We start from the raw sequence: 110,031 nt of genomic DNA, 5'->3' as shown, positions 1-110,031 counted from the left end.
TGAGCGCGGCGACGTCCGGGGAGAGCCCGTTGGGCACCTCCATCATGAGCGACTCCTCGACGATGAGCTGCTCGGCGTAGGCGCCGGGCGCGGCCGCGGAGAGCCCCGTCGTCTCGACGCCGAGCGGCGAGCGCAGCAGCGGCAGCGCGACGACCGGCGTCCCCTCCTTCAGCGTCCTGCGGCAGCCCGGGCCGTGCTCGGCGACCGCGCCGGAGAACTCGTGGCCGTAGACGACCTCCTCGCCGGAGCGGGCGAAGCGGTCGTACCCCGCGCGTGCGGTCATCGCCGCCCAGTCGTCGCAGCCGGTGCGGGCGTGCAGGTCCGAGCCGCAGATCCCGCAGCGCAGGACCTCGAGGCGGACTTGGCCCTTGGCGGGGACCGGCTCGGGCCGGTCGCGCACGTCGAGTTCGGCGTTCTGGCAGATGACGGCTCGCATCTGGCGATGCTCTCATAGCCATCACATGCTTCGTGAGAGCGGTTTCAGCGGCCGGGCGAGCGGGGGCGACGACCAGGCGAAGGACGACCGCGGCGTGACGATCCCCACCTGCTGACCCGCGGTCGCGGTGCCTGGGCCATCCGTTCGGGCCGCTCGTCCGAACAAGGGAGGGATGGCCTCGGCGCTCACGTACGACAACCGCAACCACCGCGCTCCGAACCCGCTGACCCGGACGCTGCGCCGGGTGGTGCCCGGCGTCGGGACGGTCGCCGCGCAGACGGCGCCCTACGCGGCGTGGTGGCGTGAGCGCAACCTCGAGGCGCTCGCGTCGGCGGGGCCGCTGTGGGTCGTGCTCGGCGACTCGATGTCGCAGGGCATCGGCGCGACCGCCGTCGACCGGGGCTGGGTGCCGCTGACGCAGGCGGCGCTCCCGCGCCCGGTGCGCGTCGTGAACCTCTCGTTCAGCGGGGCGCGGACGGCGGACGTGCTCGAGCGCCAGCTCCCGGTGCTCGGGGCGCTGGGGGACGAGCCGGCGGTCGTCACGCTCATGGTCGGGAGCAACGACCTGCTGCGCCGGTCCCTCCGCCGCGACCTCGTCGAGCGGTACGACGCGCTGCTGGGCGCGGTCCCGCGCGGGACGCTCGTTGCGACGACGCCGGGCGCCGGCCGGCTCGGGGAGGTCGCGACCCGCGTCGAGACGCATGGGCGTGTCGTCCCCGTGCCGCTGTCGTTCGCCCGCGGCGAGGTCGCGGCCGATCGCTTCCACCCCGACGATGCCGCCTACCTGCGGCTCGCCCGCGCCTTCGCGGGCCCGGTCGCCGCGGCGCTCGCGCGGGCCGCCGGCTGAGCGGGGGCGTCCGCGGCGGGCAGCACGCCCGTCAGTGGGATCCTGCTGCTGTCAGGGAGCACCACGATTCCACTCGTGCCCCCCGTCGGCCATTCGGGTTCCAGGTCCTCCCGGACCCGGCGCGCCGGCGACCTGCGTCGCCGCCGGCCCGGTTCAGCTCGTCGGAAGCTCGAGACGATCGGGGCGGTCGAGCGACGTGTCGTCGGCGTCGACGGTCTCCCAGACCTCGCGGCCCTCGGCGCGGGCTCGGTCGATCTCCTCGCGGCGCTCGCGCTTGCGCATCTCCTTGACCGCCTTGCGCTGCGAGACCTTGGTCTCACGGCTCATCTTCGCGAACGTCGTCTTCTGCCTGCCGGCCATCCGGTGCTCCTCGAGTCGTTGGCCCACCGTCCGGCGTGCCTGTGAAGGAAGAAGCCCTGCTCGTGCACGGGCCTCTCGCGAGCGCGTCCACAGCCGACCGGAGAGGCGGCAGGACGCGCGGCGCTCCCCTTCACCGTAGCGGCTCCGCGGTCCACCTTGCGCTCGCGGTGCCCTCCGAGGCCTCGGGGACCGTCGGTTGCGGCCTTCCGGCAGGCCGAACGGAGAGGGCGGGATTCGAACCCGCGAGACCCTTACAGGCCCTCCGGTTTTCAAGACCGGTGCATTCAACCGCTCTGCCACCTCTCCGGAGCGATGGATACTGACGAATCGCGAGCGGTGGCGGGGCGCGCGGCTCAGCGCCGGCGGCGGGGCCACAGCTCACGGAGGCTGCGGCCGAGAAGCGCGGCGCCGAGCGTCAGCACCGCGGCGCCCGTGACGGGCACGAGGAGGTCGGACCCGAGGGCGTGACCGCCGAGCGCGTCGATGACGAGGATGAACGGCAGCAGGGCGGTGGCCGCCGCGGTGGCGACCCCGCCGGCGACGACGAGGAGCGTCCCGACGATGCTCGCGACGGCGTGCGGGGCGGACCGGGCGACCTCGGCGCCGGTTGCTGCCGGGCCGCCGTCGCGACCGGCGCGCCGGGCGTTCACCGCGACGAGGAGCACGACGAGGACGAGGACCGGGAGGATGAACCAGGTGGCATCGACGGTCTCGGTCGCGGGCACGAGGACGCGGGCCATGGGCGTCAGCGGAGCGTCGTCCAGTCCCGGGCGATCTGGCGCTGCAGCGCGCGCAGCGGCCGGCGGCGGGCGCACGCGGTGTCGTGCGCGGCGTTCTCGACCTGGTCCTTCTCGTGATAGCCGGGCCGCGGGCGAGCGGCCTCGGGGAAGAGGTTCGCGATCGAGTTGGAGCCGCCGAGCTCGAGGGGGACGAGGTGGTCGATCTCGTACTGGCCCTCGAGGTGGCGCCCGATGCCGTACGCGGCGTAGACCTTCTGCTGGGTGGCCGAGGACACGCGGCGCACCCGCGCGGTGTAGCCCGTGACGCAGATCTTCGCGAGCGTCGCCTTCGGGTAGTACGCGCCGGGCGAGCAGTCCGGCTCGGGGAGCGGACCCCGGGCCCGGCAGCCGGTCCGCTTGCGGCGGGGTCCGAGGAGGACCGGCACGCCGAGGCCGAGGACGCGGCGGCGCCCGGACGTCGACGGCCGCGGCGATGCGCTGCCGCCCGCGGTCGCCGTCGAGCACGGGCAGGGCAGGGACTCGCAGTAGATGCCGTCCCCGTCGGCGTCGCGCGTGTCCTTCGCGCGCTGCGCCGCCGCCTGGTTCGGATAGTCCGCGCACGTGGCCGCACGGGCGTCGCCGGCCGAGCCGAGGCCGGCCGCCACGACGATGGAGGTGAGGAGCGGCAGAGCGAGGCGGGGCGACCGGGGCACGTCCCCGACGCTACTACCGGCGGCGCCCACGAGTCGCTAGCCGCGGCAGGTCCGCACCGTCCGCGAGAGGCGCGCGGTCCGTCCGTCCTTCAGCGTCGCCCGCACCCCGATCCGCAGCAGGGCCCCCGCGCGGAGCCGCCTGCGCGGGACCTTCACCCGGAACGGTGCGCGCGTGTCGCCGCCGACCCGCCGGCCGGCGACCGTCACGAGGACCCGCCGGCCGGCGACCGTCACGAGGACCCGCCGGACGCGCGGCCGGTCCGGCCCGGTCACGCGGACGATGATCGCCCCGCGGGCGCACGACCCGCCGGCGGCGCTCCTCCCGCGGAACGCGAGCCCCATCGTCAGGCGCGGCGCCCTGACGTGCTTCGCGGCGGCCGCCGCGAGGAACGCGGACGCCTCCGCGTGCACCGTGGAGACGAGGTTGCCGAGCGCGATGTTCCCGTCGGTGATGTGGACGCCCCAGTCGGGCGTCGGGAACGGGTTCAGGTGCCGCGCCGCCCCGACCGGGGAGAGCAGGAGGACGTGGGCGCCGCCCGAGTCGACGCACCGCGCGGTGTAGTGGTCCTGCGGCTGGACCCACGGCGTGGCGGCCGTCGGCGGCAGTCCGCCGTACGTCAGCGTCAGGCCGCCGCCGATGATCCCGGGGTAGGCGTCGGTGCGCACGAGCGTGCTCAGGGGCGCCTGCGCGTTCGCGGCGAGCGACGCCGGGTTCGTGCAGAGGACCTCGTACTGCGGTCCGGCGGGCAGGCCCGCGCCGGTGATGTCGGTCGCGGGTGCCTTGCCGAAGCGGGTGTTCGACGGCGGCGGGTCTGAGAACGTCGACCACGCGATGACGCAGCCCAGCTGCGCGGGTGCCGTACACGCCGGGACGTGCTCGAAGTCGCCGCCGGAGGTCTGGCCCCGGCGGACGAGGACGTTGCCGCCGAGCAGCACCGCCGAGACGAGCCGCGCGCGGACGGCGGGGTCGCCGTCGACGACGTCCCGGACGAGCTGGCGGAGCATCCCCGCCCCCTGCGAGTGCCCGATGAGGACGAACCCGCGACCGCCGTTGTCGTGGGCGAGGTACGCCGCGAAGGCCTCCTTCACGTCGGCGTACGCGAGCTTGCGCCCCGCCGCGCGCGCCGCCGGCGTCCCGGTGTAGATCGACGCGAGCGTCAGCTGCCGGTACATCGGTGCGTACACGCGGCACTCCTGCGAATAGCGCGACGCCTGGTAGCGCGCGATCGCGATCTCCTCCGGGTCCTTGCGCTTGTCGGCGTTGACGCCGAGCTGCTGGGAGACGGTCGGGTAGACGTAGAAGCAGTCGATCGGCGGATCGGCGGGCAGCGGAGGATGCTCGACGCGCGAGGTCCCGTCCGCGGCGACGTACGTCGTGGCGAGCGACTCGCGACACGGGTCGGGCTGCTCGCCGGGGCGGCAGAGCCAGCTGACGTCGGCGCGGGCGGTGGCGACCCCGCCGACGGCGCCCGCGACGGGTCCGGGGAGGCCGACCGCGGCGACCCCTGCGGTCGCGGCGAAGGCGACGAGCAAGCGCCGGAGGTGCGTCATGCGGCGAGCCTACCGCGGGTCCGGCGCCCGCCGTCCCGCCACCGGCGCCAGGATCGGCCGGACGGCGCGCCGCGGGTCCGGTCAGCTGACGGCGACGAGGTGCGGCGCGCGCTGCTCGTCGTCGAGCACCGCGAGGAACGCCGCGACGACCGCGGGGTCGAACTGCGTGCCGGCGCCGGCGGCGAGCTCGGCGCGCGCGGCGTCCGGCGCCATGGCCTGGCGGTAGGGCCGGTCGCTCGTCATCGCGTGGTAGGCGTCGCAGACGAAGACGACCCGGGCCGAGAGCGGGATCTCGCGGCCGGCGAGTCCGTCCGGGTAGCCGCCGCCGTCCCAGCGCTCGTGCTCGTGGCGGACGATCGGCAGGACGCCGCTGAGGAACTCGACCGGGGCGAGGATCTGCTCGCCGACGATCGTGTGGCGGCGGACGAGCGTCGCCTCGGTCACGTCGAGCGGGCCGCGCTTGTTGAGGATCGCCTCCGGCACCGCGATCTTGCCGATGTCGTGGAAGATCGCGCCGTAGCGCAGGTCACGGCGCTCGTCGGCGCTCATGCCGAGGCGCTCCCCGACCCGGTCGGCCCAGTCGACGATCGAGTGCGCGTGGCTCGCGGTGTAGGCGTCCTTCGCCTCGAGCGCGGCGGCGAGCGCCTCCGCGGTCCCGAGGTAGGCGCGCTCGAGCTGCGCGTAGAGCGTCGCGCTGCGGAGCGCGGCGCCGAGCTGGTCGGCGAGCATCTCGAGCAGCTGCACGTCGTTCTCGTCGAAGGCCCGGGGCCGGAGCTCCTCGACGTTCAGCACGCCCCAGAGCTTGTCGCCCACCCACACCGGGGCGACCATCTCGCTGCGGACCTCGTGCGTCGCGATGGTCGTCGCGTACGTCGAGTCGAGCAGGACGTCGTCGACGACGATCGCGCGACGGGCGCGCAGCGAGCGGCCGATGAGCCCCGCGTCGCGCGGCTGCGTCCACTGGTCGACGAGCAGGCGGACGAAGTTGTCGCCGCGGACGGCGACGGCCTCGACGTAGTCGTCCTCCCGCAGGCGGACTGCCGCGCAGAGGAAGTAGCCGAAGGCGCGGTGCAGCTCGTCGACGACGGCGTCGGGGATCGCGTCCGGGTCGGAGATGCCCGCCAGGCGCGTGCCGAGCGCGCGGGCGATCGAGAGCTGCCGGGTGCGCTTCTCCAGGCGGCTGCGCTCGGCGTCCGACCCCGAGTCGTTCGACGGCCACGGCTGGGCGTCGCCGGCCCCCGTGCCGTGACCCGCGGCACCCGGCTGCGCGCGGGGTTCCTCGGCGGCGCCGATGACGTCGCGGATCGGGGTGTCGCCGAGCCGCGACGCGTGCCGGTCGTCGACGGCGCCCGACCACGACGCGGGCAGGTCGCTGGCGCGGACGGCGACGCCGCGGTCGAGCTCCTGCTTACCGTAGAGGAGCGCGCGGTCGGCGTCGTCGAGGAGCCCGAGGACCGGCTGACCGGGACGGAGCTGGGCGACGCCCGCGGTCGCGGCGGTGCCGCGGGTCCCCGTGAGCGAGCGGACCCCGGCCTCGACGCGGTCGAGCGCCCGGTGGGCGACCTCGAGCGCGGCCGGCTCGTCGGCGCCGGGGCAGATGATCACGAACTCGTCGCCGCCGTACCGGGCGACGGCGTCGTAGGGGCGGACGGAGGCACGGAGCGCGTCGCCGACGCGGCGGAGCACCTCGTCCCCGGTGAGGTGGCCGGCGCGCTCGTTGACCTCTTTGAACTCGTCGAGGTCGAGCAGGATGATGCTGACCGGGACGCCGGTGCGCTCCGACCGGGCGACCTCGTCGCGGAGGAGCTCGCGCAGCGCCGACTGGTTCAGGCAGCCGGTGAGCCCGTCGGTCCGCGCCGCGCGGGCGAGGCCGGCGGCGGTGCTCGCGTTGCGGCACGCGGCGGCGGCGAGCTCGCCGAAGGCCTCGAGCAGGGCGAGGTCGCGGGGGTCGACGAACTGGGTGCGGCGGAAGCCGACGCTGAGGACGCCGCGCAGCTCGCCGTCCCACCGCAGCGGGACCGACAGGCAGCTGCGGATGCCGTCGAACGGCGTGCCCGGGGACGGCTGGGCGAGCTGGTCGTAGTCGTTCGTCAGCAGCGCGCGGTTGGCGCTGACGACGCGGCCGGAGAGCCCGGTGCTGATCGGGAGGCGACGGCCGGCGGTCCCGTCGGGCAGGCCGAGGCACGCCTCGACGGTGAGCGAGTCGTCCGTGTCCTTGCGGTAGACGATCGCGCAGTCGCCGTCGAGGATCGCCTGGGCCTCCGCACAGATGCCGTGCAGGACGGCGGGAAGGTCGAGGCCGCGGTCGTTGAGCTGGCGGCCGGCGCGGGAGAGGGCAGCCTGCTGCGCCATCCGCGTCGCCTGCTCGGCGCCGAGGCGCGCCTGGGCGACCGCCGCGCCTGCGGCGGCGGCGAAGGCTGTCGCCACGCTGACGGTGTCGGGGTCCGTGCCCCAACCGAAGTGCGGGCCGCGGAGGACGAGGGCGTGCTCGAGGCGGTCGCGCGAGCGGAGGGGGAGGACCATCGCCGACGGCGTCGCGCCGCTCCACCCGAGCAGGCGGCCGAGGACCTGCGTCCGCGCCGTCGAGAGGAGGACGTGGGACGAGCGCTGGTCGGTGAGCTCGGCCAGGGCCGGGAGCGCGTCGAGCTGCAGCCGGCGGTTCGGCGTCGGCTGCGAGGGCGCCGAACAGACGACGTGCGCGAGGCGCTCACGCTCCTCGATGCTCAGGAGGACCGCCCCGGTCGCCCCGAACAGGGCCCGCGCCTCGTCGACGAGGAGCTGGTGCAGCGCGGCCGGCCCGGCCGTGTCGAGGGAGGCCGACAGGAGGCGCGTAACGGCGTTCAGCGCTTCGCTTGAGTGGCGGACGGAGACGTTGGGAGGGGGCACAGGGACGCGATCGAGGGTACGAGAGGGTGCATCGGCCCGCAAGGCGGTTTCCTTGACCGTGCTGTCCCGCCCGGTGACCCGTCCTGCTCTACACTTCGGCGCCTACGGAGAGGTGGCCGAGAGGCTGAAGGCGCCCGCCTGCTAAGTGGGTATGGGGTTGAACGCTCCATCGCGGGTTCGAATCCCGCCCTCTCCGCTGACCGGAAGGCCCGCGTCCGCGCGGGCCTTCCGCCGTTCCGGGGCGGTTCGTGTGCGGCCCCCGGGGCCGTCCGCGGGCCACTACGATCGGCGCCGTGACCCGCCTGCTCTTCGTCTGCATGGGCAACATCTGCCGCTCGCCGACCGCGGAGGCCGTCATGCGGCAGCGCCTCGAGGGGGTCGGGCTCGCGGGGGAGGTCGAGGTCGACAGCGCCGGGACCGGCGCGTGGCACGTGGGTCGTCCGCCCGACGAGCGGTCCGCCGCGGCCGCGGCCCGGCGCGGCGTCACCCTGAGCGGCGCCGCCCGGCAGGTCCGCGACGCGGACTTCGCCGACTTCGACCTGCTCCTCTGCGCCGACGGGGCGAACGTCCGCGAGCTGCTCGCCCGCCTGGCCCCGGACGACCCCGCGCGGGCGCGCGTGCGGCGGCTGCGGGAGTTCGACCCGGCCGCGGTCGCGCGCGGCGACCTCGACGTCCCTGATCCGTACTACGGCGGGCCGCGTGGCTTCGACGACGTGCTCGACCTCGTCACGGCCGCGTGCGACGGGCTGCTCGCCGCGGTCCGCGACGGCTCGCTCGAGCCGGCCTGAGTCGCGCGCGGGCGTCGCGCCCGCCCGAGGCGAGGGCTAAGGTCAGGGCAGATGTCCAGCCCCGCTCTGCCCGACGCCCGCCGCGTGCGCATCCTCGCCGCCGGCGGCACCATCGCGATGACGGGCCACGAGGGGGCGACGCCCGCGCTCGACGCCGCCGGCCTCGTCGCGGCGGTGCCGTCGCTCGCCGGCCGCGCCGGGCTGACCGCCGAGACGATCATCAACGTCCCGAGCGCGCACCTGACGCTCGACGACCAGCTCAACATCTGCCGGGCCGCGCGCGACGCCGCCCGCCGCGGCATCGGCGTCGTCGTCACCCACGGCACCGACGTGCTCGAGGAGACCGCGATGCTCTGCGACGTCATCCACGACGCCGAGGCCCCGATCGTCTTCACCGGCGCGATCCGTCCCGCGACCGCCGCCGGCGCCGACGGCCCCGCGAACCTCATGGACGCCGTCTCCGTTGCCGCGAGCGAGAACGCGGCCGGCATGGGCGTCCTCGTCGTCTTCGGCGGCGAGATCCACCACGCCCGCTGCGCCCGCAAGACCGACACGACGTCGCTCGTCGCCTTCAGCTCGCCGCAGACCGGCCCGCTCGGCCGCGTCACCGAGGGCCACGCGACGATCTGGTCGCGCCTGCCGCGCAACCCGCCCCTCGACCCGACCGACCTCAGCAAGCGCGTGCTCATCGTCCCGTCGGTCTCGGGCGACGACGGCTCGCTCGCCCGTGCCGCCCTCGCCGCCGAGCCCGACGGCGTCGTCATCGGGACGCTCGGAGCCGGCCACCTCGCGCCCGAGCTGCTCGCGCTCTGGGCCGACGCCGCCGAGCGCATGCCGATCCTCGCCTACTGCCGCCCCGAGCGCGGCGTCGTCCTGCAGGGCACCTACGGCTACGCCGGCTCCGAGCAGGACCTCCGCGACACCGGGATCATCCCCGTCGGCTTCCTCAGCCCCCAGGCCGCCCGCATGAAGCTCCTCGCCTGCCTGTCCTCCCGGCTCTCCATCGAGGAGACGCGCTGGGCGTTCTCGCAGGACGACGGGTGATCCTCGCCTGGCGGCTCGGATCACCTTGGCGGTTGCTCGGCTGCGCCTCACAACGCGCCGGTGCGCGGACCTGCGGCGCTCCGCTACCAGTTGCGCAGCGACGCGCGGTAGATCGCCGCGAGGTCGTCTGAATCCGGCTCGCGCGGCGCGATGACGAGCAGCCGCTGCTGCTTCAGGGCGCCGTCGACGAGCGCGGGGATGTCGTCCTCGGTGTAGCCGAGCTCCTCGATGCCCCGGGCCGCGGCGATGTCCTTCATCAGCGCGACGATGACGTCGGGCAGGGAGTCCGGCCCCGGATGCTCGATCGGGGCGCCGTTGAGCAGCTCGGCGACGTGGTGGTGGCGCTCGGGCATCGCCTCGTAGGTGAACCGGAAGGCCGCGGGCGCGGTGACGATGACGCTGTGGCCGTGGGGCACGAAGGGGTGGTCGGCGGGGTAGCCCGGCGGCCGGTAGACGTGCTTGAGGCCGGCGATCGGGTAGGCGCACGCGTGCGGAATGTGGACGCCGGCCGAGCCGAAGCCGATGCCCGCGGTGGTCGCCGCGAGCATCATTGCGCCGCGCGCCTCGACGTCGTCCGGACCGGCGACGGCGCGACGGAGGTACGTCCCGCCGGTGCGCAGCGCGTGGGCGGACCAGAGGTCGGCGATCGGGTTGGAGCCCTGGTACGGCGGTCGCGCGTCCGGCGTCTCCGGGTAGGGCCGGGTGTCGAACGGCTTGGAGAGGAAGGACTCCGCCGCGTGGCAGACGACGTCCAGGCCGCAGCTCGCGACGACGTCGGCGCCGAGCGTCCGCGTGAGCTCGGGGTCGACGATCGCCTGCGTCGCGCGCAGGTAGCGGTGCGAGATGCCCGACTTCACCTTGAGGTCCGGGAGGTCGAGGATCGCGACCGTCGTCGCCTCGCTGCCGGTGCCGCTCGTCGTCGGGATCGCGAGGTGGGGGAGGAGCGGCGACGGCGGCTTGCGGCCCTCGCCGATCGGCGGGTTGATGTACGCCATGATGTCGGCCGGGTGGCTGACGATGAGGTCCATGACCTTCGCGGTGTCCATCGCCGAGCCGCCGCCGACGGAGACGAAGCCGTCGGGGCGGGCGTCCTGCGCGAAGGCGACCGCGTGCTCCATCGACCGCAGGTCCGGCTCCACGCGCGACTCGGCGTAGACGACGACGTCGATTCCCTCCGCGCGGATCGCCTCGGCGACCCGGTCCGCGTGCCCGGCCGCCGCGACGCCCGGGTCGGTGACGAGCAGCGCGCGGGTGACGCCGAGGCGCCTGAGCTCCCAGCCCGCGTCCCCGGCGGCCCCCGGCCCGTACTTCACCGGCGTGGCCTCGAGGGTGTAGATCGTCTCGTGGGTGGGCGTCGGGCTCATGCGGGGGTGACCTCCAGGGCGGACAGGGCGGCGCGCAGGCGCGGGGGCAGCTCGGCGACGGGGCGGCGGGTCTCGCGGTCGACGAAGACGTGGACGAACCAGCCGGTCGCGGCGGCGCTCTCGTCGCCGGACCGGAAGAGCGCGAGCTCGTACGTCACCGACGAGCGGCCGAGGCGCCCGACGCGCAGGCAGGCGTCGACGACGTCGGGGAAGGCGAGCGCCGCCTTGTAGGCGCAGTGCGACTCGGCGCAGAGCCCGATGACGTCCCCCGCGTGGATGTCCAGGCCGCCCTCGCGGATGAGGTAGGCGTTGATGACGGTGTCGAAGAACGCGTAGTACTCGACGTTGTTCACATGGCCGTAGACGTCGTTGTCCTTCCACCGGGTGGGGAGGGGGCTGACGTGCGGGTAGTCGGCGCGGGTGACGGGCGGCGTGTCGGTCGGGCTCACTGCGGCGGGACGATACGGCAGTCGCCGCGGGCGGCCGGTCAGCCGGGCGCCGGCGCCTCGGCCATCGCGGCCGCAGCCGCGACGATGGCGTCGCACACGCGGGCGAGGTCCGCGTCACCCGTGACGTACGGCGGCATCGCGTAGACGAGGTCGCGGAACGGGCGCAGCCAGACGCCGCGCTCGACCGCCGCCGCCGTGACGCGGGCCATGTCGACCGGGCCGTCGAGCTGGACGACGCCGACCGCCCCGAGGACGCGGACGTCCGCGACGTTCGGGAGGTCCGCCGCGGGCGCGAGGCCGGCGCGCAGCCCCGCCTCGATGCGCGGGACGTCGGAGCGCCAGCCGCCGTCGAGCAGCAGCTGCGTGGACGCGAGCGCCGCCGCGCAGGCGAGCGGGTTGGCCATGTACGTCGGGCCGTGCATGAGCGCGCCGCCGGCCGCCGGGGTGGCGAGGCGCGCGGCGACCTCCGGCGTGCAGAGCGTCGCCGCGAGCGTCAGCGCCCCGCCGGTGAGCGCCTTGCCGACGCAGAGGATGTCCGGCGTGACGCCCGCGTGGCCGGCGGCGAAGAGCGCGCCGGTGCGGCCGAAGCCCGTCGCGATCTCGTCGAGGACGAGCAGCAGGCCGTGGCGGTCGCAGACGTCGCGCAGGTGGGCGACGCACGCGGGGGAGTGCATCCGCATCCCGCCCGCGCCCTGCACGACCGGCTCGACGATGACGGCGGCGAGCTCGTGGGCGTGCTGCGCGGCGAGGTCATCGACGGCGGCCGCCCAGGCCGGGTTGAGCGGCGCGTCGAAGCCGTCGGGGGGCCGCGGCGCGAAGACGTGCTCGGCGAGGATCCCGGTGAACAGCGAGTGCATCCCGCCGACCGGGTCGCAGACCGCCATCGCCCCGAAGGTGTCGCCGTGGTAGCCGCCGCGGACGGTGAGGAGCTTCGTCCTCGACGTCGACCCGTCGGCGCGCGCCGCCTGCAGCGCCATCTTGATCGCGACCTCGACGGCGATCGACCCGGAGTCCGCGAAGAAGACGTGCTCGAGGCCCTCGGGAGTCATGTTGACGAGCCGCTGCGCGAGAACGATCGCGCCCTCGTGGGTCAGGCCGCCGAACATGACGTGGGCCATCCGGCCGAGCTGGTCGCGGATGGCGGCGTCGATCGCAGGGTGCCGGTAGCCGTGCACCGCGCACCACCAGGAGGACATGCCGTCGATGAGCTCGCGGCCGCCCGCGAGCCGCAGCCGCACGCCCTCCGCGCTCACCACCGGCAGCGCGTCGACCGTTCCCGGCATCGGGCCGTAGGGGTGCCACACGTGGCGGCGGTCGGCGGCGAGGAGGGCGTCCCAGTCCATCCCGGGACACCCTACGCGCCCGCCTTTCCCTTCGCGGCGTGCGGTCTCATGGGGGAATATCCCCCACGTGGCCGCACGCCGCCCCCGACGGCGCCCCGATCAGCTCAGGTCGAGCACCGGGACCGGTGGCGTGATCGTGTGCTCCTCGCCGTACGGGACGATCGCCGTGCCGACCGCGAAGAACTCGATGACGTGCGAGCCCCAGCCGTGGTTGCCCTCCTTCAGGTCGACCCCGACGATGCCCTCGGCCTGGACCGCCTCGGCCTCGGCCTGCATCCGCTCCATCGCGAGCTCGCGCGCGTCGTAGAGCGCCTGGGTGAAGTTCGGCAGCTCGACGTTCTGCCCCGACTGGCGCATCGCCTGGAACATGCCGCGGTGGGCGACGTGGTAGACGCAGGAGCCCATGACCATGCCGACCGGGCGGTGCCCGGAGCGCAGGAGCGTCCAGAAGTCCTGTCCGGACAGGTCGCTCGTGAACGGGCGCCCGTTCGGCGCGCGGTGCAGCTCGCCGTCGCGGTGCTTGATCGCGGTGCCGATCGCGATGAACTCGGCCATGTGCTCGCCCCAGTCGTAGCGGCCGACCTCCAGCCGCACGCCGACGATCCCGTCCGCGCCGAGCTGGTCGGCCTCCTCCTCCATGCGGGTCATCGCGAGCTCGCGCGCGGCGTACATCGCCTCGCTGAGCACGGTCATCTCCTCGCTCTTCTTCCACGAGGACTGCTGGAAGCCGATGTGGAAGATCGACGAGCCGACGACGAGCCCGAGCGGGTCGAAGCCCGCCTCCTTGATGAGGAGGAACTCGCTCACCGACAGGTCGCTCGTGAAGAGGCCGCGCTTGTTCTGCTCCAGGCGGGCGCGGCCGGCGGCGGGGACGCCCTCGAGCGAGGTGGGGTCGTACGGCTGGGTCATCGCGGTCTCCGGGGGTTCTGGCGGACGTAGAGCTCGGGCTGCAGCGGGCGGTGCGCTGCGTGCTGGTAGATGCCGGTCCCGATCACGTGGAAGGTCACGATCAGGTCCTCGTACTTCGTGTCGTTGCGTTCGTACTCGCGGATCTCGACCTTGTCGTCGACCTGCACGCCGACCAGGCCGTGCGCGCCGAGCGCCTGCGCCTGGGCGGTCGCGCGGCCGAGCGCCGTCTCCCGCGCGGTGTACACGCCCTGGGTGAAGTCGGTGATCTCGACGTTCGGCTTCGTCCGCTGCCAGCCGGTCGTGAGGCGGCGCGTCGCGGCGGACGCGGCAACGTAGAAGACCGCGGTCGCGGTGACGACGCCGACGGGCACGTAGCCCGCGCGGCGCAGGAGCGTGAAGTCCGGCATCGACAGGTCGGTGAGGACCGGCGGCCCCTCGCGCCCGCCCTCGGGCAGATGGACCGCCGTCCCGACGACGACGATCTCGATCTCGTCGCTGAGGAAGTCGTGCTGCCGCGAGCTGAACGTCACGTCGACGACGGCGTGGCAGCCGGAGACGCGCGCCTCCTCGGCGAGCCGCCCGAGCGCGAGCCCGCGCGCCTCGTTCCACGCCTGGCTCAGCGTCGTCATCTCCGTGATCGAGCCGCGGCCCCAGCCGGAGTTCCACGGGTAGTTGCGCCAGCCGACCTTGTAGACCGAGCTGCCCATGACCTGCGCGATCGGCCGCACGCCGTCCAGCTGCGTGAGGGCGAAGTCGGCGACGGAGAGGTTGGAGGTGAAGCCCGTCCTCCCGGCGGCGAGCTCGGCTAGGCGTGCCTCGGCCGCGGTCGGGATGCCTCCGGCGGCGAGCCGCTGCAGGTCCTGCTCGCGGCGGGCCTCGGCGGCCGCGGACGCCGCCTCGCGGGCCGCCTCGGCCGCCTCCTCCTCGGGCGAGCCCGAACCGCGGAGCTTGTCGAGGAAGCCCACGCGCTTACCGGAGGAGCCGGTCGAGGGCGTCGCGGGCGGCGGCGCTCGTCTGCGCCTGCTCGGCGAGCTCGCCGGTGAGCGCGTCGCACCAGGCGGAGAGATCGAGCGGCTCGCGCTTGATGACGACGCCGCGGACCTCCTGCTCGCGCGTCGCGTCGACGCGATGCCCGTCGACGGTCAGCGCGTAGCGGGTCGTCGCGACGCGGACCTCGACGGCGGTCACGACCTTGTCCTTCGAGAAGAGCCGCTTGGCGCGGCGGTCGACGGTCGTCAGCGCGGGGAGGGCGTCCTCGAGCTTGCGCGCGAGCACCTCGACGTCGGTCGAGAGCGCCGCGCCGTCGGCCCGGAGCCCAGCGGCGTCGAGGTCGAAGGAGGGCTCGTCGGACATCGCGGTGCACAGTATCTCCCCCGCCGAGCCGCGCGGTGAAGATCTTCTTCACCCGTGGGTAGGGTCCGAACCATGGCCCCGCTGCGCTTCGCCGCCCCGTCCGCCACGACCCGGAGCTGGACCCACCCCTTGCCGCCATGGATGCAGCGCGCGGGCCACGCGGTCCTCGCCGGGGGCGGCGTGTGGCTCATCGACCCGCCGGACGGCGAGGGGCTCGACGCGGCGGTCGCCGAGCTCGGCGAGCCCGTGGCGGGCGTCTTCCAGCTCCTCGACCGCCACCCGCGCGACTGCGAGGCCGTCGCCCGGCGCTTCGGCGTCCCGCTGCTGCGCGCCCCGCTCCCGGGCGCGGTGGCCGGGCCGTTCACCGTCGTCCCGCTCTGGCACCTGCCGGTATGGAAGGAGGACGCGCTGTGGGACGAGGCGACGGCGACACTCGTCGTCCCCGAGGCGCTCGTCGGCGCGCCCGACTTCGCCGCTCCGGGCGAGACGGTCGGGGTGCATCCGGCGCGGCGCCTGCTGCCGCCGACGGTCCTGAAGCCGTACGCCGGCCGCGTCGAGCACCTGCTCCTCGGCCACGGCGACGCGCTCCACGGGGAGGACGCGCGCGCGGCGATGCGCGACGCCTTCGCCGGCTCCCGCACCCGGCTGCCGAAGCTGCTCGTCGCCCAGGTCGGGCGCGCAGTCCGCGGGCGCTTCGCCTGGTGACGCCGACCGCAGCGTGCGGTCTCGTGGGGGGATATCCCCGGCGAGACCGCACGCCGCCGTCAGGTGGGCCGCCCGCCCGCCGTCAGTCCGTCAGCGCCCCCGCGAGCTCGTCGCGGAGGGACGGCGCCGCCGGGCGGCGGCGCTGCTCGTACGTCGTCGTGAGGAACCGCTCGATCGCCTCGATGACGGGGACGGTCCGCCAGCTCGGGATGACGTCGAAGGCGTGCTGGCCGCCGGCCATCTCCCCGAAGAGGACGGGCTGCTTCGACACCCCGCGCAGCGCCTCGACGAAGTGGTGGGCGTCCGCGACCGGGATGAGCGAGTCGCGCGAGCCGTGGAGGACGAGGAACGGCGGCGCGCCCGCGTGCACCCGGTGGCGCGGGGAGGCGGCGCGGTAGCGCTCGGGCGCGTGCTGCCGGCGGACCCGGAAGACGAGCGGCGCGAGCACGATGTCGTGCAGCGCGGGGACGTGGACCCCGGCCTCGTCGAGGAAGTCGTAGACCCCGTAGAACGGGACGGCGGCGGCGACCGACGTGTCCGCCGACTCGAAGCCCGGCTGCAGCGACCGGTCGTCGGACGTCAGCGCGGCGAGGGCGGCGAGGTGGCCCCCGGCCGACCCGCCGGTGATCGCGATGAACTCCGGGTCCACGTCGTACTCGGCGGCGTGGGCGCGCAGGTAGGCGATCGCGCGCTTGACGTCCACGACGTGGTCGGGCCACTGGGCCCACGGGCTGAGGCGGTAGTCGATGTTCATGCCGACGAAGCCGCAGGCGGCAAGATGGTTCAGCAGCGGGATGCCCTGCTCCTGGCGGGAGCCGAGGACCCAGGCGCCGCCGTGCACCTGCACGACCGCGGGGCGGGGGCCCGCCGGCGCGGTGACCGGCAGGTAGAAGTCGGCCTTCAGCGGCCGGCCGTCGACGACCGCGAACTCGACCCCACGCACGACGCGCACGCCCGGGTGGCGGAACATCCGCCACGGGAAGGCGATGTGGCTGCGCGGGTACCGCGGGACGGACGCATCGTCGGTGATCTCGAGGTCGCCGTCCTGGAACCAGGAGCCGGTCGACAGGCGCGTGCGCCGCGCGCTGAGGATGAGCGGGACGGCCGCGAGGTCGGTGAGCACGAGCAGGCCGAGGCCGGTGAGCCCCGCGGCGTGCGTCGTCCCGCCCAGCGCGGCGAGAAGCCCCGCGGCCACCGCGCTGAGCACGACGAGGTGCAGCGCGAGCTCGGTCGTGACGAACGCGGCGCCCCAGCTCGGCGCGATGAGCCACCACGTCGTCCGCGGCCAGAGCGCGTTGACGAGCCCGAGCGCGGCGGTCAGGCCGAGCAGGAGCAACAGGACGGCGGCGGCGACGGACATGGCGGGGAGGGTAGAGCCCCGGCGGGTAGGGTCCCCGTCATGTCAAAGGTCAAGCTCCACCGCTGCTCGTACACGTTCCTCCACACCGATCTCGACGCCTGCTGGAAGGTCGAGCGCGCGCTCAAGGAGCAGGGGATCGAGTACGAGGTCGTCAAGCACGGCTTCGGCAAGGGCAAGCGCCCCGATGTCTTCGCCCTCAGCGGCCAGAAGCTGCTGCCCGTCCTCGAGCTCTCCGACGGCAGCGTCTACCGCGCCGAGTCCGACGAGATGGCCGCGAAGGTCCGGGCCGGCGAGGTGAGCTGACCGCCGCCGGGCGGGAGGCTCACGACACCCGACCGCCCTCGTCCTCTACGCTGCCGGATCCACGCGCCCGTAGCTCAGCTGGATAGAGCGTCGGTCTACGGAACCGAAGGTCAGAGGTTCGAATCCTCTCGGGCGCGCTGGTCGGAAGGTCCGTGTTTGCGGGCCTTTCGTGTTCTACGGGTTCGCTGGGTTTGGCGCGTTGGCGGTGGTGGGGCAACGTAGGGGGCAACACGCGGGAAAACGGCGGTCGCGCGACGGGCGAAAGGTGGGGCAACAGGTTGTTGCCCCACCACCTCAGGACGCGCGTCTGCGGGCGAGCGATAGTCCTGTAATGAACGGGTCAGCGGTTCGAATCCGCTCGTCGGCTCTCAAAGAACCCCGCAAGTCGGGGGGTTGCTGTCCTCGGTCGACGGCGGTCGCGAGCGGTGTGCGTCAACATTCTCGCCAAGGCGACGTTCATGGCTCACGTGCGGCGTACGCGCCGGACACCTCGAAGGCCGATGCCGTGCCCTCGGGCAAGGGACTATCGGGGCGCGTTTCCGTTACGACGGATGTCCATGTGGTTGGACATGCCTCGATGGTCGTTCTAGGGTGCCGGTGGCCTTGCGGGAGGCGGATCGGCCACACGGGTTCGGGTGGCTGTGCCGTGCCAAAAGGTCATGCGGCCCTGCGGTACTCGTTGATCAGGCCGCCGAGGACGCGGCGTTGCTGGATGCGCGCGGTCAGGTCGATGACCTCGCCGCCGTCGTGATCGGGCGGCAGCTGCCCGCGGGCCTGGTGAGCGCGGTGGGCGTTGTAATGCGTTTGGTAGGCGGCGAGAACACCGCGGAGGTGCCGCTCGTCTCGGATCAGCAGGTGGTCGAGGCACTCCCGGCGAAGGGTGCCGACGAATCGCTCGGCGTACGCGTTCGCCATCGGCGCCCGGACCGGCGTCTTGATCACGCGGATCCCGATTGACGCGAACACGGCATCGAATGCTGTGGTGAACTTGCAGTCTCGATCGCGGATCAACACGGTGAGCTGGCCGGCGCGTTCGTCGAGGTCCATGAGCAGGTTCCGGGCTTGCTGCACCACCCACGGTCCCGTCGGATTCGCGGTGACGCCGAGGATGTGGACCCGGCGGGTGCCGACTTCGATCACGAAGAACACGTAGATCCGCCGCAACAGCACCGTGTCGACGTGCAGGAAGTCGCACGCCAGTGAGCCCGGAGCCTGAGCGGCCAAGAACGCACGCCAACTCACGGTCGATCGCCGCGGGGCTGGACCGAGGTCCGCCGCGGCCATGATCCGCCGGACCGTGCCCTCACCGACCCGGTGCCCGAGCCGGCCGAGCTCGCCCTGGATGCGCCGGTATCCCCAGCGCGGGTTCTCGCGTGCGAGCCGGAGCACGAGCTCACGGATCTCGTCCCGAGTCGGTGGCCGCCCGGTGGCGTTCGGGTAGTGCCAATGACGCGCGATGAGCCGTCGGTGCCAGGCGAGCAGGGTCGCCGGTGTCATCAGCCGAGACGTCCGTAGCTCCCGTGGCAGCACCCGGGGCAGGGCCGCGAGCAACGCCCGGTCTGACCACTGAAGCTGCGGGCGGGAGACCTGACGGCGCAGCACCGCGACCTCGTGCCGCAACACCAAGATCTCCGCCTCCTTCGCACCGCCGGACCGGCACCGCAGGGCGAGCCACGCGAACACCCTCGTGATCGCCAGGTAGAGCAAACGGACGGCCACGACGACCATGCTGCCGCAACCACCGCTCATCAGCGTTCGAGGGCCCGAACACGTTTTGGCACGGCACACGGCTTCGTGACGAGGTCGAGGCGATGCTGGGGCTGCGGTGGTCGCCGCAGCAGATCTCCGCGAGACTGAAGGTCGAGTTCCCCGACGATCTGAGCATGCGCGTGTCGCACGAGACGATCTACCAGTCGCTGTTCGTGCAGTCCCGCGGCGCGCTGCGTAAGGAGTTGACGGCCTCGCTGAGGACCGGCCGTACCCGCCGGCGCCCGCATGGCCGCAAGAACATGTCAGGGCAGATCAAGGACATGGTCCCGATCTCCGAACGGCCCGCCGAGGTCGAGGATCGCGCGGTGCCGGGCCACTGGGAGGGAGATCTGATCATCGGCGCGCGCGGCCAGTCGGCGATCGTCACCCTCGTCGAGCGCCAGACCCGCTACGTCCTCTTGGGGCGGGTCGGAACCGACAAGACGACCGCCGCGGTCTGCGCCGCGATCGTCCGCCAGATCCACGCGCTGCCCGAGCACCTGGGGCGCTCGCTGACGTGGGACCGTGGCAAGGAGCTCGCCGCTCACTCGAGCTTCACTGTCGCGACCGGGCTGCCCGTCTACTTCTGCGATCCGCATGCCCCGTGGCAACGCGGGTCCAACGAGAACACCAACGGGCTCTGCGCCAGTACTTCCCGCGCAACAGCGACCTCGCCCTGCACGACCAGGCCGCCCTGCACTGCGTCGCGCACGAACTCAACGATCGACCGCGCCAGACGCTTGAGTGGAGCAAGCCATCTGAGAGTCTCCGTGAACTCGGGATAGCTCATAGCGGCTCGTCGATGAGGACGGTCTCGAAGTCGCGGAGACGACGTTCGTGATGACGTGCGCAAGCGTCGTCGCGCGCTCGGCCAGGCCGGGAGCGATGTGTTCGTGCCGCGGGTTCACGCGCCCGTGGGCCGGCAGCGGCAGGCGTCACCCGCTGATCGGCAGCACCGCGACGACGGGGCACAGCGAGACGAGGCCCGCGGCGTTCAGGCCGACCGACGGGTTGAACGGGCCGGTGGCGAACGGCGGGCTGACAAGCGCCCCGCTCTGCGCCTGCTCGATGATCGACGGGGCGGCCTGCGTGCTCGTGGGCTGGATGCTCGTCAGCCGTGCCCGCTGCCCGGCGTTCAGGGCGGCGGCGGTCCAGGTGCCGGGGGTGACGTCCCAGACGGGGCTGTAGCGCAGGCTGGAAGGGTCGGCCGGGTCGGCCGGCTCCTCCTGGATGACGTTGAGCGGCGCGCCCTCGCCGGCGAGGGCCGAGTTGAGTCCCTGACGTTGCGGGTTCGCGGCTCCGGTCGGCCCATTGACGATCGGGACGATCGCCTCGCGCGAGGATGAGACAGGGTCGTCGGAGGCGAGGCCGGGGGCGGCGTTCAGATTCGGGGTGAAGGTGGTGGACTCGATCGCGGCGAGCAGCGGGTCAGAGCCCGAGAAGCGTGTGTAGAGGACGGGGTGGTCCTCGTAGAACCCCTCGAACAACCCGACGGTGACCCGCCGATGGGCGAAGTCCGCGCTGACCACCGTGTCGTGCAGCCCGGAGGCGTTGGCCACCTGGGGAGCGTCGAGGACGATCCCGTCGCCGGTGGTGATCAGCGGGCTGTAACTCGCGTCGGCGACCGAGCCGGGAGCGAACCGCGACGGCGGGAAGAAGTCCGGCGCCGCCCCGGGCACGACCTGCTGAGCGGGGCTGAAGTCGACGGTGCCCGCGAACTGGATGACCTGTTTGGGCAGCTCGGCCTCGGGGTTGCGCACGCGGACGGTCTGCACCGCGCTGGTCCCCAGCGCACGCGCGAGCTTGGGCGCGTAGTTGACGCCGCGCCGGCGCGCGTCGGCCGCGTCGGAGGACTCGGTGACCACGTACCACGTGACCTTCCCGCTGGGCGTCAGCCCCGGCACCAGTGGTAGCGTCACCGTCTTGGCGGTCGCCGGCGGGAGGCCCGCCTGACCGTCGAACGCGCTGGCGCTGGGAAGGAGATAGGTGGCCGTCGGGGCGATCGCCGGCGCGACGGCGGGTAGGGTCAGCAGGGCGCCGAGAGCGGTGGTGATCAGGGTGAGTGAACGGACGGGCAGCTTCATGGGGACTCCGGGGTCGCGGGGTGAGGGTGTCGTGGTGGGTGCCGCCGGCGGGCGCGCCCGGCCGCTCGGGCCGGGCGCACCGGCCGGACGTCTACAGCGTCGTGACGATCGGGCAGTTGGAGATGAACCCGCCGCTCGGGAACCCGTCGAGGCTCGCGTTCGGGGGCCCGTCGGCACCGTGGATCAGGCCCTTGGCGTAGGCGTTTCGGACCTCGCCGGCGCTCGTCAGCCGCACGCGGAGGCCCGCGTCGATCGCCGACTGGTTCCAGATGACGGGGGTGACGTCCCACACGGGGCTGTAGCGGTTGCTGCTGCCCGGGACCTCCTCGTTGATGTTCAGCGGGTCGCCCTCTCCGAACAGGGCTGAGTTCAGGCCCTGCCGCTGCGGGTTGGTGACCCCGCGCTGACCGTTGACGATCGGGATGATCGCCGAGCGCGCGGAGGTGTTCTCGTCGTTGGAGCCGAGCCCCGGTGCCGCATCGAGGTTCGGCGCGTAGGTCGAGCCCTCGGCCGCCGCGACGACCGTCGAGGATGCGTCCTGATGGAGGTAGACGGTGCGGTGGCCGTTCCAGAACCCGAAGAAGGTCTTCAGCGTGACCGTCCTCGCCTGATAGTCGATGGCGACGACGGAGTCGTGCAGACCCGAGGTGTTGGCGACCTGGGTGGCGTTGAGGACGATGCCGTTGCCGGTCGTCACCAGCGGGCTGTAGTTGGCATCACCGACCGCGCCGGGCACCGCCTGGGCGGGCGGGAAGCCATCCGGTCCCGGCGTGATCACCCGGTCGGGGCTGAAGTCCACCGTGCCCGGGAAGTCGATCTGGCCGCCGACCAGGCGAGCGTTCTGGACCGCCTTGGTACCCAGCGCGTTGCGCAGCTTGGGCGAGACGTCGACGCCGCGTGCCTTGGCGTCGTTGGCGTCTGAGTCGTCGGTGACGACGTACCAGACCGTCTGCCCGTTGGAGGTCCCGCGCTGCAACGGCAGCTTCACCGTCTCGTTGGCGAGGTCCAGCCCCTTGTTCTGGATCGTGACATTGCCCTGCCCGCTGCTGCCTGACCCAGAGTCGGCCAGGGCACCCGCGGCACCGGAACCAGCGAGGGTCAGCGCGGCGATGCCGGCTAGGGCCAGCGGCTTCTTCAAAGACACGTTCATGACGTCCTCCATGCGTTGATGTGGGTTGCACGGAGTTAGACCGCGACACCCCCGCGAGGATTGGTTACGACTTCCTTGCCGAGGCGTTCACGCGCGCCGCCACCCCGGCGTAAGGAGCCGTTCACGCGGAAGGCTCGCCGAAGGCTCAGCATGCGGGACGACATGAAGCGCCCGCGACGCCAAGACGACCACGCCTGGTCCCAGCTGCACCTCTCCCACGCCACCGAGGGCGACCTTTCGCGGCGCCAGCGCCGGCGCTTCGACGGTCACCTCGCGCGCTGCCCGCAGTGCCGGCGCGGCCTGCAGTCCCTCGAGGCCCTGGTCCGCGCCCTGACGAGGCTGCACGACGCGCCGGCACCGGGAGTGCGCGAGGACATCTACATCCATTTGCGAGATCGGATCTTGAACGCGCCGCCGCCCCCGGGCCTGAGCGGATGACCGCAGCCTCGCTCGCGTTGTCCGACGAAGCGCGCGACCGGCTCCTCGCCGGGGCCCAGGCCGGTGATACCGCTGCCTTCGAAGCGCTCGCCCGCGCTCACGGAGACCGACTGTTCGCGATGATCCTCCACCTCGCCGGCGACCGGGCCGATGCGGAGGACATCCTGCAGGAGACGCTGCTGCGCGCGTGGCGCGCGATCGGTCGCTTCGAGCGCCGCGCCGACGTTGCGACCTGGCTGCACCGCATCGCCGTCAACGAGACCAACCGCATGCTCGGGCAGCGAACCCGCCGTGCCGACGACGTCTGCGTCGACGACCGCGCCGATGCGTTCCCCGCCAGCCGCCGTGACGAGCCCGGCCCACGGGCCGAGCACCGCGAGCTTCACGACGCGCTGCAGCACGCGATCCGCGAGTTGCCCTTGGCGTACCGGACCGCCCTCGTGCTGCGTGACGTCGAAGGCCTCTCGACCCGAGAGGCCGCCGCCGCCGCAGGGGTCGGGGAGCGGGCATTCAAGAGCCGGCTGCACGAGGCGAGGCTGCGCGTGCGCGCCGCCCTCGACGCCGGTGCGCCCGCAGAAGCGCGTCGTGTTCCCGAATGCGCGCAGCCGCCCAGGTCATCAGCCTCGGCGGCGTAGCTATTTGCCCCGGAAATAGTCGGGGGTCTGTCCGGGGTGGCGGCCAGAATTTGCCTGCAAGTTGGGCGATTCTGGAGGTGGTCGCGTGTTGCGAAAGCGATTGGCCGGCTACGGCGTCGGTGCCGAAGGCCGCATCAGCCATCTCAAACGCTCCTACGGACTACGCCGATCGCGCCCCAGAGGACACGACGGCGCACGAACCTGGGTTGGCTGGGGGATCCTGGCCTACAACTTGGACACCCTCGCCGCCCGAACCGTCCAGAGCGCCTGAAACACTCCCCGACGGATTGCCACCCGGCAATCCAACTCGCAGAAACGGCCGCGCGATGCGCGGCCGTTTCACTTCCGCAGCACGGACTTTGTCCGGGGCAAATAGCTACGCCGCCGCGGCCGATGACCCGGGCGCACCGCGCTGCATGAGCGCGGCCTCGTGGGTGACGATAACAGCCGGCACGCGGTCGCGAACGCGGAGCCCTTGGAGCACGTGCGTCGCGACGGTCGAGCCGCTGAGGACGAGGTCGGCCGCGATCCCACCGTTGCTCATTCCGCAGGCCATGAGGCGGAGGATCTCGAGCTCACGGGCGGACAGGTCGCGGAGCCCGGGGGCAGTTCGCCACCCGCCGACGGGGCACTGACGAAGCCGTGGATGAGGCGCCGCGTGATTGGCTGGGGCGAGCAGCTCGTCGCCCGCTGCGACGGTCCGGATCGCGTGGATGAGCTGGCTGCGAGGCGCGTCTTGGAGGAAGAAGCCGCTCGCACCGGCACGGAGGGCGTCGTAGACGTGCGGGTCTCGTCGAACGTCGTGAGCATCACGACCCTCGGTCCTCCCCGTTGCCGTCGAGCACTGGCGCGCCGCCTCGAGCCCATCGAGGACGGGGCATCTGGATGAAGGCTCGGAGCCTGCTCGATCATGTGCTGGCGACGACTCCGCTCATTATGAAACCCGTTCTAACTAACTAAGTGACAACGCCGACGGGGTCCACGCCAGGTGGGCGCGCGGGACGTTGGCCAGGTCATGGGCTCAGCCTCGGCGCCATCAGCGGCGCCCGACCCGGCGCCATCGTGCTGATGCACGATGGCGGAGGCGACCGAACCCAGACCATCGCCGCGTTCCCGCGCATCATCCGCCGCCTTCGCGCGCGCCATTACACGCTCGTGACGATCCCGACACTCCTGGCCGACGACGCGCCCGGTCTACAGCCCGCTCCGCGATCCTCGCCGGCACCGGGTAGCGCGGGCACCCTGCTGCGCCTCACCTGGCGAGCGCCCGGTCAAGAAGTAGAACGCGCCGCAGGCCGCCGGGTCGATGCGCGGTGTTTCCACCCTGTTCTCGCCCGCGGTCGTGGCCGCGTTCGGTGGGCCTTCCCGTGGAGGTGGCGCAGATGGGAATAGCTCGTGCTCGTGGTCGGTCGCTGGAGGGCGCGACCCAGTGTCGTTCACGGTGACCCGGTGTCGGTGCCTTCCCAGTGCAGTTCGGTGACCTGGCCTGCGACGATCGTCACGTTTCGGGCTCGGGGCTGGCCGCGGACCCAGAGGGTGTGTGGGCCTTCGTGGATCTGGTCGAAGACGGCGGCGTAGAACGTCTGCCCGTGGAGGGGGCGCTCGAGGACGTGTTGGTGTTGGCGGTCATCGTCGTGGCCGGCGGGGCTGATCTCGATGGGGGTGTCGAGCTGGGTGGCGTCCCAGTAGACGACGAGGGCGCCGAGGTTTCCGCCGATGTTCAGGACGACGGGCTCGGGGTGAGGGCGGGCGACGGGCTCGGTGCTCATGGTGAGACCCCGGGGACCGAGAGTGAGGGGGCGGCGTTGACGGCAACGGGGGCGGGGGTGGTGAAGCCGTCGTAGGGGTCGCCGAGGTAGGGGAAGTGGCTGAGGAACCGCTCGTTCGGCCCGCCAGTGTCCCCGGTCGGCGGGGTCTGCACCCCCTGCGTGACGACGCCCACCGCGAGGTCGGGCTTGTACGTCTTGTCGAAGTAGGGCCGGAACGCACCGGTGAGCGCGCGCACGAAAATGGTGACGATGTCGTCCTGGACGCGTCGGCCGTTGGGGTAGCCGGCCGGGTCGCCGTCCAGGACCCCGAGGACCTTCCGGTTGGCCGTCGGCGGGACCGCGACGTTCAGGCGCAGCATGTCGGCCAGGGTCGGGCCGGTGTAGTTGGCAAGGCCCGGGACGATGCCCGGCTTGACACCGGTGAGGATCAGGGCGACCAGGTCGCTGCGGGTGGTGGCGTTGAGCTTGCGGAGATTTTCGAACTGACGGGGGTACAGGTCCGGGATCCTCCGGGAGAGCTCGGGCTTCTCCACGCCGGAGGCGTACTCGGCGTCACCGCTGGGCGGGCTGCCGTTCCAGCCGTCCTTGTGGGTCATCGTCACGAGCAGCTCGTTGAACAGCGGGTTCCCGAGGCGCGAGACCTGGACCCAGGGCCCGGACTCGGTGTGCTGCCCGGTGGTATCGCCACGTACGCGCATCTTGCGGCGCGACGCCGCGCCCCAGATCCCGATCGCCGCCGCGGGGGCGCCTGGGTCGTTGGGCACCGAGCCGTCGCGGGTGAGGCTGCGGATGGGGATCTGCAAGGCGATCGTGTGGACGTTGATCGCGTTCTTGAACGTGTCCACCCCGATCGACGGGGCCATCGGCGCGACGTGCAGCGTCTGGAAGGGCCGCAGGTCGGCGAGGTCGAACACCGCTCCGAGGTCGACGAAGAACCCGTCGTTGCGCTGGCCGGCGAAGACCTTCACACCATCGGGCAGATCATGGACCGCGGACTTGGCCAGCGCCGTGTAGTTCGGGGTCGAGTGCGGCCCGATGTTGCACGGCGGGCACGCCAGACCGCTGGCCAGGACCTGCGGCCTGCCCTTCGGCCCGACCGTCTTGGTCACCGAGTAGCTCTGGCGGCGGTTGAACTTCGGGTCCGTCAGCGACGTGATCGCGCCCGTGTTGTAGAGGAACGTCGTCTTGTCCAGCACCTCCGTGGAGAACGCGAAGGTGTACGTGATGTCCGCCTGCGCCTTGCCCGCGTTGCTGATGTGCACCTCGTAGCGCACGTCATTGCCGAACTCGTAGAAGTTCGGGCCGCCCGCGGCGGCCTCGACCGGGATGTAGTTGGTCAAGATCGTCACCGTGTCCGGGCGGTCGGGGCTGACGAACGCGTAGGTGTCGGTGTTGTCGGCGACCGGGTCCTGGCTGATCTCAGGCGCTTCGCGATGGGAGGACACTTAGTCAGCCGCCGTTCTTGTTCGTCGTGAGTGCGCGCTTGCGCCTGGGCTTCTTGGGTGCGTGCAGCAGCTTCTGGACCAGCGCGTGGTCCTGCACGGTGCGCTCGCTGGTGCCGGACATGATCACGACGGTCCCCTTCCTCGCGTCATGGACGTACGCCATCACCGGCCCGCTGGGCACCGGCGTGGTCGGGTTCGCCACGCTCTTCGCCGCGGCAGCGGCCTGCGCGTCAGTCTCCAGCAGCACGGCTGCAGGAACCCCGACGATCGCCGCCACACCCGTCGCGTACCCGCCCGTGCTGCGCAGGAACGACCGGCGGCTCGTCCCGGCCTCCGCGCTCACCGGCGGTCGGCGCCAGCGCCCCGCCAGGCGCGCGAGCAGCCCTCGACCCCTGTACGCGGTGACCTGCAGCTCATCCAGCTCGTCCATGACTGCCTCTCGTCCGACGGTGACGTTCTCCCCGAAGCTTCGCGGCCACCAAGAGGACCGGATCACAATGCGCCGATCGCCGACGGTAACCTGGCGCCGCGCCCACGGGCTTTCGCGGAAGGCTTCGCCCGCCGGTCGGCGATCGCCCGGTTGCGGCCGCCCTGCATCGGCGCATGCAGACATCGGCACCCGCCGACCACGCGACGCCCCACAGCCGCGTAAAGGTCCTGGACCTCGATGCGATCCGCGGTCGCGGGCCGCAACACCGATACACACCCAAGGCCAAGGCTGGGTTTCCGAAGCGCGAGCATGGCTGCCGTGTGACGTGGTGAGCCAGGCTGGGTTTGACGGAGGCCTTGAGGGTCGGGATCTGTCCCGGGGCAGCGAGGACTAAGTGGTGCAGCAGGCGAACATGCTGTCACCGTACAGTGTCTACTAGACTGCGTAGTATAGCCGGGCCGGTCGCTGGCCCCTCCTATCCGGACGCTGATGCAACCCACCCTCTCGCACGTTTCCCCGCGTATCGCGCAGTCAGACTGGGCGCTTCGTGGATAGCGCCACCGTAGGTCGTGCCTGCTTGATCCTGGCCTTCGCGGTGGCGGTCTACGGTGTCGGGGCGGCGGTGTACGCGGGGCGTTGCCAGGATCGCAACTGGGCGGCCTCGGCCCGCCGCTCCGTCTATGCGCTGGCCGGTCTGGCGACTTTCGCCTTCTTGGTCCTCGAGCTTGCGTTTCTGCGTTCGGACTTCACGTTCGCCGTCGTCGCCTCGCATTCGTCGACGACGACGCCGACGGGTTACAAGGCCGCCGCGGCGTGGTCCTCGCAGGAGGGGTCGCTGCTGCTGTGGCTGTGGCTGCTGTCGCTGTGGTCCAGCCTCGTGCTCTACCTCACGCGCAACCGCATGCGCGACGTGACGCCATACGCAACTGCGGTGCTTTGCATCTTCGGCGCGTTCTTCGCGGGGCTTCTGGTCTTCGCCGCCTCGCCGTTTCAGACGTTGGCGGTCGCGCCCACCGAGGGCTCGGGGCTGAGCCCGTTGCTGCGACACCCCGTCATGATGATCCATCCCCCGATGCTCTACTCGGGGTACACGCTCTTCACAGTGCCGTTCGCGTTCGCGGTCGCCGCGCTGCTCGTCCGCCGGGTGGACGCCGAGTGGATCACGGCGACCCGCCGCTTCGCCCTCGCCGCGTGGTTCTTCCTCGGCATCGGCATCGTCCTCGGCGCGCGCTGGTCCTACTCCGAGCTCGGCTGGGGCGGTTACTGGGCCTGGGACCCGGTGGAAAACGCCTCCCTGCTGCCGTGGCTGACGGGCACCGCGTTCCTGCACTCCCTGATGATCCAGGAGCGTCGGGGGATGCTGAAGATCTGGAACGCCTCCCTGATCCTCGCGACTGGCACGCTCGCGATCATGGGGACGTTCCTCGTGCGCTCGGGCATCCTGGACTCGATCCACGCGTTCGGCGCGTCAACGCTTGGGACGCCGTTCGTGATCTTCATCGGCGTGCTCATTTGTGGGTCGATCGGCCTCGTCGTGTCCCGGCGGGAGTCGCTGCGTTCGGAGAACCGGCTGGACTCGCTGCTCTCGCGCGAGTCGGTGTTCATCGCCAACAACCTTGTGCTTGTGGGGCTGGCGTTCGTCACCTTCTGGGGGACGTTCTTCCCGCTCATCAGCGAGGCCGTCACCGGGACGAAGTCGGCCGTCGGCCCGCCGTGGTTCGACCGCTACACGGTGCCGCTCGCGCTTGCGCTCGTCCTCCTCAGCGGCATCGGCCCGGTCATCGCCTGGCGCCGCGCGACCGCCGTCAACGCCCGCCGGAACTTCCTCGCGCCCGCGGTCGGGTCGGTCGCCGTCGTCGTGCTGCTCGCGCTCGTCGCCGACGCCGCGTCGCGTCCCAAAGCGCTGGCGATGTTCTTCTGCGCCGCGTTCGTCTTCATCACCGTCGGCCAGGAGTTCGCCCGCGGCGTGCGGGCACGCCGCGCGATGTCCGGCGGCTCGGTCCCCGGCGCGTTCTTCGCGATGATCGGCCGCAACCGGCGGCGCTACGGCGGCTACATCGCGCACGTCGGGTTCGCGACGGTGCTCGTCGGCGTCGCGGCCTCCTCGGCCTTCCAGCACGCCAAAGACGTCCAGCTCGTCCCCGGCCAGACGGCGAGCAACGGCGGCTACGAGATTCACTATCAGCGTGCCACCGGGCGCATTGTCACCTCAGCAGGCCGGCTGGAGCGTTTGGAGTTCGGCGCGGTCATGCGGGTCACGAAGGGCGGCAGGTACGTCGCGACGTTGCGTCCGAACCGCGGCTTCTACCCGGTGAACGCACCGTTCGTTCCGATCTCGAGCGCGTTTGATGGCGAAGCCACCAGCGAGGTGGGACTGAAGGCGGGCCTGCGGCGCGACATCTGGATGGCGATCCAACCCGATCTCACCCCGCTGCGACCGTACATCAAGCAGTCGGACAAGACGCTCAACGCTGCGGTGCAGCGGGCAGTGTCCGTCAATCCCGCCCACTACGGCCAAGTTCGACGCGCGATCTTCGCTGAGATCATTCGGCGCTACGTCACACATCCGCCGGCGGCGACCTTCCGGCTGATCGTCTCGCCGATGGTGATGTGGATCTGGATCGGCACGTTCATCACCTTCGGCGGGGGCCTCGTCGCGATGTGGCCGGCCCCGGACGGTGTCCGCCGCCGCGCCCGCGGCCGCTACGCCGCACGCGTAGTGAGAGACCTTGGCCGGGCGTGAGCGCCGTCGAGTTCCGGTGCGGCGTGAGTACCGCCGCCCGGGCCCATAGCGCCCGCGTCCTGGTCGTTCTGTGTGCGGTCGTTGTGGCGCTCGCGGCGGCGGCTGGTTCGGCGGCTGCTCACGCCGCGTTCCAGGATGCCAGCCCGGAGCCCGGGGCTCGGCTGCCTGTCGCTCCCACTCAAGTTCGCCTCGTCTTCACAGAGTCGTTGAATCGCCAGTTGACGAGCGCGCGGATCATCGACGCTCGCACCAACCGGTCGGTGCCGGTCCATGTACGCGTCCAGGGTGGTAGGCGGCTCATCGTGCTCCCCGTGCAGCGGCTTGCCACTGGCGCCTACCTGGTGAAGTGGCATACCGTCTCGATCCTCGATGGCCATGCGCTGGAAGGCTCGTTCGGGTTCGGCGTCCGTACGCGTGCGGTGCACGGCGCGCAGCGGCTGGAGCAGAGCCCGTTGGCGCGTAGCGGTTGGCTGCGCGTGGCGCTCCGTACCGTCTGGTACGCCGCGCTGTTCTATTTCGGCGCAGGCGTGTTGCTCGGATGTGCGTTCCGCTCGCGGTACGGTCCCGCGCGATGGCTGCTCGGTGAGTCCTCCCCGGCATCCAACGATCCTTCCGGGACGGCGGGAGTCCGCCGAGCATGGGGCCGCACTCGCGTCGTGGGGTGGGTGGCCGTAGCGGCGGGGGCCGGCGTCGCGTTGGCCGAGACCCAGGACGCAGCTGGCTCGCTGACCTGGAGGGGAATCCGTGCGTACCTGTTCTCAACGACCTCCGGTGAGGCTCGGGTGGCCGCAGTTCTCGCCGTGCTGATCGCGGCGCTGCTGGCTGGTCGGGCGCTGCGAGTCGCGGCGGTGGCGTTGTTGGCGGGACTCTACGCCGTTGCTGTGGGCGGTCATGCGAACTCCGCCTCGCCGCACGCGCTCGCGCTCGGCAGTGACTGGGTGCATCTGGTTGCCGCGATTGCGTGGGTCGGCGGCATCGCCCAGATCGCGGCGATGTGGGTGCCAGGAATCCGCGACGTGTCGCCGGGTGAGCGACGCCGCGTGATGCGCGAGGTGCTTGATCGCTTCGGTCGAGTGGCCCTGCCAGCTGTCGCTGTCCTAGCGGTAGCCGGGGGGACGAACGCGCTCATCGAGCTTGGGCGCGTGAGTGAGCTCTGGACCTCGGCGTACGGACGGGTGCTGCTGGTGAAGATCGCGCTCTTCGGCGTGATCGTCGCCGCCAGTTACACCCATGCGTTCCGACTACGCCGCCGTATCATGGCTGCCGCGGTGGGCGACTCCGCAGCCGAGCGGCACCATTGGCGTCTGATCGGCAGTCAGCCGGCCTTTGCCGCGCTCGTGCTCGGGGCAGCGGCGCTCCTGGCTGTGTTTCCGCTGCCCCCGCGTCAGCTCTTGGAACGCGCCGAGGCCGGCGGGCGGTCCGGCGCAGGGCCACCTCGACAGCCACCTGCCACCGCCGGACTTCGCGCGCCGCGGCCGGGCGAACTCGCATCCGCCGAACAGGCGGGCCCATGGATCGCTGCGGCCTGGGTCACACCGTCGCGTGGCGCACTGACGGGCACGGTACGGCTGATGAACTTCAGCATCCAGCCCGTCCGCGCCCACATCCAGGTGGCCGGCGCAGCGGTGCGCACCTGCGGTCTGGGGTGCGTGCGGTTTCGCCTCGCTGGCACGCCCGCGTCGCTACGCGTCACCGCGCGACGGGGCCGCAGCGCACACACCGCGGTGATCCCGGTTCAGTTCCGGCCCGGCGGCGCTGATGTGGCCCGACGGATACTCAACGATGCCATAGCGCGCATCGACGAGCTGCGGGCGTTTCGCATCGCCGAGCGCTTGTCCGGAGGGCTGGGCGGGCCGGCGGCGATCAGCCGCTACCGGATCGCCACTCGTCACGACTACGCCATCACGGCCAGAAACGCCGGTCCCAGCCAAACGGTGGTGATCGGCAGCCGGGTGTGGGTGCGTCAGCCCGACGGCTCCTGGCAGGTGCAGTCGATCCCCACCGAAGACACGCGTGAGCTGATGGCCTGGTGGACGCATCGCGCGGGCGTGCGCCTGCTTGATGTGCGCCACGTTCACGGGCGGCCCGTCGCAGATCTCGCGCTCGCAGATCTCGCCCGAACCGGGACGATCGGAGCCCCGTTCTGGTTTCGTCTCCGGGTCGATCTGCAGTCCCGTCACGTGCTGATGATGCGCATGATCGCACCGGGGCACTTCATGAATCAGCGCTACTACGCCTTCGGCATCCCGGTGCACGTGGTCCCACCCGTCAGGTCACGCTGACCCGCTCTCTGGATGTGTGACGCTGGCCCATCAAACCCTGCCAAGCCCGAGCCCGAGCGTGACGGCCGAGATCGTCTGCGCGAGAGCAGTGCGCCGCCGCGCAGTTGGTCACCGCTGTGGCTTCGATGGCTGGGGACGCTGCTGGTGTTCGGTGCGGTTGCCGTAGTCGCCGCGACGGCCGTCAGTCGTACCGGTGAAGGTGCTCCCGGGGGCAGCGGCACGATCAGCGGCCGCGCGGACACCGAAGCAGGTCGTCGTTGCGCAACAGCAGACACCGCACGCCGGGACGCTAGAGGGGGACGTGACGCCGGCGCGCGCGCTGATCCGCGGTCCTCGGGATATGCGCCAGCGCGTCCGCCGTCACGAACTCGCCGGACCGGTCCAGGCCGCGCGCTGTCATCCGGCGTCGACGCATAACGCGGTGTCCGAAGGATTCCGATGCGAAGTTCATGCCGGGAACGTCAGCTACCCGTTCCTCGGCGTAGTCGACACTGCCGCCGGGACGGGTGACCTGGTGCAAGCGTGACGCTGCACCAGAGCCGACGCGCGATGTGCCGGTCAGCAGGCGAGGCACGGGCTGAATGGGCGATGTCGCCGGAGCCTGTGCCTGGCTACGGGATGAGTTCGGGGCCCTTGTCGGTGTACTGCTTACGGAACGCGCGGAGGGCGTCAAAGACCTTGGGGCTCATGGTCCTACAGCCCAGGATGTGACCCCAGCCCACGGCCGCGACCTGGAATGGCATCTGCGTGTTGTTCTGGAAGACCAGGACGTGGTAGGCATCGGAGCCGTTCAGCGGCTCGCTGGCGACCGTCTCGATCTGGCTGATGGTTCGCACGGGCGTGCCGGGGCGGTATTCGACTTCGATGCGTCCGTGCTCGAGCGCGTGGACGTAGTTCTCTTTCGCGGGCTCGTTGCCTGGGGCGTAGATGCCGTCTTGAGCCGGAACCTGGTTGTGGTCACCCGAGGAGGGCGGGTTGGTCTTGTAGTTCACGGTGCCGGTGACATGGGTGCTGCCCTGGATCGGAGGATTGCTCACCGTGCACCCGGCGCCGCTTGCCGCCTTGGCCAGGTCGGTTTCCTTGACGGGGGGGACCGCGACCTTCGCTGTGGTGGACTGGACCGTGCCCGTGCCCTTTCCGCTGCCGCCGCTGCTCAGCAGCGCAGCAGCCGAACCGCCGATGATCGCCAGGACGAGGACGGATCCCAGCGCCATCTGGGTCCGCTTGGCGCGCGCGGCGGCCTTGGCGGCGGCGGCTTCCTGGGCCTCGCGCTCGGCGCGGCGCGCGGCCTTCTCTTCCTGACGACTGCTCATCTGCTCAAGTCTCGTTTCTGGTCCGCTGACAACGGTCTGGCCAACGCCGGCGACGCGGCCGGGCCGCAACGCTACTACACTTGTTAGTTGATGCGCCGCGGCTCTTTCATCGTCTTCGTGGCGCTCGTCGTGGTGCTGTGTAGCGCCGGTTCGGCAGGCGCCCATTCGGCGTTTCTCGGCGCAACACCCGAGCCGGGCGCGCGACTTGGGAGCTCTCCGGCCAGCGTGCGACTCGTGTTCACCGAACCGCTCAACGATCGCCTGAGCAAGGCCAGCATCGTCGCCGTCAGCAGCGGCAAGCAGCTCGCGGTCCGGAACTCCGTCTCCGGGAAACGCCTGACGGTGACCCTTCCTGCCCAGGCTCTGATGAGGGGTGCCTATCGCGTGCAGTGGCACACGGTCTCCACCGAGGACGGGCACGCCTTGGAGGGCACGTTCTCCTTCGGAGTGCGGGCGGCGGCCGTTGGCGGTGAGCACGACGTGCAGCAGAGCCCTTTCGCTCGCAACGGGTGGCTGCGTGTGCTCGCCAGGGTCATCCTCTACGCAGCCCTGCTGGTGTTCTGCGGCGCCGTGCTGCTCGAGGCGCTGCTGCACCGGCGTGGGCTTCCAAGCTGGCTGACACCCCCAGCGCTCGCGGACACATCGGAGGGGCTTGACCTGCAGCGGGTCGCAGGCCGGCATCGCAGCGTTGCGTTGAACTTCGGCTTTGCCGCCATCGGAGCGGCAGCGCTGAGCGCCGCCGCGGATGCCGCAGATGCCGCCGACGGATTCTCCCCGCAGGGCTTGAGCGACTTCTTGCTGCACGCCAGCGCCGGGCTCACGCGCCTCTACGTGGTCGGGTTCCTGGCGGTCGCACTCGTGATGCTCGCCACGCGCACGCGGCTGGCGGCAATCCCTGCGCTCGCCGCGCTGCTGGCTCTCGCGATGTCGGGGCACGCCAACGCCAGCTCCCCCCGCACACTGGCCGTGATCAACGACTGGCTGCACCTCAGCTCGACCTCGCTGTGGCTGGGAGGCATCACCGTGCTGGTGTTGGCCTGGGGGCCATCCCTGCGCGCCGCCGGGCGCACCCAGCGCCTCGCGGTCGCGCGGCACGTCCTGCCCGTCTTCGGGCGTGTGGCGCTCCCGGCGTTCGTCGTCGTGGTGCTGACCGGGGTCGTGAGCGCGGTGATCGAGCTGGGCAGCATCGCGGCGCTATGGCAAAGCGACTACGGCCGCGTGCTGCTGATCAAGTCCGACCTGGTCGCGTTCATCGCGACAGCGAGCTACATCCACGCCCGGCGCCTACGACCGCGGCTGCTTGACCCAAATCGAAGCACGCCGGACCGGCTTGAGCGCCGTCACTGGCGCCTGCTCGGCGTCGAGCCCCTACTTGGGGTCGGCGTCGTCGCCGCCGTCGCGGTCTTGGTGGCCTTCCCGCTGCCTCCCCGCCAACTCTCATCGGTCGACGAAGCGCAGGCGGCAACCGGCCCCGCCTGCGCGCCATGCCCACTCCCGACACCTGCCCACGACGAGCTCGCCGTTGCCGAGCAGGCCGGCTCGAACGTCGTCGCCGCCTGGATTCGCAAAGAGGGCACCGGCTTGGCCGGCACCGTGCGTGTCTACGCGCTTTCCAAGCGCCCAAGAAGAGGGCCGTTCACCATTGTCGGGGCTACCCAGAACTCGTGCGGCGACGGCTGTCAGCGTTTCCGCCTGGCCACCGGCAGCCGGCTGGTGACGGTCGCGCTGCGCGACCGCGGTCACCGCTACGTCGCCCGTCTGCCGGCCCAGTGGCAGAGCGGAGCAAATCGGCGAGCCCGACTGCTGATGCTGCAGGCCCAAGGAACGATGCGAGAACTGCGCTCGGTCCGAGAGGTCGAGAAGGTCACCAGCGTCCCAGGACTGCAGGCAACCACAACGTATGTGTTGGGGGCACCCAATCGGATGACCTTCCAAACGGACCTCGGAGTTCACAGCGTGGTCATCGGCGGCACGCAGTGGATCCGCGAGCCCGACTTCGGCTACCGACGAACGCAGTTCGGCGGCGGGCTGCCGTTCCGCACCCACACCTGGTTTACCTGGAGCACCTTCGCGCAGTACACCTACCTCTTGCGCGAGCAACGGGAGGACGGTCGGCCGGTCGCGGTGGTCGCCCTGATGGATCCCGGCACCCCGGCCTGGTGGCAACTGCACATCGATCTGCGCACCCACCGCGTGCTCCACGACCGCCTGGTCACCTACTCCCACTTCTCCACGCAACAGTTCTCCCACGCAAATCAACCGGTGAGCATCGACCCGCCATCATCTGTGAGCGCTAATGGACCCTGACAACGTCGAGATCGGTACTCCCAAGCGGCGGGTGCGCTTCGTCGTCCCCGCCGTCAGCGTCGGCGTCGCGCTGGCGCTCGTCGGGCTGCTGGCCTACGGAGTCCTGGCCAAGAGTCCGAACACGCGCATCGACGAGCGACTGGCCCATAACCAGAGCGCCGACGCCCCCGGCTACCACCTGAAGGTGCTTCGCCGCGGGACGCTTGGACCTCGGCTGCAACCGGGCGTGGCGCCGGCGCTGGCCGACGGCTGGGTCTCGCCCCAGGAGCTTCGGGGCACACCGTATGTCTTCAACATCTGGGCCTCATGGTGTGTGCCCTGTCGCGAGGAGGCACCGCTGCTCGTGCGCGAATGGCACCGGGCACGACCGCAGGGCGTGCTCTTCGTCGGTCTGAACATGCAGGACTTCGGCCAGGATGCACAGGACTTCATGAATCACTTCGGCGTGGACTACCTCAACATCCGCGACCCCTCCAACACCACCATGCGCCGCTACGGCGCCACGGGTATACCGGAGAGCTACTTCATCAGCGCTCGCGGCCAGGTCGTCGGTCACGTCATCGGCGTCATCACCAAGGCACAGCTCCGCGACGGGATCGCCGCCGCCATCTCCGGACGCCCCCAAACCGCACGCCAGGGCGGCGATCGGCGCCCAGCGCGCTGAGGCTCCCTCTCGTCTCACGATGTGCGCCGTTCCCGCACGCGAGCTCGCCGTGCTGACGGACTCGCGGGGGGTCCGTTCAGCCAGGCGTTGCGGCCCGCGGTGTGCGCGAGGCCCGCGTGGCGACGAGCACCACCGGCGCAGCGATCAACGGCAGTTGCACGAGCGGCACGATGCCCATCCCCGCAAGCGTTGGCATGCTCGCCGCGTAGGACCAGCGGCCGCCGGAGAGCGCCTGACGTTCCACGAGTATCGCGGCGAGCATCAGCAAAAGCGCGAAGGAGGTCCAGCGCAGTGCACGTCGGCGGACGAGAACGCGTGCTGCTGCGAACGCGAGCAGCGTCAGCGCGAGGTCCCCGCCCGCCGCCTGCAGGCAGCGCCGGATCGACATCGCTGTCGCGTAGAGCGGCATCTGGGCCATCTCCCATGCAAAGTTCAGGGCGAAGACGGCCGCCGCAAACCCGAGCAGATAACGCGTCCGCGCTAGCCGGCTGGACACAACGACGCGAGGGCTCACGGGCTCGGCGAGTGAGTGGCGCCGGCTCGCTACCGGGGGTAGCGCGGGCCGATGAGGCCGAATGCGAGCCCGGCGGCAGTGACGGGCAGAGCGATGATCGTCACGCCGCATGCGGTCGACGCGAGGCTGACCATGGTGATGCTCTGGGTGGAGACGAAGCTCAGCGTGGTGATGGCGAGAGCGACGATCCCCGCGATGCTCCACAGGCCGCCGATCAGCGCGAGCGGACTGATCTGCCAGGCGTGTCGCTCTCCGAGGAGGTGATCGACGCGCTCCGCGCTGACTGCGGTGAGCGGGCCGCCGTGAGCGTCGAACATCGCAAGCGCACCGGCCAACGGCCGCACGCCGACCGTGGCGATCGCGCGCTCGTCGGCGGCAAGCTCGGTCAGGCTGCCGTAGCGCGTGCGGCACTGGCCCAGGACCGGCAGGAAGAACATCGCGTGACGCACCGCGTCGACGATCAGCATCCGCAACGGATCACGTCGTTGAGCGTGGTGGCTTTCGTGCGCGATCACCGCGTCAAGCTCGGGCCGGGGAAGCAGCCGTCTGGTGCCGGTGGAGAGGTAGATCCGCGGGCGCAGCACGCCGGCGCAGAACGCCAGCGGGCGATCGTCGGCGACGGTGACCACCGATGGGCTCCCGGCCTGCACGTCGGTCACGGTCAGCGACCGCAGAAACCTGCGCGTTGCGGTGAGCTGCCGAAAGATCGAGCTTGCTCCGCGCACGGGGACCGCAAGGCCGATGCCGGCCAGCGCCAGGATGATCACGCGCGCGACGGGCGAGGCTCCGCCGAGCATGGTGATGCACATCCGCTGTAGGTCAGACCACGAGGAGGCGCCCGGATTGACCGATCGCAGAACCGTGGTCGCGGCCAGCGCAGCGGCTGCGGCGGCCAGCGCGCCGAGGCCGAGCTGCACCCAGAACAGGCTGCGTGCGCTACGCATCTCGCGCGAGCTTGCGCAGTAGCCGCCGCCGGGCCGGATCTACACCCTCAACCGCCGAGGCGAACGCGACGAGGGCCGCGTCACCGTATTGCTCGATCATCGCTGAGGTGTCTGCTTGCACGCGGGCGGCCCGATAGCCGGCCTCTGACCAGACGGCTACGTAAAAGTCGGCCTTGCCCTCGCGGCGGCGTTCGAGCAGCCCTTTGGTCGCGAGACGACGCATGATGGTCATGAACGTCGTGTAGGCACGCTGCTGCGGGGCACGCGCGTTGATGCCGTCCATGACCTCGCGAACGGTCAGTTCGCGATCCTCGCGCCACACCTCGGCCATCACTTCGGCCTCTAACTGGTGCAGTGCGGGAGGAGGGCTGGAAGCGGAGGCAGACATCAAGATCGAGGGGCCGATGCTAGCACTCACGCGAACACCACCTCGCCCTGTCCGCGCCCGGGATTTGGGAGTCGATGGACCAGCAAGCAGGCGCGGTCGCCCACGGAAGCGGTGCACCGCGCGGCGCGGCGGCGTGCGACATCCAACTCATCGGCAATTGGGAAGATCATCTGAGTACCGGAGTGGTTGGGGCAGGTTCACGACTGCCGTTGTTGGCATCCACACGCGGGTCGTGACCGCTTGTTCCGGCGCGCGCGGGTTGCCGTCCGAAGCGTCGCAGGCGCAGCGAGTTGGAGACGACGCTCACCGACGAGGTCGCCATCGCGGCCGCAGCGATGACCGGATGCAGCAGCCCGGCTGCCGCGAGCGGTATGAGCGTGAGGTTGTAGCCGAAGGCCCAGCCGAGGTTCTGGTAGATGATTCGCAGCGTTTGGCGCGACAGGCCGATTGCGGTGACGACTCCCTGCAGGTCACCGGAGATCAGCGTCAGGTCAGAGGACTCGATCGCCACGTCGGTTCCGGTGCCGATCGCGATACCCAGGTCGGCCTGAACCAGCGCCGGCGCATCGTTGATGCCATCACCGACCATCGCCACGACGCGGCCCTCGTCCTGCAGGCGGCGTACCTCGTCGACCTTGTCTTCGGGGAGGACCTCCGCGAGCACCCGGTCGATCCCGAGCTCGGCGGCGATGGCGCTCGCGGTGCGGGTGTTGTCTCCGGTGATCATGACCACCTGCACCTTCATCAGGTGCAGCTGATCGACGACGGCTCGGGCGTTGGGCTTGACCGTGTCGGTCACCGCCAGCACACCCATGACCTGATGATCCCAGCCGACGAAGACCGCGGTCCGGCCCAGCTGTTCCCAGCGGGCCGCTGCCTGTTCGAGGTCCTCGGGAAGATGCTGCCTGGTGTCGGCCATCAACTTGCGCCGTCCGACCCAGACCGAGCTGTCGTCGATCACTGCCCCCGCGCCGTGGCCGGCGAGCGAGTGAAATGAGACGGCGGTGGGAAGGGGAAGGCGCATCTCGGTCGCGCCGCGCACGATCGCGCGCGCGATCGGATGCTCAGAGTCGGTCTCGACCGCCGCTGCGCGGGCGAGCACGGTTTCGGTGTCCTGGTCCGCAGCGGCGGTCGCATCGACAAAGCGCATCTCGCCGCGGGTAAGCGTCCCGGTCTTGTCAAAGATCACCGTGTCCAGGCGCCGAGCGCGCTGCAGCACTTCGCCGCCTTTGATCAGGACGCCCATCGCCGCTCCGCGCCCGGCACCCACCATCAGAGCCGTCGGCGTCGCCAGACCCAAGGCGCACGGGCAGGCGATGATGAGCACCGCCACCGCCGCCAGCAGGCCCGCACCGGGGTCGCCGCCGATCAGCCACCAGCCCATAAACGTCAGGACGGCTAGTGCAAGCACGACCGGCACGAAGACCGCCGAAACCTGGTCGACCAGGCGCTGCACCGGTGCCTTGCTCGCCTGGGCCTCCTCGACCAGACGAACGATCTGCGCCAACGCCGTATCGCGGCCAACTGCGCTCGCCCGCACGGTCAGGGCCCCGTCGACGTTCAGGGTCGCACCCGCGACCTGGTCACCTGCGTGCTTCTCCACCGGGACGGACTCGCCGGTGAGCATCGACTCGTCGACCGCCGAGGCACCGTCGATGACCACTCCATCCACGGGCACCTTCTCGCCTGGGCGAACCCGCAGCAGATCACCCACCACCAGTTGCTCAACCGGCACCATGCCCTCCTGACCGTCGACGAGCACTCGAGCTTCCTTGGCGCCGAGCTCGAGCAGCGAACGGATCGCGCTTGAGGCCCGCGAGCGTGCCTGCGCTTCGAAGTAGCGGCCCAGCAGGATGAACGCGATCAACAGCGCCGCGGTCTCGAAATACAGATCGCCGCCCGCCAACAACTCGTAGACCGAGTAGAAGAACGCCGTCAGAGTGCCGATCGCGATCAGGGTGTCCATGTTCGCGCTCAGGTATCGCGCCCGTGCCAGGCCGCTCTTCAGGATCGGCCACCCGGCGACGAACTCGACGGCCGCGGCCAGCGGGAGCGCCAGCCAGCGCGCCCAGCCGTCGCCGGCAAATCCGAACGTCAGCACCATCACCGTCAACGCGGCCGGCCAGGCGGCGAGTGTCAGCGTGCGCCATTGCCGAGCTTCGCGCGCGGCGGAATCCTCCTGCTCGGCGTTCGCGTCTGAACCGCTCGCTGGCACCTCCGTGAGCTCGTAGCCGATCCGGGCGACGCTTTCGCGCAGGTCCTCGACGCCCACTGCGCTGGGATCGTAGAACACCTGGGCGCGGTGCGTTGCGAGATTCACGCGAGCCTCAGCGACCCCGTCATGGCGGGCAAGCGTGCGGTGCACTCGGGAGGCACACGAGGCGCAATGCATACCCTGCACCGACAGCTCCACTTCAGTTGGGGCCGGCGGCTCCGCGGGTGATTCGAGCGTGCGCTCAAGGCGTGAATGTCGAGGTCGCACGTCAGCGACCCATGTGCTCTTGCATGGAAGGGGCCGCCTGCGTCATCCGAGCGTGCATACGTTGCATGGCCGGAGCGTGCACCATCATCCGGCGCATTTGGATATGCATGGCGCTGGACGCGGCGGTCATCCGGGACATGCCGGGGTGGTGGCCGCCGCCATGCATCATCGTGGGCGGCGCGCCCTGCGTCAGAGCCTGAGTCGACCGTGCCTGCGCCGTCTGCGGGCCCCCTACGACGCCTCCCAGATATCCCACGCCAGCGCTCCCCAGGATCGTTGCGCTGACGGCGATCGTTCTGAACTTGACGCTCATCTCAGACTCCCTTGTTCAGTGGCGGCGGACGCCGTCACCGTGGATACCAATCCCAAACTAGCAAACCTACTAGGGAGCATCGTAGGAAGATCGGGAGCCGGGGGTTTCGGCCCATCGGGGGCGGCCGCTCACCTGACCAGGAGGACGCCGCGCATGCCGGCGCGCCGATGCCCGGCAACTGGGCAGTAGTAGGCGTATCTGCCGGGGCGGCAGCAGCGCCGTTACCTGCGAGCTCTGCCCATTGCCGACGACGGGGCCGGTGGCGTGTACGCCGCGGCCGGCGAGCGCAATCCCGTGCGAAACCGATGAGGCGTTTTCCATCGTCACCGTGACGCGCCCGGCGGTGGTGACCAGGACGGGCTTGTCAACCGCAGGTGACCACGCGCGTCGGCGGCGACCTCGAACACGGTTCCCGCAGGGGGATTGGCGAGGCCCGTGTCCGGCCACCGCTCCGTGTCCGAGCGACTGACGCTGGTGCCGCAGGCACCGAACGCGAGCGCTCCCGCGACGACGGTCGGAAGGTCGCGGATCCTCGATCCGGGCGGCATCTACGAGGCACCGTAGCGGACGGGTGCGCGCCGGCGGCGAGGTCGGCTACCGATCAACGTCCAGGGTCATTCGCGCGCGCCGCGCGGGTTCGCTACCGTGCTACTACGGCACCTCGTAGTTGAGGCCATCGATCGACAGGAGAACACCATGCACCTCGCAAACATCGCAGCAACACTCAGCCCTCTGGCGCTCCTTGCCTGCCCCGTCGGCATGGGCGTGATGATGTGGTTCATGATGCGCGCCAACAAGCAGCCCGCCGCGCCCGACAAGGACTCGCAGCCGGCGTCACTTGAGGTTCTCCGCGAGGAGCAGCAACGCCTCAGCCATGAGATCTCCCGGCTCGAGGGCGGCTCGACCGGTGAGCAGCACGGTGTCGCCGGCGGCGCGTCGTGAGCAGCGGCGTCATCCTCGCCGTCGCGATTCTGGCCGGCGCGGCGTGCCCGCTGCACATGTGGTGGCAGCAGCGCCACGGCCGCCAGTCAGCCTGCTGCTCCCCGAGGGCGGAGAGCCAGAGGCCGACTGACCTTGCGGGGCTGCACGCCCGCCAGGAGCAGGTCGCCGCACAGATCGCCGACCTCGAAACGGCAGGGCGCCGCGGCGCGCCCGCAGGTGAGGCGGCCCATGGGTAGCCACGTCGTGTTGGCCGCCAGCAGCAGCGTCTTCTTCGGCGGGTCGGTCGCCGCGGCGGTGATCGCGGGCATGGTCTCGCTCTTCGCTCCGTGCTGCATCTCGATCATGCTGCCGGCGTACTTCTCCAGCGCCTTCCACAACCGCCGGGTGCTCGTCGCGATGACGTTCCTGTTCGCCGCCGGCGTCGCCACGGTGATCCTGCCGATCGCCGTGGGCGCGGCCTTCATGCAGCGCCTATTCGTCTCCCAGCACACCCCGATCTACACCACCGCCGGCGTGCTGCTATTGGGGCTGGCCGGGTACACGCTGCTGGGTGGGCAGCTGCACCTGCCGATGCCCGGACGCCGCGCCAGCGGACGCACGGGCCCGCTCAGCGTCTTCTCCCTGGGGATGTTCTCCGGGGTCGCAAGCTCATGCTGCGCACCGGTGCTCGCCGGCGTGATCGCCCTCTCGGGGGTGGCCGGGTCCTTCGGTGCGGCGGTCGGCCTCGGCTCGGCCTACGTCTTTGGCATGGTCGCCCCCCTGTTTGTCATCTCGCTGCTGTGGGAGCGCCTTGACGGCCGCTCCATCCGACTGTTTCGCCCCCGGTCGCTGACCTGGCATATCGGACCTCTGCGCCGCACGATCACCGCCACCGCCCTGGCGAGCGGCCTGCTGCTCGCCATCATGGGGGCAGCGACCCTGGCGATCGGCCTCTTGAGCGATTCGATGCCCTCAGGCCGCGGCTGGCAGGCATCGCTCTCCGCCCGCCTGCAGCACTACGGCCACCAGCTGACCGACGCCCTGTCGTTCCTGCCGAGCTGGACCGCGGCGCTCCTGATCCTGGCGCTCGTCGCCTTGCTCGCACGCCGGGCGCTGCGTCAGGTCGCCCCGATCAGCATCGAATCCCCGACCTCGCCCGGGGCGCCTGAGAGGGCCCCGGTAACGGATCAGCCGGGGACGCGCGAGCCCACCCCGGTCCCGTGAAGGAGAACGCGAAGATGCAAAACCAAGCCGAACAGAAGAAAGAACGCCGCCGCGAGGAGCGCCTGCAGCGCGAGGCGCAAACGCAGGCTGCCGAGCGCGCACGGCGCCTGCGCACTCGCATCTTCGGGGCGGTCGGCGCCGGCGTCGTGCTGCTGCTGGCACTTTTTGCGATCTCCAACTCCGGTGGCGGCTCATCGGCGAAAACGGGCGGGAAGTACCCCTACGCGGTCGGCCAGCCGGGACCCGGACAGCCCGCGGCGCCGATCAGCCTGCCCAGCACGCAGGGCGGCCAGTTCAGCCTCGCCGCCGAACGCGGCAAGACGGTGCTGCTGTATTTCCAGGAGGGCTTGTCCTGTCAGCCGTGTTGGGATCAGCTCAGTGACCTTGAGCGGCAGGGCAGCAAGGTCAGGGCGCTCGGAATCGACCGCATGATCAGCATCACCACCGACGAACTGGGACAGATCCGCCAGAAGGCCGCCGACGAGGGCCTGAACACCCCGATCCTCAGCGACAGCAACCTCGCCGTCTCCAAAGCCTACGGCGCCAATCAGTTCGGCATGATGGGCGACAGCCGCGACGGGCACTCGTTCATCATCATCGGGCCGGACGGCCGCGTCAGGTGGCGCGCGGACTACGGGGGAGCCCCGAACTACACCATGTACGTGCCCGTCACTCGGTTGCTCAGCGACATGCGCAAGGGACTGCGATCGGGTGCCTGACATCGAGGTGCTGCTGCTTACCCAGCAGCACTGCGCTTACTGCGATGACGCCAAAGCGCTCCTTGAGCGACTGAGCTCGGACTTTCCGTTGCACGTCCAGATCGTCGATATCAGCACGCCAGAAGGCCAGCGCCTGGCCGCCCAGGGCGGCGTCATGTTCCCCCCCGGCCTGTTCCTTGACCAGGCGCCGTTCTCCTACGGACGTCCGTCTGAGCGCAAGCTGCGCAAAGCACTCAGACGCAAGCTCGCCGACGCCCCTGACCAGTCCACCCCCGCGAACACGTAAGTGCAGCGCGACGGGCGCGCCGCGGTCACCGGCCGTGCAGCAGCTGTCGGGCGGAAGGGGCGTTCGGTGAGTCGGGGGCGAGGACGAGGAACCGGCGCAGCTCCCGACGACCTCGGACCTTGTCTGCCGCCCCCACGTGTCCCGCGGCTCCGTCTACGTGCAGGAGGACCGCCCCGAGGTACAGGTGCGCGTCGGGGTACCCGGGGTCAAGCTTGACCGCCGCAGACAGGGTGCGCAGGGCCAAGGGCGGATCCCCGGCACGTGCCTGCGCGAAGCCGAGCGCGGCGCGCAGGTCCGCCCGCTTGGGCAGCGCCGCCACGGCCTGCTGGTAAAGCGCGAGCGCCTGGGGCAGTTGACCTGCCTGATCGAGGGCCTGGGCCTGCCCGGCCAGCTGCAGCGCGCTCACGCGCGCCGGCACCACAGGAGCTTTCGCCACCGGAGCCGACGCCTTGACAGCGGCGCTGTCGAGCACGCCGTGCACGACCCACCAGCCGCCGGCTATGCCGATCACCCCGACGGCTAGGCCGAGCATCTCTCGGCGGGCGGAGAGCGCCACAGACGGCGCCAGGCCCGGCGCCCAGGCGGCGTGATGGACGGTCGCCCAGTCTTTGCGGACCGCGCCGCGGACGATGCCGCGCAGCGCCGGACGCGTGGTCGGCCACACGAGGGCGAGGAACAGGTGGCCGACGACGAGCGCGACCGCGACGTACATCGTCAGGTCGTGCAGGGCGATGCTGCCGGAGAGGCGGAAGGTGGTGTTGCGCTCGCCGAGCCACAGCAGCGTCCCCGAGACGGTGAAGAGGCCGGCGATGGCGGCCTGCAGGATCGTGTGGACCTTCTGCCCCGCGTTGAACCGGCCTTGCGGGGTGCGCTTGCCCATCAGCCAGCGCAGGTCGTCGTCGACGAAGCGCTCGATCTCCATGCGCGTGCGGCGCAGTTGCCGGCGATTGCCGAGGACGGGGATGGCGACCAAGGTGGTGAGCCAGGCGACGGCGATCGCCAGGTGCACGGCCTTGGCGGTCGGGCGACTCGCGAGGCTCGACAGCGACGGCAGGTACAGCACCAGGCCGGTGGCGAGCATGCCGAAGAATGCCGCCGCGTGCACCCAGTGCAGCGCTCGTTCGGTCGCGCCGAAGCGCGCGACGAGCGCCGGTTCAGACGCCGTTCGAGCGTCCGACCCAGGCGTCGCGGTCGTAGCCACGCTGCTCCCAGTAGCCATCCTGCGGCTGGTCGGTCAGCACGATGCGGCTGACCCACTTCACGCCCTTGTAGCCGTACATCTTCGGCATCACCACGCGGACCGGGGCACCGTGCTCCCGGGTCAGCGGGCGGCCGTCCATGTCGTAGGCGAGCATCGCGTCCGGGGCGCTGAGCTGCTCGAGGGTGAGCGTGTCCACGTACGGCTGCTCGGCCGAGACGAACGCGACGGCCTTGGCCTCCGGCTTGGGCTTGGCCAGGGCGAGCAGCTGGTCGAAGCGCACGCCGCCCCACTTCACGCCGGTGACCGACCAGCCCGTCACGCAGTGAAAGTCAGAGGTCTGCGAGACCGTGGCGAGCGCGCGGAGCTGCCCGATGTCCAGCCGGACCGGGTGCTCCACGAGCCCCTCGATCGACAGGTGCCACGCGGCGGCGTCAAAGCGCGGGTACGGCGGGCTCACGGCGTAGATGCGCCATTGCCCACCCACGGGGATCGCGTCGCGGACCGCGGCGGGCAGCACGCTTGAGGCGCTGGAGGCCGCCTGCAGGGCGCTGCCGCCCCAGGCCAGTGACGACAGGCCGGCGCCCATCAGGCCGATGAAGGCACGGCGCCCGAGCGGGCGACCGGGGATCTCGGGATCGTCGGTGCTCAACCGAGCCGACGATGACAGATGAGGGACAGGGGCCACCATTACGAGAACATGAACCTACTAACGCGCCTAGGAGAACGCGCCGGGTGCTCTACCCACACCTACCCGAAGGTGAAGGCAAACCCGCGAATACCGTCCTGGAAGCGCAGCTGCACGCGGCGGTCCTGCACGGATCCGAAGTCGACGAGCCGGTATAGGCGCTGTGCCCTGATTGTCGCCACGCCGCCGTGGACGTCTTCGCCGGCGATGTCGTCGGTGATCGGTTGCCCGTCGACGAGCACCTGCACCTTACGGGGGATGTCGCCCTTGGAGGCGAGGACGAGGAACAGCTTGCGGGCCTGGATGCGCGTTGAGATCGAGGCCCCCCGGACTGCGAGGGCTGACTCGCCGCCGATCTTCCAGCGTCCGTCCAGCGCGAACTGGCTGGCCTGGAGTTGGCTTGCGGCGTGGTAGGTGTGCAGGCCGCGGTGCGGTCGCTGGGTGAATCCGGCGGCGCGGTTGAGGCCGAGGTAGGTCTCGGGGGTGGACTCGCCGATTGCGGCTTGCTCGACCGGCGCTGGCGCTGGGGCGCGGCCGGCGACCCCGGTCGCGCCGGCTTCGCGCAGCAGGCTGCGCACAGCGGCTTCGGTCTGGGCGTCGTCGCCCTCGCCGGCATGCGCGTAGCGCACGCGGCCTTTGGCGTCGATGAGGTAGTCGCCGGGCCAGGACTTGTTGCCGAAGGCGTTCCAGGTGCCGTAGTGGTTGTCCTGGACCACGGGGTAGCGCAGCTTGTTCTGCGCGACGGCGTCCTTGACGTTGCCCGCGTCCTTCTCGAAGCCGAACTCGGGGGTGTGCACGCCGATGATCGTCAGGCCCTTGCTGCGGTAGCGCTGGTCGAGGGAGCGCAGCGCGGGGAAGGTGCGGATGCAGTTGATGCACGTGTAGGTCCAGAAGTCCACAAGGACCACCTTGCCGCGCAGGCTCTTCAAGGTCCGCGGCGCGGAGTTGAACCACCGGCCGGTGCCGGTGAGCTCCGGGGCGGTGCCGAGCACGGGGAGCTTGGCCGGGACCGCGGCCGCCGGGCCCGCGGACTCCCTCGCCGGGGTCCTGGCCGCCGCGGGCCGTGCGTCGGCGGTAGCGGGCGGGGAGACGAACTTCGGTTTGCCGCGCACGTCGGCCAGGCCCTTCTGCACGGCGTCGGTCTTCTCGATCCCGCGGGTGGGGTTGGAGATGAACCGCGGGAAGTCGTTGGCCAGCGCGGTCTGAAAGCGGATGTCCAGGTTGGCCGCCATCGCCACCGCGGTCACGAGCATCACCGCGCCGGTCGCCCGCTGCAGGCTCGCCGCGCGGCCGGCCAACAGGCGGCGGCCACCTTTGGCCACGGCAAACAGAGCAAAGCCCGACCCGATCGAGTAGGCGAGCGCCACCTCCGCCGTCTTGCCGGAGGCACCTTGAGTGGCGCTGACCGAGATCACTGCGGCAAGGATCGGGCCCGCGCACGGCGCGTAGACGAATCCGAGTGCCCCGCCGACCGCCAGACCGGACATGACGCCGTCGCCGGCGTTCTTGGGCCCGAGGCGCGAGACGGGCGCGAAGACCCTCTCGATCCGGTACAGCACCGGCGGCCAGAAGAAGGCCACGCCGAGCCCAGCGAGCACGAGGACCGAAAACGTCCGTGTCGCCCCGTCCGCCAGACCCACGCCCTTGACGACGGAGGCCAGCAAGACGATCGTCAAAAAGTGAGTGCTGACCAGGCCGAGCACGATCGCAATCGGGCGTCGGCGCCCACCGGTCGCCGACGCCGACAGCAGCGTCGGCAGCACCGGCAGGCAGCACGGCGTGACCGCCGTGAGGGCCCCGGCGAGCAGGGCGAACAGCAGCAGCGTCACCATGCTTCAGGTCGCCACACGCTCAACATGACTCAAACACTCGTTGGGACGCCGGCCGGTCTACTATCCGGCGTAGGGGAGAACGGGGTCACTCGTTGGGGGTGGTTGTGGCGCGCGGCCCTTCGGGTGACGCGACCATCACATAGACTATGTCCCATAGTAGACGTCCGCGACGGCGCGACTCGGACGGACGTGCCGTCACGCGCAAACGCTCCTGGAGGATTCCCCGGACATGGCTAAGCGCGTCGAGCACGTCACCTTCACGTACCGCGCCGCCATGGGATTAACCGCGCCCGTGGTCCGATGGTGGGGGCGGTTGGACGTTGTGGGTCTTGAGCTGTTGCCGCTCGACGGCCCGGTGCTCCTGGCCGTCAACCGCGACAGCTATTGGGACCCGATCGCCGTCGGCATCGCGGGCCTTTCACGTCGGCAAGTCAAGGCGCTGGCGAAGCACTCGTTGTGGAAGCCCGGACTTGGCAGGATCCTGGACGGCATGGGCCAGATCCCAATCACGCGAGGTTCTGGCGACGCGCACGCGATGGCACGCGCGATCGAAGAACTCCGTGCCGGCGCATGCCTCGGCATCTTCCCTGAAGGCACGCGGTCACTCGGCCGTCAGCTGCGGCCGCGTAGCGGCTTCGGTCGGCTCGCGCAAGCGGTGCCGGAGGCGCAGATCGTCTGCTGCCGGGTCACCGGCACGGTGGATATTCCGAGGTTGCCCCCTCGCCGCCCCCGTGTGCGCGTGGAGTTCTTCGTCCCGGCGGGCGGTGGCCTGCAACCCGAGGAAACCCCGAGTGAGCTGAGCTCCCGGCTGACCGCAGAGATCCGCACGAAGGCGCCCGTCGCGATCGCTGCCGGGCGTCGGCGCTCACCTGCTCGAGTCGACGACAGGGCCTGAGCGCGGTCGTCAACCGGTCGGTTGATCTGCAGACGCGGCTGGTAGGTCCGCGCGGACGGATCGCCGGGCTTGGTACCGCGACCTCAGGTGCCGGAAGGCGTTGCGAGGACCGGTGCGCAGTCCTGCGGCCCCGGCGGTGAAGAGGTCTACCACGCGCCACTTCGCCCGGCGGAAGGGGAACATGAACGGGCAGCCGGCCCCGCGGCTGTAGAGGTACTGCGGCTCTTCGAACAGCCCGACGACGTGAAATAAGTGGTCTTGGAAGGTGCGGCAGTTCTCGCCGGGCTCCCGTAACCACCACCACTGCCAGCGGAAGCCGCCGACGTACCCCTTCGCGAAGGCGCGGATGTCGGCGCGAACCTGCTCATCGGTCTTTGCGACGATGAGGGTGGGGTGAAACTGATGGTCGGGCTCATCACCGTGGTAGGCGTCGCGGGTCGCGCTGCCGCCGTTCGGGGTTCCCATGCCGTTCAGGCAGCCGCGGCTGCCCAGCAGCGCTCCGCGCCAGCCCATAGGGCACGGCGTGGGCCACCATCCGTAGCTCTCCTGATCGTCGATCTCGATCCACCAGTGTCCCCACGAGTTCGGTAGTCGCGGGTCGATGCGCTTGACGAGCAAGAAGGTCAGCACGCGAGGACCATCGGCCACGCCCGGCTCTCCTGACGGGGCCGAGGCTGGCGCCGGTCCCGACGCCAGCCGTCGGTCCGCCTCGGGCGAGGGTGCGCGTTCGATCGGTGAGGCTGAGTGCACGGGGTACTACTTCCGCTTCTTTTCCTTCTTGTCGGTCTTTTTCTGGCTCTTGTCCTTGCTCTGGCGGGCCTGGGCCTGACGCTGGTCGCTCGCCTTCTCGGCGACCTTGGCCTTCTTTTGCGCATCGTGCACCGTGCGCTTCTTCTTCTTGCGCTGCGCCTTGGTCATGCGCGGGCTCCCGGCGGTGCCGATCTCGTTTGGCATGGCGCTCGTCCTCATCGTGCTCAAGGGATCCTCCGGGGGCCGTCGGGGTTCAGTAAATGCATCATGATCGGTTCACCGCCAGCCGCTGCGTATCAACGAGGCTCCCGGGCTGTCGCGTGGCGAGGACGCACAGCGACGGATAGCCCCGGGAGACGTATCGCGTGGCGGAGATCGTGAAGCCGGCCTGCTGCAGGTCAGGGCGTGGATCGAGCGGACGCAGCGCGGCAGCGGGCCCGTCGCCGGAGCCCGCCATCGTTGCCAGCGGCGCGTACAGCTGTCGTGCCAGCCGCGCTCTTGGCCACGCCGGCGTGATCGCGATCAGCCGACCGCCGGTGTCAAGCACCCGCGCGCATTCGTCGAGGATCTGCCGGCGCGCGGCCGCATCGACGACGTGGAGGAGGTAGGCCCCCGACACGACCCTGAACGTCGCGTCGGCGAACGGCAGCGCGCGGGCGTCGGCCTGCTGCACCTCCCATCCCATGGGGAGCGTGGGTGCGCGGGAGAGCATCGCCGCAGACAGATCTACGCCCATCACCCGACGTGGCCGCTCGGGGTGGGCGGACAGCGGCCGCAGCAGGGCGCCGGTCCCGGTGGCGATGTCAAGCCACGGATCTTCGCGCCGTGGCCTGGCGAGGGCGACGGCAGAGCGCAGCGCGGCGCGCTCCAACGGAACCTGCCAGTTGTACGAGGACGCAAGGTCACTCCAATCCATCGCGATGCGGCGCGGCCGCACGGGCTGCTGCGGCGCATCGCGACGAACTGCTGCGGGGGCCTTTCCAACGCACAGCATAATACTAGCCTGTGTAGTATGAACATGGATGACCCGGGCAGGCAGAGCCGGACGGACGCCGGCTGTGCGGCAGGCCCGAGCCCGTCGCACCTTCTCGCTGGCACCGGCAGACCACACGAGCGACCAGGAGCCCAGATGAGCGAAGGCGTGCAGCAGAAGATCGACCGGACTGAGGTCTTCCTCGAGCTGACGAAGTCGGTCTGTCCCGTGTGCAAGGCAGTGATCGACGCCGAGGTCAACGTGCGCGAGAACCAGGTGATCATGCGCAAGCGCTGCCGCGAGCACGGAGAGTTTGAGGCGCTGATCTACAACGACGCCGAGCTCTACATGAGCCAGCTGCGCTACAACAAGCCCGGTACCCTACCGCTGCAGTTTCAGACCCCGGTCAAGGACGGCTGCCCGCTGGACTGCGGGCTGTGCCCCGAGCACAAGCAGCATTCGTGCTTCGCGCTGATCGAGGTCAACACGAACTGCAACCTGGATTGCCCGATCTGCTTCGCCGACTCCGGCCATCAGCCCGACGGCTTCCAGCTCACGCGCGAGCAGGTCTCCCTGATGCTCGACACGTTCGTCGCCGCCGAGGGCGAGCCCGAGGTCCTGCAGTTCTCCGGTGGTGAGCCGACGATCCACCCGAACATCATCGAGTTCGTCGAGATGGCCCAGGCGCGGTCGATCGGCACCGTGATGATCAACACCAACGGGATCCGCATCGCCCGCGACAAACGCTTCGTCGCCGAGCTTGAGCGGCTCAAGCCGCACATCTACCTCCAGTTCGACGGCTTCGACGAGGCGACGCACCGCGCCATCCGTGGCAAAGACCTGCGCGACGTCAAGCAGAAGGCACTCGACAACTGCGCCCAGGCGGGCCTGAAGGTCACACTCGTCGCCGCGATCGAGCAGGGCGTCAACGAACACGAAGTCGGCGCGATCGTCCGCCACGGCATCACCCACCCCGCCGTGACGTCGATCGTGCTGCAACCGGTCACCCACGCCGGCCGCCACCGCGAGTTCGACCCCATGAACCGGCTCACCAACCCCGACGTGATGCGGATGATCACCGAGCAGGTCCCCGAGTGGTTTCAGATGTCCGACTTCGTGCCCGTCCCGTGCTGCTTCCCGACCTGTCGCTCGATGTGCTACATGCTCGTCGACGGCGACGGGGCGATCCCGTTCGCCCGCCTGCTCGACGTCGAGCAGTACCTCGACTACGTCGGCAACCGCGTCAACCCCGACCCCGAGCTGCGCAACGCGATGGAGAAGATGTTCTCCTCCTCGGCGATGCCTGGGGCTGAGGACGCGCTGCTGATGTGCGAGTCATGCGGGATCGACCTCCCCGAGGCGCTGAAGAACCTGCGCGAGAACTTCTTCATGATCGCCGTGCAGGACTTCCAAGATGCGTACACGCTCAACGTGCGGCAGCTGATGAAGTGCTGCATCCAGCAGATCACCCCCGACGGGCGGCTGATCCCCTTCTGCGCCTACAACTCCGTCGGCTACCGCGAACAGGTCCGCGAGCAGCTCTCCGGCACCCCGGTCGCACCAGTCGTCCCGAACGCCACGCCGCTGCAGCCCCTGCTGCAGCCCACCCGCTACGGCTCCAAGACGATCGCTGGACCCTCCGGCAACGGCGTCGAATCCCCACCGACCCCGGCGCAGACGAACATCGGCCGGCGGCTCGGGCAATGAGCCCCGCCCCAGCGCAGGTGAAGTCCTGTTGCGCGGCCGCCTACTCGGGCGCGACGGCACGGTGGCTCCTCGGCGACTCCTTTCACCCCGGCGGCGCGCGCCTGACCTCGCGGCTGGCCTCCGCCCTGCAGGTCAACACCGGCGACATGGTCATCGACGTCGCCAGCGGGCCGGGCACCAGCGCGCTGCAAGTCGCGAAGGAGACCGGCTGCGACGTGCTCGGCATCGACCTGTCGGCCGAGAACGTCGAGGACGCCACGCACGCCGCGAGCAGCGCCGGCCTCGCCGAGCGCGTGCGGTTCATCCAGGGTGACGCCGAAGCGCTCCCGGTCGCCGACGAGAGCGCCGACGGCGCGATCTGCGAGTGCGCGCTCTGCACATTCCCGGACAAGGCGATGGCCGCCGAACAGTTCACCCGTGTGCTCAGACCCGGGGCCCGCGTGGCGATCTCCGACATCACCGCACTCCCGGACCAACTGCCACCGGAGCTGACGAGCCTTCAGGCATGGGTCGCCTGTATCGCCGACGCACGGCCGCTTGAGGAGATCGCCTCGCTGCTTCAGGACGGCGGGCTGATCGTCGAGCGCACCGAGCGACACGACCACGAGCTCGGCGCGATGCTCGCCCGCGTCGACGCCCGACTGAAAGCGGCCCGCCTGATCGGCGCCGGCATGCTGTACCCCCAGATCGCCACCGGCCGCGAGCTCGTCGCCGCCGCCCAGCTCGCGCTTGCGCGGGGCATGCTCGGCTACGGCGTGGTGATCGCGAGAAAGCCATGACCAAACACACCACCGTCCGCATCGCACGGCACGCCGCCACCGCCGGTACGGGGCTCGGAGCGCTCCTACTGGGCTACGTACTCGTCGTGCGGGGATCGTTGACGCTCGATCTCGGAATCGGTCGCCGCGTCAGGCCGCTCGAACCGATACGGGTCGCGATCACAGCGCCGCCCGACACGGTCTTCGACGTAGTTGCCGCCCCCTACCTGGGACGCACGCCGCGGGCGATGAAAGCCAAGCTCGACGTGCTCGAGCGCGGAAGCGACATGGCCCTGGCCGCGCACTTCACCCCGCTCGCTGGACGGCTCACGGTCACGACCGTGGAGACCGTCCGCTTCCAGCGCCCCGACCAGATCACGTTTCGCCTGCTGCGCGGTCCCGTCCCACATCTCCTCGAAACCTTCGACCTGCACCAGACTCCAGAAGGCACCGAGCTTGCGTACACCGGCGAGCTCGGCACCGACCTCTGGCGCCTCGGGGCATGGTGGGGCGACCAAGTCGCAGGACCATGGCAGCGCGCCGTCGCAGACTCCCTCGAGGGCATCAAAGCGGAGGCCGAGCGACGCGCCGGCGTCCGGACCAGCACGCCCTGACGCGATCAGATGCTCTGAAAGAAGTTCAGACCCCAGTCGCTGAGCAGCTTCTGCGCCTGGATGTTCAGGCGGAAGAGCTCACCGGTGAGCACGAGGACGCCCATGGCGATGAGCACCACCCCGGAGCCGGCCTGGACCGCGGCGTAGTGGCGCTTGAAGAAGCCGAACACCCTCGTGGCGGCGTTGAAGGCGATCGCGGCGAAGATGAACGGCAGCGCCAGGCCGGCGGAGTAGACGGCGAGCAGCAGCGCCCCGTGCGCGGTGCCGCTGGTGGTGGCGGCCAGACCGAGGATCGAGCCGAGCGTCGGGCCGACGCACGGCGTCCAGGCGATCGCGAACGCGGCCCCGGCGACGACCGGCCCTCCGCGGCCCGCGCGCTCGATGAGCCCGTCCGGGCGCCACTCCAGGTTCAGGCGCGTGATGAACACCGAGCCGAGGAACAGGGCGCCCATGGCGATGATCGCGATGCCCGAGATCTTGTTCAGCGTCGGCTGGTTGTCGAACAGAAACGAGCCGATCGCCGTCGCGCCGAGGCCGAGCAGGATGAAGATCAGCGAGAACGTGCCGACGAAGATCAGGCTGCGGCCGACCACACGAGGATCAACGCGCCGCCCGAGCTCAGACGGCGCGGTTCCCGACACCGTCGCCAGGTAGCCCGGCACGAGCGGCAGGCAGCAGGGGGACACGAACGAGACCAGTCCGGCGGCGAAGGCGAGGAAGATGCTCGGCGCACTAACCATGAAGCGCGTACCTGACGATGTCGGCGTTCAATGCAGCCTCATCAGCGTATGCCCCGACATGCGTGAAGGCCAGCTTGCCGCCGGCGGCGAAGAACGCCGTCGTGGGCCACGCCCGGCCCCCGCCGAAGGTGCGGGCGACAGAGCCGTTCTCGTCGTAGAAGTGCGGGTAGGGCACCGGGAACTTCTTCAGGAAAGCCGCGGCATCAGCGCGCGAATCCTTGGCGTCGACGCCAAGGAACGCCACGCGGCCACGGTAGCGGGCGGAGAGGTGCTGAAAGGACGGAAACTCGAAACGGCACGGACCACACCACGACGCCCACTGGTTGACCACCACCGGCACGCCGCGCAGGCTCGCAAGCCGCGCACCGAAGGCCGTCGGTCCGCCATCTAGCAGCTGGTCAGCTTGCGCGCGCAAGCGCTCCAGCGCCACGCGGGTCTGCTTCGGCGGCGGGGGAGGGCCCCCGGCGGTGCCACCGCCGACGCGCTGGCCGACCCCGCACCCGCCCAGCCCGAGTGCGCCCGCGATGAGCATCGTGGTCACGAACTGCGGTCGAGAGGGCCGGCGGGCGAGCATCTACTAGGCGCATAGTACGATGGGATCCGTGCTTAGCGTTCAGCCAGCTTATTGATGCGCCCGATCCTCTTTCACCTCGGGTCTTTTCCCGTCCACAGCTATGGCGTCCTGGTTGCCGCGGCCGCGGGACTCGGCGGCTACGTGCTGTTGCTCGAGCTGCAGCGACGCTGCGGGCGCGGCGACGCGGCCTTCGCGCTCGCCCTGGCCGCCCTGATCGGCGGCTTCCTCGGCGCGCGCGCGTACTTCCTCATCGAGCACGCCGGCCAGATCGGCATCCTGGACTCGCTCTCAAGCGCCGGCTTCACCTGGTACGGCGGCGTCATCGGCGGAGCGGCCGCCGTGCTCATCGTCGCGCGAGGACGCGGAATACCCACCCCGGCGCTGCTCGGGGCAGCCGGCCCAGCGCTCGCCCTCGGATACGGCGTCGGCCGGATCGCCTGTCAGCTCGCCGGGGACGGCACCTACGGAACCCCGAGCAACCTCCCCTGGGCGATGAGCTACCCCCACGGCGAGGTGCCGACCAGCATGCGTGTACATCCCACACCGGTCTACGAGACGCTCGCAAGCTTGCTCATCTTCGCGTTGCTGTGGCGCCTGCGTCGCCGTATGCCGCCGGTCCAGCTCTTCGGCCTGTACCTCGTGCTCGCCGGGATCGAGCGCTTCCTGATCGAGTTCATCAGACGCAATGAGCACGTATTCCTCGGGCTTAGCCAGCCGCAACTCTTCGCGGCCGCGCTCGCCCTCATCGGAGCAGCCCTTTTGGGGTCAGGCGTTCCGCTCGCTCGTCGCTTGGCGCCGCGTATCACTCAGCCTCTCGTGAGTCGATAGCTCCCAAGGTTCGCGGAACGGATGGTAAGCGCGCCGCCACGGATGCCGGACCGCATGCTCGCTCCGGCCCGCCGCTGGGCGCTGCGGGAATTGAAAGCTCACCCCGGGCAAGCCGTGCTCGCCGGCGGCTGTCCCGCGCCATGGACGCTGCGAGTACTTCGCGACCTCGTTGGAGATAGCGGGTCGGTCCTCACGGTCGAAGGCAACCCGACCCGGGCGCGACACGCCAAGGCCTTGATCGCATCGGAGGGATGGTCAAACCTTCGGGTGGTGGCGGACCTGGCTAGCGAGATTGATCGCCCGATCCATGTCGACCGCGTTCTGCTTGATGACGGCACCTGCCTCATCGACCGCGAGGCCCTCGCGTCGATTCTCGCGACACTCAGGCCTGCCGCGCGCGTCGTTGCCGTCTGCCGCCGCGGCGACAAGCGCCGACGCGATCTGGAGCAGCAACTGAGCCGTCCCGGTTTCACGGAGACTTGTTGTTTGGGTTTCCTCTCTCGTCAGTGGGAGAGGGGTGAGCCGGACCGTATCGCGTAGAGGGTCTCGAATTCGACGGGCGGGATGTGACCGATCGCGGAGTGCAGGCGGTCGTGGTTGTACCAGCCGACCCACTCCACAACGGCGAGCTCCAGTTGGGTGCGGGTTTGCCAGACGCGGTCGCGGATCAGCTCGGTCTTGAAGCTGTCCACGAAGCTCTCGGCCATCGCGTTGTCGTACGCGTCACCGGTCGAGCCGAGCGAGCCGAGCACGTCGTTGTCCAGGAGCGCTTGGGTGAAGTCGAAGCTCGTGTATTGCGATCCCCTGTCCGAATGATGGATAAGTTGTAGATCGGCGCCGTGTCGGCGGGTGCCCAAGGCCATCTTCAGCGCGTCGAGCACGAGGTCGGTGCGCATGTGGCCGGCGAGCTGCCAGCCGACGACCCGGCGGGAGTAGACGTCAAGGACGAAGCTGAAGAACCCCACGCCCTCCCACGACTTTAGATACGTGAAGTCGGCGATCCACAGCGCGTCCGGCCGGGTCGCGGTGAACTGGCGGTTGACCAGGTCCGGTCGCCCTGAGCCGGCCGGGTCAGCGACCGTGGTCTTCCACGCTCGGCCGCGGCGCTTGGCCCCGATCAGACCGTCCGCTGCCATGAGCCGCTCAACGCGGCCGCGGCCGACCTGCACGCCCTGACGGCGCAGCGCCTTCCACACGCGCAGCGATCCGTACGCCTCGTAGTTGGCGCGGTACACCGCCCGGATTTGCTCGAGCAACACGGCGTCTTCCTGCGCGCGGGTCGACAACACCCCGGTCGCGCGCTGGTAGAACGCCGAGGGCGAGGTCCCGAGGGTGCGGCAGGTGAGCTCGACAGCGAAGCCGGCCGCCCGCTGCTTTTCGATGAAGGCGCTCACCTCCGCGGGGTCCCGTCGAGCTCCTTGGCGAAAAACACCGAAGCGGCCTTGAGGATCTCGTTCTGCCGCCGCAGTTCCTTGACCTCACGTTCGAGCAGACGCATCCGGTCGCGCTCGACCGTGTTCAGCACGTCGCTGCGCGTTCCGGCGTCGGCCTCGGCGAGCCGCACCCAGTTCCGAAGCGACTCCTTGTGCACGTCCAGGTCGCGGGCGACCTGCGCGATCGGACGCCCGGACTCCAGCACCGTCTTGACGGCCCGCTCACGCAACTCCGGCGGGTACTTCCTTCCACGAGCCATATGACCACGTACTTCCTCTCAACAGACCGAATGCCTGTTTCAGAAGTCCCCGTCGATCCCGGGACGGCTCAAACTACCCAATCTCCGACACCGGGCCTTCGCCCTGGGTGCCGTCCACGTCATCTGGGCGCAGATCCCATGACCACAGGTCCAGTCTGCCACGGCGCGACGATTTCCGCCGCGCCTCAGCGTCCTGCCCATGCCCGTTGAGGACTACTTCCCCGGGGCCGGTCCGCTCCTGCGGGTCGCGCGCGCATGGCCGCGCGTGTTCGCCCACCATCCAGAAGGCACGCTTGTGATCGCGATGGAAGGCGACCAACTTGCTGTCCTCTGCACCGGCGACGCGCCACTCGCCCTCGTCCAAGACAACGCGAACGAGATCATCCGCCTGCTAAACCGACTCCTCGACGGCGACCTCGTCATCAAGCGACTGGAGGCGATCCCGGCAACACGAGCGGAGCTCTACCTCGCCCGCGACCTCCTCGCACTGAAGGCCTGGCTCATCGACTACGACATCGGGTTCTGACCGCGTTCCCGCTACGGCGGATGCGCAGTTCAGCGGCCGATCGCGGCCTGCACGGCCGCGCGGAAGGCGTTGATGCCGAACGCCCCTTCCAGGCGCGCGGCGACGCGGCCGCGACGGTCGAACGTGAACAGCCACGGCTCGGTCTGCAGGTGGAAGGCCCGCAGTTGCGGGCGCAGCCCCTTGCTCACGTCGTTCTGGGCGTAGACCTCCTCGTGGATGAACGTCGCGCGGTCCCCGTAGGTGTGCTCGAGCTCGAGCTCGAGGTCGGTCACCGGCCCGCAGACCCGCGACTGGCACAGCTGCGGGGTGGCGAACAGCAGGACCACGGGCTTCTTGCCGATCACGTCCTTGAAGTCCACGCGGTGCATGTCGTCGTGCGGCAGGCGCGTGTCGATCTTGCTCAGGTCCCCGCCCGACGATGCGACGGTGTCGGTGCTGATCGCCGGCGGCCGCTCACCCACGCCGGGGATCGGACTGGACGCCTGGACCTTCAGCGTCGATGCCGCGCCGAGCAGCCGGTTGCCCACCCGCGAAACCGCCAGGACCGCGTAGGAGCCTGCCTTCCTGAACGTCAGCTGGGTGGCGTAGATCGCCTTGATGTCGGCGGTGTCGGCGGCGGCGGTCTTGCTCAGGAACGGGGCGGAGGGCACGAACGAATCTGCGGGCGCCAGGAAAGGACCCTGGGCCGCCGCGGACGGGGAGCTTGCGACGTAGAGCGCCGAGCGCCCGTACACGAAGCGGTTGTCCGCGCCGATCAGCCCGAAGGCGACGCGGTTCTCACCGGGCAGCAGCACCGACGCCGCGAGCCCGATCCGCGGCCCCGGTGCGACGAGCTTGGCCAACGCCTGTAGCGAGCGGCCGCCCGTCGCCGGGAAGTCGGCGGCGCGCGGATGCTCCGCCGCGGTGAGCTTCGCAGCGAGAGCCGGCGGAAGCGACGCGTCAGGACCGGCGGCGGCCTTGCTCGTCGTCGGCGTGCTCGTGCCGCTGCTCGATCCACAGCCGGTGGCGAGCACGAGGACCAGCGGAGCAACCGAGAGGGGGAAGCGCATCGCGCCACCCTACGCGGTAGCTCCTACGAGGAGTAGTTGATGCCGCTCGATGCTTGGCCCCGCTCTCCGCGATACGCAGGCGTGACGGCCGGCCCGGGCGTGGTCGCCGGGGCCGGCCGCAGCGCCGGGCCGCCCTCAGCCCATGCCCATCCCGGTGCTGTCGCTGGTGCCGGGGTACCACTTGGTCAGCCATGCCTTCATCTGGGCGATCTCCGAGGTCTGCGCGGCGATGATCTGTCGAGCGAGGGCCTTGACCTTCGGATCCTTGCCCTTGGCCAGCTCGGTCCTTGCCATCGCGACGGCGCCCGCGTGGTGGGGGCTCATCATCTGGATGAACGCCTTGTCGAACGGCGCCGCGGTCTTCAGCGCGGCGGCGTTCATGTCCATGCCCATCGCGTGCATCGACCGCCCGAGCGTGCTCTTGCCGTCACCGGCGCTCAGCGTGTTCTTGAAGCCCGCCATCAACGTGAGCTCGCGCTTCTGACCGCTGATGATGTTCGCCGCGAGGGTCTTGATCTCGACGTGATCGGCGCGGGCGAGCGCAACGGTGGCCATCGCGATCGCGGACCGGTGGTGCGGGGTCATGTCGTTGACAAACGCCCGATCGGTGACGTTGCCCGCCGAAGTGGACGGATCCTTCTTGCTGTCGCTGCCGCCGCAGCCGGCGACGAACGCCGCGGCCATCACGGCGACAACAATCACGGGCAGGGCCCGTCGGATGATGATGCTCATGAATGTGCTCCTGTGCTGGTGTCTGGGATGCGCGAGGCAGCCGGCCGACCCGTGCGCGAACGGGAAGGGGCAGACCGGTGGCGCGATCAGATCCGCAGCACGACAGGGCCCAGGGGGCCGGCGCGAGCACGAGGGATCACGAGCGGGGTGAGCTCTGCCATCGGCAGGCGGAGCGGGAGGATCAGCGTGGGACGACGCCGCGGGTGCAGACGCGGCAAGCGGCCGACCGCCCACAGGCCGGCTGCAGCGGCGACGCTGAGGCACATCACCATCGCGGCGGTCGCGTGCTGGCCCATGCCATGGTCTGAGCCCGTCATCGCCTGTTCGGGCAGCGCGTGATGCGCGAACACGCCGAGAGTCAGTGCCGCGCACGCCACCGTCAACAGGCGGCGCCGACGGCGGAGCAGCTGTCGAAGACGGACGGACGACGCGATCATCGCTCGTCCACGGTGGCGAAAGACAAATCAACACACATTCACATCAACGACTGTTAGATTATGCGTATGGATGAACATGGCGAGCTTCTGCATATCGATCAGCCGGCGGCGACGAGGATCCGTCAGGCGGGTCTCGCCACTGCGGACGCCGAGCGGGTCGCCGGTGTCTTGAAGGGTCTGGCGGACCCGACGCGCCTGAACCTCGCGCTCGCCCTCCGCGACGGTCAGGAGTTGTGCGTCTGCGACCTCTCGTGGATCGCACGGCGCTCCCAGAATCTCGTCTCCCACCACATGAAGGTCCTGCGCACGGAGGGTCTGGTCACCGCCCGCAAGGACGGCAAGATGACGATGTTCAAGCTCACCCCGACCGGACACGCGCTGGTCACGATCGCCGGCCACCTCGCAGACAGGAGCCACTCATGAGCGATGTGCTCGACGTCGCGTGGATGGGGCTGAAGGACAGCTTCCTCATGGCCTACGAGGTCTGGTGGGCGCTCGTGATCGGATTTGCGATCTCGGCGATCGTGCAGGCGTGGGTGCCCCGCGAGCGGATCGAGGCGGCCCTCGCCGGTACGGGCGTGCGTCCAATCGCCAAGGCCACCGGGCTCGGAGCCGCGTCGTCCTCGTGCTCCTACGCGGCGATCGCGATCGCGAAGTCGCTCTTCCAGAAGGGCGCGTCGGCATCCTCGGCCCTCGCGTTCCAGTTCGCGTCGACGAACCTCGTGTGGGAGCTCGGCCTCGTCCTGTGGGTGCTGATCGGCTGGCAGTTCGCGCTCGCCGAGTACGTCGGGGGGATCATCATGATCGTCCTCATGGCCGTCGCCTTGCGGCTGTTCGTCAGCCGCGAGCAGGAGGACGCGGCGCGGGCACACGCGGAGGCGGCCGACACCGGCCACCAGCACCACATGGCCGGCGAGCAGCTCACCTGGCGCGAGCGCATGACCTCGGCGTCGGCCTGGTCGGACGTCGCGCACAACTTCCGCGGCGACTGGCAGATGCTGTGGAAGGAGATCACCATCGGCTTCCTCCTCGCGGGCTACGTCGCGCAGCTCGGCGACGGGTTCTTCAACGCCCTCTTCATCACCGACGCGCCCGCCGGGGTCAAGACGATCGAGAACGTCCTCGTCGGCCCCGTCATCGCGATCCTCAGCTTCGTCTGCTCCGTGGGCAACGTCCCCTTGGCCGCGGTGCTGTGGTCCGGCGGCATCTCCTTCGCCGGCGTCATGGCGTTCATCTTCGCCGACCTCATCGTCCTGCCGATCATCACGATCTACCGCAAGTACTACGGCACCGCCTTCGCCGTGCGGATCGTCGCGCTCATGTTCATCACGATGGTGATCGCCGGCCTGATCGTCGACGGCCTCTTCGGCGCCACCGGCCTTATCCCCGCCGGCGCGCGCCCGACCCGCGGCGACATCTTCGGCTCGATCAGCGTCAACTATAAGCTCGTCCTGAACGTCCTGGCCGTCGGCGTCTTCGGCGCCCTGTTCTGGCTCACCGCCCGTCGAGGCGTCACCGACCCCGTCTGCGGCATGAAGGTCGACCGCGCCAAGGCGCTCACGATCGAGCGCGACGGCCAGACCGTCTTCTTCTGCTCCGAGCACTGCCGCCACGCCTTCAACGCCGACCCGGGGAGCTCTCCGGACGCTGCGCCGTCGTGTCGTCATCACGAGCACGCCGCCGAGGTCACGACATGAGCACCGATATGGGGTCCGGGTACGGGTGGCCTCAGACCGGGTCGCGGAGCGAGGGCTCACCGGCCACGTCTGCGACGAGCTGGACCGTGCAGGCCCAGCGGACACCCGAGTTGCGAGACAACTAGGTCGATCATGGGCTACTTGATCCAACTCATCCGCCCCGACAAAGCGGGTTGGGCGGGCTCAGACACGGTCCACGTCGGAGTGTGCGAACGGTGAGTTTCGAGCGGGTATCTCACCAGACGGTGTGCCCGAGCAACTTCTCGTGACCGACGCCCCTGCGGGCCGCCCGGGTGCCGTACTTGCAGCGGTATGGGTGTCGCGCGCGCTCGGGTGCCGCAGGCCGGCACCGTCAGACGACCCGTGCCGTCGGCCTCGCGTCAGCATTCCGGGCCGCAGATGCCCGGCCAGTCCGCCGCGTCGCGGGCGTAGGACCCATGCTCAGCGCTCTCCCGGTGAGTGCGATGGACCGAGGCGCGGCGCGACCTGACTTGCCCGGAGGCGCCCATCGTCTCCCCTTCTGCGGGCTGTCCAACGGCGTCGAATCGGTGCAGACTGGCCCGCCGCTCGGGGCGCGCACCGCCGAGCAGCTACGACGCCTCTGGCTTGATGCACGCGGGCCCACGCTGGCCCCGGGGGAGGGGTCTCCAGGTGTCTGGCGGGGTCACTCCGCAACGCGTCGCCAAAAGTCATCGAAGCTTCGCTGAAGGGCCAGTCCGATGAGAGCTGCGATCTCGGCGGTCGCGGTTCGGTCGCTCTCGGTCGGCGTCGCTTGGTGGTCAGCGACGAGCAGCGCCACGGTGGACCGGTCGAGCTTGATGCGGCCTACCGCGACCAATGGCAGCCCGAGCCGCGCGATCACGATGCGTTCCAGCGCGCGATCGGCGGCGCCGCCGTCGCTGTCGTCGATGGCGCGGAGATCGTCCGCGCTGAGCTCGTACGGCTGATGGGCCAGATGCTCGGCGACCTCGCTCGCTGCAGCACTTGTGGGCGAGTCGCCGCCCGACGGGAGCGAGAGCCGCTCGCAATCGACGCTCACGACGAAGGCACACCGAACACTGGGGCGACGGCGGGCGCTTCCCAGCGCGAGGTTGTAGATATCGGCCACTGTGGCGGCACGGGTGAGACGCCGCTCCAAGGGGCGCAGCCGATGCGGGTCGGCGGTCGCCGCTGGGCCAAGGTCGATGGCCGCGACGCGTGGTTCGTGCGTGCGCGCGACGTTGCGCCCGCCCCCCGTCGCGACGCTCCGCCAACCGACTAGACGTGGAGTCTGCTCGATCGTGCTCATCGGCGAAGCGTATCACTGAAAGTCTCCGATTGGTGATTTTTATTCGGGCGGGAAAAACTGGGCCGACACGAAGCTCTTGAACTGATCCAGTCCCCCGTCTGTCAGAGCAGTCTCGCCTTCCTCGAGCCACAGCAACAGGTAGCCACGAAGAAGAGCGAAAAGAGCGTTGGCCGCGTTGTCGACATCGCCACGCGGTCGCCAACCGGCTGTGTGAAGCGCGAGTATCTGATCGCGCATCAGCGAGCGGTAGATGTCCTTGATCGTTGCCAACGCGTCGTCGACCTCCCCGGCCTCCACGTCGCCGGCGACGAGCGCGAAGTACGCCCGAACCAGCTGCGGGTCAGAGGTCACGCCAGCCCAGGTCGTGGAGACGATCGCGTCCAGCAGTTCGTGGGGGTCGGTTAACGCGGGCGTTGCCTGCCGCACCGTCTCAGCGATCTGCCCCCCGAGCCGGTGAACGACGCGCACCATGAGCCGCTCGCGGGTGCCGAAGTAGTAGAGGATGCTCCGCTTCTCCGCCCCGGCCTCCGCCGCGATGCGACCGAGGGTCGCGCCGCCGAATCCATCGCGGGCCAGGACGGCGGTCGCCGCGCTCAGGATCGACTCGGCGCGCCGGTCCCCTTTCGGAGTGAGTGGGCGGGCCGGAGGAGTCTTTTCGGGCATCGGCAGGCCGACGATACCCGCGGAATCGGCCAGAAGTGCACGAAGCCGAGGCCACAAGAGGCCCGGGGAACGCGACCGCCTTGCGTACAACGGCAGTCGTGTTGATCACAGCGTTCTAAAGCGCGGCGGTGGGAAGCGTTGACAGCCGCATGTACTTCGACACCGCCTCGGCCCTGGTGTGGGCGTGCATCTTCCGCAGGATCTGCTTGACGTGCGACTTGACCGTGCCCTCGGCGACCACGAGGCGCGCGGCGATGTCCGCGTTACGCGCGCCGGTCGCAACGAGTGCCATGACCTCGAGCTCCCGCGGAGTCAACAGCCGGTCGAGTGGTCCGTCTCGCGGCGGAACCGGAACGCGACCAAAGTCACGCCCGCCCTCGTCGATCCGCGCGGCCACCGCCATCCGCACGTCGGTGTGCGTGAGAGCGTCGAGCTCAGATCCAAGCGCAGCGGTGACCTCGCGCACGTGACGTGTCTGCGCGCGCAGCCGGCCGGCGTAGACCGCCGCCTGCAGGAGCGCGCCGAACGCCTCGGCAAAGGCGAAGAGCGCGTCGCAGTCGACCTGGTCAGGATCTCTTCGGGAGCGATGGAAGTCAGCGTGAAGGAGGCCGATCACATCGCCTTCGGGCATGATCGGCGCCGCCACGTACGATCGGCACCCGGTCGCCTCGGCAAGGCGCCGGTGGACGCCCGGGTTCGCCTGCGCGTCGAGCACGAGCAGCGGCGTGCGACGCCTCACCATCTCGCTTTCCAGCGACTGATGGGTCAGCAACTCGGGCTCCTCACCGACGACCCCGAGAATCGCGGATCCCGCTTTGGCATCCCCACGCACGAAGAGTCGCAGGGGGATCCACTGAGATGTCTCCACACGCGAGATCAGGACGCGGTCGAACCCCAAGGCGGCGGCGATCTCGCGGGGGGCCTGCTCCAAAAGGGCTGCCGCGGACGGGAGGTCGCGCAGGCGCGCCAGGCCCTTCTGCATCGCCGAGAACGTTGAAGGCGCCGAAGCGCTCGGTACTCGTGGAGCCGATGTCGAACGTCGCAGAGCTCGCGCACGAGCACGGCGCGCTCCTCGTCGTCGCGTAACCGGACGGCTCGCTCTATCAGCACGTCAAGCACGGCAAGGGCTGTCCCGAGCTCTAGACGCGCGCCGAGCGGCGTCGGAGCCGTCTCACCGAGTGCCGCCTGGGTGCGGGTGACGGCGGCGTTGATCGCCTCGCGCAACTCGGACAACTGCATCGGTGGACGCCGGTCGTGCCATACGCCATCGGGTTCTCCGACAGCGGGAGTGGGCCGTACGAGCCGCGCCGGACCTGACGTGCGCATCAGGCGGACGGCACCTGGGGCCCGGGCACCGCCAGTTGCTCGTTGACGGCCATCGCCTGAAACTCGGTGAACAGGCGCCGCACGATCGGCAGCAGCTTGCGGACCGGTCCCTTGAACTCGACCTCGCCATGCATGATCCCCATCGCCAGATGCATGTCGCCGGTCCAGAACCGCACGACGTCGTTGGTGTCGATCCACAGCTCGACGTCGGGATGACCGACAGCACGGTCGGCAACCTCGACCGGCGCACGATCGAAGAGCAGCGTCATCGTCAGATCTTCAGGGGCGTCGCGAAGGTGCACGTGGGTCACGATCTGAGCGAACGCAAGCCGCTCGCCGATCTCGCCGTCCGTCGCCGCCCGCTGCATGATGCGGTGAAACGCATCGAAGACGGCGCGAGCCTCGTCAGCGGTGGGGACCGCGTTAGAGCGCTCCACCCCGAGGCCGGCGTTACCGAACGCGACGTGCGTCGGTGCTCCATCAAGTCGACCATGCTCGGACATCGGGACCTCTCCGCTCTGTGACACGCAAGACCGGAGGGGCCGCCCGGGCGCCACCGCCATTCGACACTAGGGCGCTCGGGTGTCGCGGGGGTAGTAGCCGAACGACTAATCGGCATGCACCCTTCGGCCGGAATGCGGTGATCAAGGGCTCGGCCGCGAACGACTGACGCGCGGGTGGGGCGGTGCCAACCGGCGTCGCCGCTGGACACGGATCGGGTCCACCGGCGAGAGTATCCCGATGGGGTCGATGGGTCAGAAGGTTCCTGAAGGCCATGGTGCCGGCGACGACGCCGTAACGCCGGCGCGAGGACCGGAACCTCGTGCACTGGGCACGCGACTGAACGCGGCCATGCACGGGGTCACGGCATCACTCACCGAGCTTCGCGAGATGGACGCGCCAGAGCAGCTGTTCGAAGCGGTGGCCCGGGCGACGGTCGAGCGGTGCGGGTTTGACCGAGTGATCGTCTTCACCGTCTTCGGCGACGAGCTCGTGGCACAGAGCGTCTACTTCGGGGACGCCGAGGAATGGGCCGCCGAGACCCTACGCGTCGGTCAGACGCCGGACGGGCGTCCGCATCTGGCCGACTTCATCGTGGAAACGGAACTGGTCCGGCGACGATCGGCGGCGATCGTCGCTGATGCTCAGAACGATCCCAACACCCCGCGTGCACTCGTGGCGGTGACGCGAACTCGCGGGTACGTCGCCGCGCCCGTGCTCTGCGAACGTCAGGTCGTCGGGTTCATCCACGCCGACCACTACTTCCACGACGTCGAGGTTGACGAAGTCGACCGCGACGTGCTGTCGGCCTTCGTCGTCGGGGTCGGCCTGATCCTCGAGCGCCAAGCCCTACGACGTCATCTGCAGCGCCAGCGCACGCAGCTGAGCACCCTCGCGCAGGAGCTCGGCGCCGTCGCCGACGCAAGCGCGCTCGTCGACTATGGGGTTGCGCCCGGCGCACCGGGGGAGATCGACGTCTCGAGGCCGGTTGACATCTTTTGGGACCCGACCGTTCGCGAGGTCCTGAGCGCCCGCGAGCGCGAGGTGATCCAACTGCTCGTCGGCGGGGCGACGAACGCGGCCATCGCGCGGAGGCTGTTCATCAGCGAGAGCACCGCGAAAGCGCACGTGCATCACATCCTGAAGAAGCTCGGTGCCTCCAACCGGGCGGAGGCCGTCGCCAAGTTCATGCGATCCTCCGCCACCCCTTAAGACCGCCGCAAACGGCCTCAACGGCCGAGCAGGTGCCGCGCGATGATGACCTTGCGGACCTCGTTGGTGCCGGCACCGATCTCCAACAGCTTGCCTGCCCGGTACAGCCGGTTGACCTCGGTCTCCCACATGAAGCCGTAGCCCCCGTGGATCTGAACGGCCTTGTCCGCGATCTGCATGTATGACGTGCCGGCGAGCAGCGCGAGCGATGCGGCGCGTAGCGCGAGACGGGCCGGCGCGGCGCCGTGAGCGATCTCGGCGGACTCGAGCGCCACGTCCATCGCCAAGCTGCGCAGCGCCTCGACCTGCGTGTACATCTCGGCGATCATCCCCTGCACCAGCTGGAATGAGCCGATGGGCTGCCCGAACTGCTCACGGGCGCGAGCGAACTCGACGCTGAGCTCGAGCGCCCGCTCGGCCATCCCGAGAATCATGAACGACAGTCCGATGCGCTCGACGTCCAGTCCGTTCATGACGACCGCAACACCCCGGTCCAGCTCGCCGACGAGGTTCGCCGCCGGAACCCGGCAACCCTCGAGCACGATCTCAGCGGTCGGGCTACCCCGCAGGCCCATCTTCGTGAGCTTCTGTGCGACGGTGAACCCCGGCCAGCGCGACTCGACGACGAACGCCGAGATGCCCTTCGCTCCAAGCGACGGACTCGTCTTGGCGTAGATCAGAACGACGTCGGCGATCGGCCCGTTCGTGATGTAGAGCTTCGTCCCGTTCAGCACGTAGTCGTCGCCATCGCGCACGGCGGTCGTCCGCATGCCGCTGAGGGCGTCCGACCCGGCGCCGGGTTCCGTCAGCGCGAGCGCACCTACTGCTGAGCCGTCGCAGAGGGCGGGCACGTACATCTCCTGCAGCTCGCGGCTCGCGTTGGCGACGATGTTGTTCAGGCAGAGGTTCTCGTGAGCGAGGTAGCTGAGCGCGATGGCCGGGTTCCAGCGTTCGAGGGCCTGTGAGATGAGGAGCGGGACGGTGGGGTCAAGGCCCAGCCCGCCGAGCTCCAGCGGAGCGGTCACGCCGAGGTAGCAGTGCCGGCCGAACTGCGGGAAGACGTGCTCGGGCCACCACTCTTCGTTGTCCATCCGCGTTTGGAGCGGGTGGAGCTCGCGGCTGGCGAACCGGTCGACCTGCGCGAAGATCTCCATCTGCTCGTCGGAGAAGCCCCGTCGCGTTCCGGTCGGCAGGAAGTCGTGCGTGGAGGTCATCGTGTTCCTCGTCGGGGGTGAGGGTCGAGGGTGCGTGCGACGACTGAGACGCCGACGCGGCAACCGGGAAGCCGGCTCGCGGAACGTAGGGCTCGGCGGACGCGGCCGCCTAGTGATCGAACTGCCCGGCGGCGTTGACCTTTCGACCAAATATGACTGCTGGCGGCAGGCGGCACCCCGAAGCCGAACTCGCGATATGTCCGAAGGATTAACGGTTATGACCCGATCAGCGGATTGAGCGCGCGGTGGTGCCCGACGTACGGTCGAACCACCTCTGGCCGACCCGGGAGAAACACCGCCATGTCCTCGAAGTCCAAGCGCCGCAGCATCACGCAGACCCACGACCGCATCGCGCAGCTCGGATGGGAGCCGACCTACCACGACGCGGTCCCCCGCTACCCGACGCGCTACCACATCCCGTCCAAGTCCAAGGACCCGATGAAGCAGATCATGCGGGAGTACCTGCCGATGGAGCTGGAGAAGGATGACCGCGTCTACGGTGGTCACGACGCGGCGGTCCGCGCGGACATGCCGAACAAGGCCCACGAGCGGTGGCTGGAGATCCTTAAGCCCTTCCTGACCGTCACGAACTACGCCGAGATCGGTGCCGGCCGCTGCATGTCGATGCTGATCGACGCGATCCCGTCCAACGAGCTCCGCAACGGGTACCACGTGCAGTACATGGACGAGGTACGCCACACCGGCATGCAGATGGCGCTCGGTCGCTGGTACGCCAAGCACGCTCCGGACCCGGGCGGGTGGAACCAGATGCAGAAGGCCATGCCCCGGGACATCTTCACGCTCGGCGGCATGAACTTCGCCAACCACTTCATGGTCGGCGATCCGATCCAGTGCGCGTTCGCGCTGCAGGTGGTCGCCGAGACCGCGTTCACGAACGTCGCCTTCGTCGCGCTGCCGGACGTCGCCGCCCGCAATGGCGACTTCACGTTGCCCACGACCTACCTCTCGGTGCAGTCCGACGAGGCTCGCCACATCTCCAACGGGTACGCGACGCTGCTGACCGTCCTGCAGGACGACCGCAACATCCCCTTCATCGAGCGCGACCTGCAGCAGGCGTGGTGGATCAACCACGCCTTCCTCGACGTTTTCACCGCTGTCGTCATGGAGTACTTCTCCAAGGACCGCTCGGACGACGAGTCGTTCCTGAACAAGTGGGACCGCTGGATCCGCGACGACTGGTACCGCGCCTACATCCTCAAGATGGGCAAGCTTGGCCTCGACATGGATCCGCACATCTTCGAGCGGGCCCGCGAGCGCATCACCAAGGGCCTGCACCACAAGATGGCGATGCTCGCGTTCGCGACCTGGCCCATGCACTTCTGGAAGTTCGACGGCCTGGACGAGAAGGACTTCGAGTGGTTCGAGAGCAAGTACCCGGGCTGGTACGACGAGTACGGCTTCTTCTGGGAGGCCTACCGTGAGCTCGACGACCCGGCCGAACAGGCGCTGCTGCTCTCGGGGATGATGTCCGAGGCCCCGCCGTTCTGCTGGACGTGCACGATGCCGGCCCTCATCGACGAGGACATGTGCCACCGCCAGCTGCACGACCGCACGCGGTTCTACTGCTCGAAGGAGTGCCGCTGGCTCGATGAGTCCAACCCGGGCCGGTACGTCGGCGACCGCAACTACTTCGACCGCTTCCACGGTCAGGATCTCGCCGACGTCGTCCAACAGCTCGAGTTCGTCCGCGCCGACGGCAAGACGCTCATGGGCCAGCCGCACCTGCGCGAGGACAAGAAGTGGACCATCGACGACCTGCGCAAGATCGCGATGACCGTCGAGAGCCCCAACATCAACACGGCCAAGGCCATGGGCCTGCCGTCGGGCGACTGGTCCACCGCCTACACCGAGGGCATCACCGACGCCACCGGCCGCAACGGCGGCCCGGGACCGGTCAGCGTCCCCGCGCTCGACATCCCGCTCCCCCTGACGACCGTCTAAGCGTCTGGGACCAGAGGGAGAGGCCGATGCCGCGAATTCTGCTGGAACCGATCGGAGAGGAGATCGACTGCGATGAGGACGAGACGATCCTCGACGCCTCGTTCCGTCAAGGCTTCTCCCTCGTCCACGGCTGCCGCGAGGGCCAGTGCTCCGCGTGCAAGTGCTACCTGCTCGAAGGCGACGTCTCGCTGAAGAGCTACTCGACCTTCGCGCTCTCGGAGTCCGAGGAGGAGCAGGGCTACACCCTGCTCTGCCGGGCGATGCCCGACGACGAGGAAGTCACCGTCGAGCTGCTCCACTACGACCCCGAGAACTACCGCTCGGACTTCGACATCCGCGACGGGTCGGCCACCGTCGAGGTCATCCGGGATCTCACCCACGACATCTCCCAAGTGGTGCTGCGCGTGGACGAGCCGATCGACTTCGAGTTCAACCCGGGCCACTACATCGATATCCACATCCCCGGTTCCGAGGACGAGCGCCGCTCATTCTCGATGGCGAACCTCCCCGGCGACGGGAGCATCGAATTGATGATCAAGCGCTATCCCGGAGGACGGCTCTCCGGGATGCTGGACGACGGCTCACTCAAGGTCGGGGACCCGCTCGCGTTCACCGGTCCCTACGGCGCCTTCCGGCTGCGCCAGAACGACCGGCCGGTACTGATGATCGCCGGCGGCTCCGGAATGGCGCCCCAGGTCGCGCTCCTGCGGCAGATGGTTCGCGACGGCATCGATCGACCGGTGCGCTTCTTCTACGGCGCCCGCCAGCGCCGCGACCTCTTCCACCTGGAGGAGATCGAGGCGCTCGGAACTCAGCTGCCCGACTTCCGCTTCACCGCCGTGCTCTCCGACCCCGCCGAAGACGATGCCTGGGACGGCGAAGGTGGCTTCGTCCACGAAGCCGTCACCCGCTTCCTCGACAGCGGCGAAATCGGCGAGGACGTGGAGGCCTACCTCTGCGGGCCCCCGCCGATGGTCGACGCCGCCACCGAGATGCTCATCGACGGCCGAAGCCTCGACGACGGACAGATTCACTTCGACAAGTTCACCACGTCGGTCGCCGCAGGCGACCAGGAGGAAGCGACATGACCCCACCCCCGGTCAAGAAGGTCAGCGACGGGACGTCCTCGCGCGGTGACGACAGCGAGCGCACCTTCAACTACTTCACCCCGGTGAAGCGGCGAGCGTCGGTGTACGAGGACGTTACCGTCGACACGCAGCCCTCGATCCATCGCCACGTCGAGCGCGGCTGGCAGCTCTCCTTCGACGGCGTGCACGGTGTATGGAGCGACGACTCCACCCGGCTGGAGGTCGCCGACTGGTACGACTTCCGCGACCCCGCCGGCTGGTGGGAGCGGACCTTCTACCAAGTCGGAGCCCAGTCCGAGCGGAGTATCGACAGCGCGCTGCGGCAGGCCAATGTCGACGGCCTCTTCAAGGACTTCGACCCCGATTGGGTCGAGTTCCTGCGCAGCAACCTGCAGGTCCCGGCCTTCGTCCAGCACGGCCTTTGGCTCGCTGTTGCAGCGTCCGGCCGCGACACGCTCTCCGACACGCTCACCCACGCGATCGTCATGCAGGCCGGCGTCAAGCAGCGCTTCGCCCAATCGATCGTCCTCTACGCCCTGGACCTCGAGCCGCACTTCGGCGGGTTCCCGATGGACACCGCCCGCCAGCGCTGGCTTGACCACCCGGCCTGGCAACCCACCCGCAAGTACGTCGAGAAGCTGCGCACGATCGTGGACTGGGGGCAGTCCATCGTCGCGATCAACCTGTGTTTCGAGCCGCTCGTGGGCGTCCTCATCTCGCGGGAGCTCGGCATGCGCGCAGCGAGCGCCAACGGCGACACCGTCACGCCGGCGATCGGCCGCGTCGCGCAGCTGGAGTGGCAATGGGTGAACGAGTGGACCGCGGACTTCGCCAAGCTCGTCCTCGAGGACGCCGAGCACGGCGCCCGCAACCGTGAGCTCATCGCCGGCTGGATCGCCGAGTGGATGCCTCTCGCCCTGGAAGCCGTCCAGGCTCTCGCCGGCATGGTCGACGAACTACCCGTCGCGATCGATTTCGAGCGCTCCTGGGAACGTACGCTCGCCGACGCCCGAACCATCTGGGAGGCCGCCGGTATCGCCGACCTCGTCGACATCCCGGAGCAGGTGACGGCATGAGCAGCGCCGGCGGTCTGGACAGCACCTACAACTTCGTCGGCATCGTGATGGCCCGCAGCGCCGAAGGGGACGCCGTCGCCGACGCCCTACGCGACAAGCCCGGCGTGGAGATCATCCAGCAGCCGGCGTTCTGGGACATCCGCGCCCCCGACAAGCTCGAGATCGACTACGACGAGGTTTCCGAAGAACTCGGGATCGACGTCGACGCGTACACGATCCAGCACGAGATGTCGACGCACTACGGCCGCATGGTCACGACCGACGACAAGCTCATCCTCTTCGGCGATCCGATCGAGGCGATGAACTTCCTCAACGGCGACGGCTGAGCCTCGGCTCCGCAACCGCCCCAACCTGCAGCAGCACGGCTCGCGGCACCCCGGCCGGTCGAGCCGACCCCCGTCAAACCGAACCCCTTCCGGGAAGGACCACCCATGTACGACTACGTCATCGTCGGTGCCGGCTCAGCCGGCGCCGTGCTCGCCGCCCGCCTCTCCGAGGACCCCTCCGTAACCGTCGCCCTGCTCGAGGCGGGAGGCGCAGACACCGACGACGAGATCCACATCCCGGCCGCGTTCGGCGCCCTCTTCAAGGGCCGCCGCGACTGGGACATGAGCACCGAGCCCGAGCCCGGCCTCGGCGGCCGCCGCGCCTACCTGCCGCGGGCGAAGATGCTCGGCGGCTGCAGCTCCATGAACGCCATGGTGTACATCCGCGGCAACCGCGCCGACTATGACGAGTGGGCGGCGATGGGCGCCGAGGGCTGGGGCTACGACGACGTCCTGCCGTACTTCAAGAAGTCCGAGAGCAACGAGCGCGGCGAGGACCCGTTCCACGGCGCCGGCGGCCCGCTGCCGGTGAAGGAGAGCCGGTCGATGAACCCCGTCGTCGACGCGTTCGTCGAGGCGGCCGCCCAGGCCGGCCACGAGCGCAACCCGGACTTCAACGGCGCGCGCCAAGAGGGCTTCGGCCGCTACCAGACGACGCAGGAGAACGGGATGCGCGCGAGCACCTCCGTCCGTTACCTGCACCCGAACACGGAGCGCGAGAACCTCACGGTCATCACCGACGCGATGGCGCTGCGGATCCTTTTCGACGGGGACCGCGCGAGCGGCGTGGAGATCGACCACGCCGGCACGATCGAGGAGGTCCACGCCGCCCGCGAGGTGATCGTTTCCGCCGGCGCCTACCAGTCGCCGCAGCTGCTCATGCTCTCGGGCATCGGGCCGGCCGATGCGCTGCCGCTGTTCGGCATCGAGGTCCGCCAGGACCTCCCGGTCGGCCAGGGTCTCAAGGACCACTGCATGGCGCTCTTCAACTGGAAGGCCGACTACGAGTCGCTCATGACCGCGCTCACCCCGGAGAACGTCGAGCTGCTGCAGACCGAGGGCCGCGGCCCGCTGTCGTCGAACATCGCCGAGGGCGGCGGGTTCATCCGCACCCGGCCGGGCCTCGACGCGCCGGACTGCCAGTTCCACTGCGCGCCGGTGCTCTTCCACGAGGAGGGCCTCGGCGCCGCCGTCGAGCACGGCGTGGCCTTCGGGCCGGGCGTCGTGAAGCCGACCAGCACCGGCTCGGTGACGCTCAGAGCACCGAGCCCGTACGTCAAGCCGCGCATCCAGCACAACTACCTCACGACCCACGAGGACCGCGCGACGATGCTCGCCGGCGCGCGGGTCGCGCTCCAGATCGCCGAACAGGACGCACTCGGCCCGTTCATCACGGGCTCGTTCAACGCGCCGACGGCGGACATCTCCGACGAGGACCTGATGAAGGTCATCGAGGCGCAGACCCAGACGATCTACCACCCGACCTCCACCTGCGCGATCGGCCCCGTCGTCGACTCGCGCCTGCGGGTGCACGGCGTGCAGGGGCTGCGGGTCGTCGACGCGTCGGTCATGCCGTCGATCGTCCGCGGTAACACGAACGCGCCGACGATCATGATCGGCGAGAAGGCCGCCGACCTCATCAAGGAGGACGCGGCGCTCGCTGCGCCCGCTGCCACCGCGACGGCGCAGGGGTAGCCGATGCTCGAAGGCCTGATGCAGCACGACGTGCCGATGAGCCTGCAGCACGCCTTCGAGCGCATGCACCGGATGCACGGCGGCAGCGGAGAGGTCGTGTCACTCCGCACCGCCGACGGCGAGGTCGACCGGGTCGGGTACCGGGAGATCGGCGACCGGTCGCTGCGGCTCGCCTCGGGGCTGACGGCCCTGGGGATCGAGCCGGGCGACCGCGTCGCCACGCTCATGTGGAACAACCACGAGCACATGGAGGCCTACCTGGCCATCCCATGCATGGGGGCGGTGCTCCACACGCTCAACCTGCGGCTGTTCACCGAGCAGCTCGTCTACATCGTCAACCATGCGCAGGATCGCGTGATCCTCATCGAGGACACCCTCATCCCGATGGTCGCCGACATTGTCGATCAGCTGCCGACGGTCGAGCACTGGATCGTCGTCGGCGACGGAGACGCCTCGGCGCTCGGCGACCACGTGATTCGCTACGAGCGACTGCTCGCCGAGCAACCGGGCGGCTACCGGTTCCCGATCATCGACGACGACCGCCAGGCCGCGGCGCTCTGCTACACGAGCGGCACCACCGGCAACCCCAAGGGCGTCCTCTACAGCCACCGCAGCGCCCTCCTGCACTCGATGGCCGTCCTCACCGCCGACTGCTTCGGTGTCGGAAAAAGCGACCGGATCCTCCCCGTCGTGCCGATGTTCCACGCCAACGCCTGGGGGCTGATCTATGCGGCCGCGCTCTCCGGGGCCTCGCTCGTGATGCCCGGCGCGTTCCTGAAAGCACCCTCGCTCGCGCACCTGATCGTCACCGAGCGCGTGACGGTCGCCGGCGCGGTTCCCACACTGTGGATGGACCTCCTGCGCTACGCCGACGAGCACAAGCCGGACCTCTCGAGCCTGCGCATCGTCCCGTGCGGCGGCGCCGCCGTCCCGCGCTCCCTGATGGAGGCGTTCCACGAGCGCCACGGCGTGCAGATCGTGCAGGCATGGGGGATGACCGAGACGAGCCCGCTCGGCGCGGTGGCGATCCCGCCGGAGCACCTCGAGGGCGAGGAGCACTGGCGATACCGCACCAGTCAGGGCCAGGTCGCCCCGCTCGTCGAGGTCCGCATCATCGGCGAGGACGGAACCGAGCAGGAATGGAACGGCGAAGCGACCGGCGAGATCCAGATCCGCGGACAGTGGATCGCCTCCGACTACTACCAGGACGACACCTCCGCCGAGAAGTTCCAGGACGGCTGGCTGCGGACGGGCGACGTCGCGGCAATCTCACCCGACGGCTACATCTTCATCACCGATCGCTCGAAGGACGTCATCAAGTCCGGCGGGGAGTGGATCAGCTCCGTCGAGCTCGAGAACGAGCTGATGGGCCACCCGAACGTGCGCGAGGCGGCGGTCATCGCCAAGCCCGACGAGCGCTTCACCGAGCGTCCGCTGGCCTGCGTAGTGCTCGACGGTGAGACCACTGCCGAAGAGCTCATCGCGTTCCTCGACGGCAAGGTCGCACGCTGGTGGATCCCGGACGAGGTCGCGTTCATCGCCGAGGTCCCGAAGACGAGCGTCGGCAAGTTCGACAAGAAGCGCCTGCGTCAGCAGCTGGCCGACGGAGAGCTCACCGATCGCCACACCGTCGGCCGGCAAGCCACACCGACCGCGTCCTAACGGAGGACTCGATGACGAACACGGTGACTGCATCACGCGTCCGCCGCGCGATCTACGACGATGATCACGAGGACTTCCGCGACTCGTTCCGTCGCTTCCTCGCGAAGGAGATCGTCCCGCACTTCGAGCAGTGGGAGCGTGACGGCATCGTGCCGCGCGAGTACTACGCGCTCGCCGGCGCCCATGGCTTCCTGGGCATGCAGGTGCCGGAGGAGTACGGCGGCGCCGGCGTCGGTCACGACTTCCGCTTCAACGCCATCATCACCGAGGAGTGCTGCGCCGCCGGCCTCGGTGGCTTCGCGCTCGGCATCGGCCTGCACAACGACGTCTGCCTGCCGTACTTCCTCGACTACTGCAACGAGGAGCAGAAGCAGCGCTGGCTGCCGGGCATCGTCCGGGGCGAGCTGATCACCGCGATCGCGATGACGGAGCCAGGTACCGGCAGCGACCTCGCCGGCATCCGCACGAAGGCGATGAGGCAGGACGACGGCAGCTACCTCATCGACGGCGCCAAGACCTTCATCACCAACGGGATCAACGCCGACCTCATCGTCACCGCCGCGAAGACCGACCCGAAGGAGCGCCACCGCGGCCTCTCGATCTTCGTCATCGAGCGCGACACGCCAGGCTTTGAGCGCGGCCGCAACCTCGAGAAGGTCGGGATGCACTCGCAGGACACCGCCGAGCTGTTCTTCGACTCGGCCCGAGTCCCCGCAGAGAACCTCCTGCGCAACGAGGGCGACGGGTTCAAGTGCCTGGTGTCGAACCTCGCCCAAGAACGGCTCTCGATCGCGCTCACCGGCGTCGCGGTCGCGGAGGCCGCGCTCGCTGCGACGGTCGACTACGTCAAGGAGCGGCAGGCCTTCGGACAGCCGATCGCCGCAAACCAAGTGGTCCGCCACTCGCTCGCGGACTGCCGCGCGGAAATCGACTGCGCCCAGGCGTTCGTGGATCAGTGCACCCGCGAACTCGGAGAGCGCACCCTGACCCCGGAGCGCGCCGCGTCCGCGAAGCTCATCTGCACCGAGCTGCAGGGCAAGGTCACCGACCGGTGCGTCCAGCTCCACGGCGGCTACGGCTACATGACCGAGTACGCCGTCGGCCGGATGTACGCGGACGCGCGTGTCTCACGGATCTACGGCGGCGCGAACGAGATCATGAAGGAGATCATCAGCAAGGGAATGGGCCTTGGCTGAGCGCTACCGCTCCGTCTTCCACCCCGGCCTGTTCAACGGGCAGACGATCCTCGTCACGGGCGGCGGCAGCGGCATCGGCCGCTGTATCGCGCACGAGTTCGCAAGCCTCGGCGCCACCGTCGCGATCACCGGTCGTCGCCTCGATCGCCTCCGCGCGGTGGCCGCCGAGATCGAGGCGGCCGGCGGCCAGGTCAGCTGCCATGCGTTCGACATCCGCGACGAAGACGCCGTCGCGGACGCGATCGCCACCGTTCTCGAGCGGCACGGGCCGATCAGCGGGCTCGTCAACAACGCCGGAGGCCAATACCCGTCGCCCGTCGAGGACCTCTCCCTCAAAGGCTGGGAGGCGGTGCTTCGCACGAACCTCACCGGCGGGTTCCTGGTGGCGCGCGAGACCTACCGGCAGAGCATGGCCGACCACGGCGGCGCGATCGTGAACATCATCGCCGACATGTGGGGCGGGATGCCGACGATGGCCCACTCCGGCGCAGCCCGGGCGGGCATGCTGAACCTCACCGAGACGATGGCCTGCGGGTGGGGGCACGCGGCGGTGCGGGTGAACGCGGTGGCCCCGGGATGGATCGCGTCCAGCGGCTTCGACACCTACGACGAGCCGATGCAGGAGCAGCTTCGCCAGCTCAAGCGGGAGATCCCGCTGGGCCGGTACGGCAACGAGGCGGAGGTCTCCGCCGCCGTGACGTTCCTCCTGACGCCGGCGGCGGCGTTCATCTCCGGGTCGTGCATCCGTGTGGACGGGGCCGTGCCGAACCACCGGCACACCTGGACCACCCAGAGCAGCGACAGGTCGGTCCCGTACGACGGTTTCCCGCTCGCCGAACTGCCCGACTGCCTGCGCTGAGCGTGCGTCACCCGAGCACGCCGGCCGCGGCGAGGGCCGCGCATTCGGAAATCGACGCATCGAGCCACTCGGTCATCACGGCGGCCGAGTGCTCACCCAGACGCGGTGGAGGCCGCTCCGCGATGAGCCGTCTGCCGTCGAGCCTGAACGGCCCGGAGGCCATCTCGATGGGATCGCCCGGCAGCCGGTGCTCCTCGTAGATCGCCTCGCTTGAGCGCGTGTGCGGATCGGTCGCCACGGCGTCGAGATCGGCGGTCACGCAGCAGGGCACCCCGACCGCGTGCAGCCGCGAGCAGACGTCGCTGCACGACAGCGGCGCGATCGCGCGCTCGAGCGCGGCGCGAACCCGGGAGTAATCGGCCAGCCGCCCGTCGTTACTGGCGAGCGCGGGATCGGCGGCGAGCTCGGGAAGGTCCAGCGCCCCGCACAACAGCGTCCACCGTCGGTGGTCCCAGACCGCGAGCACAACGAAGCCGTCAGCCGCCGCGAACTGATCGGCGAGCAGCGGGTGACTGCGGTTCCCGAGCCGCGGCGGCGTCTCGCCCTGGACCGATCGCAGCGCGACAAACCCAGCGTTGTAGAACAACCCGAGGTCGAACAGCGAGATCGATACTGGCTGCGACCCAAGCCCGCGCTCGCGGCCGAGGAGTGCGGTGACGCTCGCCCCCGCGGCGGCCAGCCCCGCGCCGACATCGATGACCTGCGACCCGGCCCGCATCGGTTCGCCGTGCGGCTCGCCCGTCAACGCCGACATGCCGGTCATCGCTTGGATCATCGAATCGAGCGCCGGACGTCCGGCGTAGGTTCCCTTCGGGCCGAAGGCAGAGATCGCGCAGCTCACCGCCGTCGATCCCGCCGCGGTCAACGCCGTACTGCTGAGGCCGAGCGAGTCGGCCACGTCGTCACGCTGGTTGTGGACCACGAGATCGCTCGCCGCGGCGAGGCGCGCGACGATCGCGCGGCCGGCGCCGGACGAGTAGTCGACCGCGATGCTCCGTTTCCCGCGGTTCGCGGCGACGAACAGCGCCGACAGGCCGTCCGCGACCCGTCCACCGCCCAGCCCGCGGGTCGGGTCGCCGTTGCGCGGCTCGACCTTCACGACCTCGGCGCCCCAGTCGGCGAGCAGCGAGCAGCAGATCGGGCCGGCCAGGAAGGTGCCGGCATCGAGGACGCGGAAGCCGCCGAGCGGAGCGCCTGGCACCGGCATCTCAGTCGGTGTGCAGCGGCTGCACGTCGGCCGGAAAGGCTGCCGCGAGACGCGCGATGACATGCTCCAGCACCGCACATGCCTCGGTGGGTGTCCCGAACAGCATGCGCAGCTGCGCCTCGACCGCGACACCCACGGAGTGTGGCGTCAGCCCCGTATCGCCGGCGAGCCAGCTGCGGATCGTCGCCGACGCGAGGAGCTCCTCGCCGATCAGCTCGCGGAGCAGCGTGAGCTCGGATGCGGTAAGAACCGCCCGGCCGCGGACCGGGAGTACGCCGTCCTCGACGTCGTCGAGAGCGTCGGTGTCGTCTTCGTCCATACGCGTCGCTCCTTGTCCAGGCCCGGGTGTCGTGTTCGCCGGTCGGCGCTCAGGTGATCGAGGCCATGAGCGCGACGCCCGCGTGTTCGAGGTCGTGCACCTGTCGGGCGACGGTGACCCCCGCCTCGTGGGCGCCGCACTTGGCGCAGTCGGCGAGCTCGATCCACGCCGCGGAGAGTCGGTCGTAGTGGTCGGCGAGGGTCCGGAGGTCCGGGTCGTCGAGGAGCTCGCCGGCCTCGCGGAGGAAGCCCGCATGCAGCGAGCGGAACATCGCGCCTCCGGTCCCGGCCTTGACGATGAACACCCACAGCCCGCTCATCGCGGCCGGGAGCAGGGCGTCGGGGAACTCGTCTGGCCACCGCTCGAAGCTCGAGACGAACGCGTCGACGCCCGCGAGCCCGGAGGCACCCGGCAGACCACCGACGCTGACGACCTCGCCGGTCATGTTGGACACCGCACGGCTCAGCGCGCGCGTCACGGCAAGCCGGATATCTGGGAGCTGCTCGGGCCACCGGTAGACGTAGGTCGCGTTGCGATTCGGGCTCGGGAAGCCGCGCGAGGTGCGGGCCGCGGCAAGCGACCGACGTGAACAGGCCACCAGGTCGTCGCGATCGTTGTCGGCGATCCACACGGTGTCCGTATCGGGGTCGTGCCCGACAACGAGGATCGCGTGACGCGTGTTGCTCATCTTCACGCGCAGATATTCAAGCTCGGCGATATCCGCGCGCACCATCGCGGGACGGCCTGCCGCGAGCTGCTCGCTGGCCCAGTCCCAGCCCTGCCCGGCGTCGTCGCTCTCTCTGACGTCAAGCTCGGCGTCGAGGATGTCGGCGATGTCCCGTTCGAGGTCATCCGTGCGGCCGACGAGGTAGAACGGCGGCGCCCAGCTCGGATCAGGGGCGTAGAAGAACCCGAGCCCGCCCGCGAGGCCGAACACCATCTCCTCACCGAGAGCGCCCTGCCCGTAGTCAAGCCCTTCGAACTCGAGCAGGTTGCGCAACGACCCAGAGCCGCAGTGGCCGGCGCGGCGATGCAAGAACGAGGAGGCGCTCACCATTCCGACAGTGTATCGATTCGTCTCCGATCGGAGATATATGCCGCGCGGCGCTGCCCGGCGGTTGGGGCGTCCGCGACGGGCGCCGACGGACGACGCTCGGCCGGATCGCCCGCTGGGAGTGACGCGAGCGTTTTGTGCACCGAACGGATAAAAAATGTTCCCGGCTTGGTACGTTACGCCGACGTGTCGACCTGAGGAGCAACCGGCAGTGGCCTACGGAACGATCGAAGAGCGCTACGACGACGCCATCGCCCAACGGATGCTCGGCTATAGCAACACGATGCCCGGCCTTCCGGCCTATCTCGGGATCAAGCTGGTGCGATTCGCGCCTGGCGTGCTCTCCGCGGAAGCGGACCTCGCCGCGCAGGAGTTGACGCCCTCCGGCAACGTTCACGGCGGGGCCATCGCCGCGATCCTCGACCACGTCACGGGCGCGGTGGTCTACCCGCTCATCCCGGACGGGCACTGGGGGGCGACGACCGAGCTCAAGCTCAACTACGTGGCCCCCGTGACCCGGGGGGTCCTGCGGGTCGACGCCTCGGTCCTGGCGATCACCAACCGCAGCGCCGTCGTGCGCGCGGAGGCCTTCCAGGCAGAGCGTCTGGTCGCTGCGGCGCAGGGGACCATCGCGATCGTCGCCCCGCGCGCCGCTGACTCTCGAGTCCTCGCGTGAGTACGGGAAAGCACCTCACCGCCAAGGGCCAGCGGACGGCGGCGCGCGTCCTGGTGGCCGCGACCAGGGTGCTGGCCCGCGACGGGTTCGGTGGGGCAACCCTGAGCCGGATCGCCGAAGAGGCCGGCTTGGACAAGCGGAACGTCCTGTACTACTACGACACCCGGGAGGCGCTCCTGGTCAGCGTCGTCCAGACCGTCGGGGAGCGCGTCGCCGCGCACATCGAGGTCGCGGTGGGCGAGATCGACACGCCCGACCAGCTCGCGAGCGCGCTGGTCGAGGCCCTGTGGTCGGGGATCACCTCCGCGCCCGAGTTGGCGCGCGCGTACTTCGCGCTCGTCGGTGGGGGCGCCGACAACTCAGAGGTCGAGGAGGCGCTGCGGAAGCTCAAGGGCGCGTACGAGCGGCTCATCACCCGGCAGCTGCAGTCGATCAGCCATACCCGGTGGCAGCTGCGTGATGATGTGCCAGGCATGGTCACGCTCACGTTGGCGGTCTTTCGCGGGCTGCTGCTGGAGTGGACGGAGACCGGCGACACCGCCGCCACCGCTGCCAGCCTACGGCGGCTCAAGCGCTCGATCGCCGCCGAGTACGTCGAGGTCGCATAGCGCGGTCGTCCCGGTGCCGGTCAGGCGGCGGCGGCGATGTCAGGCTGGGGGCTGCTCTCTGGTAGCGCCACGAGCGGCGCGGCACGGACCAGCACCGCTGCGAGGATGGCGCCAAGAGCGGCGATCGCACTGCCGGCCAGGAACACGCGATGCAGCGCATCGGTATAGGCGACCGACTCGGCCTGTGCGGCCCGGGCGCCTGTCCCCACCGGAGCCCTCAGGGCGTGGTCGAAGATCGCGCCCATGGCCGCGACCCCGGTGGCGACGCCGACCTGACGAAAGGTGGAGTTCATCCCGGTTGCCGTCGCTGCCTGGTCCGGCGGAGCCACGGCAAGGGTGACCGCGGCGACGGTGGGGTTGGCGAGGCCGAAGCCCAGGCCGCAGAGCACGAGTCCCGGCAGCGCGACCGTCCAACTCGAGCCGCTTTCCAGCCGCGTCATCTGCAGCAGGCCGCAGGCACTGCAGGACAGCGCCGCAGTGAGGACGAGACGAGGAGAGATGGCAGCTGAGAGGCGCCCCGCGCCGGCCGCGGCGACGAACGCGACGATCGTCACGGGAAGCAGTCGCGCGCCGGCGTGCAGCCCGTCGATGCCCTCGACCTTCTGGAAGTACAGGATGAGGTAGACGAACATCCCGAATAGCGAGGCTGAGGTCGCGAACGCCGTAATCGCGCTCCCGACGAACGACCGGTTGCGCAGCAGCGCAAGATCGAACATCGGCTCGGCCCCACGCCCCTGCGAGACGGCGAACGCGGTGAGCGCGAGCACCGCCGTCATCGCCAGGGCGAGGTTCCGAGCACTCGTCCAGCCCCAGTCCCCGCCGTCGATGAGGACAGCGACCAGTGAGCCGATCCCGATCGTGAACGTGATCTGCCCGACCCAGTCCACCCGACGTGTCCGCGGGCTGCGCGTCTCGGGCACATGGCGGTGCGCGATCACGATCGCCAGGGCGACGACCGGGAGGTTGACCAGGAAGATCCAGCGCCAGTCGGCGACCTCGACGATCGCGCCGCCCACGAGCGGTCCAAGCGCCACGGCGCCGCCGAACACCGCACCGAACGCGCCCAGAGCCTTGGCCCGGTCGGCGCCGTGGTACGCGGCGCCGAGGATCGCCAGACCAGTTGCAAAGAGCATCGCCCCACCGACGCCCTGCAGCGCCCGCGCGATGACGAGGAACGTCGCCCCGCTCGCAGCGCCACAGAGGGCCGATGCCGCCCCGAACGTCACGAGGCCCGCCAAGAAGACGCGCCGCCGGCCGAATCGGTCGGCGAGCGCGCCGGTGTTGAGCAGCAGCGCAGCGAGCGTCAGCGCGTAGGCGTCGACGATCAGTTGTATCGATTGCAGATCCCCGGAGAGGTCGGTCGCGATCGCCGGGAGCGCGACGATCACGATCGTCACGTCCAGCATGAGCAGCAACTGCGCGAGGCAGACCGCCGCGAGCGGACCCCACCGCCATGACCCTTGTTCCACCATCGGCGCTTCCCCCTCGGTCGACCCACCGCGAGACTACACCGAACGGTGCACAAAAAAACATCGCGAGGAACGTTTTATTTCTCCATTCGGTACGAAATCGCTTACACTCGACACCATGTCAACTCGCGAAGCCATGGATCTCGAGACCCTGCGTGTGGCCGACAACGCGCTGTGGGAGGCCGGTCCGCCTCACGACGTGTTCACGACGTTGCGGTCGCAATGCCCGGTGCACTGGAGCAGCGGCATCACGCAGACGCCCGGTGATGCGGGGTTCTGGTCGGTGACCAGGGCGGAGGACGTGCTGACCGTCAGTAAGGACTGGCAGACCTACTCGTCGGCGTCCAACTTCCTGCTGACCGACGAGGGCGTGCCGCTCGACCTCGTCAAGGGGATGTTCATCGGGATGGACCCGCCGATGCATGACCGCATCAAGGCACTGTTCCAACGGGCGTTCACGCCGAAGGCGATCGCTCGTCACGAGCCGGCGATCCGCGAGATCACCGACCGCGTGATGCTCAGTCTGGCCGGGCGGGAGGAGTGCGACTTGGTGACCGACCTCGCCCAACCGGTAGTCGCCCGCGTCATCGGCAGTTTCATGGGGCTGGACCCCGAGGACGACAAGCCGTGGGCCGACGCGATCAACACCCTCCTGGGCTTTGGTGACCCGGTCCTCAACCCGGGCGGCATCGATCAGCTGGTGATGGAGCACATCCCGCCGATGTACGAGAAGTGCATGAAGCTCGTCGCCGCCCGGCGCGCCAACCCGACCGAGGACATGATGAGCGTCCTGGTGTTCGCCGAGATCGACGGCGACATGCTCACCGACCTTGAGATCTTCGCCGGGTTCGTCCTGATGATGGCCGCCGGTAACGACTCGACGAAGGCGACGTACACGAGCACGATGCGCGCCCTGATGGAGCACCCGGACCAGCGCAGGCTCCTGCTCGACGACCTCTCATTGGTCCCGTCTGCGGTCGAGGAGGCGCTGCGGATGTTCCCCGCGTTCGCGCACTTCCGCCGCACCGCCACAAAGGACACCGTGCTCGGTGGCTGCCCGATCAAGAAGGGTGACAAGGTCGCGATGTGGTACCCGTCGTCCAACCGTGACGAGGACCGCTACGAGGATCCCGATCGTTTCGACGTGACGCGCAACCCCGAGCACCAGGCCTTCGGCGCGGGCGGCCGTCACTTCTGCCTCGGCACCGCCCTCGCCCGCCTGGAGCTGAAGATCCTCGTGGAGGAAACGGTCAAGCGGTTCCCGCAGATGTCGATCGCCGGCGAGCCCAGCTGGGTCATCTCGCAGTTCTCAAGCCAGCTCAAGCACCTGCCCGTAAGGCTCCACGGATGAGCCCGAGTACCGTCTCCGACCGGACGCATGACCGGCGGTGCATGGGGTGCGGCCCGGAGAACCCCGACAGCCTCGGGGTCTCCGTGCGCTTCGAGGGCGACCGCGTCCGCGGGACCGTCACGTTCGATGAGCGTCACGGCGGCGCACCCGGGTTCGTGCATGGTGGCGCGCTTGCGGCGGTCATGGACGACCTGCTCGGAAACGTCCTCATCATCATCGATCGGCCCGGCGTGACCGCGACGATGACCGTCGACTACCGCGGGCCAGCGCTGCTCGGCCGCCAGCTTCGGCTCGAGGCATGGTGCGAGGAGATCGACGGCCGCAAGCTCCACATGCGCGGCGAGATTCACGACGGCGACACGCTGATCGCCGAAGGCCGAGCCATCTTCATCCACGTCGACGTCTCCCACTGGGAAGCCTCCGGACATCCGCTGCCGGCCAGCTGGCAGGACTGGGGAGCGACCGCCAATGCCTGAGCATCCGGGCTTTGACGCCGCACCGTCGCTCCTGATCACCGGTGGCGGCGGTCTCGCCGAGATCGCCGAGTCGGCCCGCCTGGCCGAAGCGGCCGGGTTTGCCGGCGCTTGGACGACCGAGTTCTACGACCGCTCTGCCACCGTCTCGCTCGCCGCGATGGCGGCCGCCACGTCGAAGATCACGCTCGGCAGCGCGATCGCCTACGGCTTCGGGCGCACGCCGCTGGTCTGGGCTGCCGAAGCCCGCGACCTGGATGAGCTCACCGGCAAACGCCTGATTCTCGGTCTCGGCACCGGCACCCGCCGGATGCAGCAGGACTGGCACGGCCTCGACGGCGAGCACCCAGCGCCGCGGATGGAGGAGCTCGTCCCGCTCCTGCGCAGGCTGCTGCGCCTCAACGAAGGACCGATCGCCCACGACGGCCGCTTCTACCGCCTCCACGTCAAACCGACCCTCCCGGTCGGCCCGCCGCCTCGGACCGACCTGCCGATCTACCTCGCCGGCGTGAACCCGCGGATGATCCAGGCCGCCGGCCGCGTCGGCGACGGCCTCGTCGGCCACCCGCTGTTCACGGCCGAGTACGTCCGCGACATCGCCCGGCCCGCTCTCGCCGATGGCGCCGCGCACGCCGGACGCGACGCACAGATCCCGATCGCCGGCTACCTCACCTGCAGCGTCAACGAGGATCGCGACGTCGCCCGCCAGGCCGCAAGGGCGACGGTCGCGTTCAACTCCACCGTCAAGACCTACCGCGTCGTGCACCGCCACCACGGCTGGGAGAAGCACGCCGAGAGGATCCGCGAGAAATGGACCGCCGGCAACTTCGCCGCCGCCGTTGACGCAGTCCCCGACGAGATGGTCGACACCATCACCCTCTCCGGCACCCGCGAAGAGGTCCGCACCCGCTACGCCGAGCGGTGGCGGGGCGTCTACGAGCACACGCTCCTCTGGCCCCCCGCCTTCACCGGCATGGACGGCGTCCGGAACGTGATCGACGCATTCGCGATCACGCCCGACTCCACTAACGCGGACTGACCCGGCAGGGCCCGCCACCGGGACGGGGTGCGGCCGCCCTGCCGCCCGCCCGGCCGGGCGGGCGGGGGCGCCCCGGCCCGCCACCGGGACGGGGTGCGGCCGCCCTGCCGCCCGCCCGGCCGGGCGGGCGGGGGCGCCCGATATGCCGGCCGCTTCATCTGGGCGCTTGTCCGGCCGAGCCGCGCGGGTTGCGGGCGTGGGCCCGATGCAGAACGTCGCAGTTCGGTCTACCGCGGAGCGCTGCGGCGGGAGTCAGGCAACCGCGGTCGCGACCCTCGCCGGGTTGCGGATGAAGTCCGCGCAGCGCTCGCCGATCATCAGCGTCGGTGCATGCGTGTTGCCGCGGGTGATCGTTGGCATTGCCGACGCATCAGCGATACGCAGCCCGTCGACACCGTGGACGCGCAGCTCCGCGTCGCACGCTCCGTCTTCGGGGGACCCGATGCGTGCCGAGCAGGCCGGGTGATACGTGTGCTCGACGGTGTGACGGACATATTCGGAGATCGCTTCATCGGTGCGCACCCACAGCCCGGGATTGATCTCGGCCCCGCGCATCCCGTCCATCGCCGGCTGCGAGACGATCTCGCGGGCCTTGTGCACTCCGGCGACCAGGGCGCGCACCTCAGAGTCATGGCTCAGCATCCGCAAGGACACACGCGCCTTCTGCCCGGGGTCGGGCGAGGCGATCATCACCGAGCCCCGGCTGATCGGAGCCACATAAGAGAGTCCGATCGAGAACGCGGGACGCGGATGCTCGCGCTTGCCGTGCTCCCAGAAGAACAACGGTGCCAGCACGAGCTCCATGTCGGGCGCCGGGAGGGACGAGTCGGTGCGGAAGAACGCCAGCGCCTCGCCGACGTTGCTCGTGAGCTTCCCCTTCCGGGTGGCCAACCAGCGCGCCAGATGCTTGGGGTGGCTCAGGTCAGACAATCCGATGTCATCGCCCACGAGCTCCCAGTTGAGGAACTGGAATGGATGCTCCATGAGGTGGCGGCCGACCGCCGGCAGGTCCACCAGCGACGGCACGCCGACGCTCTTCAGGTGCTCGGCCGGGCCGATCCCCGACCGTTGCAGGATCTCAGGGGTACCGAAGGCCCCCGCGCAGAGCACGATCTCGCCGTCGGCGCCGAACTGCTCGAGGGACTTGCCGAACGAGACCTCGACCGACGTCGCCCGACCACCGTCAAGGCGAACCCGGTGCACGAGGGCGCCGGTCTTGATCGTCAGGTTCGGACGACCTCGCGCCGGCCCGAGGAACGCCGTTGCGGCGTCGTGCCGCATCCCGCGCTTCTGGTTGACCTGGGTAAACGCGACGCCCTCCTGCTGCGCGCCGTTGAGGTCCGTCAGACGCTCGAAACCCGCCTCCACGCAGGCGTCGACCATCCGGCGAGCCACGGGATCGGGGTCGCGCGTCTCCACGTGCATCGGGCCGCCGCGGCCGTGATACGGGCCGGCCAGGTCGCCGTTGTCCTCCGACCGGGTGAAGAACGGCAGGACCTCGTCAGCGCTCCAGCCCGCGGCGCCCTCAGCCGCCCACGAGTCGTAGTCGAAGCGGTTGCCGCGCACGTACATCATCGCGTTCATCGACGAGCAGCCGCCCATCAGCTTGCCACGCGGTTCATGCAGGCTACGGCCGAAGAGATTCTCCTCCGGTTCGGTCCAGTACTCCCAGTCGAGCTTGGTTCCGAACTGCGCGGAGAACGCCGCGGGTGCTTTGACCGACAGCCGCTTGTTGTGGCCGCCGGCCTCCAGCAGCAGCACCCGGCGCTCGGGGTCCTCGCTGAGCCGGGCGGCGACCACGCAGCCGGCCGCGCCCGCACCAATCACGATGACATCGTACGTATCCATGGTCTGTCCTCAGGGCTTCGAGTCGGCGGTGGCGCCCCAGCCGGCCCAGTGCGGCGGCAGCGCGTGCCCGGATGTCTCCCAGTGAGAGACGTCAACGTGGATGAACAGCGCACTGCCCGAGGCGACCACAGTCTCACCGTCGCGGATCTCCCCGCGCATGTGCAGCTTGCGGCCGTCGACTCGCTCGCACCACGCCTCAAGGTCCATGGTGCGGCCGAGCAGCGCGGGAGCATGGAAGTCGACCGTCATCGTGGCGGTGACACCCGGCCGGTCGAGCGGGATGAGGACCTGGCCGAGAAGGTCGTCCATGATCGCCGCCAGGGCCCCACCGTGCGCGAAGCCCGGGGCCCCCGCGTGACGCGTGTCGAGCAGCACCGTGCCGAGCACGCGGTCGTCTTCGACGTGAACGGTGACGCCGAGGTTGGCCGAATTGGCCGTGCCGCAGACCATGCACATCGCGTCGTGCGTCGGTGACGGAGCTTGGCTCATGATCACGCGCTGACGCGCACCGGCAGCGTGGTGAGCTGGTTGATGAAGATCGCGGTCGCATAGCGCGGGGCAGCGTCGAACTCCATGTCGGGCCAGCGCTTGAGGGTCTCCTCGAACATGATCTTCAGCTCCAGGCGGGCCAGCGCGGTGCCGAGGCAGAAGTGACGCCCGCCGGCGCCGAAGGCCTGATGCTCGGGATTGCGCTCGACGAGGAACTGCTCGGGCTTCTCGTAGACGGCCTCGTCATATCCGGTCGCCGGGTACCACATCATGACCTTGTCGCCCTTCTTGATCGGGCAGCCGCCGAGCTCGGTGTCCTCCGTCGCGGTCCGCCGGAAATGCGCGAAGGCGGGAAACATCCGCAGGCACTCCTCGACCATGCTTGGGATCAACGAAGGGTCGGCGACGACCTTCGCGCGCTCAGCGGGATTCTCGATCAGGGCCTTGATGCCGCTGGAGAACGTGGCTTTCGTCGAGTCGTTGCCGGCGGTGACGAGGAGGATGAAGCCCATCACGATCTCCCAGTCGGTGAGCTTGTCGCCGTCCACCTCGGCATGGACGAGGATGCTCATGAGATCGTCCGTCGGCGTGGCGCGGCGGTCGTCGATGAGGACCTGGCAGCGCTGGACGATCTCGGGGATCACCTTCTCGATGACCGAGTTCGGGCCCTCAGGGTTCAACTCGGCGTCATCACCGCCGACGAGCATGTTGATGAGGCGAGCCCACATCGCGTCATCGGCCGGGTCGATGCCCATGAAGTCACCGATGACCCGGGAGACGGCGGGAGCTGCGAGGTCCGTGACGACGTCAAAGGTCTCGCGACCCTCCAGGCCGTCCAAGACCCCGACGACGATGCCGCGGATCTTGTCCTCGTGCTCGGCGATGCGCTTCGGCGTGAAGCCGCGCTGGAACAGCTGCTTGAGCCGCCCGTGCTTGGGCGGATCCATCCCGATGAACATGCCGTTCTGGACCTCAAGCTGAACCCAGGGCATCCCGACCATGCCGCCGAGCTCAGAGGAGTAGAGCTGATAGTTGCGACTGACCTCGTGCACGAGCTCCTGGTTGGTCACCGACCAGAATCCCGGCTCTTCGGGAAAGCTCGTCATGCCCTCGCTCCAGTGCACGGGGCACCGGCTGCGCAGTTGCTTGAAGAGCTCCAACGGAGCACCTTCGCGCCAGTGCTCGGGATCCGCGACGCGGACATCCGACAGGTTCTGCTCCGACACGCTCATGCGGGTACTCCTCCGGCTCGCTCTTCGGGACGACGATGAACATCTCACATTGGTTTACATGCTGTCAACCTCTGGTGTCATGCACTAGTGTTCTTGGCATGTCAGTGCTTTCCCGCCGCTCGCCGCTTCCCGAAGACCAGCGGGGCCGAACGAGGGACGGGATCCTCGACGCCACCCGTGGGCTGCTGGGGGAAGGCAAGGCATTCGCCGAGCTGAGCGTCGGCGAGATCTCGATGCGGGCCGGCGTATCGCGGCCGACCTTCTACTCCTACTTCCAGGACAAGCGTGCGCTTGTCCTCAGTCTCGGCGAGGAGCTCGAGCACGACGTCCGGGCTGCCGCCGGGCCATGGCTTCGCGACGAGGATGACGACCTGCGCAGCACCCTCAGCGGAGTGCTCTCGGGCTTCCGCACCCACAGCGCGACGCTCGGCGCAATCGTCGAGGCCGCCACGTACGACCCAGACGTCGCGACGTTCTGGCGCGACTTCCACGAATGGTTCCTGGTCAACGCCGCCGAGCGGGCGATGCGTGCCGACGACACCCTCGCCCGGGAAGACGCGGAAGCCGTGGCCTACAGCCTCGTGTGGATGACCGAACGCTGCCTGACCGAGCACCTCGGGGCTCCGCGCGTCCGCGAGGAACCGCTGCTCAACGCGATCGAGCGGCTGTGGCGCTCGGCGATCCCCGCGACGGACGCCAAACCTGACCCGCTTCCCGGCGGATAGCCTCCACGTCCAGCCCTACACGGCGTGCTCGGGTGAGGCGGCCGTCGCGGCGGACCGCCAGAGCCAGGCGGCCGCAGCGACCGCCGCGAGCGCTACTCCAGCCAGCAGCCCGGCGGCGGCATCGAGGCCGAGGGTGGCTCCGGCGACGCCGGCGATCGGGTAGGTGAGCAGCCAGCAGGCGTGAGAGAGCGAGAACTGCGCGGCGAAGAGGTCGGGCCCGTCGTCGGGGCCCGCGGCGCGCTGCACAAGCCGGCCCGCCGGGGTCTGCACGACGGCTAGGCCGATCCCGAGGATGAACCACACGATGAGGAGCGTCTCGTAGCGGCTGAGCAGGGCTGCGGCTACAAGGCCGGCGGGGAGGAAGGTGCCGCCCGCGAGCATGACCTCACGCTCGCGCCAGCGTCGCAGGAGCGAGGGGATCACGATCGCGGCGATCATCGAGCCGGCGCCGGCGGCGCCGAGGGCCCACGCGACGGCGGCCTCGCCGTGGCCGAAGTCCCGACGAACGTAGATGACGGTGTTGACGATGATCAGTGCGCTTGCGGCGGCGACGGCGAGGTTCAACGCGAGCAGAGCGCGAAGCTCGGCGACCCGGAGGAAGGTCCGCGTGCCGTGTGTGACGCGCCGCCACGTCCGCGCCTGCGACGCGACGTCCACGCGGCCGGGCAGCGCGCATGAGGTCACCAGGGCGGCGGAGATGAGGAACGACATCGCGTCACCAGCGAACAGCGCGTTGTAGCTGAGAACCGAGAGCAGCATCGCTGCGAGCGCTGGGCTGGCGAGGTTCTCGGCTTCGTAGGCCAGGCGCGAGAGCGAGAGCGCGCGGGTGTAACTGTCCTCGTCGGGGAGGATGATCGGGATTACCGCCTGAAACGCCGGGGTGAACGCGGCCGAGGCGGCGTTGATCACGAAGATCAACACGTAGACCTGCCAGACGGCGGTCACTGCCGGGAGCATGGCGACGACCGCCGCGCGGGCGAGGTCCAAGCCCACCAGGAGTCGGCGTCGCGGTAGGCGCTGGGCGTACGAGGTCACGACCGGCGCGACGAGTACGTAGGCGATCATCTTCAGCGCGAGCGCGATGCCGATCACCGCCCCGGCGTGTCGGCCTGACAGGTGATAGGCCAGCAGCGACAGGGCGATCGTCGTCAGGCCGGTGCCGGCCAGCGAGATGACCTGGGCGCCGAACAGCCGCCGGTAGGTGGGGTCCGAAAGCGGGCCAGGCGTTCCGGGCGGGGGCACTGGCACCGCCGACACCCTACGCGGGGTCTTCGGGCGTCGCGGGGTGCGAACGGTCGTGTCCGTCACGCCGCCCGAGTTCGCGATTCACCCGGGCTGCGGCGTGAACAGCGCGTCGACCCGCTCGAGTGCTGCGGTGACTGCCGGTCCGTCGCCGGTCTCGGTCCATTCGATGAGGAGCCCACGGAGCAGCGCGAGCACGACACCGGCGAGGGCCTCCCGGCTGTCGTCCGGGTGGCCGGCATGGGCGAGGCGGCTTGAGATCATGTGCAGCCAGGCCTGTTTGAGCGCGGTGAGTGCGAGGTCGATCTCCGGCGTCTCGGCGCTCCCGCCGAGGAGCGTGATGTAGGCGCGTGCGAGTTCGGGCTCGGACGTCGCGCCGGCCCACAGGACCTCGGCGTTCGAGCGTTCGCTCTCGCCGATCGTCTCTTCCATGCCGCGGGCCATCTGCTCGCCGACGGCTTGTACCACTCGGACGAGGAGGGTTTCGCGCGACCCGTAGTAGTAGGAGATGTTGCGCTTGTCGACGCCGGCCGCGTCGGCGATTCGTCCGAGGGTGGCGCCGCCCATCCCGTCGCGGGCGAGGACAAGAGTCGCGGCGTCGAGGATCCGCGCCGCCGTGTTGCGACCTTTGGGGGTCAGGGGCTCCGGGGCTCCCTGGTGCAGCGTGCTGGCCATCATCGACGCACTCAACCTACAGATCCGGCTCGGCGGTCGGGCCGGCTTATCCTACGATCGTAGAAGTAAATTTCCTCGATCGGAGCAAAAATGTTAGGGTGAGTTCATGACGAGCACCGCATCACATGGTCCGCTGGCCCGGGTGGCGTACTGGGCGTCGGGTCACGGGCGCCGGGTGGCCGTGGGATGGCTGGTGCTCATCGTGGGACTCGGCGTGTTTCTGCCGAAGCTCGAAGGTGCCTTGTCGGGGGCGGGGATGGAGCACACCGGGTCGGAGTCGGTGCATGCGCGTGAGCTCATTCAGGCGGCGAACCCGCTGTTCGCAAGCTCGGCGCTCAGCGTCGTCATGCACGGGGCCAGGCCGTACGGGGAGGATCCGCAGTTCCGCGCCGCGGCCCGCGCCGTGGCGCACGAGCTTTCGGCCGATCCGGCGGTTCGCGGGGTGATCGGCCCCACCCGCAGCGGCCTGATCGCGCCGGACGGTCGCACGGTGATCGTGACCGGCGGTGCGGGGCGCGACACCAGCGGGATGGTCCACGCGGCCGATCGACTGCGCGACCGTGTCCGCAAGGTGGCCGGCCCGCGCTACAAGGCGCAGATGTCGGGTCTCTCGGCGCAGTGGGCCGACTTCAACAAGGAGAACAGGGACGCCCTGGTTCGCGGGGAGAAGTACGCGCTGCCGATCACGCTGCTCGTGCTCGTCGTCGCGTTCGGGTCGCTCCTGGCCGCCGGGCTGCCGCTGCTGATCACAGTGATCGGCCTGTTCGTGACCGGCGGGTTCCTCTATCTCTTCACGCAGATCGGGTACGTGTCGATCTGGGCGCTGTCGTTCATGTTGATCTTCACGATGGCGCTCGGGATCGATTACGCGCTGTTCATCGTCATGCGCTTTCGGGAAGCGCTGCGAGAACACGCCGATCCGGTCGACGCGGTCGCAGCGACGATGGATACCGCCGGGCGCGCCGTGGCGTTCTCGGGCACGACGGTGCTCGTGGCCACCGCGCCGTGCTACCTGATTCCCAGCCCCATGCCGAAGTCGATCGCGATGGCGATCGAACTCGCGGTGTGCCTCGTGCTCGCCGTTGTGTTCACGCTCTTGCCGATGCTGCTCGCGCGACTGGGGCCGAGGATCGACGCGGGTGCGATGCCCTGGCTCAAGCGGCGACACGCGATGGACCGTGATCCGGGCGCTGGTCGAATGGCGGACAGCGCCCCGCTCGTCATCGGCTTGATCCTGCTGCTCGGCTTCCTGCTGCTGCTCGTCGCGGTGCAGGCGCCCTTCATCGCGCTGGCCGGGACGCTGACGAGCCTGCTCTCCAGCGCGGCAGCGTTCGGGGTCACCGTCCTCGTCTTCCAAGACGGGCACTTCACCGGGCCGCTGGGGATCCACGCGACCGGCTACATCGACTTCTGGGCGCCGGTGTTCTTCTTCGCCATGATCTTCGCCGTCGCGATGGACTACACCGTGTTCTTCATCTCCTCGGCCCGCGAGCAGTGGGACCTCACCGGCGACCCGCGAGCCGCCGTCGTGGGCGGGATGGGCCGCTCCGGACCGGTGATCCTCGCCGCCGCGGCCGCGATGCTCGGCGTCTACGGCACCTTCGCCGCGTCCAGCGCGCTGCCCGCCAAGGAGATGGGCATGATCCTCGGCCTCGCGGTGCTGCTCGACGCGTTCCTCGTCCGCCTCGCACTGCTACCCGCATTGCTGCGCCTCGCCGGGACCTGGGCGTGGTGGCAGCCCGTGTGGCTCGGCCGGGTCCTTCCCTCGTTCAGCCTCGCCCACAGCGGTCCCGCGGCGCGCGCTCGACCCGGGCTCGACCCGGCCGCACCGACGCCGAGCGACGTGGCCGACCGCCGCGAAGCGATTCTCGACGCCGCGCAGGCCCTGTTCGCCGAACGCGGCTACCGCTCGGTGACGAGCCATCAGATCGCGCGCTGCGCGGGCGTGGACCTCGACGAACTCGAGCGCCTCTTCGAGTCGCGCGACGAGATCCTCGCAACGGTGCTGGAGCGGCTCATCGACCGCGCGGCGAAGGCGGAGCGGCTCGCCCGCGTGAAGGTCGTTCGATGAGCAGAGCTCGCAGCGTCTGGGTGTTGACCGTCCTATGCGGTGCGGTGAGCCTCGTCGTCGCGTCGATCACCACGCTCTACGTCGCTGGCCCGGAGATCGCCCGGGACGTCGGCGCCAGCCAGACAGAGCTGACGTGGATGATCGACATCTACACGCTGGTGATGGCCGGGCTGCTGCTTCCGGCGGGCGCGCTCGGGGACCGGTTCGGCCGGCGCGGCGTGATGATCGCGGGCCTGGCGATCTTCACCGCGGCCGCCGCTGTCCTGCAGGTCGTCGACACCCCCTCGACGCTGATCGCCACCCGGGCGGTGCTCGGACTCGGGGCCGCGCTGATCCTGCCCTCGACGCTGTCGCTGATCACCAGCACATTCCCGCCCGACTTCCGGGACACCGCGGTCGGCGTGTGGACCGCCGCCTTCACGCTCGCCGGGGTGTTCGGCGGGGCGCTCGCCGCGATCCTCCTTGAGTTCTTCTCGTGGCGCTCGGCCTTCTGGAGCATCCTCGCGGGCGCGATCGTCGTCCTGTCCGCGTCGCCGAGCATCCCAAGCTCACGCGACGAGCAGCCGCCACCGATGGACAACTGGGGCGCCGTTGCCGCGCTCGTGTCCGTCAGCGCCCTCGTCTACGGCTTCATCCAGGCCGGCATCGACGGTTGGACCAGCCCGACGATCATCACCGCCCTGATGCTGGGCGTGCTCGCCGGCGCGGGCTTTGCGGCCATCCAGCTACGCCGCGCCCACCCGTTGCTGGACGTGCGCCTGTTCGCCAACCGCTCCTTCGCCGTGGCGGCGTTCACCGTCTTCGTCGCCTTCGCCGCGGTCTACGGTCTGGCGTTTCTCATCATCCCCTACCAGCAGATCGTTCTCGGCGACTCCGCGCTGGCCGCGTCGATGCCGATGTCAGCCACCGCCGTGACGATCATCCCCATCACGATTTTCGCCCGCCGCCTGACCGAGCGCATCGGTCTGCGCGTCGTAGTCGCCCTCAGCTGCCTCTTCAACGCCGCCGGCTTCGGCATTCTCTGCGCCATCAGCGTCGACGGTCCCGTGTGGGTCCTCTACGCCGCGACACTCGTGATCGGCGCCGGCCTCGGCCTCGGCATGGTCCCCTGCACCGAGGCGATCCTCACCAACGTCGAACCGGCCAAACAAGGCGTCGCCGCCTCCGTCAACCACACCACCCGTGAGGTCGGCACGTCACTCGGCGTCGCGCTCTTCGGCGGCCTGCTCTCCGGCTCCTACGCCGCATCGATGCGTCACATCACCCAGGCCCTTCCCGGACCTGCGCGCGACGCCAGCCGCGGGTCCGTCGCCGGCGCCCTGCAGGTCGCCCAGCAGTCCGGTCCGCGCGGCGCAGAGCTCGCGGCCCAGGCCCGGCACGCCTACGTCACCGCCACCCAACACACCTCACTGGTCATGGTCTTCATCATGGCCGGCGCCGCCCTCATCGCCGCGCTCTGGGCGCCGCCCAGGAACCCGCGCGCAGTCCGCGCGGCCTCCGCCGAGCACGACCGACGGCCCGCACTCACGCCGGTGACCAACCGATGACCACCGCGATCACACAACGCACGAGGAGTGCTCTGACATGTATGCACGGCTGAACCGATTCACGGGCATGGAGGCCGAAGCGCTCGCCGGATCGCTCGAGTGGTTTCAGAGCGAAGGGCTTCCCGCGCTGCGCCGGTCGCCGAGCTTCTTGACGATCTTCTTCGGAGTCAACCTCGAGGAGGGCACCGCGACGGCGCTGACGTGCTGGTCCTCTCAGCATGCGATGAGCGTCAACGAAGCCACCGAGGGACCGATGCGCACGGAGGCGCTGCGACGCGCCGGCGGCAGCCTGAGTCGAGGGCTCGTCGACACCTACGAGATCGTCCATACCGACAGCAGGCCGATGGACAGCGACGACACCGAGCTGCACGCGCGTGTCATCAGGTGGGAGGGGCTTCGGCCCGAAGCGATCCGCGCCGCCAAAGAGGAGTTCGTCGACCAAGAGCTCCCGACCTGGATCGAGGACCCCGACTACCGTGGGATGCTGCTCGGCGCCAACACCACCCTCGGCAACACCTTGCTCGTCTGTTTCTGGGCAACGGAAGACCTCAGCGACGTGGAAGCCCGCGAGCGCCAGACGACCCGGCGCATCACCAGCGCGCGCAGCGGACCATTTCGCCCGGTCATGTTCGACAGCTACCAAGTCGCGATGGCACCCGACCTGACACCTGCCACCGCCACAGTCACCGCACCGCGCGGCAGTGGCGCGACCGCTTCGCGCTAGATACCGATCCGGATCCGTCGACACCGACACTGCGTTGTGGCCGGGAGACCCGTGGTACTCCTCCGCGCCGACAAGAACGAGCCCGTACCTGAGTGTGACCGCGCACCGCGGCGGCCGCGGGCGGGCCTTGATCAGGTGTCGGTCGTGGCCTCCAGGCCACACCAGAAAGTCGTCGGCGGTCCGCTGCAGGGCGCGCGTGGTGAGGGCTGCGATCTCGGTGGCCGCGAACCGGTCGCGGTCGGTCGGGATCGAGCGATGGAAGCCCTCTTCGAGTCACGCGGCGAGATCCTCGCGACCGTCCTGGGACGCTTGGTCGACCGCGTGGCCGCGGACCGCCGCCGAGCTGTCTCGCTGAGGAGCGCCCGCACGACCTGATTCGCGAGGCAGCTGGTCGCGATCACTCGCACGAGCAAGGGCCCGGCCAGGCGGGCGGCGTCCGTCACCACAGCGAGCAGCACTCCGTCTCAGGCCGCGTGCGGGACCGGTTAGGGGCCAAGTTGGGCCTCTCGTCCTCTTACGGGTGTTTTGCCAACCACCAACCACCGAGGCGCGCACCCGGTCCCGGCAATGGCCAAATCTCAGAACCAACGTGCCTCGACGCGAGAGGCATCAAGAAGCCCACTCGCGAACCGTCGAGTCGGCCATTGCCGCGCTGGGCCTCGGCTGGATCGTGCCGCGCGTGGCGAACCGCACCGTCTGGGACTGGCCGTGCTTGAGCGGCCGCGGATGGATGAGGTTGCTGAGGATCGTGCCGGACTTGGTGGAGTCGGCGACGGTGTGCTCGATCTTGCCGACGTTCGTGAAGCGGACCGAGGTCCCGGCACGGATCGTCAGCGTCTTGGGCCGGAAGAAGTACTCGCCGAGTTTCACGGTGGTGGTGCTAGCGGCGTGGGCGCTGGCGCCGTGCCGTCGGCGGGCGCGGAGGCGATCGCGATGGCGGCGACGGCTGCCGCGAGGCGGCGATCGAGGTGGTGCGAAGGCGGGGCATGTGGGTCTCTGCGTTTTTCGCGCCTTCCGAGCGGCCCAGCACAACGAGCCACGCGAACACCCTCGTGCATCACCAAATAGAGCAACCGCATGGCCACGACGACCATCCTGCCGAAACCACCTCGCGACGAGATCCTCAGATTCATCGCCCATCCGCGAGTTCTGGCACGGCACCCCCCGTGGTCATCGCCGACCAGCCAGGCCACACCTCCGTCGGGCGACCGTCAACTTCGACGGCGAGTGCCGGCGTTGGGGCCGGAGGCACGCCTGGCCTACAGGTCGCGGTAGCGCACGTAGGTCGCCGTGAAGCCGCCGACCACACCGAAGAAGCAGCCAACAAGGCCGCCACTCGTCCCGAGTCCGGCCTGTTCGCCGATCAGGGCGCCGGCGGCGGTGCACAGCGCGATGACGACGAGGGTCGTGATGCCTGCCCCGCTGGCGTCGTCGAGTGGTCTGTGGCGGTGACCTGGGGGTTGGCTGGCTGCTGGTCGTGGAGCGGCGACGGGGATGCGTTCCTGGGTCTCGTCCGGTGACGGTCGCATCGTGACTCGTTGGGCTCAGCAAACGACGATCAGGTGGAACGGTCGGTCGGCAGGAGCACCGCTGGCATCGTAGATCTGGACGCCGACTTTGCCGTTGTCGTCGCGAACGGTGATGTAGCCGGGCGGCTGGCTGGTGGCGTCGGCGCTGCCGAGCGTGGCGGTGTAGGTGCAGGTGCTGATGTTGGTGGGAAAGCCGATGGTGTAGCTGCCGGATCCGACGCTGGTGTGGCTTCCGCTGTTGGAGCTTCCGCGGAGGATTTGGCCGGCGCCGCCGACGGTGGCGGCATAGGAGACGGCGGGGCTTCCGGCGGGGCCGGCAGGTCCGACCGGGCCTCGCTGTCCGCGGAGATTCTTCTTGGCGCTGGCGGCCATGTCGGTGAGGAGAACGCCGCCGTTGCGGATCTCGCTCGAGGAGACGGCTTGTGCCCGGATCTGCGCGGGGCCGACGCTGTTCTTCGGGAGCTTGAGCGCGGCGTAACTGGTGCCGCCGAGCGCGATGAACAGCGCGAGGCTTGAGACGGTGTTTGCGTAGGTGAGGTGGGGACGGCGCATCGGGCGATGCCTCCAGGAGACAACGTTGGAACTATTTTCCGCGGACGGCGATGCGGGTGACGGGTGAGGTGCCGACGGCGAACGGGTAGGCGGGGTCGCGGGGGACGCGGATGCGGAAGGAGAGGCGGGCGTTTCGATAGTTGCCGATGAAGCGGTAGCGGTGTTGCCAGCGGCCGTGGGCGTTGGCGCGGGGATTGGCGAAGACTTGCCAGTGGCTGTTGACGAGCGCTTGGAGCTGGATGAGCTTTCCGGCGGCGGGGACGTGGCCCCCGAGCAGGGTGCCGGAGAACCGCACGACCGCACCGACGGTCACGCTCCGGCGGCTGACGCGGAGCGTGGACTTCGCGGTGACGCCGAGTTGGAGGTCGTGTTCGGCGGGGCGGATGAGCGGGGTGCCGGGGTACCGCACGCGCACGGTGCGGGAGATCCCGCCGCGGGTAGTGTGGAACGAGAACGCCCCGTTCGCGGTCGTCTTTACGGTGCGGCGCTGCTTGATCCCCGCCTTGGGCAGCCGGGACTTCTCGAGGATCTGCAGGACGGTGGCAGGCATCGCGTGGCCGGCCGCGTCCACGAGCCTGCCCTGGACGCTGGTCCGGGCGCCGAACCGCACGCGCACGGCTGCGGCGAGGCGGGTGCGTTTACGGTTGCCGCGGCGCGTTATGCGGGCGTGCCCGGCGAAGAGACGGGTCTTCGCGCGGACGGGAAGCGTGATCGCCATCGGCGTGCCGTCAGCCAGGGCAGTGGTGCTCTTCTCGTTTCCGGCGGCATCGACCGCTCGGCCGCGGAGGTCATAGGCACCGTCGGCGAGGTGCTCGTCGGGCAGGGTGGCGGTGAGGCGGCCGGCGTCGACGGTCGCCGGGATGCTCTTCCAGGAGTCGGTGGCTTGCGGTTTGATCTCGATTGATCCGGACGCGAGACCGCTGGTGGCGTCGGATGCATCGATGGCGATCGTTGCGGGGTTGGCTGGGTCGCCGGGAGCGAACGCGGCGGTCGGGGCTTCGCGGTCGACGCGGAGGTGAATGGGCGGGGCGGCGTTGTCCTGGGTCTGGTTTCCAGCCTCGTCGACGAGCCAGACCTTGAGCGTGAAATCGCCGTCCGTGGGTGTTTCCAGGCCGGTGAGCGAGGTAATCGCGGCACCGGACTTGGTGCCGGTTGTACAGGCGGTGGTGTCGCCGGGGGTGGGGCAGACCTGCCAGTTCGCCCCAGCGACCTGCGCGCCGGACACCTCAGGGTTGGTCCAGTGAACCGACAGCGAGTTCGTGGAGTGCCAGCCGCCGCCGCCATCGACAGCGAGGTCCTGCGGCGCGCCCGGCGGGGTGTTGTCCACGAGCGTGGTGCGGGAAGCCGTACCGACGTTGCCGGCCGGGTCGGTGGCTTTGATCGTCAATTGATGCTGGCCGTCGGCGAGCCCGCCCGTGCTCACCGTAAACATTGCCCCGCCGTTTGGGCACGGTGCGGGACGAGTGAAATCGCAGGCGTTGGGGCTCTGTGCCGCGGTCTGCCCGTCGATGAGAAGCACGGACTGCTGGATCCCGGTGTTGTCGGAGGCGTCGAACGACACGGTCTGCGCGGAGCGTCTCCAGCCGGCTTGCCAGAGGCCACCGCTGACGGAGGCGACGGTCGGGGCGGTGTTGTCTTCGATGCGGACAGTGGCCGACGAGAGGCGGGCGATGGCTTCGAGGTAGTTGTGGTCGGGGCTACCGGAGTTCAGGGGGCAGGAGTCGCCGGGGCAGTAGACGCTGATCGCGATGTTGCTCGTGTGGGGGACGTTGATCCTTTCGTTGTCGACGTTCCAGGTGCAGCCGCCGGGGGTGCCGACGCCGCAGCCGCGTAGGACGGTTTGGTCGCCCATGAGCGCGGCCCGCCAGCGTGAGTTTGCGGAGTACAGGTCGCTGGAGGCGAGCAGGCCGACGATCGACGTGCCGGCCGGGGCGGTGAACAGCATGCGGGCGTTCACGCCGCCGGTGACGGTTCCGTCCTGGACAGCGTTGCGCGCAACCAGGCCGCTGCTGGGGCTGCCGCTGCCGTCGCATTGGGCGTAGGCGGTGACCCAGTTGGAGCCGTTGATCTCCGGAGTCCAGGAGTTGTTGGTGCCGGCGGCTGCCGCGCACGCGGGGACGTCGTAGGTACCTGCGTGCGCTGCGGCTGGTGCGGCGAGCGCCAGGGCGATGGTGGCGAGTTGGATCGCCCGTCGTGTCTGGTTACTGGCCAAAGAACTCACCGCCGCCACTGCTCTTCTTCGGAGTGCTCGTGCCCGTTGCGGCGGCGGGCGGAGCGGTCGTCGTCGGCGGAGTTGCCGTGACCGCGGTGGGAGCGGTTTGCGGCTGCACAACCGGTGTGGATCGGGCGTGGGTGGGCGCTGGTCGTTTGGTCCGCGCATGCTTCTTGGCGGCTGGTGCTTTGCGGGCCGGCTTCGTCGCCGCAGGTGCCGTCGGCACGGAGTTCGGGTGTGTCGCCCCGACTGTCGTCCCGACGCTGAGCTGCCCGGTGTCGTGGTGCAGGACGAGCTTTACGGGGTGCCGTCCTGCGAGGACGGCGGTTGTTCCGAATCCGATCCCGAGGAGAGCGACGACGGATGCGAGGGCCTTGGTGCTCCCGGCCTGGCTGAGCAGCCCGGTGCTCGCGGCCGCGGTCTTCTTCGTGGCCGGCCGCGTCAGCAGCTTCGCGCCGAAGAAGAACGGGAGCGGCGCGAGGACGGTGCGGGCGTTCTCGCAAAAGGCGTGCTGCTCGCGCACATAGGTCTTGCACGCATCGCAGTGCTGCAGGTGCCGGCGGGCATGGCGGTTCTCTGCGCCGCGTAGTTCGCCGGCTTGGTAGGCGTGCAGGCGACCTCGTTCTTCCTCGTCGAGGTCCAGGCCGATCGCGTGCCGCAGGACGCCTTGGAAGATCTTGCGGGCGCCGAACAGGGTCTGGCGCAGCGCGTTGGTCTTGATCCCGAGGCGCTCGGCGAGCTCGTCTTGATCCCAGTGGAGGTCGTCGACGGCGATCATGATCAGCGCCTCCCTTTCGGACAGGGCCCGCAGTCCGGCGAGGAGGATCGCCCGGGTCAGCATGATCCGGCGCTCGCGTCCGTCGCCTCCGGTGGCGGAGATGTCGCGGACGGTGGCGCCGAGGACAGACGCGATCAGCTCGCGTTCGTAGAGCGGCAACTCGTCACCTGAGTCTTCGAGGTGGTCGAAGTCGAAGGCGATCATCAGCGGCCTGGCGTGGGTGCCGTCACTGCGGCCGTGCTCAGCCCGCAGGGCGTCGCAGGCGGCATCCATCATGCAGCGGTACAGGCGCCCGTCACGGGCCGGGTCGCGGGAGTGCTGCAACTCGGGCCACTCCGCCAGGACACGGATCAGGCCCTCTTGGAGGGTGTCGGCGACACCGATACGCCCGCCGGCACCTTCGGCCTCGGCGCCGAGCATGTCCCGCAGGTAGCTGGAGAACTTCTTGGTGTTCTCGTCGACGAACCTCGTGTACGAGATCCCCGGGGCGACGGTGAGCGTTGAGGTCATACCTTTACTCCCGGCGAACCGGCCCGGTTTGTTATTCGCAATCTCACGATCGGCACGCCGCGCCGGTCGTCGGCCGCGGCTGCCGGCGGACCCAGTGGGTGTCCGCGCTTGAGTGCGCCGGAGCGTGCGGTTGATGCGAGAGCTCGAGGACCGCAGCGGTCCTAAATGTGAGTCACCGCGAGGTCCTCTCCCCATCCACGATCGTTCCTAACCCTCGGCAGAGAGGCGACGCCCCGAAACGTGGTTGCCGATGGGCCGCGCGCGCCGAGCTCACCCGGCAATGGTCGCCGCGCCGCGCCGGGGTCGGCGCTCGCGCCTGCCGACCGCGATGTCGCCGCTGAGTGCTTGAGGGACGCCGAACACCGCATCGGCTGCCGAGGCGGCGCGGTGCGTTCACAAACGCGACCGACGATGAAGCGCGGCGCGGGGCGGATCGCCTGGTGTGCTTGGGCTTCTGTGCGCGCTTCGGACGAGCGCGCGAAGCGGCCCGGTCGTCGCCGGGCCGGCCGGGCGCTCGGAGCTGGTGAGCGCGGCTGTCGCTCGTGGTGTGTGGACGAACCGGGGCGTATAACAGCGACCTCGCGCTCGCCGGGTAAGTAGATATGACCATTTCTCCTCGGCCCTCGGGCCGCCTGCCCATTTCGACCGACCTGCGCCGCAGCGGGCGGTGTCCCCGCCGCCCCGCTCGCCCCTCGGGGCACCTCAGCGAGCTGGGGGTGGAGATCACTGCCAGCCGCCTGCGGGTCCTCGGACACCCGGTCCGGCTGCGGATCATGCGAGCCCTCGATGAGCGCCGGGCCACCGTCCCGCAGCTCGCCACCGAGCTCGGTGCGCCGGAGGTCGCGGTCGCGGCGCACGTGCGGCTGCTGCATCGGGCGGGGATCCTGGCCCGGGTTGACGGGGTCGGGCCACCGGCGTTTCAGCTCTGCGATTGGCCGAGCTTGTGGATGGTCGATCAGCTCGCCCGCCGCCTACGCGAGCAGACCCTTACGGAGAGCGACCCGGCGACCGACATCGCCGACGACGAGGACCCGGACGAGGGCTTCACATGCCGCTGACCCGCAAGCAGCTCCTCGCGATTGGCATCGTCGCCGCCCTCACGCTGATCGAACCGACCGCCGCGATAGCGGCCGGGAACGACGTCGGCGCGAACCTCTCAAAGCTCCTGCGCCACTACGCCAGCGAGCTGTACGCGGGGATCCTGGCGATCGTCTCCTTGGTCTTCCTGGTCAACCGTCGCTACGGCGAGCTCGGGACGTTTCTGGTGGCGTCGGTGGTGGTGGCGTGGCTGGTGTTCAGCCCCGACCAGGTCTCCTCCGCCGCCCGCGCCATCGGCAAGCAGATCTTCTGATGCCCCAACTCCCCGAGGTCGTCCGCAGCTATCAGCGGGTGTTCCGGCCCGACCGCCGGATCTACGCGATCGACGGCAAGACCCTCCCGATCCCCGGCGGCATCCCGATCCGCTGGCTCGGCACCGCGACGCTCGTCCTGGTCGCCGGGATGCTGCTCGCGGCGGTCAAGCCGGTCGTCGTTCTCGCCGCTGCAGGCATCGTCGGTGCGGGGGTGTGGCGGCTCGGTCGCCATCGCCCCGCTGTGATCGCCGCGGCCGCGGCCGCCGCCGGATGCGTGGTGGTGGGGGTGATGCTGCGGTCGCTGGACTGGCCGCTGCGGCTGATCGTGATCCCGTCGGTCGCCGCGACCGCCGCTTTGCAGCTCGCTCCGGACGGTCGCAGCGCCTACCGGTTCCCGCTGTCGTGGGCGCGCGCGCAGGTCGCGGGCCGACGCCGCCTCGGGCAGCCGCTGCGCCCGTCCGCCGCACCGGCACCTGTCGTGCCGACCCGGTTGGTCGTCGCGTCTGACGAGCACGCCCCGCGCCTTACGCGCGGCCGGGTCTCGGGGCCGGCGACGCTGCGGTTCGCCGGGCCCGTGGCTCTGCGTCGTGGCCGGCGCGGTCGCTGCACTATCAGGCCGCTTGCGAGTGGTCGGCGTCGTACGGGCGTGATACTCGACGAGGTTCGGCTCGCCGAAGGCGAGCATGCGCAGGTGCGGCCATGACCTCCCCCGCGGATCTGATCGGGCTGCGCTACGCCCGCGCGAACCTGCTGTTCGGTCCCGGCAGCGAAAGTTCTGCGCTCTATCGCCTGGATGGCGTGAACTTCCCGCTGCGGTCGACGGGGGAGAAGTGGGCTGTGCAGGGGCAGCTTGAGCACCTCGCTCACGCCGTCCAGGCCGATTTCTCGCTCTGGCGCGTCTACCGCGCCACGGGAGCTGATGAGTACCAGCGGGCGTCGCACGGCTCGCCCGAGTTCGCCCAGCTCCTCAGGCAGCACCGCGACGCCCTCGACGGGCTGGACGGCCGTCAGCCCGAGGTCTATCTCGCGGTCGCGCTGCGCACCCGGGCGGGTCGCAAGCTCGGCGGCGCGATGCTCCACGCCGCCGACCACGCCCGCGCACGACTCACCGCACTCGTCACAACGAAGACGACCGCGCCGATCGCCGGCAGCGAGCTTGCGGCGCTCGCCGAAGCGGAGACCCGGCTCTTCGAACGCCTCACCGGGGTGGTCGGCCTGCGCCGCGCGCATACCCAGGAGCTTGAGTGGCTACTCCGTCGCGCACCGCTGCGCGGCATCGCAGAGCCAAAGGTCGAGGACGGATGGCAGCCGGACGCGCTGGTCATCACCACCCCCGACGGGGACGTCGATTGCGATGGCGTGCTGTACGAGCCGCTGGGTTGGGATCTGTGGCGGCTGCCGGCCTGCCCGCTGCTTGAGGACCCCGAGCAGCCGCCGAGCCTCGCGATCGAGACCGAGACGGGCACCGGGTTTCAGGCGCTGCTCGTCATGGGCGCCCTGGGGGAGCAGCCGGTCTTTCCCGGCCCCGCGGCCGAGCTCCTGCACGCACCCCTGGACGGTCTGGGCGTTCCGGTCGACGCGGTGGTCCATGCGAGGTGGCTGGGGAACCGTGAGGCGCTCGGCCAGGTTCGCAAGCGGATCGTCGATGTCGAGCAGGTCTACCGCGACCAGCTGGAGTCTTCGCAGGGGGCGGGGTGGCAGGCCGACGATGACCGCACCCTCGCCCGCGAATACGAACAGGTCCTGCAAACCGGGGCACGCCCACCGATGCTCTACGCGACGCTGTCTCTCGCTGTCGGCGCCCCGACGCGGGAGGAGCTTGAGCGCAGGGTCGAGGCGGTCCGCGGTCGTTACGGCGACGTGCAGCTCTACCGGCCGCGCGGGCTGCAGGAGGCGCTGTTCTATGAGCATCTGCCGCGGGCGGATGGTGGCCGGGTACGGGAGTACGTGCAGCAGGTCACCGCCCAGCAGTTCGGCGCGATGGTCCCCACCGCCACCACCCTCATCGGCGACCCGGGCGGCCTCTACCTCGGCTACACCACCACCGGGGCACGCCGCCCGGTGTTCTATGACGCGACGGCGCCGTCGCGGGAGTCGCGGGCGAGCGCGGTGATGCTCGCCGGAACCCTCGGCTCCGGTAAGACGCTCGCCGCCCAGCTCATCGCCCACAGCGCCCTCCTCCGCGGGAGCCTCGTGGTCGATTTCGATCCGAAGCCCGATCACGGCTGGACCAACCTCCCCGAGCTCGCCGGGCGGGTCGGTGTGCTTGAGCTCACTGGAGCGGCGGATCAGCAGGGGCGCCTTGATCCGATGGCGATCGGCCTCTCGGAGATGCGGGAAGAGCTCACGGTCTCCTACCTGCTGGAGTTGCTGCGGGATCCGCCGGCGTCGTGGGAGCACGCCATCGCCCGCGCCGTTCGCGACACAGCGCGCGATGGCGGCCGATCCACCCGCATGGTCATCGACCGCCTCCGCACCCTCGACGGCGACGCCGGCCGCGAGGCGGCCGACGCACTTGAGGTGATCGCCGACGTCGGCCTCGCCCGCCTCGGCTTCGCCACCACCCACCCCGACCAGGCCGCTCCCGTGCAGTTGCAGCTGACGACGATCCGCACCCCCGGCCTGACCCTCCCCGAGCCCGGCGTCTCCCGCGAGACGTACACGCGCGCGGAGCGGATCTCCGTCGCGACCCTGTCACTCGTCGCCGCGCTCGCCCTCCGTCTCGTGTCCGGCGATCGGTCGCGGCACAAGGTCGTGCTGCTCGATGAGGCGTGGTTCCTGCTCGCCTCCGCGCAGGGGCGGGCGGTGATCAACCGGCTCGTGCGCCTCGCGCGCGCCTACAACGCCACCGTGCTGCTGGTCACCCAGCGCCTTGATGACGTGGAAGGGACCCGCGACCTCGTCGGCACCTGGCTGGTCTTCGGGCAGGACGCCGACACCGAGGCCACCCACGCCCTCGACCTCCTCGGGATCGAGGCCACACCCGCACGGGTCGCGTCGCTGCGGGCGGCGCGCGCCGGCCGCTGCGTGATGCGCGACCTCCAAGGCCGGGTCGCCGAGGTCCAGGTTCACTGCCCGGACCCGGCACTGCTGGACGCGTTCAACACCAGCCCCACCACGACCACCGACACGGACGGGGGCGAGCGATGACCCGCCTGCGAATCCTCCTCACGCTCGCCGCCTTCCTCGCCTTGGTGTTGTTGTGGCTTGCGCCGACAGTGTGGGCAGCCAGCGACCTGTACTCCAACATCGGACCCGGCGGCTCGGTGTCCGGACTCGCGGACCGGTACCCGATCGGCAACTACGCGCTGGATCAGCACTTCGACGCGATCAAGGCATCGCTCACGCGTGGGGTGGATGCGTCGGGGATCCCGTCGATGATCGCGTTCTTTCTCGCGAACTTGGTCTGGCAGATCACGGCGTTCATCGCCAACGCCTTGATCGTCATCTTCGGCTACGCCTTCTCTCTCGATCTCCTCAACGGAACCCCGGGCACTGGCGACTCGGGTGCGCTCGCACCGGTCGGTGATGCGATCGCCGGCCTGTACGCGCATACCTTCGGGGAGCCGTGGGCGGTCGTGGCGATCACGCTCACCGGCTGCTGGGCGATGTGGCGGGCCCTGGTGCAGCGCCGGTACACCGAGACCGCCGCCGCCCTGGGGAAGTCGTTGGTGTTCTGCCTGATCGCGTTGGCGATCGTCTCCCGCCCCGACGCGACGATCGGCGAAGCCAGCCGCTGGACCAATCAGATCTCGAGCGCCTTCCTTTCCGTCACCGCGAACGGTGACGTCAGCACCGGACCCAAAGCACGGCGGTCCGCCTCAGACCAGCTGTTCAGCACCCTGGTCCTGCGGCCGTGGGTGGCCTTGAACTTCGGCGGGACCGAGCACTGCGTCAAGCCCGGGACGGGCAGCAAGGACCACGACCCGACCTCCGTCCCGGTGCGCCCGCTCCCGACCGGTGCGGGCCGGCGGCTGGCCAAGGCGGAGACGGTGAGCGTGGTGGGGAAGGAGTGCGTGAACAACGCCGTGCGCTACCCCGCGCACTTCCTGAGCTACCCACCCGGCTCTGATGATCGCGACGCCCAATATGACGCGATCAACAACGCGGACGCGGGGAAGCTGCCGGACTCTGATCCGGCGAAGAAGGCCGGCACCTACAAGCCCGCGATCTTCGACAAGCCCGCGACCGATGCGATGGAGAAGGGCGGCCAGTATCAGCGCCTGCTCCTCGCGCTCGTGGTGCTGATCGGGGAGCTCGGGGCGTTCTTGCTGCTCGGCTCGCTCGCCTTGTCGGTCGTGCTCTCGCAGATCGTCGTGCTGCTCCTCGCGTGCTTCGCCCCGGTGGCTTTGGTGGCGGGGATCATCCCCGGCCGCGGCCACGACCTCTTCCACCAGTGGGCCACCCACCTGATCACCTACCTCGTCCGCAAGGCCGCCTACTCACTCGTCCTCGCTGTCGTGCTCGCGGTGCTGGCGGCTCTGCAGGACGCGACCTCGAGCTTGGGGTGGCTCATGTCGTTCGGCCTTCAAGCCGCGCTCCTGTGGACCGTCTTCCTGCAGCGGGGCACGCTCGTCGGAAAGCTCACCACGGCGGTCAGCGGACAGGCACCCGGCCGCGAAGCCCAGCTACGCCGGCTGCTCGGGATCGCGTACGTCGCCAAGAACGTCCTCCCAGCCCGCCGGCCAGCGACATCAGACGCGGCCGCCGGGGCAGCCCGGGCAACGCACACGGGTCCCGTCGATGAGCAGTCGCCGGCGCCCGCACCCGAGGACTTCGATCAGGCCCGACACCGCCCGACGTCAGCGCCGACCTCGACCGCGTCCTCGCGCTCGCAGCTTCGCGACGAGCAGCCGTCAGCGGCCGATGCGCCGACCCGCGAGCATGCCCGCACGGCCCCCGCGACCGACCCGGCCACGGCGGACCCCGATCGCGTTGGCGCAACTGACCGCGCCCACCGTCGCGCGCGGCTGGACCGCCCCGACGCGCCCGCTCGCGCTGCGGCCGGCAACGACGGCGCCCCGGCAGCGACCCCGGCGCGCCGGCGCGCCGGCGCGGACGCTCATCCAGCCCGGCGCCCCGATCGCCCTAGCGAGCCCACCCACCACCAGCACGCCGATGCCTCGCCTCGGGCCGCACTGGGTGGCGCAGCCTCACGTGTCCCGACTCCCGCCGACCCGGGCGCACCTGACCCGACGCCAACACCGCCACCGCCGCGCCCGGAACCAGACACCCCTGAGCCCTCGCTCGCCGACCAGCTACGCGCTGAACGACAACGCCTGCACCCGCCCGTCGCCGCTCCCGACGAGCCGGTCGACCCCGCGCCCGCGACGCGACGCCCGCCGCCACCCCACGGCGACGGAACAAGCAGCGAACCGGGAGCACCGTCATGAGCTCCGCAACGGCAACCCCCGGCCGGAAGGCCGCAGCTCCGGGCCCACGGCTGGTTGGGCTTGCGTGCATGGTGCTGCTCAGCGCCGCAACGGCCGCGCTCAGCGCGCCGGCCGGCCCCGGCCATCCGGCCCCGCCGAGCACCGCCGCCGCTCCGCCCGACGTGCGGGCGGCGGCCGCGTCCGCCCGGGCGTTCGCTGAGGACTACCTGGCGTGGATGACCGCCCACCACAGGGCGGGCCGCGTCACGGCCGCGACACCAGCACTTCGAGCGCGTCTGACGGCGGAGCGGGTGCGGCCGAGCCGCGCCCGGCGACGGGAGCGGCAGATCACGGAGCTGCGCACCGACCTCACCACCCCCACCACAGGAACCGCCGTCGTGAAGGTCACGGGCCGCGACGTGCAGCTGCGCCTGACCCTCACCTTGGTTCGTTCGGCGGAGGGGTGGGTGGTCAGCGATGTCCGCTCCTAGCCGCAGCCTCAAGCGGTGGTGGCTCATCACGACGTTCGGGTCCACCGGCCTGTGCGCCGTCGCCGTGCTCGGTGCGGTGATGGCCGTCACCGGTGCCGCCCTGACCTGCACCGGCGGACCCTCCACCGAGACCAGCCCCGGCGCTGGTGGAGGGCCGCAGCCGACCGCGACGGCGACCGCGCAGATCCCGCCAAGCCGGCTCGCGCTCTACCGAGCGGCCGGCGAGCGGTTTGATATCGACTGGACGTTCCTAGCCTCGATCGGCGCCCAGGAATGCGACCACCGCACGTGCGCGGGTGACAACGGATCCGGATGCGCGGGCCCGATGCAAATCGCGATGCGCCGCGGCTCACCGTGTAGCCCCGGCAACACTCCGACCGAGTTTGAGCGCTACGGCTACGACGGAAACCACGACGGACGGTTGGACGTCAACAACCCCGCCGACGCGATCTTCACCGCCGCCCGGCTCCTCCGCGAGGACAAGAAGGCACCCAAGACCGGCGGCAGCTACACCGCCTACCGGCAGGCGGCGTGCGCGTACTACGGAGCCTGCGCGGACGCCTCTGCCTCCTACGCGGACGAGGTCATGACCCGCGCCGTCGCCTACGGCTTCGGCGGACCCGGCACCCCGCCGACCACCGCCGCGCCGGCGGCGGTCGAGCAGACGGGCGGCTGCGGCGGTGGCCCCGCGATGGCGGGCACGCCGGACGGCACGGGTGGCCTCGGGCCGGTCCACAAGACCACCGCGCCGCGGGAGCTGAAGTCGCTGCCCGGGTCGGTGACGGGTGGGGCGGTGA

The 110,031-nt window shown here is 70.1% G+C and carries 107 protein-coding genes, 3 tRNA genes and 2 pseudogenes (2 of these 112 running past the window's edge); 53 read left to right on the top strand and 59 right to left on the bottom strand.

Annotated elements, in window-relative coordinates; translation table 11 throughout:
* On the bottom strand, positions 1–436 hold the 5' portion of the coding sequence (locus NBH00_RS22165; protein ID WP_254570742.1) for a zinc-binding dehydrogenase. 722 nt of this gene lie to the left of the window's left edge; only the first 436 of its 1,158 coding nucleotides appear in the window; it begins with the start codon at positions 434–436; the stop codon falls past the left edge of the window.
* A gap of 172 nt (positions 437–608) precedes the next feature.
* Here NBH00_RS22165 and NBH00_RS22160 point away from each other — a divergent pair, with 172 nt between their 5' ends.
* Positions 609–1,283, top strand: coding sequence for an SGNH/GDSL hydrolase family protein (locus NBH00_RS22160; RefSeq protein WP_254570741.1), 675 nt, complete (start codon positions 609–611; stop codon positions 1,281–1,283).
* Between the two features lie 153 nt (positions 1,284–1,436).
* Here NBH00_RS22160 and NBH00_RS22155 read toward each other — a convergent pair whose 3' ends face one another.
* The 6 genes from NBH00_RS22155 to NBH00_RS22130 form a co-directional block, all read right to left on the bottom strand.
* Positions 1,437–1,643, bottom strand: coding sequence for a hypothetical protein (locus NBH00_RS22155; RefSeq protein WP_254570740.1), 207 nt, complete (start codon positions 1,641–1,643; stop codon positions 1,437–1,439).
* Positions 1,644–1,862: 219 nt separating this feature from the next.
* Positions 1,863–1,949, bottom strand: a tRNA-Ser gene (locus tag NBH00_RS22150).
* A 47-nt stretch (positions 1,950–1,996) separates the two neighbouring features.
* Positions 1,997–2,383, bottom strand: a complete 387-nt coding sequence (locus NBH00_RS22145; RefSeq protein WP_254570739.1) for a hypothetical protein — start codon at positions 2,381–2,383, stop codon at positions 1,997–1,999.
* Positions 2,384–2,388: 5 nt separating this feature from the next.
* Positions 2,389–3,075 (bottom strand): hypothetical protein, encoded by a 687-nt coding sequence (locus tag NBH00_RS22140; RefSeq protein WP_254570738.1) that lies wholly within the window; start codon positions 3,073–3,075, stop codon positions 2,389–2,391.
* 36 nt (positions 3,076–3,111) lie between these two features.
* On the bottom strand, positions 3,112–4,626 hold the full coding sequence (locus tag NBH00_RS22135) for a DUF3089 domain-containing protein (RefSeq protein WP_254570737.1): 1,515 nt from the start codon (positions 4,624–4,626) through the stop codon (positions 3,112–3,114).
* An 81-nt stretch (positions 4,627–4,707) separates the two neighbouring features.
* Positions 4,708–7,512 carry a GAF domain-containing protein gene (locus NBH00_RS22130; RefSeq protein ID WP_254570736.1) on the bottom strand — a complete coding sequence of 935 codons (2,805 nt, stop codon included), beginning with the start codon at positions 7,510–7,512 and terminating at the stop codon, positions 4,708–4,710.
* A gap of 106 nt (positions 7,513–7,618) precedes the next feature.
* Between NBH00_RS22130 and NBH00_RS22125 the strand changes: the two genes are divergently transcribed.
* The 3 genes from NBH00_RS22125 to NBH00_RS22115 all read left to right on the top strand — a co-directional run bounded on the left by NBH00_RS22125 (position 7,619) and on the right by NBH00_RS22115 (position 9,344).
* Positions 7,619–7,708, top strand: a tRNA-Ser gene (locus tag NBH00_RS22125).
* Positions 7,709–7,805: 97 nt separating this feature from the next.
* On the top strand, positions 7,806–8,300 hold the full coding sequence (locus NBH00_RS22120; RefSeq protein WP_254570735.1) for a low molecular weight protein-tyrosine-phosphatase: 495 nt from the start codon (positions 7,806–7,808) through the stop codon (positions 8,298–8,300).
* Positions 8,301–8,351: 51 nt separating this feature from the next.
* A complete protein-coding gene (locus NBH00_RS22115; protein ID WP_254570734.1) occupies positions 8,352–9,344 on the top strand; it encodes an asparaginase in 993 nt (330 codons plus the stop codon).
* An 83-nt stretch (positions 9,345–9,427) separates the two neighbouring features.
* On the opposite strand, the gene NBH00_RS22110 is transcribed toward NBH00_RS22115, so the two are convergent.
* From NBH00_RS22110 to NBH00_RS22085, 6 genes are all read right to left on the bottom strand, one after another.
* Positions 9,428–10,708, bottom strand: coding sequence for a hydroxyacid-oxoacid transhydrogenase (locus NBH00_RS22110; RefSeq protein WP_254570733.1), 1,281 nt, complete (start codon positions 10,706–10,708; stop codon positions 9,428–9,430).
* Entirely contained in the window at positions 10,705–11,157 is a 453-nt protein-coding gene (locus tag NBH00_RS22105) for an acyl-CoA thioesterase (protein ID WP_254570732.1), read from the bottom strand. The genes NBH00_RS22110 and NBH00_RS22105 overlap by 4 nt, the downstream gene beginning before the upstream one ends.
* A 38-nt stretch (positions 11,158–11,195) precedes the next feature.
* Entirely contained in the window at positions 11,196–12,500 is a 1,305-nt protein-coding gene (locus tag NBH00_RS22100; RefSeq protein WP_254570731.1) for an adenosylmethionine--8-amino-7-oxononanoate transaminase, read from the bottom strand.
* Between the two features lie 99 nt (positions 12,501–12,599).
* Positions 12,600–13,409, bottom strand: coding sequence for a heavy metal-binding domain-containing protein (locus tag NBH00_RS22095; protein ID WP_254570730.1), 810 nt, complete (start codon positions 13,407–13,409; stop codon positions 12,600–12,602).
* Positions 13,406–14,374: a heavy metal-binding domain-containing protein gene (locus NBH00_RS22090; protein ID WP_254570729.1), complete on the bottom strand. Its 969-nt coding sequence runs from the start codon at positions 14,372–14,374 to the stop codon at positions 13,406–13,408. The genes NBH00_RS22095 and NBH00_RS22090 overlap by 4 nt, the downstream gene beginning before the upstream one ends.
* A 4-nt stretch (positions 14,375–14,378) precedes the next feature.
* A complete protein-coding gene (locus NBH00_RS22085) occupies positions 14,379–14,762 on the bottom strand; it encodes a hypothetical protein (RefSeq protein ID WP_254570728.1) in 384 nt (127 codons plus the stop codon).
* 72 nt (positions 14,763–14,834) lie between these two features.
* Here NBH00_RS22085 and NBH00_RS22080 point away from each other — a divergent pair, with 72 nt between their 5' ends.
* Positions 14,835–15,467: a hypothetical protein gene (locus tag NBH00_RS22080; RefSeq protein ID WP_254570727.1), complete on the top strand. Its 633-nt coding sequence runs from the start codon at positions 14,835–14,837 to the stop codon at positions 15,465–15,467.
* 82 nt (positions 15,468–15,549) lie between these two features.
* Here NBH00_RS22080 and NBH00_RS22075 read toward each other — a convergent pair whose 3' ends face one another.
* A complete protein-coding gene (locus NBH00_RS22075; RefSeq protein ID WP_254570726.1) occupies positions 15,550–16,827 on the bottom strand; it encodes an alpha/beta hydrolase in 1,278 nt (425 codons plus the stop codon).
* Between the two features lie 39 nt (positions 16,828–16,866).
* Between NBH00_RS22075 and NBH00_RS22070 the strand changes: the two genes are divergently transcribed.
* Complete coding sequence (locus NBH00_RS22070; RefSeq protein ID WP_254570725.1) at positions 16,867–17,130, top strand: glutathione S-transferase N-terminal domain-containing protein; 264 nt, start codon at positions 16,867–16,869, stop codon at positions 17,128–17,130.
* Between the two features lie 63 nt (positions 17,131–17,193).
* Positions 17,194–17,267: transfer RNA gene (locus NBH00_RS22065), tRNA-Arg, on the top strand.
* Between the two features lie 520 nt (positions 17,268–17,787).
* On the opposite strand, the gene NBH00_RS22060 is transcribed toward NBH00_RS22065, so the two are convergent.
* Entirely contained in the window at positions 17,788–18,858 is a 1,071-nt protein-coding gene (locus NBH00_RS22060; RefSeq protein ID WP_254570724.1) for an integrase core domain-containing protein, read from the bottom strand.
* 62 nt (positions 18,859–18,920) lie between these two features.
* On the opposite strand from NBH00_RS22060, the pseudogene NBH00_RS22055 reads away from it, so the two are divergent.
* Positions 18,921–19,720 (top strand): annotated as a pseudogene (locus tag NBH00_RS22055) (IS30 family transposase); the annotation flags it as partial.
* 94 nt (positions 19,721–19,814) lie between these two features.
* Here NBH00_RS22055 and NBH00_RS22050 read toward each other — a convergent pair.
* A complete protein-coding gene (locus NBH00_RS22050) occupies positions 19,815–20,963 on the bottom strand; it encodes a hypothetical protein (RefSeq protein WP_254570723.1) in 1,149 nt (382 codons plus the stop codon).
* 91 nt (positions 20,964–21,054) lie between these two features.
* Complete coding sequence (locus NBH00_RS22045) at positions 21,055–22,113, bottom strand: hypothetical protein (protein ID WP_254570722.1); 1,059 nt, start codon at positions 22,111–22,113, stop codon at positions 21,055–21,057.
* A 162-nt stretch (positions 22,114–22,275) separates the two neighbouring features.
* Between NBH00_RS22045 and NBH00_RS22040 the strand changes: the two genes are divergently transcribed.
* The 3 genes and pseudogenes from NBH00_RS22040 to NBH00_RS22030 form a co-directional block, all read left to right on the top strand.
* Positions 22,276–22,551: an anti-sigma factor family protein gene (locus NBH00_RS22040; protein ID WP_254570721.1), complete on the top strand. Its 276-nt coding sequence runs from the start codon at positions 22,276–22,278 to the stop codon at positions 22,549–22,551.
* On the top strand, positions 22,548–23,186 hold the full coding sequence (locus NBH00_RS22035; RefSeq protein WP_254570720.1) for an RNA polymerase sigma factor: 639 nt from the start codon (positions 22,548–22,550) through the stop codon (positions 23,184–23,186). The genes NBH00_RS22040 and NBH00_RS22035 overlap by 4 nt, the downstream gene beginning before the upstream one ends.
* Positions 23,187–23,301: 115 nt before the next feature.
* Positions 23,302–23,457 (top strand): annotated as a pseudogene (locus NBH00_RS22030) (ISNCY family transposase); the annotation flags it as partial.
* A 105-nt stretch (positions 23,458–23,562) separates the two neighbouring features.
* On the opposite strand, the gene NBH00_RS22025 reads toward NBH00_RS22030, so the two are convergent.
* The 4 genes from NBH00_RS22025 to NBH00_RS22010 all read right to left on the bottom strand — a co-directional run bounded on the left by NBH00_RS22025 (position 23,563) and on the right by NBH00_RS22010 (position 26,830).
* Positions 23,563–23,775: a LuxR C-terminal-related transcriptional regulator gene (locus NBH00_RS22025; RefSeq protein WP_302182764.1), complete on the bottom strand. Its 213-nt coding sequence runs from the start codon at positions 23,773–23,775 to the stop codon at positions 23,563–23,565.
* Positions 23,776–24,622: 847 nt separating this feature from the next.
* On the bottom strand, positions 24,623–24,955 hold the full coding sequence (locus NBH00_RS22020; RefSeq protein WP_254570718.1) for a hypothetical protein: 333 nt from the start codon (positions 24,953–24,955) through the stop codon (positions 24,623–24,625).
* Positions 24,952–26,400, bottom strand: a complete 1,449-nt coding sequence (locus NBH00_RS22015) for a DUF4331 domain-containing protein (RefSeq protein WP_254570717.1) — start codon at positions 26,398–26,400, stop codon at positions 24,952–24,954. Before NBH00_RS22015 ends, NBH00_RS22020 begins: the two co-directional genes overlap by 4 nt.
* A 4-nt stretch (positions 26,401–26,404) precedes the next feature.
* A complete protein-coding gene (locus tag NBH00_RS22010) occupies positions 26,405–26,830 on the bottom strand; it encodes a hypothetical protein (protein WP_254570716.1) in 426 nt (141 codons plus the stop codon).
* A 577-nt stretch (positions 26,831–27,407) separates the two neighbouring features.
* On the opposite strand from NBH00_RS22010, the gene NBH00_RS22005 reads away from it, so the two are divergent.
* Complete coding sequence (locus NBH00_RS22005) at positions 27,408–29,573, top strand: heme lyase CcmF/NrfE family subunit (protein WP_254570715.1); 2,166 nt, start codon at positions 27,408–27,410, stop codon at positions 29,571–29,573.
* Complete coding sequence (locus tag NBH00_RS22000) at positions 29,570–31,855, top strand: CopD family protein (protein WP_254570714.1); 2,286 nt, start codon at positions 29,570–29,572, stop codon at positions 31,853–31,855. The genes NBH00_RS22005 and NBH00_RS22000 overlap by 4 nt, the downstream gene beginning before the upstream one ends.
* Positions 31,856–32,466: 611 nt before the next feature.
* On the opposite strand, the gene NBH00_RS21995 is transcribed toward NBH00_RS22000, so the two are convergent.
* Complete coding sequence (locus NBH00_RS21995; protein WP_254570713.1) at positions 32,467–33,168, bottom strand: DUF3105 domain-containing protein; 702 nt, start codon at positions 33,166–33,168, stop codon at positions 32,467–32,469.
* Between the two features lie 90 nt (positions 33,169–33,258).
* Here NBH00_RS21995 and NBH00_RS21990 point away from each other — a divergent pair, with 90 nt between their 5' ends.
* Together NBH00_RS21990 and NBH00_RS21985 are read left to right on the top strand one after the other, a co-directional pair.
* Complete coding sequence (locus tag NBH00_RS21990; RefSeq protein ID WP_254573752.1) at positions 33,259–35,475, top strand: copper resistance CopC/CopD family protein; 2,217 nt, start codon at positions 33,259–33,261, stop codon at positions 35,473–35,475.
* Entirely contained in the window at positions 35,465–36,139 is a 675-nt protein-coding gene (locus NBH00_RS21985) for a TlpA family protein disulfide reductase (RefSeq protein ID WP_254570712.1), read from the top strand. Before NBH00_RS21990 ends, NBH00_RS21985 begins: the two co-directional genes overlap by 11 nt.
* Positions 36,140–36,215: 76 nt before the next feature.
* On the opposite strand, the gene NBH00_RS21980 is transcribed toward NBH00_RS21985, so the two are convergent.
* The 5 genes from NBH00_RS21980 to NBH00_RS21960 form a co-directional block, all read right to left on the bottom strand.
* Positions 36,216–36,557, bottom strand: a complete 342-nt coding sequence (locus tag NBH00_RS21980) for a hypothetical protein (protein WP_254570711.1) — start codon at positions 36,555–36,557, stop codon at positions 36,216–36,218.
* Positions 36,558–36,682: 125 nt separating this feature from the next.
* Positions 36,683–37,570 carry a M56 family metallopeptidase gene (locus tag NBH00_RS21975; RefSeq protein WP_254570710.1) on the bottom strand — a complete coding sequence of 296 codons (888 nt, stop codon included), beginning with the start codon at positions 37,568–37,570 and terminating at the stop codon, positions 36,683–36,685.
* Positions 37,571–37,589: 19 nt separating this feature from the next.
* Positions 37,590–37,985, bottom strand: coding sequence for a BlaI/MecI/CopY family transcriptional regulator (locus tag NBH00_RS21970; RefSeq protein WP_302182763.1), 396 nt, complete (start codon positions 37,983–37,985; stop codon positions 37,590–37,592).
* Between the two features lie 166 nt (positions 37,986–38,151).
* Complete coding sequence (locus tag NBH00_RS21965; protein ID WP_437126597.1) at positions 38,152–40,467, bottom strand: heavy metal translocating P-type ATPase; 2,316 nt, start codon at positions 40,465–40,467, stop codon at positions 38,152–38,154.
* Between the two features lies 1 nt (position 40,468).
* Positions 40,469–40,780 carry a hypothetical protein gene (locus NBH00_RS21960; protein WP_254570708.1) on the bottom strand — a complete coding sequence of 104 codons (312 nt, stop codon included), beginning with the start codon at positions 40,778–40,780 and terminating at the stop codon, positions 40,469–40,471.
* Between the two features lie 696 nt (positions 40,781–41,476).
* Between NBH00_RS21960 and NBH00_RS21955 the strand changes: the two genes are divergently transcribed.
* The 4 genes from NBH00_RS21955 to NBH00_RS21940 all read left to right on the top strand — a co-directional run bounded on the left by NBH00_RS21955 (position 41,477) and on the right by NBH00_RS21940 (position 43,930).
* Entirely contained in the window at positions 41,477–41,722 is a 246-nt protein-coding gene (locus NBH00_RS21955; protein ID WP_254570707.1) for a hypothetical protein, read from the top strand.
* A 228-nt stretch (positions 41,723–41,950) separates the two neighbouring features.
* Positions 41,951–42,925 carry a cytochrome c biogenesis CcdA family protein gene (locus tag NBH00_RS21950; RefSeq protein ID WP_254570706.1) on the top strand — a complete coding sequence of 325 codons (975 nt, stop codon included), beginning with the start codon at positions 41,951–41,953 and terminating at the stop codon, positions 42,923–42,925.
* Positions 42,922–43,644, top strand: coding sequence for a peroxiredoxin family protein (locus NBH00_RS21945; RefSeq protein WP_254570705.1), 723 nt, complete (start codon positions 42,922–42,924; stop codon positions 43,642–43,644). The genes NBH00_RS21950 and NBH00_RS21945 overlap by 4 nt, the downstream gene beginning before the upstream one ends.
* Positions 43,637–43,930 carry a glutaredoxin family protein gene (locus NBH00_RS21940; RefSeq protein ID WP_254570704.1) on the top strand — a complete coding sequence of 98 codons (294 nt, stop codon included), beginning with the start codon at positions 43,637–43,639 and terminating at the stop codon, positions 43,928–43,930. The genes NBH00_RS21945 and NBH00_RS21940 overlap by 8 nt, the downstream gene beginning before the upstream one ends.
* Before the next feature lie 25 nt (positions 43,931–43,955).
* On the opposite strand, the gene NBH00_RS21935 is transcribed toward NBH00_RS21940, so the two are convergent.
* The 3 genes from NBH00_RS21935 to NBH00_RS21925 form a co-directional block, all read right to left on the bottom strand.
* Positions 43,956–45,149 (bottom strand): cytochrome b/b6 domain-containing protein, encoded by a 1,194-nt coding sequence (locus tag NBH00_RS21935; RefSeq protein ID WP_302182661.1) that lies wholly within the window; start codon positions 45,147–45,149, stop codon positions 43,956–43,958.
* A complete protein-coding gene (locus NBH00_RS21930; RefSeq protein WP_254570702.1) occupies positions 45,085–45,780 on the bottom strand; it encodes a molybdopterin-dependent oxidoreductase in 696 nt (231 codons plus the stop codon). Before NBH00_RS21930 ends, NBH00_RS21935 begins: the two co-directional genes overlap by 65 nt.
* A gap of 98 nt (positions 45,781–45,878) precedes the next feature.
* Positions 45,879–47,648, bottom strand: a complete 1,770-nt coding sequence (locus NBH00_RS21925; protein ID WP_254570701.1) for a cytochrome c biogenesis protein DipZ — start codon at positions 47,646–47,648, stop codon at positions 45,879–45,881.
* 229 nt (positions 47,649–47,877) lie between these two features.
* Between NBH00_RS21925 and NBH00_RS21920 the strand changes: the two genes are divergently transcribed.
* Positions 47,878–48,543, top strand: a complete 666-nt coding sequence (locus tag NBH00_RS21920) for a lysophospholipid acyltransferase family protein (protein ID WP_254570700.1) — start codon at positions 47,878–47,880, stop codon at positions 48,541–48,543.
* A gap of 9 nt (positions 48,544–48,552) precedes the next feature.
* Here NBH00_RS21920 and NBH00_RS21915 read toward each other — a convergent pair whose 3' ends face one another.
* The 3 genes from NBH00_RS21915 to NBH00_RS21905 form a co-directional block, all read right to left on the bottom strand.
* Complete coding sequence (locus NBH00_RS21915; RefSeq protein WP_254570699.1) at positions 48,553–49,173, bottom strand: hypothetical protein; 621 nt, start codon at positions 49,171–49,173, stop codon at positions 48,553–48,555.
* Between the two features lie 126 nt (positions 49,174–49,299).
* A complete protein-coding gene (locus tag NBH00_RS21910; protein ID WP_254570698.1) occupies positions 49,300–49,497 on the bottom strand; it encodes a hypothetical protein in 198 nt (65 codons plus the stop codon).
* A 61-nt stretch (positions 49,498–49,558) separates the two neighbouring features.
* Positions 49,559–50,230 (bottom strand): class I SAM-dependent methyltransferase, encoded by a 672-nt coding sequence (locus NBH00_RS21905; RefSeq protein ID WP_254570697.1) that lies wholly within the window; start codon positions 50,228–50,230, stop codon positions 49,559–49,561.
* 192 nt (positions 50,231–50,422) lie between these two features.
* Between NBH00_RS21905 and NBH00_RS21900 the strand changes: the two genes are divergently transcribed.
* Genes NBH00_RS21900 through NBH00_RS21890 form a run of 3 tightly spaced genes read left to right on the top strand, consistent with a single transcriptional unit; the run spans position 50,423 to position 53,345 of the window.
* Complete coding sequence (locus NBH00_RS21900; RefSeq protein ID WP_254570696.1) at positions 50,423–51,973, top strand: radical SAM protein; 1,551 nt, start codon at positions 50,423–50,425, stop codon at positions 51,971–51,973.
* The gene (locus NBH00_RS21895; protein WP_254570695.1) at positions 51,970–52,752 is read left to right on the top strand and encodes a class I SAM-dependent methyltransferase; all 783 of its coding nucleotides are present in this window, start codon (positions 51,970–51,972) and stop codon (positions 52,750–52,752) included. The genes NBH00_RS21900 and NBH00_RS21895 overlap by 4 nt, the downstream gene beginning before the upstream one ends.
* Positions 52,749–53,345: an SRPBCC family protein gene (locus NBH00_RS21890; protein WP_254570694.1), complete on the top strand. Its 597-nt coding sequence runs from the start codon at positions 52,749–52,751 to the stop codon at positions 53,343–53,345. The genes NBH00_RS21895 and NBH00_RS21890 overlap by 4 nt, the downstream gene beginning before the upstream one ends.
* Before the next feature lie 5 nt (positions 53,346–53,350).
* On the opposite strand, the gene NBH00_RS21885 is transcribed toward NBH00_RS21890, so the two are convergent.
* The gene (locus NBH00_RS21885; RefSeq protein WP_254570693.1) at positions 53,351–54,085 is read right to left on the bottom strand and encodes a cytochrome c biogenesis CcdA family protein; all 735 of its coding nucleotides are present in this window, start codon (positions 54,083–54,085) and stop codon (positions 53,351–53,353) included.
* Entirely contained in the window at positions 54,078–54,659 is a 582-nt protein-coding gene (locus tag NBH00_RS21880) for a TlpA family protein disulfide reductase (protein WP_254570692.1), read from the bottom strand. Before NBH00_RS21880 ends, NBH00_RS21885 begins: the two co-directional genes overlap by 8 nt.
* A gap of 54 nt (positions 54,660–54,713) precedes the next feature.
* On the opposite strand from NBH00_RS21880, the gene NBH00_RS21875 reads away from it, so the two are divergent.
* Positions 54,714–55,487: a prolipoprotein diacylglyceryl transferase gene (locus NBH00_RS21875; protein WP_254570691.1), complete on the top strand. Its 774-nt coding sequence runs from the start codon at positions 54,714–54,716 to the stop codon at positions 55,485–55,487.
* 54 nt (positions 55,488–55,541) lie between these two features.
* The gene (locus NBH00_RS21870) at positions 55,542–56,027 is read left to right on the top strand and encodes a methyltransferase domain-containing protein (RefSeq protein WP_254570690.1); all 486 of its coding nucleotides are present in this window, start codon (positions 55,542–55,544) and stop codon (positions 56,025–56,027) included.
* On the opposite strand, the gene NBH00_RS21865 is transcribed toward NBH00_RS21870, so the two are convergent.
* Together NBH00_RS21865 and NBH00_RS21860 are read right to left on the bottom strand one after the other, a co-directional pair.
* Positions 55,991–56,881, bottom strand: coding sequence for an IS3 family transposase (locus NBH00_RS21865; protein WP_254569052.1), 891 nt, complete (start codon positions 56,879–56,881; stop codon positions 55,991–55,993). The two genes, NBH00_RS21870 and NBH00_RS21865, sit on opposite strands and share 37 nt — an antisense overlap.
* Positions 56,878–57,180: a transposase gene (locus tag NBH00_RS21860; protein WP_254569053.1), complete on the bottom strand. Its 303-nt coding sequence runs from the start codon at positions 57,178–57,180 to the stop codon at positions 56,878–56,880. The genes NBH00_RS21865 and NBH00_RS21860 overlap by 4 nt, the downstream gene beginning before the upstream one ends.
* A gap of 199 nt (positions 57,181–57,379) precedes the next feature.
* Here NBH00_RS21860 and NBH00_RS21855 point away from each other — a divergent pair, with 199 nt between their 5' ends.
* On the top strand, positions 57,380–57,706 hold the full coding sequence (locus tag NBH00_RS21855; protein WP_254570689.1) for a hypothetical protein: 327 nt from the start codon (positions 57,380–57,382) through the stop codon (positions 57,704–57,706).
* A gap of 29 nt (positions 57,707–57,735) precedes the next feature.
* Here NBH00_RS21855 and NBH00_RS21850 read toward each other — a convergent pair whose 3' ends face one another.
* The 3 genes from NBH00_RS21850 to NBH00_RS21840 form a co-directional block, all read right to left on the bottom strand.
* The gene (locus tag NBH00_RS21850; protein ID WP_254570688.1) at positions 57,736–58,755 is read right to left on the bottom strand and encodes a hypothetical protein; all 1,020 of its coding nucleotides are present in this window, start codon (positions 58,753–58,755) and stop codon (positions 57,736–57,738) included.
* Between the two features lie 135 nt (positions 58,756–58,890).
* Positions 58,891–59,487: a DUF305 domain-containing protein gene (locus NBH00_RS21845; RefSeq protein ID WP_254570687.1), complete on the bottom strand. Its 597-nt coding sequence runs from the start codon at positions 59,485–59,487 to the stop codon at positions 58,891–58,893.
* Between the two features lie 86 nt (positions 59,488–59,573).
* Positions 59,574–59,924 carry a hypothetical protein gene (locus NBH00_RS21840; protein WP_254570686.1) on the bottom strand — a complete coding sequence of 117 codons (351 nt, stop codon included), beginning with the start codon at positions 59,922–59,924 and terminating at the stop codon, positions 59,574–59,576.
* Between the two features lie 66 nt (positions 59,925–59,990).
* Here NBH00_RS21840 and NBH00_RS21835 point away from each other — a divergent pair, with 66 nt between their 5' ends.
* Both NBH00_RS21835 and NBH00_RS21830 read left to right on the top strand, forming a co-directional pair.
* Positions 59,991–60,347, top strand: coding sequence for an ArsR/SmtB family transcription factor (locus NBH00_RS21835; RefSeq protein WP_254570685.1), 357 nt, complete (start codon positions 59,991–59,993; stop codon positions 60,345–60,347).
* Positions 60,344–61,621 carry a permease gene (locus tag NBH00_RS21830; RefSeq protein ID WP_254570684.1) on the top strand — a complete coding sequence of 426 codons (1,278 nt, stop codon included), beginning with the start codon at positions 60,344–60,346 and terminating at the stop codon, positions 61,619–61,621. The genes NBH00_RS21835 and NBH00_RS21830 overlap by 4 nt, the downstream gene beginning before the upstream one ends.
* A gap of 664 nt (positions 61,622–62,285) precedes the next feature.
* Here the strand turns inward: NBH00_RS21830 and NBH00_RS21825 are convergent.
* The 4 genes from NBH00_RS21825 to NBH00_RS21805 all read right to left on the bottom strand — a co-directional run bounded on the left by NBH00_RS21825 (position 62,286) and on the right by NBH00_RS21805 (position 65,401).
* On the bottom strand, positions 62,286–62,909 hold the full coding sequence (locus tag NBH00_RS21825) for a hypothetical protein (protein ID WP_254570683.1): 624 nt from the start codon (positions 62,907–62,909) through the stop codon (positions 62,286–62,288).
* 39 nt (positions 62,910–62,948) lie between these two features.
* Positions 62,949–63,572, bottom strand: a complete 624-nt coding sequence (locus tag NBH00_RS21820; RefSeq protein ID WP_254570682.1) for a TetR/AcrR family transcriptional regulator — start codon at positions 63,570–63,572, stop codon at positions 62,949–62,951.
* Positions 63,573–63,687: 115 nt separating this feature from the next.
* Positions 63,688–64,554 carry a LuxR C-terminal-related transcriptional regulator gene (locus tag NBH00_RS25350; RefSeq protein ID WP_302182660.1) on the bottom strand — a complete coding sequence of 289 codons (867 nt, stop codon included), beginning with the start codon at positions 64,552–64,554 and terminating at the stop codon, positions 63,688–63,690.
* Positions 64,555–64,897: 343 nt separating this feature from the next.
* Positions 64,898–65,401: an SCP2 sterol-binding domain-containing protein gene (locus tag NBH00_RS21805; RefSeq protein WP_254570681.1), complete on the bottom strand. Its 504-nt coding sequence runs from the start codon at positions 65,399–65,401 to the stop codon at positions 64,898–64,900.
* Between the two features lie 388 nt (positions 65,402–65,789).
* On the opposite strand from NBH00_RS21805, the gene NBH00_RS21800 reads away from it, so the two are divergent.
* The gene (locus NBH00_RS21800; protein ID WP_254570680.1) at positions 65,790–66,611 is read left to right on the top strand and encodes a LuxR C-terminal-related transcriptional regulator; all 822 of its coding nucleotides are present in this window, start codon (positions 65,790–65,792) and stop codon (positions 66,609–66,611) included.
* 17 nt (positions 66,612–66,628) lie between these two features.
* Here the strand turns inward: NBH00_RS21800 and NBH00_RS21795 are convergent, their stop codons facing one another.
* Positions 66,629–67,825, bottom strand: a complete 1,197-nt coding sequence (locus tag NBH00_RS21795; RefSeq protein WP_254570679.1) for an acyl-CoA dehydrogenase family protein — start codon at positions 67,823–67,825, stop codon at positions 66,629–66,631.
* Positions 67,826–68,125: 300 nt separating this feature from the next.
* Between NBH00_RS21795 and NBH00_RS21790 the strand changes: the two genes are divergently transcribed.
* From NBH00_RS21790 to NBH00_RS21755, 8 genes are all read left to right on the top strand, one after another.
* The gene (locus tag NBH00_RS21790; RefSeq protein ID WP_254570678.1) at positions 68,126–69,787 is read left to right on the top strand and encodes a ferritin family protein; all 1,662 of its coding nucleotides are present in this window, start codon (positions 68,126–68,128) and stop codon (positions 69,785–69,787) included.
* A gap of 26 nt (positions 69,788–69,813) precedes the next feature.
* Positions 69,814–70,875, top strand: a complete 1,062-nt coding sequence (locus tag NBH00_RS21785; protein ID WP_254570677.1) for an NADH:ubiquinone reductase (Na(+)-transporting) subunit F — start codon at positions 69,814–69,816, stop codon at positions 70,873–70,875.
* Positions 70,872–71,951: a ferritin family protein gene (locus NBH00_RS21780; protein ID WP_254570676.1), complete on the top strand. Its 1,080-nt coding sequence runs from the start codon at positions 70,872–70,874 to the stop codon at positions 71,949–71,951. The genes NBH00_RS21785 and NBH00_RS21780 overlap by 4 nt, the downstream gene beginning before the upstream one ends.
* On the top strand, positions 71,948–72,277 hold the full coding sequence (locus tag NBH00_RS21775) for an MmoB/DmpM family protein (protein WP_254570675.1): 330 nt from the start codon (positions 71,948–71,950) through the stop codon (positions 72,275–72,277). The genes NBH00_RS21780 and NBH00_RS21775 overlap by 4 nt, the downstream gene beginning before the upstream one ends.
* Positions 72,278–72,382: 105 nt before the next feature.
* On the top strand, positions 72,383–73,972 hold the full coding sequence (locus tag NBH00_RS21770; RefSeq protein ID WP_254570674.1) for a GMC family oxidoreductase: 1,590 nt from the start codon (positions 72,383–72,385) through the stop codon (positions 73,970–73,972).
* A gap of 3 nt (positions 73,973–73,975) precedes the next feature.
* Positions 73,976–75,634, top strand: coding sequence for a long-chain fatty acid--CoA ligase (locus NBH00_RS21765; RefSeq protein WP_254570673.1), 1,659 nt, complete (start codon positions 73,976–73,978; stop codon positions 75,632–75,634).
* An 11-nt stretch (positions 75,635–75,645) separates the two neighbouring features.
* Positions 75,646–76,830: an acyl-CoA dehydrogenase family protein gene (locus NBH00_RS21760; protein WP_254570672.1), complete on the top strand. Its 1,185-nt coding sequence runs from the start codon at positions 75,646–75,648 to the stop codon at positions 76,828–76,830.
* Positions 76,823–77,689, top strand: a complete 867-nt coding sequence (locus NBH00_RS21755) for an SDR family oxidoreductase (protein ID WP_254570671.1) — start codon at positions 76,823–76,825, stop codon at positions 77,687–77,689. Before NBH00_RS21760 ends, NBH00_RS21755 begins: the two co-directional genes overlap by 8 nt.
* A gap of 7 nt (positions 77,690–77,696) precedes the next feature.
* Here NBH00_RS21755 and NBH00_RS21750 read toward each other — a convergent pair whose 3' ends face one another.
* From NBH00_RS21750 to NBH00_RS21740, 3 genes are read right to left on the bottom strand one after another with little or no spacing between them, the layout of a single operon-like run.
* Complete coding sequence (locus NBH00_RS21750) at positions 77,697–78,959, bottom strand: CaiB/BaiF CoA transferase family protein (protein ID WP_254570670.1); 1,263 nt, start codon at positions 78,957–78,959, stop codon at positions 77,697–77,699.
* Positions 78,898–79,215 carry a hypothetical protein gene (locus tag NBH00_RS21745; RefSeq protein WP_254570669.1) on the bottom strand — a complete coding sequence of 106 codons (318 nt, stop codon included), beginning with the start codon at positions 79,213–79,215 and terminating at the stop codon, positions 78,898–78,900. Before NBH00_RS21745 ends, NBH00_RS21750 begins: the two co-directional genes overlap by 62 nt.
* Before the next feature lie 49 nt (positions 79,216–79,264).
* A complete protein-coding gene (locus NBH00_RS21740) occupies positions 79,265–80,272 on the bottom strand; it encodes a BtrH N-terminal domain-containing protein (RefSeq protein WP_254570668.1) in 1,008 nt (335 codons plus the stop codon).
* A 208-nt stretch (positions 80,273–80,480) separates the two neighbouring features.
* Here NBH00_RS21740 and NBH00_RS21735 point away from each other — a divergent pair, with 208 nt between their 5' ends.
* Both NBH00_RS21735 and NBH00_RS21730 read left to right on the top strand, forming a co-directional pair.
* Positions 80,481–80,945, top strand: a complete 465-nt coding sequence (locus NBH00_RS21735) for a PaaI family thioesterase (RefSeq protein WP_254570667.1) — start codon at positions 80,481–80,483, stop codon at positions 80,943–80,945.
* Positions 80,942–81,553, top strand: a complete 612-nt coding sequence (locus tag NBH00_RS21730; protein ID WP_254570666.1) for a TetR/AcrR family transcriptional regulator — start codon at positions 80,942–80,944, stop codon at positions 81,551–81,553. The genes NBH00_RS21735 and NBH00_RS21730 overlap by 4 nt, the downstream gene beginning before the upstream one ends.
* 20 nt (positions 81,554–81,573) lie before the next feature.
* Here the strand turns inward: NBH00_RS21730 and NBH00_RS21725 are convergent, their stop codons facing one another.
* Complete coding sequence (locus NBH00_RS21725; protein WP_302182659.1) at positions 81,574–83,025, bottom strand: MFS transporter; 1,452 nt, start codon at positions 83,023–83,025, stop codon at positions 81,574–81,576.
* A gap of 133 nt (positions 83,026–83,158) precedes the next feature.
* Between NBH00_RS21725 and NBH00_RS21720 the strand changes: the two genes are divergently transcribed.
* The 3 genes from NBH00_RS21720 to NBH00_RS21710 all read left to right on the top strand — a co-directional run bounded on the left by NBH00_RS21720 (position 83,159) and on the right by NBH00_RS21710 (position 85,885).
* Complete coding sequence (locus NBH00_RS21720; RefSeq protein WP_254570665.1) at positions 83,159–84,373, top strand: cytochrome P450; 1,215 nt, start codon at positions 83,159–83,161, stop codon at positions 84,371–84,373.
* An 83-nt stretch (positions 84,374–84,456) separates the two neighbouring features.
* A complete protein-coding gene (locus NBH00_RS21715; RefSeq protein WP_254570664.1) occupies positions 84,457–84,849 on the top strand; it encodes a PaaI family thioesterase in 393 nt (130 codons plus the stop codon).
* The gene (locus NBH00_RS21710) at positions 84,842–85,885 is read left to right on the top strand and encodes an LLM class flavin-dependent oxidoreductase (RefSeq protein ID WP_254570663.1); all 1,044 of its coding nucleotides are present in this window, start codon (positions 84,842–84,844) and stop codon (positions 85,883–85,885) included. Before NBH00_RS21715 ends, NBH00_RS21710 begins: the two co-directional genes overlap by 8 nt.
* A 252-nt stretch (positions 85,886–86,137) precedes the next feature.
* Here NBH00_RS21710 and NBH00_RS21705 read toward each other — a convergent pair whose 3' ends face one another.
* The 3 genes from NBH00_RS21705 to NBH00_RS21695 are packed head-to-tail and all read right to left on the bottom strand — an operon-like array spanning position 86,138 to position 89,454.
* Positions 86,138–87,733 (bottom strand): GMC family oxidoreductase, encoded by a 1,596-nt coding sequence (locus NBH00_RS21705; protein ID WP_254570662.1) that lies wholly within the window; start codon positions 87,731–87,733, stop codon positions 86,138–86,140.
* A gap of 9 nt (positions 87,734–87,742) precedes the next feature.
* On the bottom strand, positions 87,743–88,183 hold the full coding sequence (locus NBH00_RS21700; RefSeq protein ID WP_254570661.1) for a PaaI family thioesterase: 441 nt from the start codon (positions 88,181–88,183) through the stop codon (positions 87,743–87,745).
* A 41-nt stretch (positions 88,184–88,224) separates the two neighbouring features.
* The gene (locus tag NBH00_RS21695) at positions 88,225–89,454 is read right to left on the bottom strand and encodes a cytochrome P450 (RefSeq protein WP_254570660.1); all 1,230 of its coding nucleotides are present in this window, start codon (positions 89,452–89,454) and stop codon (positions 88,225–88,227) included.
* Positions 89,455–89,558: 104 nt separating this feature from the next.
* Here NBH00_RS21695 and NBH00_RS21690 point away from each other — a divergent pair, with 104 nt between their 5' ends.
* Positions 89,559–90,179, top strand: a complete 621-nt coding sequence (locus NBH00_RS21690; RefSeq protein ID WP_254570659.1) for a TetR/AcrR family transcriptional regulator — start codon at positions 89,559–89,561, stop codon at positions 90,177–90,179.
* A gap of 15 nt (positions 90,180–90,194) precedes the next feature.
* Here NBH00_RS21690 and NBH00_RS21685 read toward each other — a convergent pair whose 3' ends face one another.
* Together NBH00_RS21685 and NBH00_RS21680 are read right to left on the bottom strand one after the other, a co-directional pair.
* Positions 90,195–91,427 carry an MFS transporter gene (locus tag NBH00_RS21685; protein ID WP_254570658.1) on the bottom strand — a complete coding sequence of 411 codons (1,233 nt, stop codon included), beginning with the start codon at positions 91,425–91,427 and terminating at the stop codon, positions 90,195–90,197.
* 78 nt (positions 91,428–91,505) lie between these two features.
* Positions 91,506–92,099 (bottom strand): TetR/AcrR family transcriptional regulator, encoded by a 594-nt coding sequence (locus tag NBH00_RS21680; protein ID WP_254570657.1) that lies wholly within the window; start codon positions 92,097–92,099, stop codon positions 91,506–91,508.
* A gap of 103 nt (positions 92,100–92,202) precedes the next feature.
* On the opposite strand from NBH00_RS21680, the gene NBH00_RS21675 reads away from it, so the two are divergent.
* Genes NBH00_RS21675 through NBH00_RS21665 form a run of 3 tightly spaced genes read left to right on the top strand, consistent with a single transcriptional unit; the run spans position 92,203 to position 96,438 of the window.
* A complete protein-coding gene (locus tag NBH00_RS21675; RefSeq protein WP_254570656.1) occupies positions 92,203–94,167 on the top strand; it encodes an MMPL family transporter in 1,965 nt (654 codons plus the stop codon).
* Complete coding sequence (locus tag NBH00_RS21670; RefSeq protein ID WP_254570655.1) at positions 94,164–95,714, top strand: MFS transporter; 1,551 nt, start codon at positions 94,164–94,166, stop codon at positions 95,712–95,714. Before NBH00_RS21675 ends, NBH00_RS21670 begins: the two co-directional genes overlap by 4 nt.
* Before the next feature lie 37 nt (positions 95,715–95,751).
* A complete protein-coding gene (locus NBH00_RS21665; protein ID WP_254570654.1) occupies positions 95,752–96,438 on the top strand; it encodes a hypothetical protein in 687 nt (228 codons plus the stop codon).
* Between the two features lie 609 nt (positions 96,439–97,047).
* On the opposite strand, the gene NBH00_RS21660 is transcribed toward NBH00_RS21665, so the two are convergent.
* From NBH00_RS21660 to NBH00_RS21640, 5 genes are all read right to left on the bottom strand, one after another.
* The gene (locus NBH00_RS21660) at positions 97,048–97,308 is read right to left on the bottom strand and encodes a cupredoxin domain-containing protein (protein WP_254570653.1); all 261 of its coding nucleotides are present in this window, start codon (positions 97,306–97,308) and stop codon (positions 97,048–97,050) included.
* A gap of 389 nt (positions 97,309–97,697) precedes the next feature.
* The gene (locus NBH00_RS21655; protein ID WP_254570652.1) at positions 97,698–97,967 is read right to left on the bottom strand and encodes an AtpZ/AtpI family protein; all 270 of its coding nucleotides are present in this window, start codon (positions 97,965–97,967) and stop codon (positions 97,698–97,700) included.
* Positions 97,968–97,982: 15 nt separating this feature from the next.
* Positions 97,983–98,519 (bottom strand): hypothetical protein, encoded by a 537-nt coding sequence (locus NBH00_RS21650; RefSeq protein ID WP_254570651.1) that lies wholly within the window; start codon positions 98,517–98,519, stop codon positions 97,983–97,985.
* A 31-nt stretch (positions 98,520–98,550) separates the two neighbouring features.
* Positions 98,551–100,740: an Ig-like domain repeat protein gene (locus tag NBH00_RS21645; protein ID WP_254570650.1), complete on the bottom strand. Its 2,190-nt coding sequence runs from the start codon at positions 100,738–100,740 to the stop codon at positions 98,551–98,553.
* Positions 100,721–101,929 carry a hypothetical protein gene (locus NBH00_RS21640; RefSeq protein ID WP_254570649.1) on the bottom strand — a complete coding sequence of 403 codons (1,209 nt, stop codon included), beginning with the start codon at positions 101,927–101,929 and terminating at the stop codon, positions 100,721–100,723. Before NBH00_RS21640 ends, NBH00_RS21645 begins: the two co-directional genes overlap by 20 nt.
* 806 nt (positions 101,930–102,735) lie before the next feature.
* Here NBH00_RS21640 and NBH00_RS21635 point away from each other — a divergent pair.
* The 7 genes from NBH00_RS21635 to NBH00_RS21605 form a co-directional block, all read left to right on the top strand.
* Positions 102,736–103,077, top strand: a complete 342-nt coding sequence (locus tag NBH00_RS21635) for an ArsR/SmtB family transcription factor (RefSeq protein ID WP_254570648.1) — start codon at positions 102,736–102,738, stop codon at positions 103,075–103,077.
* Positions 103,068–103,370: a hypothetical protein gene (locus tag NBH00_RS21630; protein WP_254570647.1), complete on the top strand. Its 303-nt coding sequence runs from the start codon at positions 103,068–103,070 to the stop codon at positions 103,368–103,370. The genes NBH00_RS21635 and NBH00_RS21630 overlap by 10 nt, the downstream gene beginning before the upstream one ends.
* Positions 103,370–104,074: a hypothetical protein gene (locus NBH00_RS21625; RefSeq protein WP_254570646.1), complete on the top strand. Its 705-nt coding sequence runs from the start codon at positions 103,370–103,372 to the stop codon at positions 104,072–104,074. The genes NBH00_RS21630 and NBH00_RS21625 overlap by 1 nt, the downstream gene beginning before the upstream one ends.
* Positions 104,071–106,521: an ATP-binding protein gene (locus NBH00_RS21620; protein WP_254570645.1), complete on the top strand. Its 2,451-nt coding sequence runs from the start codon at positions 104,071–104,073 to the stop codon at positions 106,519–106,521. Before NBH00_RS21625 ends, NBH00_RS21620 begins: the two co-directional genes overlap by 4 nt.
* The gene (locus NBH00_RS21615) at positions 106,518–108,764 is read left to right on the top strand and encodes a hypothetical protein (protein ID WP_254570644.1); all 2,247 of its coding nucleotides are present in this window, start codon (positions 106,518–106,520) and stop codon (positions 108,762–108,764) included. Before NBH00_RS21620 ends, NBH00_RS21615 begins: the two co-directional genes overlap by 4 nt.
* Before the next feature lie 68 nt (positions 108,765–108,832).
* On the top strand, positions 108,833–109,234 hold the full coding sequence (locus NBH00_RS21610; RefSeq protein WP_254570643.1) for a hypothetical protein: 402 nt from the start codon (positions 108,833–108,835) through the stop codon (positions 109,232–109,234).
* Positions 109,221–110,031, top strand: partial view of a lysozyme family protein gene (locus tag NBH00_RS21605; RefSeq protein ID WP_254570642.1) — the 5' portion only. It continues 440 nt past the right edge of the window; 811 of the gene's 1,251 nt are visible here — the first part of the coding sequence; it begins with the start codon at positions 109,221–109,223; the stop codon falls past the right edge of the window. Before NBH00_RS21610 ends, NBH00_RS21605 begins: the two co-directional genes overlap by 14 nt.

Origin of the sequence: Paraconexibacter antarcticus, assembly GCF_024220175.1 — a bacterium.
In the GTDB taxonomy this organism is placed as follows: Bacteria; Actinomycetota; Thermoleophilia; order Solirubrobacterales; family Solirubrobacteraceae; genus Paraconexibacter; species Paraconexibacter antarcticus.
This window is presented reverse-complemented; position numbering and strand designations above follow the sequence as displayed.

What these genes read in the sequence shown, in the direction of transcription:
- NBH00_RS21695 (WP_254570660.1), bottom strand. Translation starts at nt 89,454, where the DNA reads ATGAGCGTGTCGGAGCAGAACCTGTCGGATGTCCGCGTCGCGGATCCC.
- NBH00_RS21850 (WP_254570688.1), bottom strand. Translation starts at nt 58,755, where the DNA reads ATGCGCTTCCCCCTCTCGGTTGCTCCGCTGGTCCTCGTGCTCGCCACC.
- NBH00_RS21680 (WP_254570657.1), bottom strand. Translation starts at nt 92,099, where the DNA reads ATGATGGCCAGCACGCTGCACCAGGGAGCCCCGGAGCCCCTGACCCCC.
- NBH00_RS21700 (WP_254570661.1), bottom strand. Translation starts at nt 88,183, where the DNA reads ATGGTCTGCGGCACGGCCAATTCGGCCAACCTCGGCGTCACCGTTCAC.
- NBH00_RS21995 (WP_254570713.1), bottom strand. Translation starts at nt 33,168, where the DNA reads ATGAGCAGTCGTCAGGAAGAGAAGGCCGCGCGCCGCGCCGAGCGCGAG.
- NBH00_RS21870 (WP_254570690.1), top strand. Translation starts at nt 55,542, where the DNA reads ATGCTCGCTCCGGCCCGCCGCTGGGCGCTGCGGGAATTGAAAGCTCAC.
- NBH00_RS22115 (WP_254570734.1), top strand. Translation starts at nt 8,352, where the DNA reads ATGTCCAGCCCCGCTCTGCCCGACGCCCGCCGCGTGCGCATCCTCGCC.
- NBH00_RS21750 (WP_254570670.1), bottom strand. Translation starts at nt 78,959, where the DNA reads ATGTCATCGCGCGTCTCGCGGCAGCCTTTCCGGCCGACGTGCAGCCGC.
- NBH00_RS21980 (WP_254570711.1), bottom strand. Translation starts at nt 36,557, where the DNA reads ATGGCCCAGATGCCGCTCTACGCGACAGCGATGTCGATCCGGCGCTGC.
- NBH00_RS22155 (WP_254570740.1), bottom strand. Translation starts at nt 1,643, where the DNA reads ATGGCCGGCAGGCAGAAGACGACGTTCGCGAAGATGAGCCGTGAGACC.
- NBH00_RS21650 (WP_254570651.1), bottom strand. Translation starts at nt 98,519, where the DNA reads ATGCGCCGTCCCCACCTCACCTACGCAAACACCGTCTCAAGCCTCGCG.
- NBH00_RS21725 (WP_302182659.1), bottom strand. Translation starts at nt 83,025, where the DNA reads ATGGTGGAACAAGGGTCATGGCGGTGGGGTCCGCTCGCGGCGGTCTGC.
- NBH00_RS22080 (WP_254570727.1), top strand. Translation starts at nt 14,835, where the DNA reads ATGGCCCCGCTGCGCTTCGCCGCCCCGTCCGCCACGACCCGGAGCTGG.
- NBH00_RS21625 (WP_254570646.1), top strand. Translation starts at nt 103,370, where the DNA reads ATGCCCCAACTCCCCGAGGTCGTCCGCAGCTATCAGCGGGTGTTCCGG.
- NBH00_RS21790 (WP_254570678.1), top strand. Translation starts at nt 68,126, where the DNA reads ATGTCCTCGAAGTCCAAGCGCCGCAGCATCACGCAGACCCACGACCGC.
- NBH00_RS21610 (WP_254570643.1), top strand. Translation starts at nt 108,833, where the DNA reads ATGGTGCTGCTCAGCGCCGCAACGGCCGCGCTCAGCGCGCCGGCCGGC.
- NBH00_RS21670 (WP_254570655.1), top strand. Translation starts at nt 94,164, where the DNA reads ATGAGCAGAGCTCGCAGCGTCTGGGTGTTGACCGTCCTATGCGGTGCG.
- NBH00_RS22040 (WP_254570721.1), top strand. Translation starts at nt 22,276, where the DNA reads ATGAAGCGCCCGCGACGCCAAGACGACCACGCCTGGTCCCAGCTGCAC.
- NBH00_RS22070 (WP_254570725.1), top strand. Translation starts at nt 16,867, where the DNA reads ATGTCAAAGGTCAAGCTCCACCGCTGCTCGTACACGTTCCTCCACACC.
- NBH00_RS21820 (WP_254570682.1), bottom strand. Translation starts at nt 63,572, where the DNA reads ATGCCCGAAAAGACTCCTCCGGCCCGCCCACTCACTCCGAAAGGGGAC.
- NBH00_RS21665 (WP_254570654.1), top strand. Translation starts at nt 95,752, where the DNA reads ATGTATGCACGGCTGAACCGATTCACGGGCATGGAGGCCGAAGCGCTC.
- NBH00_RS21875 (WP_254570691.1), top strand. Translation starts at nt 54,714, where the DNA reads ATGCGCCCGATCCTCTTTCACCTCGGGTCTTTTCCCGTCCACAGCTAT.
- NBH00_RS21760 (WP_254570672.1), top strand. Translation starts at nt 75,646, where the DNA reads ATGACGAACACGGTGACTGCATCACGCGTCCGCCGCGCGATCTACGAC.
- NBH00_RS25350 (WP_302182660.1), bottom strand. Translation starts at nt 64,554, where the DNA reads ATGCAGAAGGGCCTGGCGCGCCTGCGCGACCTCCCGTCCGCGGCAGCC.
- NBH00_RS21710 (WP_254570663.1), top strand. Translation starts at nt 84,842, where the DNA reads ATGCCTGAGCATCCGGGCTTTGACGCCGCACCGTCGCTCCTGATCACC.
- NBH00_RS21970 (WP_302182763.1), bottom strand. Translation starts at nt 37,985, where the DNA reads ATGTCTGCCTCCGCTTCCAGCCCTCCTCCCGCACTGCACCAGTTAGAG.
- NBH00_RS22085 (WP_254570728.1), bottom strand. Translation starts at nt 14,762, where the DNA reads ATGTCCGACGAGCCCTCCTTCGACCTCGACGCCGCTGGGCTCCGGGCC.
- NBH00_RS21775 (WP_254570675.1), top strand. Translation starts at nt 71,948, where the DNA reads ATGAGCAGCGCCGGCGGTCTGGACAGCACCTACAACTTCGTCGGCATC.
- NBH00_RS21825 (WP_254570683.1), bottom strand. Translation starts at nt 62,909, where the DNA reads ATGAGCACGATCGAGCAGACTCCACGTCTAGTCGGTTGGCGGAGCGTC.
- NBH00_RS21860 (WP_254569053.1), bottom strand. Translation starts at nt 57,180, where the DNA reads ATGGCTCGTGGAAGGAAGTACCCGCCGGAGTTGCGTGAGCGGGCCGTC.
- NBH00_RS21615 (WP_254570644.1), top strand. Translation starts at nt 106,518, where the DNA reads ATGACCCGCCTGCGAATCCTCCTCACGCTCGCCGCCTTCCTCGCCTTG.
- NBH00_RS22010 (WP_254570716.1), bottom strand. Translation starts at nt 26,830, where the DNA reads ATGGACGAGCTGGATGAGCTGCAGGTCACCGCGTACAGGGGTCGAGGG.
- NBH00_RS21890 (WP_254570694.1), top strand. Translation starts at nt 52,749, where the DNA reads ATGACCAAACACACCACCGTCCGCATCGCACGGCACGCCGCCACCGCC.
- NBH00_RS21770 (WP_254570674.1), top strand. Translation starts at nt 72,383, where the DNA reads ATGTACGACTACGTCATCGTCGGTGCCGGCTCAGCCGGCGCCGTGCTC.
- NBH00_RS21705 (WP_254570662.1), bottom strand. Translation starts at nt 87,733, where the DNA reads ATGGATACGTACGATGTCATCGTGATTGGTGCGGGCGCGGCCGGCTGC.
- NBH00_RS22045 (WP_254570722.1), bottom strand. Translation starts at nt 22,113, where the DNA reads ATGAACGTGTCTTTGAAGAAGCCGCTGGCCCTAGCCGGCATCGCCGCG.
- NBH00_RS21780 (WP_254570676.1), top strand. Translation starts at nt 70,872, where the DNA reads ATGACCCCACCCCCGGTCAAGAAGGTCAGCGACGGGACGTCCTCGCGC.
- NBH00_RS21885 (WP_254570693.1), bottom strand. Translation starts at nt 54,085, where the DNA reads ATGGTTAGTGCGCCGAGCATCTTCCTCGCCTTCGCCGCCGGACTGGTC.
- NBH00_RS21640 (WP_254570649.1), bottom strand. Translation starts at nt 101,929, where the DNA reads ATGCTCGGCGCCGAGGCCGAAGGTGCCGGCGGGCGTATCGGTGTCGCC.
- NBH00_RS22075 (WP_254570726.1), bottom strand. Translation starts at nt 16,827, where the DNA reads ATGTCCGTCGCCGCCGCCGTCCTGTTGCTCCTGCTCGGCCTGACCGCC.
- NBH00_RS22060 (WP_254570724.1), bottom strand. Translation starts at nt 18,858, where the DNA reads ATGGTCGTCGTGGCCGTCCGTTTGCTCTACCTGGCGATCACGAGGGTG.
- NBH00_RS21655 (WP_254570652.1), bottom strand. Translation starts at nt 97,967, where the DNA reads ATGCGACCGTCACCGGACGAGACCCAGGAACGCATCCCCGTCGCCGCT.
- NBH00_RS22020 (WP_254570718.1), bottom strand. Translation starts at nt 24,955, where the DNA reads ATGAGCACCGAGCCCGTCGCCCGCCCTCACCCCGAGCCCGTCGTCCTG.
- NBH00_RS21745 (WP_254570669.1), bottom strand. Translation starts at nt 79,215, where the DNA reads ATGGACGAAGACGACACCGACGCTCTCGACGACGTCGAGGACGGCGTA.
- NBH00_RS21985 (WP_254570712.1), top strand. Translation starts at nt 35,465, where the DNA reads ATGGACCCTGACAACGTCGAGATCGGTACTCCCAAGCGGCGGGTGCGC.
- NBH00_RS21880 (WP_254570692.1), bottom strand. Translation starts at nt 54,659, where the DNA reads ATGCTCGCCCGCCGGCCCTCTCGACCGCAGTTCGTGACCACGATGCTC.
- NBH00_RS21785 (WP_254570677.1), top strand. Translation starts at nt 69,814, where the DNA reads ATGCCGCGAATTCTGCTGGAACCGATCGGAGAGGAGATCGACTGCGAT.
- NBH00_RS21950 (WP_254570706.1), top strand. Translation starts at nt 41,951, where the DNA reads ATGGGTAGCCACGTCGTGTTGGCCGCCAGCAGCAGCGTCTTCTTCGGC.
- NBH00_RS22110 (WP_254570733.1), bottom strand. Translation starts at nt 10,708, where the DNA reads ATGAGCCCGACGCCCACCCACGAGACGATCTACACCCTCGAGGCCACG.
- NBH00_RS21765 (WP_254570673.1), top strand. Translation starts at nt 73,976, where the DNA reads ATGCTCGAAGGCCTGATGCAGCACGACGTGCCGATGAGCCTGCAGCAC.
- NBH00_RS21835 (WP_254570685.1), top strand. Translation starts at nt 59,991, where the DNA reads ATGGATGAACATGGCGAGCTTCTGCATATCGATCAGCCGGCGGCGACG.
- NBH00_RS21620 (WP_254570645.1), top strand. Translation starts at nt 104,071, where the DNA reads ATGACCTCCCCCGCGGATCTGATCGGGCTGCGCTACGCCCGCGCGAAC.
- NBH00_RS21855 (WP_254570689.1), top strand. Translation starts at nt 57,380, where the DNA reads ATGCCCGTTGAGGACTACTTCCCCGGGGCCGGTCCGCTCCTGCGGGTC.
- NBH00_RS21910 (WP_254570698.1), bottom strand. Translation starts at nt 49,497, where the DNA reads ATGCCAAACGAGATCGGCACCGCCGGGAGCCCGCGCATGACCAAGGCG.
- NBH00_RS21630 (WP_254570647.1), top strand. Translation starts at nt 103,068, where the DNA reads ATGCCGCTGACCCGCAAGCAGCTCCTCGCGATTGGCATCGTCGCCGCC.
- NBH00_RS21925 (WP_254570701.1), bottom strand. Translation starts at nt 47,648, where the DNA reads ATGGTGACGCTGCTGCTGTTCGCCCTGCTCGCCGGGGCCCTCACGGCG.
- NBH00_RS21920 (WP_254570700.1), top strand. Translation starts at nt 47,878, where the DNA reads ATGGCTAAGCGCGTCGAGCACGTCACCTTCACGTACCGCGCCGCCATG.
- NBH00_RS21675 (WP_254570656.1), top strand. Translation starts at nt 92,203, where the DNA reads ATGACGAGCACCGCATCACATGGTCCGCTGGCCCGGGTGGCGTACTGG.
- NBH00_RS21795 (WP_254570679.1), bottom strand. Translation starts at nt 67,825, where the DNA reads ATGACCTCCACGCACGACTTCCTGCCGACCGGAACGCGACGGGGCTTC.
- NBH00_RS21895 (WP_254570695.1), top strand. Translation starts at nt 51,970, where the DNA reads ATGAGCCCCGCCCCAGCGCAGGTGAAGTCCTGTTGCGCGGCCGCCTAC.
- NBH00_RS21720 (WP_254570665.1), top strand. Translation starts at nt 83,159, where the DNA reads ATGGATCTCGAGACCCTGCGTGTGGCCGACAACGCGCTGTGGGAGGCC.
- NBH00_RS21740 (WP_254570668.1), bottom strand. Translation starts at nt 80,272, where the DNA reads ATGGTGAGCGCCTCCTCGTTCTTGCATCGCCGCGCCGGCCACTGCGGC.
- NBH00_RS22095 (WP_254570730.1), bottom strand. Translation starts at nt 13,409, where the DNA reads ATGACCCAGCCGTACGACCCCACCTCGCTCGAGGGCGTCCCCGCCGCC.
- NBH00_RS21900 (WP_254570696.1), top strand. Translation starts at nt 50,423, where the DNA reads ATGAGCGAAGGCGTGCAGCAGAAGATCGACCGGACTGAGGTCTTCCTC.
- NBH00_RS22035 (WP_254570720.1), top strand. Translation starts at nt 22,548, where the DNA reads ATGACCGCAGCCTCGCTCGCGTTGTCCGACGAAGCGCGCGACCGGCTC.
- NBH00_RS21990 (WP_254573752.1), top strand. Translation starts at nt 33,259, where the DNA reads ATGCGCCGCGGCTCTTTCATCGTCTTCGTGGCGCTCGTCGTGGTGCTG.
- NBH00_RS21955 (WP_254570707.1), top strand. Translation starts at nt 41,477, where the DNA reads ATGCACCTCGCAAACATCGCAGCAACACTCAGCCCTCTGGCGCTCCTT.
- NBH00_RS22135 (WP_254570737.1), bottom strand. Translation starts at nt 4,626, where the DNA reads ATGACGCACCTCCGGCGCTTGCTCGTCGCCTTCGCCGCGACCGCAGGG.
- NBH00_RS21845 (WP_254570687.1), bottom strand. Translation starts at nt 59,487, where the DNA reads ATGAGCATCATCATCCGACGGGCCCTGCCCGTGATTGTTGTCGCCGTG.
- NBH00_RS21800 (WP_254570680.1), top strand. Translation starts at nt 65,790, where the DNA reads ATGGACGCGCCAGAGCAGCTGTTCGAAGCGGTGGCCCGGGCGACGGTC.
- NBH00_RS21840 (WP_254570686.1), bottom strand. Translation starts at nt 59,924, where the DNA reads ATGATCGCGTCGTCCGTCCGTCTTCGACAGCTGCTCCGCCGTCGGCGC.
- NBH00_RS22050 (WP_254570723.1), bottom strand. Translation starts at nt 20,963, where the DNA reads ATGAAGCTGCCCGTCCGTTCACTCACCCTGATCACCACCGCTCTCGGC.
- NBH00_RS22145 (WP_254570739.1), bottom strand. Translation starts at nt 2,383, where the DNA reads ATGGCCCGCGTCCTCGTGCCCGCGACCGAGACCGTCGATGCCACCTGG.
- NBH00_RS22160 (WP_254570741.1), top strand. Translation starts at nt 609, where the DNA reads ATGGCCTCGGCGCTCACGTACGACAACCGCAACCACCGCGCTCCGAAC.
- NBH00_RS21830 (WP_254570684.1), top strand. Translation starts at nt 60,344, where the DNA reads ATGAGCGATGTGCTCGACGTCGCGTGGATGGGGCTGAAGGACAGCTTC.
- NBH00_RS21935 (WP_302182661.1), bottom strand. Translation starts at nt 45,149, where the DNA reads ATGGCTACTGGGAGCAGCGTGGCTACGACCGCGACGCCTGGGTCGGAC.
- NBH00_RS21805 (WP_254570681.1), bottom strand. Translation starts at nt 65,401, where the DNA reads ATGTCCGAGCATGGTCGACTTGATGGAGCACCGACGCACGTCGCGTTC.
- NBH00_RS21960 (WP_254570708.1), bottom strand. Translation starts at nt 40,780, where the DNA reads ATGAGCGTCAAGTTCAGAACGATCGCCGTCAGCGCAACGATCCTGGGG.
- NBH00_RS22100 (WP_254570731.1), bottom strand. Translation starts at nt 12,500, where the DNA reads ATGGACTGGGACGCCCTCCTCGCCGCCGACCGCCGCCACGTGTGGCAC.